Annotated in this window: 79 protein-coding genes, 1 tRNA gene and 1 other RNA gene (1 of these 81 cut by a window edge); 54 read left to right on the top strand and 27 right to left on the bottom strand. The window is 53.3% G+C overall.

Annotation, left to right across the window (positions count from 1 at the left end):
• The coding region (locus OGY09_RS25440; RefSeq protein WP_502873208.1) for a hypothetical protein at positions 1-125 on the bottom strand (125 nt) is incomplete at its 3' end.
• A 252-nt stretch (positions 126-377) separates the two neighbouring features.
• Between OGY09_RS25440 and srsR the strand changes: the two genes are divergently transcribed.
• Positions 378-1,274 carry a LysR family transcriptional regulator SrsR gene (srsR, locus tag OGY09_RS13200; RefSeq protein WP_003026999.1) on the top strand — a complete coding sequence of 299 codons (897 nt, stop codon included), beginning with the start codon at positions 378-380 and terminating at the stop codon, positions 1,272-1,274.
• Here srsR and scpC read toward each other — a convergent pair.
• The 5 genes from scpC to argP form a co-directional block, all read right to left on the bottom strand.
• Positions 1,271-2,737, bottom strand: a complete 1,467-nt coding sequence (gene scpC, locus OGY09_RS13195; protein ID WP_032944911.1) for a succinyl-CoA:acetate CoA-transferase ScpC — start codon at positions 2,735-2,737, stop codon at positions 1,271-1,273. The genes srsR and scpC overlap by 4 nt on opposite strands.
• A gap of 24 nt (positions 2,738-2,761) precedes the next feature.
• The gene (scpB, locus tag OGY09_RS13190) at positions 2,762-3,547 is read right to left on the bottom strand and encodes a methylmalonyl-CoA decarboxylase (RefSeq protein WP_008785757.1); all 786 of its coding nucleotides are present in this window, start codon (positions 3,545-3,547) and stop codon (positions 2,762-2,764) included.
• Between the two features lie 10 nt (positions 3,548-3,557).
• Positions 3,558-4,553 (bottom strand): methylmalonyl Co-A mutase-associated GTPase MeaB, encoded by a 996-nt coding sequence (gene meaB, locus OGY09_RS13185; protein WP_032944909.1) that lies wholly within the window; start codon positions 4,551-4,553, stop codon positions 3,558-3,560.
• Positions 4,546-6,690 (bottom strand): methylmalonyl-CoA mutase, encoded by a 2,145-nt coding sequence (gene scpA, locus OGY09_RS13180; RefSeq protein WP_032944908.1) that lies wholly within the window; start codon positions 6,688-6,690, stop codon positions 4,546-4,548. Before scpA ends, meaB begins: the two co-directional genes overlap by 8 nt.
• 233 nt (positions 6,691-6,923) lie before the next feature.
• The gene (argP, locus tag OGY09_RS13175; protein ID WP_003825477.1) at positions 6,924-7,817 is read right to left on the bottom strand and encodes a DNA-binding transcriptional regulator ArgP; all 894 of its coding nucleotides are present in this window, start codon (positions 7,815-7,817) and stop codon (positions 6,924-6,926) included.
• A 170-nt stretch (positions 7,818-7,987) separates the two neighbouring features.
• Between argP and rpiA the strand changes: the two genes are divergently transcribed.
• On the top strand, positions 7,988-8,647 hold the full coding sequence (rpiA, locus tag OGY09_RS13170) for a ribose-5-phosphate isomerase RpiA (RefSeq protein ID WP_003825479.1): 660 nt from the start codon (positions 7,988-7,990) through the stop codon (positions 8,645-8,647).
• 271 nt (positions 8,648-8,918) lie between these two features.
• Complete coding sequence (gene serA, locus OGY09_RS13165; protein WP_003825480.1) at positions 8,919-10,151, top strand: phosphoglycerate dehydrogenase; 1,233 nt, start codon at positions 8,919-8,921, stop codon at positions 10,149-10,151.
• A 121-nt stretch (positions 10,152-10,272) separates the two neighbouring features.
• Here the strand turns inward: serA and OGY09_RS13160 are convergent, their stop codons facing one another.
• The 3 genes from OGY09_RS13160 to zapA form a co-directional block, all read right to left on the bottom strand.
• Positions 10,273-10,869, bottom strand: a complete 597-nt coding sequence (locus OGY09_RS13160) for a 5-formyltetrahydrofolate cyclo-ligase (protein WP_003825482.1) — start codon at positions 10,867-10,869, stop codon at positions 10,273-10,275.
• 19 nt (positions 10,870-10,888) lie between these two features.
• Positions 10,889-11,072: non-coding RNA, 6S RNA (gene ssrS, locus OGY09_RS13155), on the bottom strand.
• A gap of 41 nt (positions 11,073-11,113) precedes the next feature.
• On the bottom strand, positions 11,114-11,443 hold the full coding sequence (zapA, locus tag OGY09_RS13150; protein WP_003026980.1) for a cell division protein ZapA: 330 nt from the start codon (positions 11,441-11,443) through the stop codon (positions 11,114-11,116).
• 167 nt (positions 11,444-11,610) lie between these two features.
• Here zapA and OGY09_RS13145 point away from each other — a divergent pair, with 167 nt between their 5' ends.
• From OGY09_RS13145 to OGY09_RS13110, 8 genes are all read left to right on the top strand, one after another.
• Positions 11,611-12,189: a YecA/YgfB family protein gene (locus OGY09_RS13145; protein WP_003026978.1), complete on the top strand. Its 579-nt coding sequence runs from the start codon at positions 11,611-11,613 to the stop codon at positions 12,187-12,189.
• Between the two features lie 24 nt (positions 12,190-12,213).
• A complete protein-coding gene (pepP, locus tag OGY09_RS13140) occupies positions 12,214-13,539 on the top strand; it encodes a Xaa-Pro aminopeptidase (protein WP_032944905.1) in 1,326 nt (441 codons plus the stop codon).
• Positions 13,536-14,714 carry a 2-octaprenyl-6-methoxyphenyl hydroxylase gene (gene ubiH, locus OGY09_RS13135; RefSeq protein WP_032944902.1) on the top strand — a complete coding sequence of 393 codons (1,179 nt, stop codon included), beginning with the start codon at positions 13,536-13,538 and terminating at the stop codon, positions 14,712-14,714. The genes pepP and ubiH overlap by 4 nt, the downstream gene beginning before the upstream one ends.
• 115 nt (positions 14,715-14,829) lie before the next feature.
• Positions 14,830-16,032: an FAD-dependent 2-octaprenylphenol hydroxylase gene (ubiI, locus tag OGY09_RS13130; protein ID WP_008785748.1), complete on the top strand. Its 1,203-nt coding sequence runs from the start codon at positions 14,830-14,832 to the stop codon at positions 16,030-16,032.
• 452 nt (positions 16,033-16,484) lie between these two features.
• The gene (gene gcvT / locus OGY09_RS13125; protein WP_048215585.1) at positions 16,485-17,579 is read left to right on the top strand and encodes a glycine cleavage system aminomethyltransferase GcvT; all 1,095 of its coding nucleotides are present in this window, start codon (positions 16,485-16,487) and stop codon (positions 17,577-17,579) included.
• A 25-nt stretch (positions 17,580-17,604) separates the two neighbouring features.
• Positions 17,605-17,994 (top strand): glycine cleavage system protein GcvH, encoded by a 390-nt coding sequence (gene gcvH, locus OGY09_RS13120; protein WP_003026965.1) that lies wholly within the window; start codon positions 17,605-17,607, stop codon positions 17,992-17,994.
• Between the two features lie 127 nt (positions 17,995-18,121).
• Entirely contained in the window at positions 18,122-20,995 is a 2,874-nt protein-coding gene (gene gcvP / locus OGY09_RS13115) for an aminomethyl-transferring glycine dehydrogenase (RefSeq protein ID WP_003825499.1), read from the top strand.
• 77 nt (positions 20,996-21,072) lie between these two features.
• On the top strand, positions 21,073-21,816 hold the full coding sequence (locus tag OGY09_RS13110; protein WP_032944898.1) for an SDR family oxidoreductase: 744 nt from the start codon (positions 21,073-21,075) through the stop codon (positions 21,814-21,816).
• Positions 21,817-21,909: 93 nt separating this feature from the next.
• On the opposite strand, the gene bglA is transcribed toward OGY09_RS13110, so the two are convergent.
• Together bglA and OGY09_RS13100 are read right to left on the bottom strand one after the other, a co-directional pair.
• Positions 21,910-23,343 (bottom strand): 6-phospho-beta-glucosidase BglA, encoded by a 1,434-nt coding sequence (gene bglA / locus OGY09_RS13105; RefSeq protein ID WP_032944895.1) that lies wholly within the window; start codon positions 23,341-23,343, stop codon positions 21,910-21,912.
• A 121-nt stretch (positions 23,344-23,464) separates the two neighbouring features.
• Positions 23,465-24,193, bottom strand: a complete 729-nt coding sequence (locus OGY09_RS13100) for a MurR/RpiR family transcriptional regulator (protein WP_008785744.1) — start codon at positions 24,191-24,193, stop codon at positions 23,465-23,467.
• A gap of 52 nt (positions 24,194-24,245) precedes the next feature.
• Between OGY09_RS13100 and yqfB the strand changes: the two genes are divergently transcribed.
• Both yqfB and trhA read left to right on the top strand, forming a co-directional pair.
• Positions 24,246-24,557, top strand: coding sequence for a N(4)-acetylcytidine aminohydrolase (yqfB, locus tag OGY09_RS13095; protein WP_008785743.1), 312 nt, complete (start codon positions 24,246-24,248; stop codon positions 24,555-24,557).
• A 163-nt stretch (positions 24,558-24,720) separates the two neighbouring features.
• Positions 24,721-25,383: a PAQR family membrane homeostasis protein TrhA gene (trhA, locus tag OGY09_RS13090; RefSeq protein ID WP_006686898.1), complete on the top strand. Its 663-nt coding sequence runs from the start codon at positions 24,721-24,723 to the stop codon at positions 25,381-25,383.
• Between the two features lie 131 nt (positions 25,384-25,514).
• Here trhA and ygfZ read toward each other — a convergent pair whose 3' ends face one another.
• Positions 25,515-26,498: a tRNA-modifying protein YgfZ gene (gene ygfZ / locus OGY09_RS13085; RefSeq protein ID WP_032944893.1), complete on the bottom strand. Its 984-nt coding sequence runs from the start codon at positions 26,496-26,498 to the stop codon at positions 25,515-25,517.
• A 257-nt stretch (positions 26,499-26,755) separates the two neighbouring features.
• Between ygfZ and sdhE the strand changes: the two genes are divergently transcribed.
• Both sdhE and OGY09_RS13075 read left to right on the top strand, forming a co-directional pair.
• The gene (gene sdhE, locus OGY09_RS13080; protein WP_003825514.1) at positions 26,756-27,022 is read left to right on the top strand and encodes an FAD assembly factor SdhE; all 267 of its coding nucleotides are present in this window, start codon (positions 26,756-26,758) and stop codon (positions 27,020-27,022) included.
• Positions 27,003-27,410 (top strand): protein YgfX, encoded by a 408-nt coding sequence (locus OGY09_RS13075; protein WP_003825515.1) that lies wholly within the window; start codon positions 27,003-27,005, stop codon positions 27,408-27,410. Before sdhE ends, OGY09_RS13075 begins: the two co-directional genes overlap by 20 nt.
• A gap of 101 nt (positions 27,411-27,511) precedes the next feature.
• Here the strand turns inward: OGY09_RS13075 and fldB are convergent, their stop codons facing one another.
• The gene (gene fldB, locus OGY09_RS13070; RefSeq protein WP_003026933.1) at positions 27,512-28,033 is read right to left on the bottom strand and encodes a flavodoxin FldB; all 522 of its coding nucleotides are present in this window, start codon (positions 28,031-28,033) and stop codon (positions 27,512-27,514) included.
• 113 nt (positions 28,034-28,146) lie between these two features.
• Between fldB and xerD the strand changes: the two genes are divergently transcribed.
• The 5 genes from xerD to lysS all read left to right on the top strand — a co-directional run bounded on the left by xerD (position 28,147) and on the right by lysS (position 34,236).
• Positions 28,147-29,043, top strand: coding sequence for a site-specific tyrosine recombinase XerD (xerD, locus tag OGY09_RS13065; RefSeq protein ID WP_003825519.1), 897 nt, complete (start codon positions 28,147-28,149; stop codon positions 29,041-29,043).
• Between the two features lie 23 nt (positions 29,044-29,066).
• Complete coding sequence (gene dsbC / locus OGY09_RS13060) at positions 29,067-29,780, top strand: bifunctional protein-disulfide isomerase/oxidoreductase DsbC (RefSeq protein ID WP_003825520.1); 714 nt, start codon at positions 29,067-29,069, stop codon at positions 29,778-29,780.
• A 5-nt stretch (positions 29,781-29,785) separates the two neighbouring features.
• Positions 29,786-31,519, top strand: a complete 1,734-nt coding sequence (gene recJ, locus OGY09_RS13055) for a single-stranded-DNA-specific exonuclease RecJ (protein WP_048236719.1) — start codon at positions 29,786-29,788, stop codon at positions 31,517-31,519.
• Positions 31,520-31,610: 91 nt separating this feature from the next.
• A protein-coding gene (prfB, locus tag OGY09_RS13050; RefSeq protein ID WP_100194817.1) for a peptide chain release factor 2 occupies positions 31,611-32,709 on the top strand; the annotation gives its coding sequence in 2 pieces (ribosomal slippage) (positions 31,611-31,685 and positions 31,687-32,709; 1,098 coding nt in all).
• Between the two features lie 9 nt (positions 32,710-32,718).
• The gene (lysS, locus tag OGY09_RS13045) at positions 32,719-34,236 is read left to right on the top strand and encodes a lysine--tRNA ligase (RefSeq protein ID WP_003026911.1); all 1,518 of its coding nucleotides are present in this window, start codon (positions 32,719-32,721) and stop codon (positions 34,234-34,236) included.
• Between the two features lie 77 nt (positions 34,237-34,313).
• Here the strand turns inward: lysS and idi are convergent, their stop codons facing one another.
• Positions 34,314-34,868, bottom strand: coding sequence for an isopentenyl-diphosphate Delta-isomerase (idi, locus tag OGY09_RS13040; protein WP_057068486.1), 555 nt, complete (start codon positions 34,866-34,868; stop codon positions 34,314-34,316).
• A 166-nt stretch (positions 34,869-35,034) separates the two neighbouring features.
• Here idi and actS point away from each other — a divergent pair, with 166 nt between their 5' ends.
• Together actS and OGY09_RS13030 are read left to right on the top strand one after the other, a co-directional pair.
• Positions 35,035-35,793 (top strand): amidase activator ActS, encoded by a 759-nt coding sequence (actS, locus tag OGY09_RS13035; RefSeq protein WP_103285965.1) that lies wholly within the window; start codon positions 35,035-35,037, stop codon positions 35,791-35,793.
• 79 nt (positions 35,794-35,872) lie between these two features.
• Positions 35,873-35,946 (top strand) — tRNA-Gly (locus OGY09_RS13030).
• 33 nt (positions 35,947-35,979) lie between these two features.
• On the opposite strand, the gene OGY09_RS13025 is transcribed toward OGY09_RS13030, so the two are convergent.
• Positions 35,980-36,516, bottom strand: coding sequence for a GNAT family N-acetyltransferase (locus tag OGY09_RS13025; protein WP_057067440.1), 537 nt, complete (start codon positions 36,514-36,516; stop codon positions 35,980-35,982).
• An 816-nt stretch (positions 36,517-37,332) separates the two neighbouring features.
• Here OGY09_RS13025 and pgaA point away from each other — a divergent pair.
• From pgaA to OGY09_RS12995, 6 genes are all read left to right on the top strand, one after another.
• Positions 37,333-39,795 carry a poly-beta-1,6 N-acetyl-D-glucosamine export porin PgaA gene (gene pgaA, locus OGY09_RS13020; RefSeq protein WP_057067439.1) on the top strand — a complete coding sequence of 821 codons (2,463 nt, stop codon included), beginning with the start codon at positions 37,333-37,335 and terminating at the stop codon, positions 39,793-39,795.
• Positions 39,796-39,804: 9 nt separating this feature from the next.
• Entirely contained in the window at positions 39,805-41,826 is a 2,022-nt protein-coding gene (pgaB, locus tag OGY09_RS13015; RefSeq protein WP_032944882.1) for a poly-beta-1,6-N-acetyl-D-glucosamine N-deacetylase PgaB, read from the top strand.
• Positions 41,823-43,157, top strand: coding sequence for a poly-beta-1,6-N-acetyl-D-glucosamine synthase (gene pgaC, locus OGY09_RS13010; protein ID WP_032944880.1), 1,335 nt, complete (start codon positions 41,823-41,825; stop codon positions 43,155-43,157). The genes pgaB and pgaC overlap by 4 nt, the downstream gene beginning before the upstream one ends.
• Positions 43,154-43,660 (top strand): poly-beta-1,6-N-acetyl-D-glucosamine biosynthesis protein PgaD, encoded by a 507-nt coding sequence (gene pgaD / locus OGY09_RS13005; RefSeq protein WP_003825542.1) that lies wholly within the window; start codon positions 43,154-43,156, stop codon positions 43,658-43,660. The genes pgaC and pgaD overlap by 4 nt, the downstream gene beginning before the upstream one ends.
• 82 nt (positions 43,661-43,742) lie before the next feature.
• A complete protein-coding gene (yjdI, locus tag OGY09_RS13000; RefSeq protein WP_003825544.1) occupies positions 43,743-43,973 on the top strand; it encodes a 4Fe-4S mono-cluster protein YjdI in 231 nt (76 codons plus the stop codon).
• An 11-nt stretch (positions 43,974-43,984) separates the two neighbouring features.
• Positions 43,985-44,257 (top strand): GNAT family N-acetyltransferase, encoded by a 273-nt coding sequence (locus OGY09_RS12995; RefSeq protein WP_003033869.1) that lies wholly within the window; start codon positions 43,985-43,987, stop codon positions 44,255-44,257.
• Between the two features lie 42 nt (positions 44,258-44,299).
• Here the strand turns inward: OGY09_RS12995 and OGY09_RS12990 are convergent, their stop codons facing one another.
• Complete coding sequence (locus OGY09_RS12990) at positions 44,300-45,229, bottom strand: LysR substrate-binding domain-containing protein (RefSeq protein WP_003825551.1); 930 nt, start codon at positions 45,227-45,229, stop codon at positions 44,300-44,302.
• A 390-nt stretch (positions 45,230-45,619) separates the two neighbouring features.
• Here OGY09_RS12990 and OGY09_RS12985 point away from each other — a divergent pair, with 390 nt between their 5' ends.
• From OGY09_RS12985 to OGY09_RS12955, 7 genes are all read left to right on the top strand, one after another.
• Positions 45,620-46,225, top strand: coding sequence for an ankyrin repeat domain-containing protein (locus OGY09_RS12985; RefSeq protein WP_008785731.1), 606 nt, complete (start codon positions 45,620-45,622; stop codon positions 46,223-46,225).
• 15 nt (positions 46,226-46,240) lie between these two features.
• On the top strand, positions 46,241-47,140 hold the full coding sequence (locus OGY09_RS12980) for an oxamate carbamoyltransferase subunit AllH family protein (RefSeq protein WP_502873207.1): 900 nt from the start codon (positions 46,241-46,243) through the stop codon (positions 47,138-47,140).
• The gene (fdrA, locus tag OGY09_RS12975) at positions 47,118-48,665 is read left to right on the top strand and encodes an acyl-CoA synthetase FdrA (RefSeq protein ID WP_032944876.1); all 1,548 of its coding nucleotides are present in this window, start codon (positions 47,118-47,120) and stop codon (positions 48,663-48,665) included. Before OGY09_RS12980 ends, fdrA begins: the two co-directional genes overlap by 23 nt.
• Positions 48,665-50,083, top strand: coding sequence for a YlbE family protein (locus OGY09_RS12970; RefSeq protein ID WP_008785728.1), 1,419 nt, complete (start codon positions 48,665-48,667; stop codon positions 50,081-50,083). The genes fdrA and OGY09_RS12970 overlap by 1 nt, the downstream gene beginning before the upstream one ends.
• 117 nt (positions 50,084-50,200) lie before the next feature.
• Positions 50,201-51,751, top strand: a complete 1,551-nt coding sequence (locus OGY09_RS12965; protein ID WP_003825560.1) for a hypothetical protein — start codon at positions 50,201-50,203, stop codon at positions 51,749-51,751.
• 26 nt (positions 51,752-51,777) lie between these two features.
• Positions 51,778-52,728 (top strand): carbamate kinase family protein, encoded by a 951-nt coding sequence (locus OGY09_RS12960; RefSeq protein ID WP_032944874.1) that lies wholly within the window; start codon positions 51,778-51,780, stop codon positions 52,726-52,728.
• Positions 52,729-52,740: 12 nt separating this feature from the next.
• Positions 52,741-54,123 carry an amidohydrolase family protein gene (locus OGY09_RS12955; protein WP_032944873.1) on the top strand — a complete coding sequence of 461 codons (1,383 nt, stop codon included), beginning with the start codon at positions 52,741-52,743 and terminating at the stop codon, positions 54,121-54,123.
• Positions 54,124-54,168: 45 nt separating this feature from the next.
• Here OGY09_RS12955 and OGY09_RS12950 read toward each other — a convergent pair whose 3' ends face one another.
• Complete coding sequence (locus OGY09_RS12950) at positions 54,169-55,062, bottom strand: nickel/cobalt efflux protein RcnA (protein ID WP_150388439.1); 894 nt, start codon at positions 55,060-55,062, stop codon at positions 54,169-54,171.
• Positions 55,063-55,182: 120 nt separating this feature from the next.
• On the opposite strand from OGY09_RS12950, the gene rcnR reads away from it, so the two are divergent.
• The gene (gene rcnR, locus OGY09_RS12945) at positions 55,183-55,455 is read left to right on the top strand and encodes a Ni(II)/Co(II)-binding transcriptional repressor RcnR (protein ID WP_003825567.1); all 273 of its coding nucleotides are present in this window, start codon (positions 55,183-55,185) and stop codon (positions 55,453-55,455) included.
• A 784-nt stretch (positions 55,456-56,239) separates the two neighbouring features.
• Here the strand turns inward: rcnR and OGY09_RS12940 are convergent.
• Together OGY09_RS12940 and OGY09_RS12935 are read right to left on the bottom strand one after the other, a co-directional pair.
• A complete protein-coding gene (locus OGY09_RS12940) occupies positions 56,240-57,469 on the bottom strand; it encodes an amino acid permease (protein ID WP_008785724.1) in 1,230 nt (409 codons plus the stop codon).
• 142 nt (positions 57,470-57,611) lie between these two features.
• Positions 57,612-58,067: a multidrug/biocide efflux PACE transporter gene (locus tag OGY09_RS12935; protein ID WP_008785723.1), complete on the bottom strand. Its 456-nt coding sequence runs from the start codon at positions 58,065-58,067 to the stop codon at positions 57,612-57,614.
• 101 nt (positions 58,068-58,168) lie between these two features.
• Between OGY09_RS12935 and OGY09_RS12930 the strand changes: the two genes are divergently transcribed.
• The 5 genes from OGY09_RS12930 to araE all read left to right on the top strand — a co-directional run bounded on the left by OGY09_RS12930 (position 58,169) and on the right by araE (position 64,208).
• Positions 58,169-59,053, top strand: coding sequence for a LysR family transcriptional regulator (locus OGY09_RS12930; RefSeq protein ID WP_032944868.1), 885 nt, complete (start codon positions 58,169-58,171; stop codon positions 59,051-59,053).
• 102 nt (positions 59,054-59,155) lie between these two features.
• Complete coding sequence (locus OGY09_RS12925; protein WP_032944867.1) at positions 59,156-60,334, top strand: acetyl-CoA C-acetyltransferase; 1,179 nt, start codon at positions 59,156-59,158, stop codon at positions 60,332-60,334.
• 484 nt (positions 60,335-60,818) lie between these two features.
• Positions 60,819-61,655, top strand: coding sequence for a 5-dehydro-4-deoxy-D-glucuronate isomerase (gene kduI, locus OGY09_RS12920; protein ID WP_008785720.1), 837 nt, complete (start codon positions 60,819-60,821; stop codon positions 61,653-61,655).
• Between the two features lie 57 nt (positions 61,656-61,712).
• Positions 61,713-62,474 carry a 2-dehydro-3-deoxy-D-gluconate 5-dehydrogenase KduD gene (kduD, locus tag OGY09_RS12915; protein ID WP_003033923.1) on the top strand — a complete coding sequence of 254 codons (762 nt, stop codon included), beginning with the start codon at positions 61,713-61,715 and terminating at the stop codon, positions 62,472-62,474.
• Between the two features lie 315 nt (positions 62,475-62,789).
• The gene (gene araE / locus OGY09_RS12910) at positions 62,790-64,208 is read left to right on the top strand and encodes an arabinose-proton symporter AraE (RefSeq protein ID WP_003033926.1); all 1,419 of its coding nucleotides are present in this window, start codon (positions 62,790-62,792) and stop codon (positions 64,206-64,208) included.
• Between the two features lie 106 nt (positions 64,209-64,314).
• On the opposite strand, the gene OGY09_RS12905 is transcribed toward araE, so the two are convergent.
• Entirely contained in the window at positions 64,315-64,641 is a 327-nt protein-coding gene (locus OGY09_RS12905) for a cupin domain-containing protein (protein ID WP_003033932.1), read from the bottom strand.
• A gap of 141 nt (positions 64,642-64,782) precedes the next feature.
• On the opposite strand from OGY09_RS12905, the gene OGY09_RS12900 reads away from it, so the two are divergent.
• On the top strand, positions 64,783-65,490 hold the full coding sequence (locus OGY09_RS12900) for an aspartate/glutamate racemase (protein WP_032944864.1): 708 nt from the start codon (positions 64,783-64,785) through the stop codon (positions 65,488-65,490).
• On the opposite strand, the gene OGY09_RS12895 is transcribed toward OGY09_RS12900, so the two are convergent.
• Positions 65,462-66,397, bottom strand: a complete 936-nt coding sequence (locus OGY09_RS12895) for a LysR family transcriptional regulator (protein WP_008785717.1) — start codon at positions 66,395-66,397, stop codon at positions 65,462-65,464. The genes OGY09_RS12900 and OGY09_RS12895 overlap by 29 nt on opposite strands.
• 118 nt (positions 66,398-66,515) lie before the next feature.
• Here OGY09_RS12895 and lysA point away from each other — a divergent pair, with 118 nt between their 5' ends.
• Positions 66,516-67,772 (top strand): diaminopimelate decarboxylase, encoded by a 1,257-nt coding sequence (gene lysA / locus OGY09_RS12890; protein ID WP_032944862.1) that lies wholly within the window; start codon positions 66,516-66,518, stop codon positions 67,770-67,772.
• Between the two features lie 107 nt (positions 67,773-67,879).
• Here lysA and OGY09_RS12885 read toward each other — a convergent pair whose 3' ends face one another.
• Together OGY09_RS12885 and galR are read right to left on the bottom strand one after the other, a co-directional pair.
• Positions 67,880-68,890, bottom strand: coding sequence for a LacI family DNA-binding transcriptional regulator (locus tag OGY09_RS12885; protein ID WP_008785715.1), 1,011 nt, complete (start codon positions 68,888-68,890; stop codon positions 67,880-67,882).
• 13 nt (positions 68,891-68,903) lie between these two features.
• Positions 68,904-69,932: an HTH-type transcriptional regulator GalR gene (galR, locus tag OGY09_RS12880; RefSeq protein ID WP_003033945.1), complete on the bottom strand. Its 1,029-nt coding sequence runs from the start codon at positions 69,930-69,932 to the stop codon at positions 68,904-68,906.
• A gap of 597 nt (positions 69,933-70,529) precedes the next feature.
• Here galR and aas point away from each other — a divergent pair.
• Entirely contained in the window at positions 70,530-72,689 is a 2,160-nt protein-coding gene (aas, locus tag OGY09_RS12875) for a bifunctional acyl-ACP--phospholipid O-acyltransferase/long-chain-fatty-acid--ACP ligase (RefSeq protein WP_032944860.1), read from the top strand.
• Positions 72,682-73,875 (top strand): lysophospholipid transporter LplT, encoded by a 1,194-nt coding sequence (gene lplT / locus OGY09_RS12870; protein ID WP_008785713.1) that lies wholly within the window; start codon positions 72,682-72,684, stop codon positions 73,873-73,875. The genes aas and lplT overlap by 8 nt, the downstream gene beginning before the upstream one ends.
• A gap of 300 nt (positions 73,876-74,175) precedes the next feature.
• On the opposite strand, the gene OGY09_RS12865 is transcribed toward lplT, so the two are convergent.
• From OGY09_RS12865 to mutH, 4 genes are all read right to left on the bottom strand, one after another.
• Positions 74,176-75,216 carry an NADP(H)-dependent aldo-keto reductase gene (locus OGY09_RS12865; RefSeq protein WP_032944858.1) on the bottom strand — a complete coding sequence of 347 codons (1,041 nt, stop codon included), beginning with the start codon at positions 75,214-75,216 and terminating at the stop codon, positions 74,176-74,178.
• Positions 75,217-75,322: 106 nt separating this feature from the next.
• Positions 75,323-75,541 carry a lipoprotein YgdR gene (gene ygdR / locus OGY09_RS12860; RefSeq protein ID WP_000758660.1) on the bottom strand — a complete coding sequence of 73 codons (219 nt, stop codon included), beginning with the start codon at positions 75,539-75,541 and terminating at the stop codon, positions 75,323-75,325.
• 144 nt (positions 75,542-75,685) lie between these two features.
• Positions 75,686-76,399, bottom strand: a complete 714-nt coding sequence (locus tag OGY09_RS12855; protein WP_003033961.1) for a TerC family protein — start codon at positions 76,397-76,399, stop codon at positions 75,686-75,688.
• Between the two features lie 75 nt (positions 76,400-76,474).
• A complete protein-coding gene (mutH, locus tag OGY09_RS12850; RefSeq protein ID WP_003033965.1) occupies positions 76,475-77,170 on the bottom strand; it encodes a DNA mismatch repair endonuclease MutH in 696 nt (231 codons plus the stop codon).
• Positions 77,171-77,854: 684 nt separating this feature from the next.
• On the opposite strand from mutH, the gene rppH reads away from it, so the two are divergent.
• From rppH to recC, 9 genes are all read left to right on the top strand, one after another.
• Positions 77,855-78,385: an RNA pyrophosphohydrolase gene (gene rppH / locus OGY09_RS12845; protein WP_003825602.1), complete on the top strand. Its 531-nt coding sequence runs from the start codon at positions 77,855-77,857 to the stop codon at positions 78,383-78,385.
• A 12-nt stretch (positions 78,386-78,397) separates the two neighbouring features.
• Positions 78,398-80,644, top strand: a complete 2,247-nt coding sequence (gene ptsP, locus OGY09_RS12840) for a phosphoenolpyruvate--protein phosphotransferase (RefSeq protein WP_003825604.1) — start codon at positions 78,398-78,400, stop codon at positions 80,642-80,644.
• A gap of 190 nt (positions 80,645-80,834) precedes the next feature.
• Positions 80,835-81,710, top strand: a complete 876-nt coding sequence (lgt, locus tag OGY09_RS12835) for a prolipoprotein diacylglyceryl transferase (RefSeq protein WP_003825606.1) — start codon at positions 80,835-80,837, stop codon at positions 81,708-81,710.
• Between the two features lie 6 nt (positions 81,711-81,716).
• A complete protein-coding gene (gene thyA, locus OGY09_RS12830) occupies positions 81,717-82,511 on the top strand; it encodes a thymidylate synthase (protein ID WP_003033990.1) in 795 nt (264 codons plus the stop codon).
• Between the two features lie 183 nt (positions 82,512-82,694).
• The gene (locus tag OGY09_RS12825) at positions 82,695-83,165 is read left to right on the top strand and encodes a prepilin peptidase-dependent protein (protein ID WP_032944856.1); all 471 of its coding nucleotides are present in this window, start codon (positions 82,695-82,697) and stop codon (positions 83,163-83,165) included.
• Complete coding sequence (locus OGY09_RS12820) at positions 83,156-83,719, top strand: prepilin peptidase-dependent protein (protein WP_032944854.1); 564 nt, start codon at positions 83,156-83,158, stop codon at positions 83,717-83,719. The genes OGY09_RS12825 and OGY09_RS12820 overlap by 10 nt, the downstream gene beginning before the upstream one ends.
• A complete protein-coding gene (locus OGY09_RS12815) occupies positions 83,716-84,123 on the top strand; it encodes a DUF2509 family protein (RefSeq protein WP_032944853.1) in 408 nt (135 codons plus the stop codon). Before OGY09_RS12820 ends, OGY09_RS12815 begins: the two co-directional genes overlap by 4 nt.
• The gene (locus OGY09_RS12810; protein ID WP_008785708.1) at positions 84,108-84,431 is read left to right on the top strand and encodes a prepilin-type N-terminal cleavage/methylation domain-containing protein; all 324 of its coding nucleotides are present in this window, start codon (positions 84,108-84,110) and stop codon (positions 84,429-84,431) included. The genes OGY09_RS12815 and OGY09_RS12810 overlap by 16 nt, the downstream gene beginning before the upstream one ends.
• Before the next feature lie 12 nt (positions 84,432-84,443).
• A protein-coding gene (gene recC, locus OGY09_RS12805; protein ID WP_032944852.1) for an exodeoxyribonuclease V subunit gamma crosses the window boundary here: on the top strand, positions 84,444-86,668 show its 5' portion. 1,144 nt of this gene lie beyond the right edge of the window; only the first 2,225 of its 3,369 coding nucleotides appear in the window; it begins with the start codon at positions 84,444-84,446; its stop codon lies off the right edge, out of view.

The raw sequence follows: 86,668 nt of genomic DNA, 5'->3' as shown, positions 1-86,668 counted from the left end.
CCGGGACAGACCGAGCAGGCGATGCCGGTAGGGGCACCAATCATCACGCCCATGGAGCCCTGGACAATCGGGCCGCCGAACTTCGTCAGGTCGCCCGTCCGGGCCGCCGGTTTGCCACCGCTCATTGCCAAATCCTTTTGTAAAACATCAGAATTTGCAGGTTACGCCAGCAAGGCTAGAGGGGAAAGTAAAGGGGGAATAGTAGAGTGTAGATTCGGAAAACGTTTAGAATAAGATGAATAAATTAAAGAAATCTATACAAATAATTAATGCTCGCTCCTTCTTTTTCTGTGAGCAACTGTAAAAATGAGACCCCACATCCAGTCTTTTTTTTCGCCGTAATGAGGATAGGCCATAGCGATTTTTAAGGGGACGCTATGGATATTTTTATCTCGAAAAAGATGCGTAATTTCATTTTGCTGGCGCAAACCAATAACATCGCCAGAGCGGCAGAAAAAATACATATGACCGCATCGCCTTTCGGTAAAAGCATTGCCGCACTGGAGGATCAAATCGGCTATACGCTGTTTACCCGCAAAGATAACAACATCAGTCTGAATAAAGCCGGACAGGAACTGTATCAGAAGCTGTTTCCCGTTTATCAGCGCCTTTCTGCCATTGATAACGAAATCCATAACGCCTCTCGCCGCTCGCGGGAAATCGTCATCGGGATCGACAATACCTACCCAACGATTATTTTTGACCAGTTGATTAGCCTTGGTGACAAGTATGACGGCGTGACGGCTCAGGCTGTTGAATTCAGCGAGAATGGGGTGATTGATAACTTGTTCGATCGCAAACTGGATTTTATTATCTCGCCGCAGCACGTTTCCCCCCGCGTCCAGGAACTGGAGAATCTGGCGATTAGCGAGCTGCCTCCGCTGCGTCTGGGGTTTCTCGTTTCCCGGCGCTACGAAGAAAAACAGCCGCAGGATCTGCTGCGCGAGCTGCCCTGGCTGCAAATGCGCTTCCAGAATCGCGCCAACTTTGAGGCGATGCTGGATGCATACATGCGGCCCTGTGGGATCAACCCGACGATTATCTACCGTCCGTACAGCTTTATGGCCAAGATCAGCGCGGTAGAGCGCGGACAGTTTTTGACGGTGATCCCTCATTTCGCCTGGCGGCTGGTGAACCCGTCGACGCTAAAGTATTTCGATGCGCCCGGCAGCCCCATGTATATGCAGGAGTTTCTCTATTCGCTGAAAAACCATCGTTATACCGCCACGATGCTTCAGCATATTGCTGAAGATCGTGACGGTAGCGCAAGTTAACCGAGCATCGATCCTGTTTCGAGAAGATTACGATGCAGATCGAACGCATGGCTGAGATCGTGATGGATATGTCCGCCGGGTGCTTTCTCCAGATAGCGGTGCAGATAATCCCGGTAAAGAGGGTGCGCACAGTTATCGATAATCGTGTGCGCCCGCTGCATCGGAGATAGCCCACGCAGATCGGCAATCCCTTGTTCGGTCACGATCACTTTAACGCTATGTTCGCTGTGGTCGACATGGCTGCACATCGGTACGATGGTGGAGATTTTCCCGCCTTTGGCAATCGACGGCGCCATAAAGATAGACAGGTAGGCATTGCGCTCGAAATCCCCGCTGCCGCCGATGCCATTCATCAGGTTCACCCCCGCAACGTGCGTGGAATTGGCATGGCCGTAGATATCAAACTCCAGACCGACGTTGAGCGCAATAACCCCCAGCCGACGGATGATCTCCGGGTTATTGGAGATCTCCTGCGGGCGCAGCACAATCCGGCTGGCGAAGAAGTCCATGTTGTCGTAAATCTTCTGTAGCGACGGGGCTGAAATGGTCAGGCTGGAGGCGCTGGCACCTGTTATCTTGCCCGTTTCCAGCAGATGCACCACCGACTCCTGCAACACCTCCGAATACATCATAAAGGGCGGGATATCTGGGTTCTCGCCCAGTCGCGCCATTACCGCGTTGTTGATATTGCCCACGCCGCTTTGTAAGGGTAGAAACTCAGCTGGAATACGTTTGTGAGCCATTTCTGCCAGCAGGAAAGTGACGACGTTATCGGCAATTTGCTGGCTGACCGGATTGGTTTTATCCGCCGCATTTCCGGCATCGGGCAGCTCGGTATCCACCACCGCAACCACCTTTTTGGGGTTTATCTGTACGCACTGACTGCCTACGCGATCCATGGTATGAAAAATGGGTACGCTGTTACGCCGCGGCGGCGCACCGGGTATCACGATGTCGGCAAACTCCGCCACGCGCGGATTATGGTAATGATTCAATTCAATGATCACTTTTTTCGCCCGCAGCAGCCAGGTCGGCGCATTACCAATACCGCTGGAAAGCCAAATCCGGCCATCTGGCGCAATGGCGGAGGCTTCAATGACGGCAACATCGATCTCGCCAAAAAAGCCGTAATTAACCATTTGCGCCACTTCACTCAAATGGAGATCGACAAACCTCACCTGGCCCTGATTAATTTTCTCGCGCAGGCCCGATGACGTTTGATAAGGCGCCCGCCAGGAAACGGCATCCGCCGCGGATAGAACATCATCAGCGGCGGCGCCAATTGATGCTCCGGTCAGCAGGCGGATCTGAAAAGGCTGCCCGTTCTGATGCCGTTCGCAGGCGCGTTGGGCAATTGCGCTGGGTAACGCTTTGGGTGAACCCGCAGGGGTAAAGCCGCTAAACGCCACCATATCATCGTGCTGGATAATTTCTGCCGCCTGTTCGGCGCTCATCCGTTTCATGGCCGTCTCCTTCCTCGGACGTGATTAATGGCCAACAAAATTTGGTTTACGTTTTTCCATAAACGCGTTCATCCCTTCCTGATAATCCTCGCTGTCGTACACCGCGCGGCGCATGCCCTGAATACGCTCGAACTCATCGGAATTCATGGTGTGCGCTTCACCCAGCACGCGCAGTTCTTCTTTGATGACGGCGATGGCCAGCGGCGCTTTTTCCGAGATGTGGTGCGCCATTTGCAGAGTGAAATCTTCCAGTTCCTCGACGGGCACGACATGGTTAAGGATCCCGACCGCCATGGCGCGTTGAGCGGTGATGGGCGAAGCGGTAAAAATCAGCTCTTTCACGATGTGAAAACCAGCGTCGCGGGTCAGGTTGTGGATGCCCACCAGGTTATACGGCACACCGAGGTTGACCGGGGTCATCGAGAAAGTGGAGGTACTGGCTGCAATGATCAGATCGGAACTCATGATCATCTCAAACGCGCCGCCCCAGACGCTGCCTTCGACCATGGAGATCACCGGCTTCGGGTATTTTTGGATCATACGGGTTATCTGACGCAGCGGATCGTCATAAGAGAGCGGATCGCGACGTCCGGTAGGGAGTTCATGAATATCATGCCCGGCAGAAAACACTTTGGCCCCGCTTGGAGCGCGCAGAATGATGCAGCGAATGTCTGCACGATTAAGATCGCTCAGCGCCTGCATCAGATCGTCAATAAACACTTTACTCAGGGCATTGAGCTTGCGGGCGTAATTGAACTCAATAACCGCGACTTTCTGGATGATGACCACGTTGACGTATTGATAAGACATAATGTTCTCTTTATTGAAAGTAATGATGCTGAATAAATTCGCTGATGTGCCGCAGACCGGTGCGCGGCGAAAGATCATTGTTTTTGACGGCCTGTAGCGTCTGCTGGAAATAGCGGTCGAAATCAGTGCGGGCAAACAGCAGATGCAGGGCTTCTTCTTCAGCCTGCTGGTGTAACCAGTCCACCGCCTGCTGCTGGCGAACTTTTTCCAGTCGACCGCTGGCGGTCAGGCACGTTTTAAAGTCGCTAATCGCCTGCCAAACCTCCTCGATACCGCGTTTTTCCAGGGCGCTACAGGTCAGAACCCGCGGCTGCCACTCGTCATATTTGCGGCGCAGAATATGCAGGGCGGACTCGTACATATGGCGGGCAATGGCAACGCTGGTATGGTTATCACCGTCGTCCTTATTGATGACGACCAGATCCGCCATTTCCATCAGTCCTTTTTTGATGCCCTGTAAATCGTCGCCACCGCCAGCGATTTGCAGTGAGATAAAGCAATCCACCATGCCTGCGACTTCGGTTTCTGACTGTCCTACGCCGACGGTTTCCACAATCACCACGTCAAAGCCAGCCGCTTCGCACAGCAGCATTAATTCGCGGGCGCGCTGGCTGGCACCGCCTAAATGACCGCTGGAAGGGACCGGGCGAATAAACGCAGATTCGGCGCGGGCCAGCTCCGTCATGCGGGTTTTATCGCCAAGAATGCTGCCGCCGCTGACCGGGCTGCTGGGATCGACGGCGATCACCGCTACCCGTAATCCGTGGTGGATAAGCAGCATGCCGAATGCTTCCAGGAAAGTGCTTTTGCCCGCGCCCGGCGTACCGGTGATCCCCAAGCGCAGGGCGTTACCGGTGAACGGCATAATCGCGTCCAGCAATTGCGTACTCAGCGGCTGGTGGCGCGGGTGGTTGCTTTCGACCAGCGTCATCGCCTGGGCGAGCGTAGCCCGTTCGCCGAGTCGCAAACGGCGGACGGTATCTTCAAGCGTGGCAGCGTTAATCATGATGCTGACTGATACGGGTTAACACATCGCGGACGCTGTCGAGCATTGGCGTACCGGGGCCATAAATGGCTGCCACGCCATGCTCGTGCAGAAAGGCGTAATCCTGTGGCGGAATAACGCCTCCTGCTACCACGCAGATATCTTCACGCCCCCATTTTTTGAGTGCGGTAACCAACTCAGGAATCAGCGTTTTATGGCCCGCCGCCAGTGACGATGCGCCTATTACATGCACATCGTTTTCTACCGCCAGACGGGCGATCTCTTCCGGAGTGGAGAACATCGGGCTGAGATCGACATCGAAACCGAGATCGGAATAGGCGCTGGCGATTACCTTCGCGCCGCGATCGTGGCCGTCCTGACCCATCTTGGCGATCAGAATACGCGGGCGGCGGCCATTTTCCGCGAGGAACTGTTCGGTTTGCGCAACGATGGTATCGAACTCATCGGCGGATTTATCAGACTGGTGATAGCTTTGCGCAATCACGCCGGTGACGCAGTGGCTGGGAACCAGATACCGATCAAAAGCGACTTCCAGCGCGTCGGAGATTTCACCGAGTGTGGCGCGAACGCGGGCGGCGTTGACGGCGGCAGCCAGCAGGTTTTCATTATGCTGCGCGGCGTGGGTCAGCGCCGTGAGCGCGGCTTTGACGGCATCATTGTCGCGAGTTGCGCGGATATGCTGCAGCGAAGCAATCTGCTCGTTGCGCACCTTCACGTTGTCGATCTCCAGTACCGACGTCTCGTCTTCTTTATCCAGCTTGTACTTATTGACGCCGACGATAACGCGCTTACCCTGGTCGATCAGCGACTGTTCACGCGCGGAAGCTTCTTCGATCATCCGTTTAGGGAGCCCGGCTTCGATCGCTTTCGCCATGCCGCCTGCCTCGTCAATCTGTTTGATGATCGTGCGTGCCTGCTTCACAATTTGATCGGTGAGTGACTCGACGTAATACGATCCGGCCAGCGGATCAACGGTGCGGCAGATCTCTGATTCTTCCTGAATGATGATTTGCGTATTACGCGCAATACGGGCGGAGAAATCGGTGGGCAGACCGAGCGCTTCATCAAAGGCGTTGGTATGCAGCGACTGGGTGCCGCCAAGCGTAGCGCCGAGTGCTTCAATAGTGGTTCGTACCACGTTGTTATATGGATCCTGCTCGGTCAGGCTCCAGCCAGACGTCTGGCAGTGGGTACGCAGAGCGAGAGATTTCGGGTTGGTCGCGCCAAAGCTGCTGACCGCTTCACTCCACAAATAGCGCGCCGCGCGCAGCATGGCGACGTTCATAAACAGATCCATGCCGATGCCGAAGAAGAACGACAGGCGTGGGGCGAAGTCATCAATTTTCAGTCCGGCGGAGAGTGCAGCTTTGATGTATTCAATACCGTCTGCCAGCGTAAACGCTACCTGCTGCACGCAGTTCGCTCCGGCTTCACCCATGTGATAGCCGCTGATGCTGATGGTGTTAAAGCGCGGCATGTTGCCGGAGCACCAGGCGATGATGTCGGCGATAATGCGCATGGACGGTTTTGGGGGATAAATGTAGGTATTGCGGCACAGGTACTCTTTCAGAATATCGTTCTGAATGGTCCCGGTGAGTTGTTCCGGCGCTACACCTTGTTCTTCTGCAGCGACGATATAAAACGCCAGCACCGGCAGAACCGCGCCGTTCATGGTCATCGATACCGACATCTTATCCAGCGGGATCTGGTCGAACAGTATCTTCATATCTTCGACGGTATCGATCGCCACGCCCGCTTTGCCGACGTCACCCGCTACGCGCGGGTTGTCAGAGTCGTAGCCACGATGGGTGGCAAGGTCAAAGGCGACGGAAAGCCCTTTTTGCCCGGCGGCGAGGTTGCGGCGGTAAAAGGCGTTGGACTTTTTGGCGGTAGAGAAACCAGCGTATTGACGAATGGTCCACGGCTGCGCGGTATACATGGTGGCGCGCGGGCCACGCACGTAAGGCGGCAGGCCGGGAAGGGTGCCCGTGACTTCCAGATTATCGAGGTCTTCTTCGGTGTACAGCGGCTTGATGGCAATCCCTTCCGCCGTCTGTCTTTCCAGCGACTCGACGGTTTTTTCCCGTCGACTGAGTTCTTTATTGGCGAGTGTTTGCCACTCCTGCACGTTTGCCATTTTTTGCTCCGTATTACGCAATAAGTTGAATCTTTGCGAATACGGTGAGCTTTTTCATTTGGCTTGTCGCCAGCAAAAAATAGCCAACAGGGCGTCGTTTTTTGCCGCATGGTGTGTTTGATTTTGTGATTTATTTCAAAGACGTGGCGGGAATAGCATGAAAAGAGGGTAAAAGGCTTGTCGGCCGGATAGGGCGTTACGCCACCATCCGGCACTCAGAGGTTATGAGCGGTTTAATCCTGACGCAGTACGTTGTGACCATAGGCCAGCAGCGCATCGGTGACGTTGCGCATCATGCGGCTTTCCGGTGCAAAACGGTGCCAGTACAGCATCCGGCGCTGGAACAGGCCCGGTGTTAAGTCGATAAGTTCGCCGCTTTCCAGTTCTTTCTCAATCTGCAAGTGGGGGATCATGCAGCAGGTCGTTCCCTGACGCGCCAATTGAACAAAGGCTTCAGACGAGTTAACGATATGGCACGGCACGCTGCCCGGTGGCAGGTCGAAGTTTTGTTGCAGGAACGCCTGGTGCATATCATCAAGATGGTCAAACGCTACCGCTGGGGCTTTCAGCAGGGCAGAGCGGGTGACGCCGTTAGGGAAATAGCGCTCGGCGAAAGGTTTAGAACCGACAAACAGGTAGTCCAGCGCGCCGAGTTTATCCACCAGACAGCTTGGCAGCGCCTGATGTTGAATACTCACCGCACCGACCACTTCACCACGACGCAGACGTTCCTGAGTTCGGGTTTCATCCTCAACCTGCAGGTTCAGCCGAATCGGCGAATTTGCCAGTACCGGAGCCAGCGCCGGAAGCAACCAGGTCGCCAGACTGTCGGCGTTCACCGCCAGTGAGAGCAGCAGTGGCGTCGAGCCGGTTTGTTCATCACCCAGCCACTCGTCTTCCAGCAGTTCAACCTGACGCAAAAGCGCCAGTAGTTTCTGCCCCTGTTCGGTTGGGCGTGGTGGTACGGTACGCACCAGCAGCGGTTGTCCGAACATATTCTCAAGCTGTTTTATGCGCTGTGAAACCGCGGATTGCGTGATGCACAGCTTTTGCGCCGCGCGCTCAAATCCTCGTTCACGAATAACCGCATCCAGTGCTTGTAGTGTTCTGTAGTCCGGACGTTTCATTGCTTTGACGCACTCCTGAAAATTTTGCTTGTTCTGCACTATGACACAAATTTAGGTTGGGTAAAGACGAAATCCGCCGCTTGCGAGCGGGTGTGGGGACATTTTTCTGCACAATGTTCTATAATGCGCGTGAATTTTCCCACCATATTCACACCACAGGCGAAACGATCATGACGCAGGATGAACTGAAAAAAGCAGTAGGATGGGCGGCACTTCAGTATGTACAGCCCGGTACCATTGTGGGCGTAGGTACAGGTTCAACAGCCGCACACTTTATTGATGCGCTGGGCACAATGAAAGGTCAGATTGAAGGTGCGGTGTCCAGTTCGGACGCTTCAACCGAAAAACTCAAAAGCCTCGGTATCCACGTGTTCGATCTTAACGAAGTGGACAGCCTCGGCGTATACGTTGACGGCGCGGATGAAATCAACGGCCACATGCAGATGATCAAGGGCGGCGGCGCTGCGTTGACCCGTGAAAAAATTATTGCTTCCGTGGCGAAGAAATTTATCTGCATTGCCGACGCGTCCAAAGAAGTCGATATTCTCGGTAACTTCCCGCTGCCGGTTGAAGTGATCCCAATGGCGCGCAGCGCTGTGGCTCGCCAGTTGGTGAAGCTGGGCGGTCGTCCTGAATACCGTCAGGGCGTAGTGACGGACAATGGTAACGTGATCCTTGATGTACACGGTCTGGAAATCCTCGATGCCATCGCGATGGAAAACGCCATCAATGCGATTCCGGGCGTGGTAACCGTCGGTCTGTTTGCCAACCGTGGTGCGGATGTCGCGCTGATCGGTACGCCAGACGGCGTGAAAACTATCGTAAAATGATCTGACGGGAGTGTCTTCTCCCGTTAAAAAAATTTTGGCAGGGCAAATTTGGTGACTTGTGTCACGTTTATAATATTGTCCTGCCGATCTCTCCAAAGAAAAAGTTATCGCCAGTATTTTCCTCTGACATTTCTCTCTGAATGACATTTCTTCAGCACGGCGACGCAAACGTTCATATTGCCGCAATATTATTTTTTGATATGTTGAAGAGACGGATGAAAATCCCACACACAACACATCAGTTTGAACAAAAAAAGACAGGGTCGGGGAAATGGCAAAGGTATCACTGGAGAAAGATAAGATTAAATTTCTGCTGGTTGAAGGCGTGCATCAAAAAGCGCTCGAAAGCCTTCGTGCAGCAGGTTATACCAACATCGAGTTTCATAAAGGCGCTCTGGACACTGAACAACTGAAAGAGTCCATCCGTGATGCCCACTTCATTGGCCTGCGATCCCGTACCCATCTGACTGAAGATGTGATTGACGCCGCAGAGAAACTGGTCGCGATTGGCTGCTTCTGTATCGGCACCAACCAGGTTGATCTCAGCGCTGCGGCAAAGCGCGGTATCCCCGTGTTTAACGCACCATTCTCTAACACACGTTCCGTTGCGGAACTGGTGATTGGCGAACTGCTGCTGCTGCTACGCGGCGTACCCGAAGCAAACGCCAAAGCACACCGCGGCGTGTGGAATAAACTGGCTACCGGCTCGTTTGAAGCACGTGGCAAAAAACTGGGGATCATCGGCTACGGCCACATTGGTACTCAGCTGGGCATTCTGGCGGAATCGCTGGGGATGCACGTCTATTTCTATGATATTGAAAATAAACTCCCGCTCGGCAACGCCACGCAGGTGCAGCATCTTTCCGACCTGCTCAATATGAGCGACGTGGTCAGTTTGCACGTACCGGAAAATGCCTCCACCAAAAATCTGATGGGCGCGCGTGAGATTGCGTTGATGAAACCAGGCGCGCTGCTGATTAACGCCGCACGCGGTACAGTTGTTGATATTCCTGCGCTGTGCGACGCGTTAGCGACCAAGCACCTGGCAGGGGCAGCAATCGACGTATTCCCAACCGAGCCGGCAACCAACAGCGATCCTTTCACTTCGCCGCTGTGTGATTTCGACAACGTGATCCTGACGCCGCACATTGGTGGTTCAACGCTGGAAGCACAGGAAAACATCGGTCTGGAAGTGGCTGGGAAACTGACCAAGTATTCCGACAACGGCTCTACGCTGTCTGCAGTTAACTTCCCGGAAGTTTCGCTGCCGCTGCACGGCGGTCGTCGTCTGATGCACATTCACGAAAACCGTCCGGGCGTACTGACAGCGCTGAACCAGATTTTTGCCGAGCAGGGCGTCAACATTGCCGCGCAGTATCTGCAGACTTCCGCACAGGTAGGTTACGTGGTTATTGATATTGAAGCGGATGAAGATGTGGCAGAGAAAGCGCTGCTGGCGATGAAAGCCCTTCCGGGAACCATTCGCGCTCGTCTGCTGTACTGATTTCCTCTACATGGGCAGGCGGTTGACCTGCCCATCTTTCCTCTGATTTCCCGGCCTCAAAATCTCTTCCTGTCACGCATACATTCTGTTTTCGAGCCTTGCCGCAATCGGCAAAAAACGGCTACCACTCCCAGATTTTGGACGGCGTCACCACCGCAGGCAGCGGGATATCCCATTCTTCGACAGGCAGCTTTTCCACTCGCTGACAATCGTGCGCGTAGCCTACGGGCTGGATCTTATGCTGCTGCCAGTTTTGAAGCGTCCGATCGTAAAATCCGCCGCCCATACCCAGGCGTTGCCCGACCTCATCAAACGCCACTAACGGCGTAATCAGTACATCCAGCTGTGAGAGCGGCAATACGTCACGTACATCAAGTCGTGGTTCCTGGATCTTTAAGCGATTGGTTACCAGGTCGCTGTGCGGATGATAGTGCAGGAACAGCAGGTTGCCAGGGCTGAAGGGGTGAAGAACTGGAAGATAGACGCGCTTGCCTGCTCGCCACAGCTGATCTATTAGCGGCTGGGTATCGAGTTCGCCATCGAACGAGAGGAATACCGCCACGGTATGAGCGAGTACAACAGGGGGATAACTGAGCATTCGGGTCGCGGCTTGCTGACCGTATTGTCGTTGCTGTTCGGAAGTAAGCGCGCGACGACGCTGCCGAATCAGTTGACGGATTTCTTGCCGAGATAAAGGGAGTTCAGAAAGTAATGTCATGGCTGTTGCCAGGTAGAAGGGAATCTCCGAGATGCCGCCGCAGGCTGTAACCCTTGAACCCTTGGTTCAAGGTGAATGCGTCGTCACAGTTTTAAGGCTTCTCGGACGGGCCGAGCATGCTCACCAACCGTGGAGCGCCACATTCTTGTGGTATGAAATATCGGCTCAGGGGACTGGCCCGCTTGCAAACATCTCAGAGAAATTTTGTCTTCACGGTCACTCTACCACAGTAAACCGAAAAGTGTTATTCAAAGTTTTGGCCCGTTTTTTCGGTTATGCGACCCTGATCAAGCAACGCCTGTTCGATGGTCTGTTGTAGCATCCGAATACGTTGTTCCATGCTCGCCGCGTACTCACGCGTCTTCGCTTTTTCCTGAGTTAATTCATAGCTGATGTTCAACGCGGCGATGAAAACCAACTGCTCAGTATTTGTGACTCTAGTGCGAACTTTCAGATCTTGCAATCGCTGATTGAGATCGTCCGCAGCCTGATTCAACGCATCCCTTTGTTCAGGCGGGCAATTCACTCGCAGTGAACGGCCAAATATTTGGATATCGACGGGTTGTGCAGACATGCCACCTTCCTGCTGATTGACTGCGCTGCCTTCGTCTCCAGACCGTGGGTCCGCGAAGGGGCGACACTATAGCTACCCTGGTATCAAGATACAAGCCCTTTTCTGGTCCACCAGGGTCCAAAGTGGTAGCATACCATGAATATTCCTCCCTTTGATGACGAATGCTTATGTCTATACAGAACGAAATGCCTGGTTACAACGAAGTTAGCCAGTTTTTGAACCAACAAGGGGCTGGATTAACCCCGGCCGAAATGCACGGCTTGATAAGCGGAATGATTTGCGGCGGAAACAACGACAGCTCATGGCAGCCGCTGCTGCACGACCTGACGAACGAAGGTCTGGCCTTTGGTCACGAGCTGGCTCAGGCGCTGCTGAAAATGCACTCTGCCACCAGTGATGCCCTCGAAGACGACGGCTTCCTTTTTCAGCTTTATCTGCCTGAAGGGGATGACGTCAGCGTGTTCGATCGCGCCGATGCGCTGGCGGGATGGGTAAACCACTTTTTACTGGGCCTTGGCGTCACGCAGCCGAAGCTCGACAAAGTGACCGGCGAAACCGGGGAAGCGATTGACGACCTGCGCAATATCGCTCAGTTGGGATATGACGAAGACGAAGATCAGGAAGAGCTGGAAATGTCGCTCGAAGAGATCATCGAATACGTGCGCGTAGCCGCCTTGCTGTGCCATGACACGTTTACGCGTCAGCAGCCGACCGCGCCGGAAGTCCGTAAACCGACTCTGCACTAAGAACGAAACGCAAAGGAGAGTGTGATGAGCGAGATATCTCAGCAAGAATTCCAGCGTCGTCGCCAGGCTTTACTGGCACAAATGCAGCCCGGCAGCGCCGCGCTGATTTTTGCCGCACCGGAAGCGACGCGTAGTGCGGACAGTGAATACCCTTACCGCCAAAGCAGTGATTTCTGGTACTTCACCGGTTTTAACGAACCTGAAGCCGTGCTGGTGCTGATTAAAAGTGATGACACTCATAACCACAGCGTTTTGTTCAATCGGGTTCGCGATCTGACGGCGGAGATCTGGTTTGGCCGCCGTCTGGGCCAGGATGCTGCCCCGGCAAAACTTGGCGTTGACCGGGCGCTGGCCTTCAGTGAAATCAATCAACAGCTGTATTTGCTGCTCAATGGTCTGGACGCGGTATACCACGCTCAGGGCGAGTATGCCTGGGCCGACGAGATTGTGTGCACGGCGCTGGATAAACTGCGCAAAGGCTCCAGACAAAATCTGCACGCGCCTGCCGCGATTATCGACTGGCGTCCGATGGTGCATGAAATGCGCCTGTTCAAATCACCGGAAGAAATTGCGGTCATGCGTCGTGCCGGAGAAATCACCGCACTGGCGCATACCCGCGCGATGGAAAAATGCCGTCCGGGAATGTTTGAATACCAGTTAGAAGGGGAGATTCACCATGAATTTACCCGTCATGGCGCGCGTTATCCGTCCTATAACACGATTGTCGGCAGCGGTGAAAACGGCTGTATTCTGCATTACACCGAAAATGAAAGTGAAATGCGCGATGGCGATCTGGTGCTGATTGACGCTGGCTGTGAATACAAAGGCTATGCGGGCGACATTACGCGGACCTTCCCGGTAAACGGTAAATTTACCCCAGCACAGCGTGAAATCTACGATATCGTACTGGAATCCTTAGAGACCAGCCTGCGTCTGTATCGTCCCGGAACGTCCATTCAGGAAGTCACTGGCGAAGTGGTGCGCATCATGATTACGGGCCTGGTGAAGCTTGGCATTCTGCACGGTGATGTCGATCAGTTGATTACCGAAAATGCGCACCGCCCATTCTTTATGCATGGTCTAAGTCACTGGCTGGGTCTGGATGTGCACGACGTCGGCGTTTATGGTCAGGACCGCTCACGTATTCTTGAGCCGGGAATGGTACTCACCGTCGAACCGGGACTGTATATCGCGCCGGATGCCGATGTACCACCAGCCTATCGTGGTATCGGTATTCGTATTGAGGATGACATCCTCATCACCGAGGACGGCAATGAAAACCTGACCGTCAGCGTAGTGAAGAAAGCCGATGACATTGAAGCTTTAATGGCTGCGGCGCGACTGCAATGAGCGTGATTATCGTTGGTGGTGGTATGGTCGGTGCGACGCTGGCGCTGGCCATTTCCCAGCTCAGTCATGGGACGCTGCCAGTTCATCTGATAGAAGCGAGCGAACCTGAAACTGACCGTCATCCTGGGTTTGACGCCCGGGCGATCGCGCTGGCGGCAGGTACCTGCCAACAGCTGGCGCGAATTGGCGTATGGCAGGCGATTGCCGATTGCGCAACGGCCATTAAAACGGTTCACGTCAGCGATCGCGGCCATGCTGGATTTGTGACGCTGGATGCGCAGGAATACCGTATTCCGGCTCTGGGTCAGGTGGTAGAACTGCACGACGTCGGGCTGCGTCTGTTTGCGCTGCTGCGCAAAGCACCTGGCGTCACATTGCACTGCCCCGACCGCGTAGCCAGCGTGTCGCGCACGCAGGAGCGCGTTGAAGTGACGCTGGAGAATGGCGAGATGATTACCGGTCGCCTGCTGGTGGCTGCTGACGGCACGCGTTCCGCACTGGCGACTGCCTGCGGTGTTGACTGGCTGCAACAGCCTTATGAGCAACTGGCGGTGATTGCCAACGTCACGACCTCTGTACCGCACGACGGGCGAGCGTTTGAACGCTTCACGCAATATGGTCCGCTGGCAATGCTGCCAATGTCTGACGGTCGCTGCTCGCTGGTGTGGTGCCATCCGCTGGAGCAGCGTGATGAGATCATGGCCTGGTCCGACGAACAGTTTTGCCGTGAACTGCAAACCGCTTTTGGCTGGCGACTGGGACGTATTACCCAGGCTGGTAAACGCAGCGCTTATCCGCTTTCGTTAACTACGGCGCTGAAAGCGATTACCCATCGTACCGTGCTGGTAGGGAACGCCGCCCAGACGCTGCATCCCATTGCCGGGCAAGGTTTCAACCTTGGCCTGCGCGATGTAATGAGCCTTGCTGAGACGTTGACGCAGGCGCAGAACGGCGCGGAAGATGTGGGTGATTATGCGGTGCTGGCACGCTATCAGCAGCGCCGCGAGCGCGATCGCGAGACGACGATTGGTGTGACCAACAATTTAGTGTATTTGTTTGCCAATCACTGGGCCCCGCTGGTTGTTGGGCGCAATGTCGGGTTGATGGCGATGGAATTATTCACCCCTGCGCGCGATGCGCTGGCGGAGCGGACCCTGGGTTGGGTTGCACGATAAATATGACCTGTAGGCCGGATAAGGCAACGCCGACATCCGGCAAGGGTCCCCGCAAAAATGCCTGATGGCACTGCGCTTATCAGGCCTACGGATTACAGGTTTCGAGGTATAAACAGTGCAAAGTGTTGATGTAGCAATTGTTGGTGGCGGCATGGTGGGACTGGCGGTTGCCTGCGGCCTGCAGGGCAGTGGGTTGCGTGTTGCTGTATTAGAACAACATGTTCCGCAGCCGTTGGCGGCGGATGCACCTCCTCAGCTTCGCGTTTCGGCCATTAATGCAGCCAGCGAAAAACTGCTTACCCGTCTTGGCGTCTGGTCCGACATTGTTGCTCGTCGCGCTTGCTGCTACCACGGCATGGAAGTCTGGGACAAAGACAGCTTTGGACGTATTGAATTTGATGACCAGAGCATGGGCTACAGCCATTTGGGTCACATCGTTGAAAACTCAGAAATCCATTATGCGCTGTGGCAAAAGGCTCAGCGTTCAGCGGATATTACGCTGATGGCGCCAGCTGAAATACAGCAGGTGGCCTGGGGCGAGAACGAGGCATTTCTGAGCCTCAAAGATGGTGCAATGCTGACGGCGCGTCTGGTCGTCGGTGCCGATGGTGCTAATTCCTGGCTGCGCAATAAAGCGGACATTCCGCTCACCTTCTGGGACTACCGTCATCATGCGCTGGTGGCGACTATCCGCACGCAGGAAGCTCACGGTGCGGTTGCGCGTCAGGCGTTTCATGGTGAGGGGATCCTGGCATTCCTGCCACTCAGCGATCCACACCTGTGTTCTATTGTCTGGTCGCTCTCGCCGCAGGAAGCAGAACGTATGCAGCAGGCAAGCGTTGACGAGTTTAATCAGGCGCTGAATATCGCCTTTGATAATCGTCTGGGGCTGTGCAGCCTTGAAAGCGAACGTCAGGCGTTTCCGCTGACGGGACGTTATGCTCGCCAGTTCGCGGCCCATCGTCTGGCGCTGGTGGGGGATGCGGCGCATACCATCCACCCGCTGGCGGGTCAGGGGGTTAACCTTGGCTTTATGGATGCGGCGGAACTGATCGATGAGCTTAAGCGGCTACAGCGTCAGGGCAAAGATATTGGGCAGTATCTCTATTTACGCCGCTACGAGCGCAGCCGTAAGCACAGCGCAGCGCTGATGCTGGCGGGGATGCAGGGTTTCCGTGAACTGTTTGCAGGCGAGAATCCGGCGAAAAAACTGCTACGCGATATTGGGCTGAAACTGGCCGATACCCTCCCGGGTGTAAAACCACAACTCATCCGTCAGGCGATGGGACTGAACGATCTTCCCGAGTGGTTACGTTAGTGTCCGTAAGGACAATCTTAAGAGTTTGAGACCCGTCACACTTTCCTCTCCCGGCCTTCGCGCCGGGGTGCTTCTCTCATTTGAAATAATCTAATTCCACGCCTTTTTTCGCATTAGTTTTTCTAATATTACGTTTTTTTCATAACGCCATTTTTGACATTTTTTCCACATTTAATGTGGATTGATGCTGTAATTTTGCGCTTATCTTTGTTTGTTGTTCTGATTGATTGCTATATGTATGGAGTTTTATTCTGTTAGTGATCTGGCTGTTTTTCGCCATAAGCTAATGTGATGGTTAATTTTGACTTATGGTTTAGCGTCTGTTTCGGTGGTAAGTTCAGGACAAAGAGAACGTTTGCGTCGTAGCCCCTGGAGCGGCTGCGGTGCTGGGTTTCGTGGCGAAAATTTCACCGCGAAAGAGTTGGTAGCCCCGCTTATTCAACGAGGAAAAGATGGCTCAACAGACTCCTTTGTACGAACAACACACGCTATGTGGCGCGCGCATGGTCGATTTCCATGGCTGGATGATGCCACTGCATTACGGTTCTCAGCTCGATGAACACCATGCTGTTCGCACCGACGCCGGAATGTTTGATGTGTCGCATATGACCATCGTCGACCTGCGCGGTAGCCGCACCCGGGAGTTCTTGCGTTATCTGCTGGCAAACGACGTCGCGAAGCTAACGAAGACGGGTAAAGCCCTCTACTCCGGGATGCTCAACGCTTCGGGCGGCGTGATAGATGACCTGATTGTCTACTACTTCACTGAAGATTTCTTCCGCCTCGTTGTAAACTCCGCCACCCGCGAAAAAGACCTATCCTGGATTACCCAACACGCTGAACCTTACGCCATCGACATCACCGTTCGTGACGACCTGTCGCTGATTGCGGTGCAGGGGCCAAACGCGCAGGAAAAAGCAGCCACGTTGTTTACTGACGAACAGCGCCATGCGGTAGAAGGTATGAAGCCGTTCTTTGGCGTTCAGGCGGGTGATTTGTTTATCGCAACCACCGGTTATACCGGCGAAGCAGGCTATGAAATCGCCATGCCGAATGAAAAAGCGGCTGATTTCTGGCGTGCGCTGGTACAGGCTGGTGTCAAACCTTGTGGTCTCGGCGCGCGTGACACCCTGCGTCTGGAAGCGGGTATGAACCTGTATGGTCAGGAGATGGACGAAGGGATTTCTCCGCTGGAAGCCAATATGGGTTGGACCATTGCGTGGGAACCTGCCGACCGCGACTTTATTGGTCGTGAAGCACTGGAAATGCAGCGCGAAAAAGGCCACGAACAGCTGGTCGGGCTGGTGATGACTGAGAAGGGCGTGCTGCGGAATGAACTGCCGGTGCGTTTCACCGATGCTTCTGGCAACCAGCATGAAGGCATTATCACCAGTGGCACATTCTCCCCAACCCTGGGTTACAGCATCGCGTTGGCGCGCGTGCCTGCGGGTATCGGTGAGACTGCGATCGTACAGATCCGTAACCGTGAAATGCCGGTAAAAGTGACTAAACCTGTTTTTGTGCGTAACGGCAAAGCCGTCGCGTAATTCATCCTTTTTTGGAGATTGATTGATGAGCAACGTACCTGCAGAACTGAAATACAGCAAAGAACACGAATGGCTGCGCAAAGAAGCTGACGGCTCTTACACCGTTGGTATCACCGAACACGCTCAGGAGCTGTTAGGTGACATGGTTTTCGTTGACCTGCCAGAAGTTGGCGCCACCGTCAGCGCGGGCGATGATTGCGCCGTTGCGGAGTCCGTAAAAGCGGCATCCGATATCTATGCGCCAGTAGGCGGTGAGATTGTTGCGGTTAACGATGCGCTCAGCGACTCCCCGGAACTGGTCAACAGCGAACCGTATGCGGGCGGCTGGATTTTCAAAATCAAAGCCAGCGATGAAAGCGAAATTGAATCGCTGTTGGATGCCACTGCGTACGAGGCATTACTGGAAGACGAATAAGATTGTGCCGGATGGCACTGCGTTTATCCGGCCTACGGTTTTATGTAGGCCCGGTAAGCGTCAGCGCCACCGGGCAATTGAGTTAGAGACAATCACGATTCACTGCACGTTTCAGGAACCATCGCCCATGACACAGACGTTAAGCCAGCTTGAAAACAGCGGCGCTTTCATTGAACGCCACATCGGACCGGACGCCGCGCAGCAGCAAGAGATGCTGAATGCGGTTGGCGCCGAGTCGTTAAACGCGCTGATCGGCCAGATTGTGCCGAAAGACATTCAGCTCGCAACCCCGCCACAGGTGGGCGAGGCGGCGACCGAATACGCTGCGCTGGCTGAATTAAAAGCCATCGCCGGGCGTAACAAGCGCTTCACGTCCTACATTGGCATGGGCTACACCGCCGTGCAGTTGCCACCGGTTATTCTGCGTAACATGCTGGAAAACCCAGGTTGGTACACCGCATATACGCCGTATCAGCCGGAAGTATCCCAGGGACGACTGGAAGCTCTGCTGAACTTCCAACAGGTCACGCTGGACCTGACGGGCCTGGATATGGCTTCTGCTTCTCTGCTGGACGAAGCCACTGCGGCTGCTGAAGCCATGGCGATGGCCAAACGTGTCAGCAAACTGAAAAATGCTAACCGTTTCTTTGTGGCGGCGGATGTTCACCCGCAAACGCTGGACGTGGTTCGCACCCGTGCAGAAACCTTTGGCTTTGACGTCATTGTTGATGACGCGGCGAAAGCACTGGATCACCAGGATGTGTTTGGCGTGCTGTTGCAGCAGGTTGGCACCACCGGTGAAGTGCATGACTACAGCAAACTGATTGCCGAGCTGAAATCCCGTAAAGTTGTGGTCAGTGTCGCTGCCGACTTTATGGCGCTGGTACTGCTGACTGCGCCGGGCAAACAGGGCGCGGATATTGTTTTCGGCTCTGCGCAACGCTTCGGCGTACCGATGGGTTACGGCGGCCCACACGCGGCATTCTTCGCCGCTAAAGACGAATTCAAACGCTCCATGCCAGGCCGTATTATCGGCGTATCGAAAGATGCGGCGGGCAATACCGCACTGCGCATGGCGATGCAGACTCGCGAGCAGCATATCCGCCGCGAGAAAGCGAACTCCAACATCTGTACCTCGCAGGTTCTGCTGGCCAACATCGCCAGCCTGTATGCCGTTTATCATGGTCCGGTTGGCCTGAAACGTATCGCTAATCGCATCCACCGCCTGACTGATATTCTGGCGGCCGGTCTGCAACAGAAAGGGCTGAAGCTGCGCCATGCGCACTACTTCGACACTCTGTGTGTTGAAGTGGCCGACAAAGCGGCTGTTCTGGCGCGTGCCGAAGCGGCAGAAATCAACCTGCGTAGCGATATCCATAACGCGGTAGGTATTACGCTCGATGAAACCACCACCCGTGAAAACGTGGTGCAGTTGTTCAATGTTCTGCTGGGCGACAGCCACGGTTTGAATATCGATACGCTGGATAAAGATGTGGCGCTCGACAGCCGTTCCATTCAGGACAGCATGCTGCGTGACGATGCGATCCTCAGCCATCCGGTGTTTAATCGCTATCACAGCGAAACCGAAATGATGCGCTACATGCACTCGCTGGAGCGCAAAGATCTGGCGCTGAACCAGGCAATGATCCCGCTGGGTTCTTGCACCATGAAGCTGAACGCTGCCGCCGAGATGATCCCTATCACCTGGCCGGAATTCGCTGAACTTCACCCGTTCTGCCCGCCAGAGCAGGCAGAAGGTTATCACCAGATGATCGGCCAGCTTTCCGAGTGGCTGGTAAAACTGACCGGTTATGACGCCGTCTGCATGCAGCCGAACTCCGGCGCGCAGGGCGAGTATGCGGGTCTGCTGGCGATTCGTCACTATCACGAAAGCCGTAACGAAGGCCATCGCGATATCTGTCTGATCCCGGCTTCTGCCCACGGCACCAATCCGGCATCTGCACAGATGGCGGGGATGCAGGTTGTGGTTGTCGCGTGTGATAAGAACGGCAACATCGACCTGGACGATCTGCGAGCAAAAGCAGAACAACATGCTGCGAATCTCTCCTGCATCATGGTGACCTATCCGTCTACTCACGGCGTGTATGAAGAAACGATCCGTGAAGTGTGCGACGTTGTGCACCAGTTTGGCGGCCAGGTTTACCTTGATGGCGCGAACATGAACGCTCAGGTTGGGATCACCACGCCGGGCTTTATCGGCGCAGATGTCTCGCACCTCAACCTGCATAAAACATTCTGCATTCCGCACGGCGGCGGCGGCCCAGGTATGGGACCGATTGGCGTCAAATCACATCTGGCACCGTTTGTACCGGGTCACAGCGTAGTGCAGATTGAAGGAATGCTCACCCGTCAGGGCGCAGTTTCAGCGGCGCCGTTCGGTAGCGCATCCATTCTGCCAATCAGCTGGATGTACATCCGTATGATGGGTGCAGAAGGTCTGAAGCAGGCAAGCCAGGTAGCTATCCTTAACGCTAACTACATTGCCAGCCGTCTGAAAGATGCTTATCCGGTACTGTATACCGGTCGCGATGGTCGCGTGGCGCATGAATGCATTCTCGATATTCGCCCACTGAAAGAAGAGACCGGCATCAGCGAACTGGATATTGCCAAGCGTCTGATCGATTACGGTTTCCATGCGCCGACTATGTCATTCCCGGTCGCGGGTACCCTGATGGTTGAACCGACTGAATCTGAAAGCAAAGTGGAACTTGATCGCTTTATCAATGCGATGCTGGCAATCCGCGCTGAAATCGATCGCGTGAAAGCCGGTGAATGGTCACTGGAAGATAACCCGCTGGTTAACTCACCGCACACGCAAAACGAGCTGGTCGCGGAGTGGAATCACGGTTATAGCCGCGAAATCGCCGTCTTCCCGGCTGGTGTGGCGAACAAATACTGGCCGACCGTGAAACGCCTTGATGATGTTTACGGTGACCGTAACCTGTTCTGCTCCTGCGTGCCGATGAGCGAATATCAGTAACTTTTCCGCGCAGTAAAGCTTTTGTAGGCCGGGTAAGGCGAAGACGCCTCCCGGCTTTTTCATATCTGGAGGTATCCATGGGAATCGCATTGGTTACTGGCGGCAGTCGCGGCATCGGGCGGGCAACCGCGCTGCAGTTAGCGCAAGAGGGTTACACGGTTGCGGTTAACTTTCATCACAATATCCGTGCAGCAACGGAGGTGGTGAATACCATTGCCGCTACCGGGGGAAAGGCGTTTGCTCTACGGGCTGATATCAGCAATGAAAGCCAGGTTGTGGCAATGTTTGAATGCATTGACCGCGAAGGGGAACCACTGACCGCGTTAGTGAATAATGCCGGGATTTTGTTTGAACAGAGCACGGTGGAAAGCTTAACCGCCGAAAGAATTAACCGCGTGCTGGCGACCAATGTTACCGGCTATTTTTTGTGTTGTCGGGAAGCGGTAAAGCGCATGTCGTTCAAACACGGAGGGCAAGGCGGGGCGATTGTGAATGTGTCTTCGGTGGCATCGCGGCTTGGTGCGCCATTCGAATATGTTGATTACGCGGCCTCAAAAGGCGCTGTGGACACGCTCACCACCGGCCTTGCGCTGGAGGTTGCGGCGCAAGGGATCCGCGTAAACTGCGTGCGACCTGGTCTTATCTACACTGAAATGCACGCTTCAGGCGGCGAGCCGGGAAGGGTCGATCGCGTGAAATCGATGTTGCCTATGCAGCGCGGCGGACAACCGGAGGAGGTCGCGCAGGCGATTACCTGGCTGCTGAGCGAGAAGGCGTCGTACGTAACGGGCAGTTTTCTGGAACTGGCTGGCGGGAAGTAGGGTTTAATCGCCGGTTGGCGCTACGCTTATCCGGCCTACGGGAATTTAATCTGTAGGCTGGATAAGGCGTTTACGCCGCCATCCGGCAAAAAATCAAAGTTTCTCGCCGTTGCTGGCAATCACCGCTTTGTACCAGTTAAAACTTTTCTTGCGTGAACGCGACATATCGCCGGTGCCGTCGTCGTGTTTGTTCACGTAGATAAAGCCGTAGCGCTTGCTGTACTGACCGGTGGTGAACGAGACACAGTCGATGCAGCCCCACGGAGTGTAGCCCATCAGGTCTACGCCATCATAGGTTACCGCTTTCATCATCTCTTCAACGTGGGCGCGCAAATAGTCGATGCGATAGTCGTCGTTGATGCTGCCGTCTTCTTCCACTTTGTCGTAGGCACCAAATCCGTTTTCTACGATAAATAGCGGTTTCTGATAGCGCTCATACAGTTCGCATAAGGCGTAACGCAGACCGACCGGATCAATCTGCCAGCCCCAGTCGGACGCTTTTACGTGCGGGTTCGGTACGCTGCCCTCAAAACCAGAAATGGCATCGCCGCTGCCGCCTTCCGCTTTTACCGCGTTGGTCATGTAGTAACTGAATCCGAGATAGTCACAGGTGCCTTCACGCAGGATTTGCTCATCTCCGGCTTCCATTCGGATGTTGAATTCGCGGCGTTCCCACTCGTTCAGTACATATGATGGATAGTAGCCGCGCAGTTGAACGTCGGTGAAAACGTAGCGCTCACGCATCGATTCCTGCGCGAACATCACATCTTCAGGCTTACAGGAGAATGGGTAAAGTGGCACCATCGCCAGCATGCAGCCGACTTTCATTTCCGGGTTGATGCGACGTGCGGCTTTCACTGCCAGAGCGCTGGCCACGAACTGGTGATGCAGCACCTGGTACATGGTTTCTTCCGGGTTTTCATGCTCGGTATACACCACGCCGGAGCAGCAATAACCAAACAGCGGTGCGCGCCAGTTGCGCTGGTTGTTGATCTCGTTAAAGGTCATCCAGTATTTGACCTTGTGCTTGTAGCGCTCAAAAACGACTTCAGCAAATCGGACAAAGAAATCGACGACTTTACGATTGGTCCAGCTACCGTATTGTTGAACCAGGTGCAGCGGCATTTCAAAGTGGGAAAGGGTGATGACCGGTTCGATGTTGTACTTCAGCATTTCATCGAACATGTCGTCGTAGAACTTTAGCCCTTCTTCATTCGGCTGGCTTTCGTCCCCTTTGGGGAAGATACGGGTCCAGGCGATTGAGGTACGGAAGCATTTGAAGCCCATCTCGGCAAACAGCTTGATGTCTTCTTTGTAATGACCGTAAAAATCGACGGCTTCGTGGTTGGGGTAGTACTTACCGGGCTCAACTTCCTGAGTGATTTCTCGCGGAACGCCGTGTGCCCCTCCGGTCAGTACATCGCAAATGCTGGGGCCTTTGCCACCTTTGTTCCAGCCGCCTTCAACCTGGTGCGCCGCAACCGCGCCACCCCATAAAAAATCTTTTGGTAAGGTAAGTTTTTTCATCTGCGCTCAGTCTCAAATTAATACCATCTGATTTTGAGTCTAACAAAGGAAAGATAAATGTCACGATATAACAAAATAGCGCTAATGTGATTTGTTACATCCAAAAAACAGATTGTTTTTTTTACGCTATTCTTTTCGCCAACTTGCGGCCGAGTGATTCCAGAATATAAATAACAGGGATCTGCGTAGTTATATCGTATACACCGGCAATGCGCGTCTGTGGAACGTGCCAGGAGAGATTAAAGTCAGCCAATTTGGCCAGCCGCGAATGTTCATGACTGGTGACAGACAGGACCTTACAGTTATGCAGGCTGAACTGGCTGGCAAAACGCAGGATCTCTTCTGTTTCACCGGAAACGGAAAGCACGATCGCCAGCGCGTTTCTGGCCATGTCATTCGTTACCGGGAAATAAGGGTCATCAATGTGATTACTGAATTTTCCAACGTTTGAGAAAAAACGTGCGCCATATTTGGCTAAGGCTCCGGATGTTCCCGCCCCAACGAATATAATACGCTCGGAAGATAATATAATATCAACAGCCTGATCGAGCAGATTATCGAACTCATCGTTATTAACGCCTTTAAAGAAGCTGATAATTTCGCTAGCACCGAAATTAGCCTGTTGCGGTTCATTCTGCTCTAAATATAATTTGAAGCGCACGCGAAATTCTGAGTAACCTTCACACTTAAGCTTGCGGCAAAAGCGCAGTACGGTGGTAGTGGAAACACCCACGGCATCGGCCAGTTCGCGAATGGTCATGTACATGACTTTGTCACGGTTTTTGATGACATAGTTGTAGACCAGCATCTCAAGATTGTTGAGACTGGCGATGGCAGCGTGGGAGAACATACTCACAATGGCAAAACTCACTCATCAGACTTCATCTACAGGGAATAATAACATGCAGCCAAATGACATCACTTTTTTTCAGCGTTTCCAGGATGACATTCTGGCCGGACGCAAGACCATCACTATTCGTGACGAGTCTGAATCACACTTCAAAGCCGGGGACATTTTACGGGTTGGGCGCTTCGAAGATGACGGTTACTTCTGCACGATTGAGGTTGTTGGCACCTCAACCGTCACGCTGGATACGCTGACGGATAAACATGCCCAGCAGGAAAACATGACGCTTGAAGAACTTAAACGTGTCATTGCCGAGATTTACCCGGATCAGACGCAATTTTATGTGATTGATTTTAAATGCCTTTGATTTTAATAGTACGCATGTTAGCTGAAATTTAAAAACTAAAACCATGATTTTTAATGGTAAATATTTATCTGGTAATTATTTTAGCTAACAGGTGTTCACTGGAACCATTCTCAGTTACGCTAGAGGAGCAATCACGATAGGGTTCGTTTCTCGGGAGTAAGTTATGGTTCAGAAGCCATTAATCGCGCAGGGATATTCGCTGGCAGAGGAAATAGCCAACAGCATCAGTCACGGTATCGGGCTGGTGTTTGGGATTGTCGGACTGGTGTTGTTGCTGGTTCAGGCAGTGGATACCAATGCCAGCGCTATGGCGATTACCAGCTATAGCCTGTACGGCGGCAGCATGATCCTGCTGTTCCTCGCCTCAACCTTGTATCACGCGATCCCCCATCAGAGAGCGAAAGTCTGGCTGAAAAAATTCGACCACTGTGCGATTTATCTGCTGATTGCCGGGACCTATACGCCATTTCTGCTGGTGGGGCTTGATTCGCCGCTGGCTCGTGGGTTGATGATTGTTATCTGGAGCCTGGCGCTGCTCGGTATTTTATTCAAACTGACCATCGCACACCGGTTTAAAATTCTGTCGCTGGTGACTTACCTGACAATGGGCTGGCTTTCGCTGATTGTGGTGTATCAACTGGCGGTGAAGTTGGCGGCGGGAGGCGTGACGTTGCTGGCTGTTGGCGGTGTGGTGTATTCGCTGGGCGTAATTTTCTACGTCTGTAAGCGTATTCCTTATAACCATGCGATCTGGCACGGTTTTGTGCTGGGCGGCAGCGTTTGCCACTTCCTGGCGATCTATCTGTACGTGGGGCAACACGCATAGATTCAGTGCAACCCCGGGGGCGGCGTAAACGCCTCGCCCGGACTGTATTTTATAGGCCGGACAAGCCAACGCCGCAATCCGGCGGCCTGTGCCGAATTGCCTAATGGCGCTGCGCTTATCAGGCCGACCAATTACTCTTCGTCTAACGAATATGGCAGCGGTACGATACGCAGCGTTTTTGCGTCGTCACGGACGCGGAACACGCTGTCGGCCTCCATGTCGTTATTCATCACAACCTGCACCAGTACCTGACCATCGGCCAGTTGTACTGCAGCAAGTACGGTACCAGTACGGCGCCAGTTCTCGCCCATTTTTAATTCAAGGTCTTCGCCCGCTTCCGGTACCCGACTGGCGGCACCCGCCAAAGTCCACATGGCGCGTTTGTTGGCTCCGCGGAATTTTGCACGAGCCACCATTTCCTGACCGGTATAGCAGCCTTTTTTAAAGCTGATCCCGCCCAGAGCCTGCAGATTGGTAGCCTGTGGAATAAACTGTGCACTGTTGGCTGTATCAATAACGGGGATACCCGCTTCGATATCCAGCGCCAGCCACTGCTGGCTGTTATTTAACTCTGCTTCGCCACGCAGCTTTTCAACCAAGGTTTCTGCTGTGGTGGCATCAACGATCAGCAGAAAACGTTCGGCAGGGTGTTCGAACCACAATACCGTGGAGGCACCTTCGGTAATGACCTGCTTATCACTGTTCGGTAATTCGCTGAAGATATTGGCCAGCGCTGCACGAGCCTGGAATCCCGCTACGCCCAGCAAGACGCGCTCGTCGTCTGGGGCGATCGCCACCTTCGAGAAGACCGCGTATTTTTTCAGCTCAGTGAGCTGCGCATCACGCAGGCTACGGCGCTCAAGCCATGCAAAACCGTCACCCTGGCGGAACAGACGCAGGTTGCTCCACATTTTACCTTTGGCGTCACAATGTGCAGCCAACAGGTGCTGATGCTCGGTCATCTGGCTGACATCCGCCGTGACCTGACCCTGAATATACTTCTCACTGTCGACACCGGTGATGGTGGCGAGCGCCCAGTCATCGAGCGTCATTAGCGTCAGAGGTAAACGCGTTGACGCAAAAGGCTGGCGAGGAGGAAAAGATGTAAAAGCCATAATAATGTCCTGATTTGCTTAACGCAGTGATGATGACTAATGGTAAAAGAGCTATGGACCATTGCAAGCGGTTTAAACAGGCTATTTGTGCCATATATTGTGCTTTGCGAGGAGACATCCAAAATTGGTGAATCCTTTGGCTTAATAAGGTTTTATTTAGCGAGCGAGCTTCAGTTTACTGATATTCCCGTAAAAAGAGCGGGAAAAACACGTTACAATAGCGGGATACTTCGTTTTCGCGAGACAGGGAGAAGAACATGGATATTAACAACAAAGCACGTATTCATTGGGCATGCCGCCGCGGTATGCGCGAGCTGGACATCTCGATCATGCCGTTTTTTGAACATGAATATGACAGCTTAAGTGACGAAGAAAAACGTATCTTCATCCGTCTGCTAGAATGTGATGATCCAGATTTATTTAACTGGTTGATGAATCATGGGAAACCAGCTGATGAGCAGCTGGAACAGATGGTGCGACTTATCCAGACACGGAATCGGGAACGTGGTCCAGTGGCAATCTGATTTACGCGTATCATGGCGCGCGCAGTGGCTTTCACTGCTAATTCATGGGCTGGTCGCGGTGTTTATTTTATTGATGCCCTGGCCATTGAGCTACACCCCATTATGGCTGGTTTTGCTCTCTCTGGTGGTGTTCGATAGCGTTCGCAGTCAGCGTCGAATCAACGCCTGTCAGGGTGAGATTCGGCTATTGATGGATGGCCGTCTGCGCTGGCAAGGGCAAGAGTGGTCTATCGTTAGCGCCCCCTGGATGGTTAAAACAGGTATGATGCTACGCTTGCGATCTGATGCCGGAAAACGTCAACATTTGTGGCTGGCAGCAGACAGTATGGATGATGCAGAGTGGCGGGATTTACGACGGTTGATGCTGCAAAAGGCGAAGCAAGGGTAACGCATGACACATGCCTGATGGCGCGCAGCTTGAAAGCCAACAGTTAGGTGCGTCATGCAGGCCGGATAAGGCATTTACGCCGTCATCCGGCAAATCGGTTATCAGGACCAGTGCTCGGCCATTTCCCCAAGAATTTGCTCGCACCAGGCCTGAATGCGTTCATCGCTGAGATCGTACTGGTTCGTCTCATCCAGCGCCAGGCCAACAAACAGCTGTCCATCAGCAATGACGGGTTTATCGCTGGTGAATTCGTAGCCTTCTGTGGGCCAGTAGCCGACAAACTTTACACCTTTGGTGATCAGTTTATCGTGCAGCATACCCAACGCATCCAGGAACCATTCGCCGTATCCCAACTGATCGCCCATACCGTAAAGCGCGACAATCTTGCCTTCCAGGTTGAGGTCGTCCAGTTGCTCCCAGACCGCTTCCCAGTCCTCCTGAATTTCACCGAAATCCCAGGTTGGGATGCCCAAAATGAGCACGTCATATTGCTCCATTAGGGTCGGGGAATCGTCTTTGAGGTTGTGCAGTGTCACCAGTTCGGGACCCAGGATATCGCGGATTTTTTCTGCTGCCATTTCGGTGTAGCAGGTGCTGGAACCGTAAAAAAGACCCATGTTCATGACGTAAACATCTCAATTCTGCTGTAGCGTTGCGGGTAGTGTAACAGAATCGCCGCATTCACGGCACAATGAGGCATAATGCATCAAAAATGAGAGTGGAATAAGGGGCGCGAGTGGAACAGGATCTGGCGCGCATCGAGCAGTTTCTTGATGCCCTGTGGCTGGAACGAAATCTGGCGGAAAACACATTAAGTGCGTATCGTCGCGATCTGACCATGCTTGTGGAGTGGTTACATCACCGCGGCGCTTCGCTTGCGACCGCGCAAAGTGATGATCTGCAAGCCTTGCTGGCTGAGCGGATGGATGGAGGGTATAAAGCCACCAGTTCCGCACGTTTGCTCAGTGCGACGCGACGTTTTTTTCAGCATCTGTACCGCGAAAAATATCGCGAAGATGACCCCAGCGCCTCGCTTGCATCACCTAAACTTCCGCAGCGCCTGCCTAAAGATCTCAGCGAAGCGCAGGTTGAGCGGCTGCTACAAGCGCCGCTTATTGAGCAACCGCTGGAGCTACGCGACAAAGCCATGCTGGAAGTGCTGTATGCAACAGGCCTGCGCGTGTCTGAACTGGTAGGACTGACGATGAGTGACGTCAGCCTGCGTCAGGGTGTGGTACGGGTGATCGGTAAAGGTAACAAAGAGCGCCTTGTCCCGTTGGGTGAGGAGGCTGTGTACTGGCTGGAAACTTACCTGGAGCATGGGCGTCCATGGTTGCTCAACGGTGTATCGATTGATGTGCTGTTTCCTAGTCAGCGGGCGCAACAGATGACCCGTCAGACCTTCTGGCATCGTATCAAACATTATGCTGTGTTGGCGGGAATTGACAGCGAAAAGCTGTCACCGCATGTCCTGCGGCACGCGTTTGCCACGCATCTGCTTAACCATGGCGCAGACCTGCGCGTGGTGCAGATGCTACTGGGGCATAGCGATCTCTCGACAACGCAAATTTATACTCATGTCGCAACGGAGCGCTTGCGGCAACTACATCAACAGCATCACCCGCGAGCGTGAGTGCTGACAGGATAGGATAGGCTATGAAAAAACGTTTTATGATGTTCACCCTTCTGGCGACGGCGTTTTCCGGCATGGTACATGCAGACGACGCGGCAATTCGTCAGTCATTAGCAAAGCTGGGTGTGCAGAGCACCGAGATTCAACCTGCTCCGGTTGCGGGCATGAAAACCGTACTGACCAATAGCGGCGTGCTGTACGTAACTGAAGACGGTAAACATATTATTCAGGGACCGATGTACGACGTGAGCGGCGCAAGTCCGGTGAATGTCACCAACCAACTGCTGATGAAGCATCTGAACGCGCTGGAAAAAGAGATGATCATCTACAAAGCGCCGCAGGAAAAACACGTCATTACCGTTTTCACCGACATCACTTGTGGTTACTGCCACAAGCTGCATGAAGAGATGAAAGATTACAATGCGTTGGGGATCACCGTTCGTTATCTGGCCTTCCCACGTCAGGGGCTGGACAGCCAGGCTGAGCAGGACATGAAGTCTATCTGGTGTGCTAAGGACAAAAACAAAGCCTTTGACGACGCGATGACTGGCAAGGGCGTGAAAGCGGCGACCTGTGATGTGGATATCGCTAACCACTATGCGCTGGGCGTACAGTTTGGCGTCAGCGGTACACCGGCGATTGTGCTGAGCAATGGCTATGTCGTACCTGGTTATCAGGGCCCGAAAGAGATGAAAGAATTCCTCGACGCACATGCAAAACAGACCAGCGGTAAATAATTCGCGTGAAACAACAGATACAACTTCGTCGGCGTGAAGCCGACGAGACAGCCGAGCTGCCTGATGACTTGCCGCCATTGTTGCGTCGTTTATACGCCAGTCGCGGTGTACGTAGCGCGCAGGAGCTTGAGCGTAGCGTCAAAGGAATGCTGCCGTGGCAGCATTTAAACGGTGTGGAAAAGGCGGTTGAGATCCTCTACAACGCCTTTCGTGCGGGAACTCGTATCATCGTTGTCGGCGATTTCGATGCCGATGGCGCGACCAGCACGGCGCTAAGCATCCTGGCGATGCGCGCGTTGGGCTGCAGTAACGTTGACTACCTGGTGCCAAATCGTTTTGAGGACGGTTATGGTTTAAGCCCGGAAGTCGTTGATCAGGCCCATGCCCGTGGTGCTCAGCTGATTGTTACCGTAGACAACGGCATCTCGTCTCACACGGGTGTCGAACATGCCAGAACGTTGGGGATCCCGGTCGTTGTGACCGATCACCACCTGCCAGGGGATACGCTGCCGGGCGCAGAGGCGATCATCAATCCTAACCTGCACGACTGTGAGTTCCCGTCGAAATCGCTGGCAGGCGTTGGTGTAGCCTTCTATCTGATGCTGGCGCTGCGCACTTTCCTGCGTGATAAAGGCTGGTTTGATGAGCGAGGCATTGCACCGCCGAACCTGGCGGATTTGCTCGATCTGGTTGCGCTTGGCACGGTGGCGGACGTGGTCCCGTTGGATGCCAATAACCGCATTCTGACGTGGCAAGGCTTAAGCCGTATCCGCGCCGGAAAATGCCGCCCAGGTATTAAAGCGCTGCTGGAGATTTCCAATCGCGACCCCCTAAAGCTGGCAGCCAGTGATTTAGGTTTTGCCCTCGGGCCACGGCTGAATGCGGCGGGGCGTCTGGACGATATGTCCGTTGGCGTAGCGCTGTTGCTGTGCGACAACATTGGTGAAGCGCGCGTGCTGGCCAATGAGCTGGACGCACTCAACCAGACGCGCAAAGAAATTGAGCAGGGTATGCAGGCCGAAGCGCTGACCCTGTGTGAAAAGCTGGAACGCAATAGCGATACGCTTCCGGGCGGCCTGGCAATGTATCATCCCGAGTGGCATCAGGGCGTTGTGGGGATTCTGGCATCGCGTATTAAAGAGCGATTCCATCGCCCGGTGATAGCGTTTGCCCCGGCAGGTGACGGTACTCTTAAAGGCTCCGGGCGTTCGATTCAGGGGCTGCACATGCGCGATGCGCTGGAGCGCCTGGACACCCTTTATCCGGGCATGATCCTCAAGTTTGGCGGTCACGCCATGGCTGCGGGCTTATCGCTTGAAGAGGCACAGTTTGAGCTTTTCCAGCAGCGTTTTGGTGAACTGGTAACCGAGTGGTTGGATCCCGCCTTACTGCAAGGTGAAGTGGTGTCGGATGGCCCACTGAACGCGTCTGAGATGACCATGGAAGTCGCACAGATGCTGCGCGATGCCGGACCGTGGGGACAAATGTTCCCGGAACCGCTGTTTGACGGACATTTCCGTTTGCTACAGCAGCGTCTGGTCGGCGAGCGTCATCTGAAGGTGATGGTCGAGCCTGTTGGCGGCGGCCCACTGCTGGACGGTATTGCGTTTAACGTCGATACCACCTGCTGGCCGGACAACGGCGTGCGCGAAGTTCAGCTTGCCTACAAACTGGATATTAACGAGTTTCGCGGCAACCGTAGTTTGCAGATTATAATCGACAATATCTGGCCACTTTAGCGTCACTAATCGCTATAAAAAAGGGCGTGGATTAGTTACAATCCCGCTCTTATCACCGCATTTTGACTAGTCCAATAAAAGAAATCAGACAATGTTTGAAATTAATCCGGTAAATAACCGCATTCAGGACCTCACGGAGCGCTCTGACGTTCTTAGGGGGTATCTTTGACTATGATGCCAAGAAAGAGCGTCTGGAAGAAGTAAACGCCGAGCTGGAACAGCCGGACGTATGGAACGAACCCGAACGCGCGCAGGCGCTGGGTAAAGAGCGTTCTTCTCTTGAAGCCATCGTTGATACGCTCGATCAGATGAGCCAGGGCCTGGAAGATGTCTCCGGCCTGCTGGAACTGGCTGTAGAAGCCGACGACGAAGAAACCTTTAACGAAGCCGTAGCAGAACTCGACACGCTGGAAGATAAGCTGGCCCAGCTGGAATTCCGTCGTATGTTCTCCGGTGAATATGACAGCGCAGATTGCTATCTCGATATTCAGGCAGGTTCTGGCGGTACGGAAGCGCAGGACTGGGCAAGCATGCTGATGCGCATGTATCTGCGTTGGGCTGAAGCGCGCGGCTTTAAGACTGAAATTATTGAAGAGTCTGAAGGTGAAGTGGCGGGTATTAAATCCGTAACCATCAGAATTGCTGGCGAATATGCGTACGGTTGGCTGCGTACTGAAACCGGCGTACACCGTCTGGTTCGTAAGAGTCCGTTCGACTCCGGCGGACGTCGCCATACGTCGTTCAGTTCTGCGTTTGTTTATCCGGAAGTTGATGATGATATTGATATCGATATCAACCCGGCGGATCTGCGTATTGACGTTTACCGTGCCTCCGGTGCGGGTGGTCAGCACGTTAACCGTACGGAATCTGCGGTGCGTATTACCCACATCCCGACCGGGATTGTGACGCAGTGTCAGAACGACCGTTCCCAGCACAAGAACAAAGACCAGGCCATGAAGCAGATGAAAGCGAAGCTTTATGAACTGGAAATGCAGAAGAAGAATGCCGAGAAACAGGCGATGGAAGACAACAAGTCAGATATCGGCTGGGGTAGCCAGATCCGTTCTTATGTCCTTGATGACTCCCGCATCAAAGATCTGCGTACCGGGGTTGAAACCCGTAACACGCAGGCGGTGCTGGATGGCAGCCTGGATCAATTTATCGAAGCAAGTTTGAAAGCAGGGTTATGAGGAACCAACATGTCTGAACAACACGTACAGGGCGCTGACGCGGTAGCCGACCTTAACAATGAACTGAAAACGCGCCGTGAGAAGCTGGCGAGCCTGCGTGAGCAGGGGATCCCGTTCCCGAACGATTTCCGTCGCGATCATACCTCAGACCAACTGCATGCTGACTTCGACGCAAAAGAAAACGAAGAGCTGGAAGCGCTGAACATTGAGGTATCCGTTGCTGGCCGTATGATGACCCGTCGTATTATGGGTAAAGCATCATTCGTTACGCTGCAGGATGTTGGCGGCCGCATTCAGCTGTACGTTGCTCGCGATGACCTGCCGGAAGGCGTCTACAACGAGCAGTTCAAAAAATGGGATCTGGGCGATATCCTCGGCGCGAAAGGTAAGTTGTTCAAGACCAAGACCGGTGAGTTGTCTATTCACTGTACCGAACTGCGTCTGCTGACCAAAGCGCTGCGCCCGCTGCCGGACAAATTCCACGGTCTGCAGGATCAGGAAGCGCGCTATCGTCAACGTTACCTGGATCTCATCTCTAACGATGAATCCCGCAATACCTTTAAAGTGCGTTCACAGATTATGGCTGGCATCCGTCAGTTCATGGTTGCTCGTGGCTTTATGGAAGTAGAAACCCCGATGATGCAGGTGATCCCTGGCGGTGCGGCAGCGCGTCCGTTTATCACTCATCATAACGCGCTGGATCTGGACATGTACCTGCGTATCGCGCCGGAACTGTACCTCAAGCGTCTGGTGGTTGGCGGCTTCGAACGCGTGTTCGAAATTAACCGTAACTTCCGTAACGAAGGCATCTCTGTTCGCCATAACCCAGAGTTCACCATGATGGAACTCTACATGGCTTATGCGGACTACAAAGATCTGATCGAACTGACCGAATCGCTGTTCCGTACGCTGGCGCAGAACGTTCTGGGAACGACTGAAGTGCCTTACGGTGAAGAAGTCTTCGACTTCGGTAAGCCGTTCGAAAAACTGACCATGCGTGAAGCGATTCAGAAATACCGTCCGGAAACCAACATGGCCGATCTGGATAACTTCGACTCTGCAAAAGCGATTGCTGAATCTATCGGCATCAAAGTTGAGAAGAGCTGGGGTCTGGGCCGTATCGTGACCGAGATCTTTGAAGAAGTTGCGGAAGCGCACCTGATTCAACCGACCTTCATTACCGAGTACCCGGCAGAAGTTTCTCCGCTGGCGCGTCGTAATGACGAAAACCCGGAAATCACTGACCGCTTCGAATTCTTCATCGGCGGACGTGAAATCGGTAACGGTTTCAGCGAGCTGAACGACGCGGAAGATCAGGCGCAGCGCTTCCAGGATCAGGTTAACGCTAAAGATGCGGGTGATGACGAAGCAATGTTCTATGACGAGGACTACGTTACCGCTCTGGAACACGGTCTGCCGCCGACTGCGGGTCTGGGCATTGGTATCGACCGTATGGTTATGCTGTTCACCAACAGCCACACTATCCGCGACGTGATCCTGTTCCCGGCGATGCGCCCGGTTAAGTAAGATGTGAAATGCCGGATGGCGGCTGACGCCTTATCCGGCCTACGATTCGTTATGTAGGCCAGATAAGCGTAGCGCCATCAGGCAATAATTTGTTGGCAGTAATTCCGCAACAGCGCACGCGCTTCTTTGTCTGCAACCTGCATTACCATCCACGGGCTAAAAGCCCACGGCGTCGCGTCAATCCCGCTTAAGACATCCTCAAGACTGCTCCACTGGCAATCCATCACTTCATCTGGGTTTAGCTGTAGCGGACTCACGATATGTGCGGCATAAACCGGGCATACTTCGTTTTCAACTATTCCACTCGGGTCTGTAGCGCGATAACGAAAGTCAGCGTATACGGGGCTGAGCAAGTCGATGTCTGCACCCAGTTCGAAGCGAGCCCGGCGAACAATAGCGGCTTCGTGGGTTTCACCCAACTGCGGGTGACCGCAGACAGAGTTGGTCCAGACACCTGGCCAGGCTTTTTTGTGCAGCGAGCGGCGGGTGACCAGCAGTTGGCCCTGCTCGTTAAATATCCAGCACGAGAAAGCGGAATGCAGGGGAGTTGTGGCGGTATGCGCCGCATATTTTTCCAGCGTTCCGCAGGGTTGGTCCTGCTCATTCAATAAAATGACATGTTCCTGTCGCATAGCGTCCACCATCAATCTTAAGCACCCATATTATATGCTTAATTAAGTCAGATTGATTAACAGAGGGTGTGAAATGCCAGGGCCGACGATTCGTTGCGCGATATGATTTGGCATCCGGTGTCTGGCTGCTATGATAAAGCGTCTGAAAATGTTGCGAGGTATTGTTTTGAGTGCAGGACGCCTGAAGAAAAATGGCCTGGGTATCGTGATGTTGCTTTGTGTCGGTCTGCTGTTAGCAGGGTGTTCCGGGAGCAAGTCGTCTGATACAGGAAGTTATTCCGGCTCCGTGTATACCGTGAAGCGGGGGGATACGCTATACCGTATTTCGCGCGCTACCGGGACCAGCGTGAAAGAGATCGCCCGCCTGAATAATATTTCACCGCCCTATACCATTGAAGTAGGGCAAAAACTGAAGGTCAGCGGTGGCGCGAAAACCAGTTCTAACTCTGGCAAAACAACCAAGAAATCCTCAACCAAAACGGCAGCGGCCAGACCGTCTTCGTCCGTACCGCAGTCTTCATGGCCTCCGGTAGGGCAACGTTGCTGGCAGTGGCCTGCCAGCGGTAAGGTGATCCTGCCTTATTCAACCGCGGACGGCGGCAATAAAGGCATTGATATCTCGGCTGCGCGCGGTACACCGATTTATGCCGCCGGAGCCGGGAAGGTGGTTTACGTCGGTAATCAGCTGCGGGGCTATGGTAATCTCATCATGATTAAGCACAGTGAGGACTACATCACTGCGTATGCGCATAATGACACCATGCTGGTGAACAACGGTCAAAACGTGAAGGCCGGGCAGAAAATCGCGACGATGGGCAGCTCGGATGCGACTACGGTGCGGCTGCATTTCCAAATCCGCTACCGGGCGACGGCTATCGATCCGCTGCGTTATTTACCGCCGCAGGGCAGTAAACCAAAATGCTGACGGTGAATTAATCGCCAGTCAGTCGGTTAGTCCCTTGCCAAGAAGAGCGTAAGGTTTATAATCCCTTACGCACTTCGATGCGGGCGTAGTTCAATGGTAGAACGAGAGCTTCCCAAGCTCTATACGAGGGTTCGATTCCCTTCGCCCGCTCCAAAATTCTCTCCCTGTAGTTAATCCTTAAAAACGTTAGATAGCGACACCGGAATCCGGTGGCAGCGTGCTGTTACCTTCACCCAGATTACGTTGTAGCAATACCGTGTCGAGCCATAGCCCATGTTTGAAGCCAATGTTTTTCAGTGTGCCGATTTGCGTAAATCCGGCCTGCTGATGGACTTTTAACGATCCCTGATTATTGCTGTCGCCGACGATGGCAATCAGTTGCCGATAACCCTGTGCTTCAGCCCAGCCAATCACATGACGCAGTAAGGCTTTTCCTACACCCTGACGCTGAGCCGTTGGAGCAATATAAATCGAATCCTCAAGGGTATAGCGGTAGGCATAGCGCTCGCGGTAGCGGGTGAGGTAGCAATACCCGATGACCTTATCTTCCTGCAGAGCGACGACCCACGGCAGCCCGAGGCTGCGGATTTTTTCCAGACGAGCAAGCATCTCGTGTGCATCCGGCGGGTCGGTTTCAAAGCTGCCGGTACCGTGAAGAACATGATGTGCATAGATATCGCGTATGGCGGGGATGTGCTTTTCTTCTGCGTTAACGATTTTCATTGACCGGCTCCCATTGGCGTCTTTGCCCAGATTACCTGAAAGACTGAGGGGAAGGTAAGTGCAAAAAATTATGCTTCTATCAGTTGCTTGTAATGCAAATAGGCTTGCATATTGTAAGGGGAAATAATTGATTGTGGTTGATATTGTCAATAGTACGCAAGGTTGGTAAATATATTAACAGGTAGAGTAATACACAATTATTCACGCACGTATTTGATTGAGTTTCCAAATACCAATTATGGTAGGTTTCGAAAAATGATAAATAAAGTTGTTTGATTTCAACGCATTGTTACTGTATCTAATTCTTCTTGCGCCTGTACCCTTATTTTCATTTCATTAGCCCTGTTTGAGCCCTAAAAATTAAGTTATATTTTGTTGTTAGCAGAGAGCCTATTATCAGATTTTTCTCTATTCACCTCTCAAAATAGTTACCATGCAAACAGTTGCGCGGTGTAGCTATGCTAACCAGCAATAGTAAGCATCGTCACATGATGTCACCGGGCAAACTTTGTTTAAATCCAGAATTCAATCCCAAGAGTATTAGGATTATTTAGTCTAAAATACTTTTTTGCCTAAGACTTTTCTTATTGCGTAGCCACGAACTACATGGAGTGATAAAATTCCCGAGTTTATGCCTCCTGTCCAACGATTAGAGGACGCGGTGCGGGTAGTCAATAAGACGAAAGAATTAATTGCTTCATAACCCTATTACGAAATAAGCGGCAGTGCATCTTACATGGTCGGCAACTGTCAGGGATTGACCGTAACTTATTGAAAACGCTTATTTTTACTCTGATGTAAGATATAAGGGCAGATATGTTCAGTATGCGTCGACATGCCAACTTCATTAAACGTTTTAAGTCTGTAAGCTGTTTATTTACGGCAAGCATTCTTTTCCCTATGCAAATCTCTGCTGCGGTATCAGATTATGATGCTTTGGTTATTGAAGCGCGGGGGGGGAATAGTGCGCCGCTATTGCGCTACCTTGAGGATCAGGGAAAGAAAAGTGCGCTAACGCCAAATCAGGTTGCCGACTGGCTGCAAGTTTCTGGTTGGGTTGAGAACAACGATAAAACAACCATTCAAATCTGGCAGCGGTATCGTGGGCAGATGGATGTGCCTGCGCGCGGCAAAGTCGCCGCTGCACGTGCGTACCGTAACCAGAAAAACTGGAATGATTCATTGGCGGTGTGGGAAAGCGTTTTACAGGAAGAGCCTGATAACGTGGATGTACGCACCGGCTGGATAATGACGTTGGCAGATGCGCGCTACAACCAACAAGCCCTTACTGAAGCGAATAAATGGGCGCAGGCGCATCCGGGAGCAGACTCCGACGCACTGCTTGCCTATGTGTATCATTCTCAGGGGAAAAACTGGGATGCACTGTTGGTTGCCAGCCAGGCGGATGATGTTGATCCAGGCAATAAAAATGCAAAATCCACGCTGCTATCTGCGCTGTCGGCGAACCGTGTTTCCGGACCCGCTTTAAATATGGCGGAGGTCGTTCCCACGGCTGATCCAGTGAAGCGCCGTCTTGAGCTTGATGCGGCGGCTGAAATGGTACGCTCCTCTTATACGTCCGCACGTAATGAAGAAGAACGTTTTATCGTGGCCGATAAAGCGCTGGCCCGTTATGACCAACTGTTGGCGGCCTGGAAAGATGAGCCGTCTGCGCAGAATGATGTCCGTCGGGCGAGAATTGACCGTATGGGTGCCTTGTTGGTGCGTAAGCGTACTGCCGAAGTGATTGATGAGTATGAGTCCCTTTCTGCAAGCGGCGAAGTACCAAACTATGCAAAACGCTGGGTGGCATCAGCATGGTTAAGCGAACGTCAGCCGGAAAAGACCGAAGCGATGCTGGCGAGCATTTACTACCCGAATGGACCTATCCCGGTGACGCCACTCAGTCCTGAGGATCAACAAGATCTGTTCTACGCGCACATTGATAATGAAAACTTCGATGCTGCCAAAAAACAAGTCGATGATTTGATCAAAGAGAGTCCGTATCTGCGGCGTATCTATGGCTCGCCAACGCCGCAGCCTAACGATAACTGGCTGCTCGGACAGTCGCTACTGACGCAATATCATATCGCTGCCAATGAACTGCCAGAGGCAGAAAAGCTCGCAGAGCATCTGGCACGAACAGGCTCTGGTAACCAGGGACTGCGCATATCTTATGCCTCTGTGCTTGAAGCGCGTGGATTGCCGCATGCGGCGGAGAAAGAGCTTAAGCTGGCGGAAGTCATTGAGCCAAGCAACCTGGAGCTGGAACGTCAGCAGGCTTACGTTGCACTGGATCTTCAGGAGTGGAAACAGGCAGATGAACTGACGGATGACGTTATTGCCCGTAGCCCGGATGATGAAGCGACGCTGCGCCTCGCGCGTATTCGTGATGTCCACAAAATGTCGGAAGTGCGCATTAGCGGTACGCAGGGGATCTCGTCCGATAGCCCGGTCAGCGGTAAGAATGACTTCAACATCAACACGGCTATTTACAGTCCGCCGATTAATGACAACTGGCGACTGTTTACCGGATTCAACTTTGCTACCGGTGAATTTGAGGAAGGGAAGGGCATCAGCCGCGATCTGGCGGCGGGGGCAGAATGGACTTCCCGTGATTACTGGGCGGAAATGGAAGTGTCTGGCCGAAATTATGGCGATGGTCAGAAGATTGGCGGGCGTCTATCCGGCTGGCATGACTTTAATGACAACTGGCGCGTTGGTGGGTCGGCCGAGCGCCTCTCTCGCAATACCCCGTTGCGCGCGCTGCGTAGTGGCGTGTATGCCAACGGCGGCGATATGTTTGTTCGCTGGTATCAAAACGAACGACGTGAATATCAACTGTCGTTTGCTGCATCACATTTCTCGGACGGTAACGATCGCATCGAATATGGACTCAGCGGAAAAGAGCGCATGTGGACCACGCCGCGCTTCACGCTGGACTTTACGCCGGGTATCGGCGGGAGCACCAACACCAAAGAAAATGTTCCGTATTACAACCCGAAGAGTGATTTTTCGGTTGTCCCTGGCCTGAGCGCAGAGCAGGTTCTTTACCGCCACTATGATACCGTCTGGACGCAGCAAGGCCTGGCAGGCGTAGGTGGCTACTGGCAGCAAGGTGAAGATGCAGGTGCTATCGTCCAGGTGGGATACGGCCAACGGCTTAAATGGAACAACGTCGTAGATGGCGGGGTGATGCTGATTTGGGATAAACGCCCCTATGACGGTAAACGTGAGCGGAATATCTCCCTCGCTTTCGATTTAAATGTCAGGTTTTAAGGATTGTTCATGCTGAAAAGATGCCTGTGGCTTAGCGCATTAATCGCTGGCTGGTTGATGATTACCGCGTGCAGCAGCGCGCACAATACAACGCCTCGCTATGTTCCTCCCGCAGAGAGAACACCGCTGACGGCGGATCATCCGTGGCCGAAAAATAGCTTTCTGGTGCTCGGCTACCATGATGTGGAGGATGGTGCAGCCGACCAGCGCTACCTCTCTGTGCGTACCAGCGCGTTGAGCGACCAAATGGCCTGGCTGCGTGATAATGGCTATCAGCCGATCAGCGTGCAGCAAATTCTGGACGCCCATGACGGTAAAATTGTACTGCCGGAAAAAGCGGTATTACTCACTTTTGACGATGGATATAGCAGTTTTTATACCCGCGTCTGGCCGCTACTGAAAGCCTACAACTGGCCTGCGCTCTGGGCGCCAGTAGGCAGTTGGGTTGATGCGCCAGCCAACAAAAAAGTCGATTTTGGTGGCTTAATGACAGCGCGAGACAAATTCGCCACCTGGAAAATGGTCGAAGAAATGGGCAAGTCGCCGTTGGTAGAAGTCGGTGCGCACACCTGGAACTCGCACTTTGGCGCTGAGGCCAACCCGCAGGGGAGTAAAGAGCCCGCTGTGGCGAACCGCCTGTATGATAAGAAAACCGGCACTTACGAAACGGACGAACAGTACACGCGACGTATAAACACGGATATCTCTCTGATCACTAACAAGATCAAAGCGGTGACCGGCAAATCGCCGCGCGCGTGGGTATGGCCTTACGGCGCAGCCAACGGTACAACGTTAAACCTGGCCAAAGAGCATGGCTATAAGATGGCCTTTACGCTTAATGAAGGGTTGGCAAATGCCGCGTTTCTCGATGATATTCCGCGCGTGCTGATTTCTGATAACCCATCCCTTAAGCGCTTTGCCAGTCAGGTCGCTCAGGTCCGTGAACCACAGACGATGCGCGTGATGCATGTCGATCTGGATTACGTGTATGACAAAGACCCTGCTCAGCAGAAGCGAAATATCGATAAGCTGATCCAGCGCGTTTATGACATGCGTATTTCTCATGTCTTCCTGCAGGCGTACGCCGATCCGCAGGGCGACGGGAATATTCGTGAGGTCTATTTCCCCAACCGCTGGCTGCCGATGCGTGCCGATCTCTTTAACTATATCTCCTGGCAGTTACAAACGCGGGCAGGGGTGACGGTGTATGCCTGGATGCCGGTTCTGGCTTTCGATCTCGACGCGTCCATTCCACGCGTAACCGCATGGGATCCGAAAACGGGACGCACTGCTATCAATCATGAGAACTATGTTCGTCTCTCGCCCTGGGACAGCGAAGCGCGCAAACGCATCACTGAAATCTATGAAGACCTGGCGAAGCACGCCAGCTTCAAAGGTATTTTGTTCCATGACGATGCTTTCCTGACGGATTTTGAAGATGCGTCACCGGAGGCGTTAGCCGCCTACCGTGCCGCAGGGCTTCCGGGCAGTATCGAGCAAATACGTAATAATCCTCAGGCGTTCGAGCGCTGGACTCGCCTGAAAAGTAAGATGCTGATTGACTTCACCAAACAACTGACCCGGACGGTGCGTAATATTCGCGGTCCACAGGTGCAAACCGCGCGCAATATTTACGCCATGCCGGTACTGGAGCCTGAAAGTGAAGCCTGGTTTGCACAAAACCTGAATGATTTCCTCAATACCTATGACTGGACGGCGCCGATGGCGATGCCATTCATGGAACAGATCCCGGCCAATGATGCCAACGCATGGCTTGACCGACTGGTGAATGCCGTTGCACAAACCCCTGGGGCGCTGGATAAAACCGTGTTTGAACTGCAGGCACGAGACTGGCGTAAATCCGGGGATCAGGCTGAAATCAGCGGAAAACAAATAGCCGAATGGATGCGCCAGCTGAAATTAAGCGGTGCAGGTAACTACGGCTATTACCCGGATGATTTCATCAGCGACAAACCTGAGATGTCAGAGATTCGCTCGACGTTCTCCTCATACTGGTATCCGCAAAAATGACCGATCGCATTATTGCTTTCCTGATACTTTGCCTGATGTTCAGCCTGCCGTTTGGCGTGGCTGTCATCTTTACAGGTGAAGTGATGTTGAACTTCGTCTTCTTCTGGCCTTTGTTCATGTCTGCTTTGTGGATAAGCGGCGGGGTCTATTTCTGGTTTTACCGTGAACGTCACTGGAAATGGGGAGATGACACGCCACCACCGACCCTGCCGGGGAATCCGCTGGTGTCCATTCTGATCCCCTGTTTTAACGAAGGGATCAACGCGCGTGAAACCATTGAGGCAGCACTGGCACAGCGATATAAGAATATCGAAGTGATCGCCATCAACGATGGTTCGACGGATGACACTCACGACGTGCTGGAACAACTGGCAGTGGAATACCCCAGCCTGCGGGTGATTCATCTGGCTGAAAACCAGGGTAAAGCGCTGGCGCTCAAGACCGGTGCAGCCGCTGCGCGCAGTGATTACCTGGTGTGCATTGATGGCGATGCGTTACTGGATCGTGATGCCGTTGCCTATATTGTGGCCCCGCTGATCCAGTTCCCGCGCGTTGGTGCAGTGACGGGGAACCCGCGTATTCGAACCCGCTCTACGTTAATTGGTCGTGTGCAGGTCGGTGAGTTCTCTTCCATTATCGGCTTAATTAAGCGTACTCAGCGAGTCTATGGGCAGATCTTTACCGTTTCCGGCGTAGTTGCGGCGTTTCGTCGTCGCGCGTTGGCCGAGGTCGGTTACTGGAGCCCGGACATGATCACCGAAGATATCGATATCAGCTGGAAGCTGCAATTGCGCCACTGGTCGGTATTCTTTGAGCCGCGCGCACTGTGCTGGATCCTGATGCCTGAAACATTAAAAGGGCTATGGAAGCAGCGTTTGCGCTGGGCGCAGGGTGGTGCAGAGGTGTTTATCGTTAACATGCGTCGTCTGTGGTCGTGGGAGTTCCGCCGCATGTGGCCGCTGTTTCTTGAGTTCTGTTTTTCTACCGCCTGGTCGTTTGCCTATGCGATCAGTATCGTGCTGTTCCTGCTGGGACTGATGATCCCGATGCCGGACTCGTTGTATGTACAACATCTGTTCCCGCCAGCCTTTACCGGACTTATTCTCGGTGTGGTCTGCTTAATACAGTTTGCGGTGAGTCTGATGATTGAACGACGCTATGAAAAAGGCATTGGCGCCTCGTTGTTCTGGATTATCTGGTTCCCGGTGGTGTACTGGATGCTAAGCCTGTTCACTACGCTGGTGGCTTTCCCGAAAGTGATGCTTAAACGCAAACGCGGCAGGGCGCGCTGGGTGAGTCCTGACCGTGGAATTGGGAGGATCGAATCATGAACCAGCCACTGATCTTCACGGAGCGGCGTTTGCTGCCGCGCATCATCGATGTGTTGTTGACGGCCATCGCATGGGTTGGATTTATCTATTTGATCTATAAAGGGCTGATCACTGCACTGGCGCATTCACCGTATATGGGTGTGCGACCCTTTTTCACCACGCTGGATACGGTCACGTTTTATATCCTTGTCGCCCTGGTCAACGGCCTGGTGCTGATTGGCTGGGCGAAGTACAACCAGTTTCGTTTTCGGGTCGAACGCCGCAGTCGCAGACCCGGGCTTGAAGACCATGAGCTGGCAGAAAGTTTGCGTATTACCCGGGAGCTGGTTACGGAACTGAACAAGGCGAGGGTGCTGACGGTCCACCATCATGAGAATGGCGAAATCAGTCATATCGATGTGGACAGGGATATTGCCGATAACCGCCTCCCGCCGCCGACGCCAGCGATGCTGGAGTATTTGCCGCCAGAGCCGCAGCCGTCGATACAGAAAAAGCCTGAATGATATTTCTGCTTTCAGCCGCTTCCTTCAGCCTCGCATAGGTCTATGATTAGACCCAGACAATAAAAAAATGCGAGGCAATGTCGTGGATAAGGAACTACTGGATGCAGGTTACCGGGCCTATACCGGCGAGAAGATTGACGTCTACTTCAACACGGCGATGTGTCAGCATTCGGGCAATTGCGTGCGGGGAAGCGCGAAGCTGTTTAACCTGAAACGTAAACCGTGGATTATTCCGGATGAAGTGGACGTTGCCACGGTCATCAAGGTCATCGATACCTGTCCGAGCGGTGCGCTGAAATATCGCCAAAAATGAGTGAGGGAAGCATGGAAATTCTTGCAGGCCATAACAAGTTTTATGTCAATGATGCTGAGGGCAACCAGGTTGCCGAGATTGTTTTCGTGCCGACGGGCGAGCATCTGAGCATCATTGAACATACCGATGTCGATCCCAGCCTGAAAGGTCAGGGCGTCGGCAAACAGCTGGTGGCGAAAGTGGTAGAGAAGATGCGCGCTGAAAACCGCAAAGTTATTCCGCTGTGCCCGTTTGCCAAACATGAATTTGATAAAACCCGCGAGTACGACGATATCCGCGCCTGATTATCTTATATGCACCGGAAGGTATAACAGCCATCCGGTGCATCACGCCCGATGCAGTAAATCCTGATAAATCCCCGTCAGTATCCCTTGTGGGCCAAACTCTTTTTTAATCCACTGAGTGACACGACCGGTTGCCGAGTGCTGGGTTGCCAACAGCATTCGTGAATCCTGACGTGGGTTGTGGATCTGTCGTGTCACCAGCAACGACTTTTCCATCGCCTCGCGCACCATATAGTCTGGCAGAAAACCGATGCCCTCCCCCAGGATCTGGCACTGGCACTTGGTATTAAAATCGGGAACCAGAATCGACTCTTGACCGTGTAACAGCCAACCGACTTTTTTGTTGATGGTGTGTGCGGTGTCTTCCACCATGATGTTCGGGTACAGGCGCAGTTGGCTCTCAGAGATGGGTTCAGGCATAAACGCCAGCGGATGATCCGGGGCAATCGCGAACGACCAACGGATCGCGCCGATCTCGGTGTAATCAATTCCGCCGCCGTCCAGTAATGTATCGGGCGCGCCAATCGCGATATTGGCCAGGTTATTGATGATCGAATCCCAGACGCCGTTATACACCTCTGTAGTGACGGTTATCTGGCAGGTTGGAAACTGTTTCTTGAGTACCTGCAGCAGCCTCGCCGTATGTTGAGGGGTATACAACAGCTGGTTAATGCAGATGCGCACCCGAGCCTCAATTCCCTGAGCGATGGTATCAATGCTGCGCTTGATGGCGTGGAAATCGTTGAGCAGGTCGGTCGCCTTGCGAAACAGGTAACGCCCGGACTCGGTCAGCTCAATGCTGCGAGTACTACGGGTAAACAGCACCACGTCGAGACCCATTTCCATGCGCTTAATGGTGTAACTAATTGCCGATGTGGTTAAGCCAAGCTCCTCCGCCGCCTTGCTGAAACTGCTATAGCGGGCAGCCATCGTAAATGCCAGTAGGTTTTCCTCGGTAAATATTGAATTCATCTTTCTCCCCTCCGGCGACAATGCGCATCCGCAACACGATGATTGTTGAATGTATTTGTAATCCTTATACAGAGCAATCAGTTTTGAACAGAATTTAACACTAGTTTTACATTTGATTTGAAGGCAATCACACTTCAGTATTTTAATTGCAGGCCGCTATCCGTGCAGCATACCGACTGATTTCCCGGACTACTGATTAGTGACTAAAAGGGCCCCATCCATAAGGGAAAGATTGCACTACAGCACGTTTTGTCCTCATTGTTAAAATTGATTCAATAATCGATGCATTAACGATGAATGAAATTTAAGCGGATGTTATTCTCTGCACTCTGTTGCTATTCTCAGGTTATCGGATATTTAAAAAGTCTAAAAAACTGCAGGAGAGCGATTATGTCAGAGAAAGAACTCATTACTGAATTTCTGCTGGCGGCAGAACAGGGCAATGCCGATGGATTAAAATCCTGTCTGGCAAAAAATGTGGATATTAACGCCACTAACCGCCAGGGGCGTACTGCCATTATTATTGCCAGCCTGAATAAACATTATGACTGTGTTTCTTTATTGATTGCTGCGGGTGCCGATATTAATAAACAAGATCAAACTTGTTTTAACCCCTTCCTGATTAGCTGCCTGACTAATGATTTAACGCTGTTGCGTACGGTATTACCGGCTGACCCCGACCTCAATTGCCTGAGCCGTTTTGGCGGCGTTGGTATTACACCTGCCAGCGAAAAAGGTCATGTCGAGATCGTGCGCGAACTACTGCTGCGTACCGATATCAATGTCAACCATACTAATTTTGTTGGCTGGACGCCGCTCCTGGAAGCCATCGTGCTAAATGACGGCGGTGCGAAGCAGCAGGAGATCGTTAAGCTGCTGCTCGACCATGGCGCAAACCCGCACATGACGGATAAATACGGTAAAACCCCGCTGGAACTGGCGCGAGAGAAAGGGTACCACGAAATTGCCGAGCTGCTGATTGCGGCCGGAGCCTGACACAGGAGCGCCATTATCGCTACGCCATCACGGCGATGCGTACGGGCGCTAACCGCAGACAGCGCGTTTCTCACTTTCCGGGGAACGGGACGGGTTGAACAGGTTTTTTCCCACGCGGTAAACCTGTTGATACCCGAACAGCAGCGGCTGCTGACGTTACTGAGTGAAGATTGTGATAACGCACCTAACAGCTGTCGGTTGGCGCTGACGCATTGTGAAGACCTGTTTCACCCCGGTGAGCGGGTCAATTTTAGCGGGTCGGGAATAGTTGTTGGCAATGATAAATGGATAGAAACCGCCGGTTGCCAGCTGTGGCGAATACCACGGTGGACATCTGATGCAGCAAGCCTTGACGCAGTCGGCTGGCAGCACTGGGAAGAGGTTATCCGCCAACAGCTAAGAAGCGACGACACATTATTTCTGTACCAGGGTGACAATCCGTTTTATCAGGAAATCACCCGTCAATTACTCAACCGCCGACAAACATTACTGACGGCGTTGCGTACAGGAGAAAATATTACTACGGCGGTCAGCCATTTAATTGGTTTGGGGATAGGGCTGACGCCCTCATCGGATGATTATTTAGTAGGCTTAAGCACCATTTTATTTATTCCCGGACATCCGCTGAGGAAATATAGAGATGATTTTTTAGCGGCATTGCAACGTGCAGGAAATAATACAACGCTACTTAGCAAAATAACGCTAGAGGAAGCATTTAATCAGCGTTATCGGGAAAGCATCGGATGGCTGCTGAACCAATTTATTACTGAGCAACAACTCGTTTCTACGCAATATATTACTGACATTAAAAATATCGGTTCAAGTTCTGGCTGCGACATGCTGTATGGCATGGCGGATGCCTGCGCCCTGAGCCACAGGTCCGGAGGGAATTATGTCGATCAGGATAGTTGTTAAAAAGAACACGTATTTTGATTCTGTCTCACTGATGTCTATCTCCACGCGCGCAAATAAGCTCGATGGCGTTGAGCAGGCGTTTGTGGCTATGGCGACAGAGATGAATAAGGGCGTACTGAAGAATCTCGGCCTGCTGACGCCTGAGCTGGAAGAGGCGAAAAGTGGCGATCTGATGATTGTCATTAAAGGCACCAGCGAGGCGGCGAACGACCAAACGCTGATGGCGATTGACGATCTGTTTACGCATAAAGAGCAGGGTGGCCAGCATGAAGCGCGCTATGCCACGCTTGCCAGCGCGAAGAAGCATGTTCCTGAGAGCAATCTGGCGGTGATCTCGGTCAATGGCCTGTTTGCCGCGCGTGAAGCGCGCCAGGCGCTGCAAAATAACCTCAATGTGATGCTGTTCTCTGACAACGTCTCTCTTGAGGACGAGCTGGCGCTTAAGCAGCTGGCGCATGAAAAAGGACTGCTGATGATGGGGCCAGATTGCGGAACCGCCATCATTAACGGCGCTGCGCTGTGTTTTGGCAACGCGGTGCGTCGCGGCAACATCGGAATTATTGGTGCCTCCGGTACCGGCAGCCAGGAGCTGAGCGTACGCATTCACGAATTTGGCGGCGGAATTTCCCAGTTGATTGGCACAGGTGGACGCGATCTTAGCGAAAAGATTGGCGGCCTGATGATGCTTGACGCGATTGGCATGCTGGAGGCCGATCCGCAAACCGAGATCATCGCGCTTATCTCCAAACCGCCTGCGCCAGCGGTGGCGCGCAAGGTGCTGGAACGTGCGCGCGCCTGTCATAAGCCCGTGGTGGTGTGTTTCCTGGGCCGTGAAGCCGCGCCTGCGGATGAAAAAGGCCTACAGTTTGCCCGCGGTACTAAAGAGGCGGCGTTGAAAGCGGTACTGCTGACCGGCGTGAAAAAAGAGAGTCTGGATCTGCATCCGCTCAACTGGCCGCTGATTGAAGAGGTTCGCGCCCGTCTGACTCCACAGCAAAAGTACATCCGTGGCTTGTTCTGCGGCGGCACGTTGTGCGATGAGGCGATGTTTGCTGCCATGGAAAAACATGCCGAAGTTTACAGCAACATTCATCCGGATCCGGCATTCCGCCTGAAAGATCTCAACCGCAGCGTGGCGCATACCTTCCTCGATTTCGGTGATGACGATTTTACCAATGGCAAACCGCACCCGATGATCGATCCCACCAACCGCATTAGTCGTCTGTTACAGGAAGCGCGCGATCCTGAAGTTGGCGTGATCGTGATGGACTTCGTCCTTGGATTTGGATCGCATGAAGATCCGGTTGGCGTGATGCTCGATGCGATCGTTGAAGCCAAAGCGATCGCCACCGCAGACGGTCGTCCGCTTGAGATCCTCGGCTATGTGCTGGGAACCGATCTTGATACGCCGTCGCTGGAAAAACAGTGTCAGATGCTGACCGACGCCGGGGTTATCTGGGCGAGCAGTAGCACCAACACCGGATTGCTGGCGCGTGAATTTATCTGTAAAGGGGAGGAAGCCTGATGAGCCAGACACTGTTTAACCAGCCGCTGAACGTGATTAACGTTGGCATTGCAATGTTCAGCGATGACCTGAAAAAGCAGAACGTACCGGTGACCCAGCTCGACTGGACGCCGCCGGGCCAGGGCAACATGCAGGTGGTAGCGGCACTGGACGACATTGCCGATTCACCGTTGGCAGACAAAATCGCGGCCGCTAACCAGCAGGCGCTGGAACGCATTATCCAGTCGCATCCGGTGCTAATTGGCTATGATCAGGCGATCAACGTCGTGCCGGGCATGACCCGTAACACCATCCTGCACGCCGGGCCGCCAATCCGCTGGGAAAAAATGTGCGGCGCAATGAAGGGGGCGGTAACCGGGGCGCTGGTCTTTGAAGGGCTGGCGAAAGATCTGGATGAAGCCGCGGAACTGGCCGCCTCGGGTGAAATCATCTTCTCTCCGTGCCACGAGCATGACTGTGTCGGCTCGATGGCGGGCGTGACGTCGGCATCGATGTTTATGCACATCGTCGAGAACAAAACCTATGGCAACCGCGCATATACCAATATGAGCGAGCAGATGGCGAAGATCCTGCGCATGGGCGCGAACGATCAGAGCGTTATCGATCGTTTGAACTGGATGCGCGATGTGCTGGGACCGATGCTGCGCGACGCTATGAAACTGGCGGGCGAAATCGATCTGCGCCTGATGCTGGCGCAGGCATTGCACATGGGTGATGAGTGCCATAACCGCAACAACGCCGGGACGGCGCTGCTGATTCAGGCGCTGACGCCGTGGATTATTCAGACCGGCTATCCGGTTGAGCAGCAACGTGAGGTGTTCGAGTTCGTCCTCAGTAGTGATTACTTCTCCGGACCGACCTGGATGGCGATGTGTAAAGCCGCAATGGACGCTGCACACGGTATTGAATACAGCACCGTGGTGACGACGATGGCGCGCAATGGCGTTGAGTTCGGTCTGCGCATTAGTGGCTTACCGGGCCAGTGGTTTACCGGTCCGGCGCAGCAGGTGATTGGGCCGATGTTTGCGGGCTATAAGCCGGAAGATTCCGGACGTGATATCGGCGATAGCGCGATCACCGAAACCTACGGCATTGGCGGTTTCGCTATGGCGACGGCACCGGCCATCGTAGCGCTGGTGGGCGGTACGGTCGAGGAAGCGGTTGATTTCTCTCGCCAGATGCGAGAAATCACTCTCGGCGAAAACCCCAACGTCACCATTCCGCTGCTTGGTTTTATGGGCGTACCGACCGCTATTGATATTACGCGCGTAGGCAGCACCGGCATTCTGCCGGTGATCAACACCGCTATTGCGCACAAAGACGCGGGGATCGGCATGATCGGCGCCGGAATAGTTCACCCGCCGTTCGCCTGTTTTGAAAAGGCGATCCTCAACTGGCGCGACCGCTACTGCCAATAACAATAACCGGGGCTAACACGGTTAGCCCCACAGTAGCGAAGCGAAAAACGTTGCTTACCTGCAGGGCTGGGCGATCTCCGCGATCGCAAATGATGCTTAACCTGTTAAGGATATTCCATGAACAGCATAAAACTAGAATGGAAACGTGGTGACTGGGCGGCTTACTTTGGGCTGATGACCAACAACCTGACTAACCTGCTGACAATGATGGGGCTGCTCATTTTTGTCGTCGGGATCCCTACCGAAATTGTCTACGGTCGTATTGCGCCTGCCTTTGGTCTGGCGGTGCTGGTGGCCAGCGTCTGCTACGCCTGGTTTGGCCTGCAGATGGCAAAGCACACCGGGCGTAACGACGTAACGGCGCTGCCGTCCGGACCGAGTGCACCGTCAATCTTCACCGTGACCTTCCTGGTGCTGATGCCGGTTTATCAGCAAACCAAAGATGCCAACTTCGCTATCCAGATAGCCCTGGTGTGGTGCTTTGTCGAAGCGTTGATCCTGGTCGGCGGCTCCTTCCTGGGCGAGACCATCCGCAAGATGATCCCACGTACGGTACTGCTTTCTTGTCTGTCCGGCCTGGGGCTGTTGCTGCTGGCGATGAACCCGATGCTGCAGGCATTCGAAGCGCCGACGGTTTCTTTCATCGTCCTGTTGCTGATCTTCATTAACTGGTTCGGTAAGAAGCCGATTTTTGCCCGTATTCCTACCGGTTTGCTGCTGCTGATTGCCGGTACGGCCCTGGCGTGGATCTCCGGTTTACAAAGCCCGGAAGCCATTAAAGCGTCGATGTCTTCCTTTGGCTTCAACCCGCCGGAAATTCATGTCGACAGCTTCCTGCAAGGTTTACCGCACGCACTGCCGTATCTGGCTTCTGCAGTTCCTTTGGGCCTGGCGAACTATATTTTTGACCTTGAGAACATTGAAAGTGCGCACGCGGCGGGCGATGAGTACAACACCCGTAAGGTCATGATGGCGAACGGCTTTGCCTCCATGCTCGGCTGCATGCTGGGTAACCCGTTCCCGGTGACCGTATATGTTGGGCATGCGGGCTGGAAAGCGATGGGCGCCAGCATCGGCTATACCCTCGCTTCAGGCATCACCATGTTCCTGGTGCCGCTGTTTGGGCTGGGCGCGTTTATGCTCGCCATTATTCCGATGACCGCGATAGTGCCGATTCTGGTGTTTATCGGCGTGGTGACCGCCAACCAGGTGGTGCGAGAAACGCCCAAAGTCGAGGTTCCCGTTATCTTCATCTGTCTGTTCCCGTGGATCGCCAACTGGGCATTGACCATCGTCAACAGCGTGATGGGTGCCGCCGGAACATCCGCGGGGAAACTGGGTAGTGACTTGCTGCACAGCAAAGGTGTCTATTACGACGGACTGGTGCATCTGGGAAGCGGCGCACCGCTGGCCAGCATGCTGTGGGGCTGCGTCGCTATCTTCGCCATTATGAACAAGCCGTTACGCGGTGCGATTGCCGCAGCCTTTGGCGCGCTGTTATCGCTGTTTGGCGTGATTCACTCCCCGGCGGTTGGCTTTGCGGAAGGCAGCTCGATGATGTTTGTTGTGGCCTACCTGATGATGAGTGGCATGTTTGTCCTCAAGCATGTTCTTGATAGCCGTGAAGCGGTGACTGCGCCTGAGCAGGAACCAACGAAAACGACCTGAATTGCCTGCAAGCGGAAGATAACACTATGAAAGAACTTGTGGTCGTTGCCATTGGCGGCAACAGCATTATCAAAGATAACGCCAGCCAGTCGATTGAACACCAGGCTGAAGCGGTGAAAGCGGTAGCGGATACGGTGCTGGAGATGCTGGCATCGGACTACAACATTGTGCTGACGCACGGTAACGGGCCACAGGTAGGGCTGGATCTGCGGCGTGCGGAAATCGCGCACGAGCGTGAAGGGCTGCCGCTTACCCCGCTGGCAAACTGCGTTGCCGATACGCAGGGCGGTATCGGTTATCTGATCCAACAGGCGCTGAATAACCGTCTGGCGCGGCGCGGTGAGCAGAAGGCAGTTACGGTAGTAACGCAGGTGGAGGTCGACAAAAACGATCCGGGCTTCGCTAATCCGACCAAGCCCATTGGAGCGTTCTTTAGCGAAGTGCAGCGTGATGAACTGCAGCGGGTCAATCCGGGCTGGCGCTTTGTTGAGGATTCGGGGCGCGGCTACCGTCGAGTAGTCGCCTCTCCACAACCGAAGCGCATTGTCGAGGCGGAGGCGATCAAAACGCTGACCCAGAAAGGCTTTGTGGTTATTGGCGCGGGCGGCGGTGGGATCCCGGTGGTGCGTAGCGATCAAGGGGATTACCAGAGCGTGGACGCGGTGATTGATAAAGATCTCTCCACGGCGCTACTGGCGCAGGAGATCCGCGCCGACATTTTGGTGATCACCACCGGCGTCGAGCAGGTCTGTATTCATTTTGGCAAACCCAACCAGCAGGCGCTGGATACGGTGGATGTCGCAACGATGACCCGTTACATGCAGGAGGGACATTTCCCGCCTGGCAGCATGTTACCCAAGATCGTTGCCAGCCTGGCGTTTCTGGAGCGTGGCGGTAAACGAGTGATCATCACCACGCCGGAATGCCTGCCTGCCGCACTGCGCGGCGAAACGGGCACCCATATTGTCCATTCCTGAGAGGAGACGTGAATGAAGGAAAGTAACAGCCGCCGTGAATTTTTAAGCCAGAGCGGAAAAATGGTGACCGCTGCCGCGCTGTTTGGCGCGGTCGCTCCGGTCGCGTATGCTGCTAATCCTGTCGGGAACACCTGCGGGTCGAAGAGCACAATGACGATTAACGATAAACACTATTATCTGGATAACGTCCTGCTGGAAGCGGGCTTTGATTACGAAAATTCGGTGGTGGTACACACCCGTACCGCGCTGCAAACCGTTGAAATCCAGGACGGAAAAATCGTTGCGCTGCGCGAGAATAAGCAGCATCCGGATGCGACGCTGCCCCACTATGATGCGGGTGGAAAGCTGATGCTGCCCGCCATGCGCGACATGCACATCCATCTGGATAAAACCTTTTACGGCGGTCCCTGGCGTTCGCTGAACCGTCCGGCTGGCACCACTATTCAGGATATGATCCGCCTGGAACAAAAGCTGCTGCCTGAACTCCAGCCTTATACGCAGGAGCGCGCGGAAAAGCTGATCGATCTTCTGCAATCAAAAGGTACCTCGATCGCCCGCAGCCACTGCAACATAGAACCGGTTTCCGGGCTGAAAAATCTCGAAAACCTGCAGGCGGTACTGGCGCGTCGTCAACCGGGTTTTGCCTGTGAAATCGTGGCATTTCCGCAGCATGGCCTGCTGTTATCAAAATCTGAACAGCTGATGCGTGAAGCGATGCAGGCGGGAGCGCATTACGTCGGCGGTCTGGACCCAACCAGCGTCGATGGGGCGATGGAAAAATCCCTCGACACCATGTTCCAGATTGCGCTGGATTACGATAAAGGCGTGGATATCCATTTGCATGAAACCAGCCCGGCGGGCGTGGCGGCAGTGAATTACATGGTGGAGACGGTGGAGAAAACGCCGCAATTAAAGGGCAAACTGACCATCAGCCACGCGTTTGCGCTGGCAACGTTGAACGAACAGCAGGTGGATGCGCTGGCGGGCCGCATGGCGGCACAGCAGATTACCATTGCCTCGACGGTGCCGATCGGTACCTTGCACATGCCGCTCAAACAGCTGCGAGACAAAGGCGTGGAGGTGATTACCGGAACCGACAGCGTAATTGATCACTGGTCGCCGTACGGGCTGGGCGACATGCTGGAAAAGGCAAATCTGTACGCCCAGCTCTATATTCGCCCCAATGAGCTTAACCTGTCGCGGGCGTTGTTCCTCGCCACCGGCGATGTGTTGCCGCTTAACGATAAAGGTGAGCGCGTCTGGCCGAAAGCGCAGGATGAAGCCAGTTTTGTGCTGGTGGATGCCTCTTGTTCGGCAGAAGCGGTCGCGCGAATTTCCCCACGCACCGCGACCTTCCATCAAGGGCAACTGGTGTGGGGGAATGTCGCAAGCTAGCCTGGTTTTACGCGCAGCGGCAAGCGCTGCTGCGCTCTCTTGGTGTTAACCGACGATCCCCATATAGCCGTGAATCCCCATATATAAACCGACCATCGCAATGAGCACACTGGAAAAATAGGGAGCTTTGCGTGCCAGCGTGTTAAATCCGCTCCAGCGTTTGGCCGCCTGTTGCACGCTGATTGCCGCTCCCACGCCCACCGTTACCAGCGTCAGCGCCAGCCCGAGGCTGAAGCACAGCACCATGGTCGCACCCAGCGTGAAGGCTTTGAGCTGGATGCAAATCAGCAGCACCGTAATGGCGGCTGGGCACGGGATAAGCCCGCCGGTCAGACCGAACAGTAATATTTGGCCGTTGGTGACCTCTTTGCCCGCAAAGCGGCGCTGAATATCGGTGGCATGCGCCCGTTCGTGGGCATCCTGATACTCTTTCGAGCCTTCGGTGAGTCCTGCCAGTGCGGCATGGTCGTTATTATGCTCGTGTTCGTGATGATGATGATGATGATGATGATGGTGATGATGGTGATGATCGTCATCATGATCATGGTGGTGGTGATGGTCGTGATTGTGGTCGTGATGCGTCTGGGCCAGCCAGTTCTGCTCTCCCTGCCAGGTTCGCCAGAACATCCAGAATGCGGTCCCGAGAATAATAATCGCCGAGACAAACTGCAGCCAGGGCTCAACGGCCTGGGCAGTAAACGCTTTGCTGATATACATCCCACCGAGCGCAATCAGCCATACCACGGCGGTATGCGACAGCGTTGCTGCCAGCCCCAGCATCACCGCCTGTTTGATGGTCCCCTTAATGGCAATAATAAAGGCCGCCATCATCGTCTTGGAATGCCCCGGTTCCAGACCGTGCAACACACCCAATAGAATCGCGCTGGGAATGAAAAACCAGGCGTTACCTTGCTGAAGAAGCGTAGAAAACTCACCCATGAGAATGATTCTTAGTTGTTTAATTTCGCCTGATTCTACTCCCCCCCAGTATCAAATACTACCCCCCAGTAGAATGTCGATGGTATTGTCCCTACAGCCAGACGTTAAAAAGGTAAAGTTATGTCACATACGATCCGCGACAAACAAAAGCTGAAAGCCCGAACCAGCAAGATTCAGGGGCAGGTAGCAGCGTTGAAAACCATGCTGGATGAACCGCATGAATGCGCGGCAGTATTGCAGCAAATAGCGGCGATCCGCGGGGCAGTAAACGGATTAATGCGTGAAGTGATTAAAGGTCATCTGACCGAGCACATTGTGCATCAGGGCGATGAAATTAAGCGCGAAGAGGATTTGGATGTGGTCCTGAAAGTGCTGGATTCGTACATCAAATAAGTCAGTTTAACGGCTCATCCACGTTCAATACTGTCCAGTTAAGCATGTAGGGTGAACATGTGATTCTTTCTCAGGGTTCCGTTCACCTCAGCAGTGTTATTTTTCTGAAGCATTGATACCCGTGAACGTGTAAAGGGCGTTCTTCGCCACGCCCTTTACAATCCCGGCTCCCGGCGGGAAAATTGCCGCTCCGCGGTCCCCTCCGCTTATTCCTCCAGGCTACCGGGTCGGGCGCGAGGAAGCATCCCTGCAAAGCGCGCCCTGAGCCAGCATCCATGCTGGCTCTCCCGGGCTTACGGAAACACGTCGGCAATTTTCAGCCGGACCAGCCCACACCTCACCATCTGCGTTTTTGGTCTGAACAGCAAAACAGATTTAACTGGAAATCAGAGCGTTGAAGCGATGACTCGGGTCCGGCTGAAAATCGATGAGGAGTTGACGTCTGACCGGGGCTGTCCGCAGGGATGCGGACAGAGGGGACGGGCTGCATGGACGCAGGCTCGGCCCCGACCCGACAGGCAGACGGCATAAGACGAATGAATCGCGTAGCGACGATTTTCCCGCCGGGAGCCTGGGTTGCAAGGGAGGCGGCGGTGAGCCTCCCTTGCACGTTCACAGGAATCGGTGCTTCAGAGAAACGATGAACATGAGGTGAACGGAACCCTTCTCTGAGATAGCATGTTCATTACTTCCGCCAACACAGGTTGAAACTTTCTGAAATTGAGTCGTTAACTGAACGACATCGCACCCACTTTCAGGAGAATGAGCCGTTAAACAACACGTTCTAGCCAAAAAACATCACAGATACGCACAGCAGACCGACAATCAGGGTGATCAGGTTACCCACTGAACGGTACGGCTTCAGCGCCGGGATCAGATAGGTAGACAATGTCGGCATGATAAACAAAATCATGGCAATCAGCGGGCCGCTTATCGCGTAAATCATTGAAATAGCATTAGGATTAATGCAGCAGATGATAAACGTGATAGCCGAGACAAGCATGATGGACAGAGCGCGGTTAAAGGCCCGGCTTTTCTTCACACCCACCTGATGCAACGACGTTTTTACTACCTCCGTTGCCCCTTCAATCACGCCAAAGTAGGTGCCGAGGAACGATTTTGACATCGCGACAACGGCAACGATGATCCCGGAAATCGACAGCCATGCCGGTGCGTTTGGCATCATCGACAGCGCGGAAAGAATCGTCACGCCTTCATTTTTCGCGTCTTCGATATAGTTTGTCGGAATCGAAAGCAAGCAGCTGAAGACGAAAAACAGTACGCTCAGGCAGATGATGACGTAGGCTACCTTCATGATTTTTTTGCATTTACCCATGGCCTGCTCGCCGTATTTCTCTCGTCTGTCGATGGCGAACGTAGAGATAATTGGCGTATGGCTAAAAGCGAAAACCATCACGGGAATAGATATCCAAACCTGATGAAGCGTGTGCTGATCGAAAGACATCTGGCCGGTGAGTAGCGTTGGCTGCCAGCTTCCGGTCAGGTAGAGCGAAAGGAACAAAAAGTACGCGATGAGCGGGAACACCAAAAAGCCCATGACCCGAATAGTGGCTTGCCGGCCCATCAGAAAAATCAGGTTCAGCACCAGCACCACGCCAAGGCTGACCAACATGCGGATCCGCAGATCGATAGTGATATGTTTTGCCAGCTGTTCAGTGAGTGAATTGGTTATCGCTACGGCGTAGATCAGCACCACCACAAAGAAGGCAATAAAATAGAGGGTGGTGATCAGGCTGCCAATCTTCTTGCCGTAGTAGTGGGTAACCGCGCCAGTGATCCCTTCACCAGCCGACGTTTTTGAGGACAGGATAAACTGACACAGCGCCTTGTGCGGCCAGTAGGTTAAAGGCCAGGCGACGAGTGCGGTGATAAACAATACCACCGCGCCTGCAGAACCCAGCTGTATGGGTAGGAATAGGGTTCCTGCGCCGACGGCAGTCCCATATAGTGCGAAGCTCCAGAGAGTCTCTTCTTTTGACCAAAATTTCGACATTATTTGAACGTATCAACTATAAAATAAACAAAAAGAAGCGCAATTTACCACAAATGGCAGGGGCAGGGGGAGGTGTGAACAAGCGGGCGAGTGAATGGGACAATAGCCCGAACCGAGAAGATTCCGACTATTATTTTAATTATCAGGCAGTAACGCGCTGCTGGCGGCGCTTCATAACGCGCTCGCGTAACGTGTCATAAGCCCAGTTATAGAACATGGTGTACGGCAGGAAGAACAGGAAGAAACCTATTTCCAGCGTGAATGCCTGAACCAGGCTGACGTTCAGCACATACGCCACGATGCTCACCCCGATCACAATAAAACCGCTCTCGAAGCCTAAGGCGTGAAATGCTCGCACTTTCGCCGTACGTTTTACCAGGTGCGACGGCCACAAACGGTCAAACAGGGCGTTATAAATGATATTCCAGATCATCGCTGTGGTGGCGAGAAGAATGGTCAGTCCGCCCATTTCCAGCACCGAGCGCTGCATCAACCATGCGGTGGTCGGTGCGAGGATCGCGGTGGCAATGCCTTCAAAGCAGACGGCATGAAAAATACGCTCCACTAACGAGCGGCGTTGGACAGTATCGTGTTGCATAACCTAAAACCTTCTTTGATGCCCGGATAACGGAATGGTGGCAATTTTATCGTTTTATGTGATATCTAAAAGATAGTATCCATCGATAAAGTAGATAGTTCATGCGTTATTCTCCTGAAGCATTAACGGCATTTGTGGAGACCGTTTCCTGCGGTTCATTTTCTGCGGCGGCCCGGCGGCTGCGCAAAAGCCAGTCCACTATCAGTACGGCCATTGCGCATCTGGAAGCCGATCTTGGTTTTGCGCTGTTTGACCGCTCATCTCGCCAGCCAACGCTGACCGAGGAAGGTAAGCGGGTGTTGGGCTATGTGCAGGCAATTCTGACGGCCAGCGAACGTCTCGATGAGGCGGCGATCTCGCTGTCGGGTGAAACTGAGGCGCGTCTGACCTTTGTGCTGTCTGACACGCTGCATCCGGATGTGCTGGAAGAGTTGATGGTGCAGTTTGATCGCAAGTTTCCCCATACCGAGTTTGAATGCCTGATTGGTGAAGATGAAGACGTGATCGATCTGCTGCAAAAAGGACGTGCTCAGGTGGGGTTGATCGAGGCGCGGGAAGCTTACCCGACCGACATGGGCGTTACGCGTCTGCCGATGCAAACCTGGATGGGATTATACGTTGCAGCGTCGCATCCGCTCGCGGCTCAAGAAAAACTGCAGTGGGAGCAGCTACACACCTGGCGCGAGCTGCGTTTGAATACCTATCTGGAAAGCGGCACCAACGTGGCGCGCGGCCCCGTCTGGTCTGCTCCTAACTATCTGTTATTGCTAAGTATGGCTGTTCAGGGATTCGGCTGGTGCGCGCTCCCTTGTGCGCTGGTGGAAGAGTTTGCGGCAGAAAAACCACTGGTGCAATTAAAGATGCCTGGCTGGCCAAAGGCTATCTCTATCGATCTGTTGTGGAATAAGAAATCACCGCCTGGTGTGGCAGGAAGCTGGTTGCGTGACCATTTACAGCAGAGTGGCGTTCAGATGACCAATAAGTGATACGAATTTCCTTTGTGATAAAAATCACCGTTTTTAAACAACCTTGATAACTATTTTTAACAATCATCTACTATTGCGATGTTATTTTGCGCTGAGGTAGTGATGAAAGAGGTTGTGATCGTCGGGGCATTAAGGACACCGATTGGCTGCTTCCAGGGGACGCTGGCGCGCCACTCTGCCGTTGAGTTAGGCAGCATGGTGGTCAAGGCGTTACTGGAACGCACGGGCGTGGACGTTCACGCTGTGGATGAAGTGATCCTCGGACAGGTGCTTACCGCAGGTGCCGGGCAGAACCCTGCGCGTCAGTCTGCCATCAATGGTGGGCTACCCAATACCGTTTCCGCCATCACCATTAACGATGTCTGTGGCTCGGGTCTGAAAGCGCTGCATCTGGCGACCCAGGCTATCCAGTGTGGTGAAGCCGACATTGTGATTGCGGGCGGGCAAGAGAATATGAGCCGTGCACCGCATGTCCTTACCGATAGCCGCACTGGCGCACAGCTGGGGAACAGCCAACTGGTCGACAGCCTGGTACATGACGGTCTGTGGGATGCCTTCAACGATTATCACATGGGCGTTACCGCGGAAAACCTGGCGCGAGAATACGGAATCAGCCGCGAATTGCAGGATGCCTACGCGCTGCACTCGCAGCACAAAGCGCGGATGGCAATTGATGCCGGACGCTTTAAAGATGAAATCGTGCCGGTGGTAACACAGCGTAACGGGCAATCGTTCGTGGTGGACACCGACGAACAACCGCGTACCGATGCCAGCGCCGAAGGGCTGGCGCGTCTGGATCCTACCTTTGACAGACTCGGTTCGGTAACGGCGGGTAACGCGTCATCCATCAACGACGGTGCCGCTGCGGTGATGATGATGAGCGAGGCCAAGGCGCAGGAACTTAACTTACCTGTGTTGGCCCGTATTCGCGCCTTTGCCAGCGTCGGAGTCGACCCTGCGCTCATGGGGATTGCGCCAGTGTATGCAACACGCCGCTGCCTTGAGCGTGTGGGCTGGCAACTGGCTGATGTTGATCTTATCGAAGCTAATGAAGCCTTCGCCGCGCAGGCATTATCCGTTGGGAAAATGCTGGAGTGGGATGAACGGCGGGTGAATGTGAACGGCGGGGCCATTGCGCTCGGCCATCCGATTGGCGCATCTGGCTGTCGTATTCTGGTTTCCCTGGTACATGAAATGGTGAAACGTCGGGCGCACAAGGGCCTGGCAACACTGTGTATTGGTGGTGGTCAGGGGGTGGCGCTCGCTATCGAACGAGACTAATTTCCCTTCGATTTCTCTGCTTAAACGCCTTTTCTGATGACTTTCTCCTGCATCTATAAAAAAGCCCTCCAACAGGAGGGCAAGGCCAGTTACAGAAACATACACTCTAAACCCTGCCAACATATCAAAACGTTGTTTCATTTCATGTGATTGATAGCGCACTTTGTTAGAAAAGGTGTGTGAATGACGTATGAGCCTGGCTGTATTTTCAATATCTTATCCCTGCCACTAGTGATCTACTTTTTTGTGTTTTTATATATCTAATTGTTTTAAATGATTTTATTTAAACAAATTTTGCGATTTATATGCGCTAGCGTGATCGCACTTACACTTTTGATAATAAGATGCGGAAAAAGTGAAACATCGTTTTAGTTATAATTGAAAACACATTCAGGGAGGGATATCATGAGCGCATAAGATAAAACGGAACAGCGTTTTGCTATTCGTTTAAGCATTCACGGTCAATTTATCACTGGAGGTAAATGTGGACGTAAGACAAAGCATCCATAGTGCGCATGCGAAAACCCTGGACACTCAGGGACTGCGTAATGAGTTTTTGGTCGAAGAAGTGTTTGTCGCAGATGAATACACCATGGTCTACAGCCACATCGACCGCATCATTGTTGGCGGCATTATGCCAGTGGCCAAAACCGTCTCTGTGGGTGGCGAAGTCGGCAAACAGCTGGGCGTAACCTATTTCCTCGAACGTCGTGAGCTGGGTGTGATCAATATCGGCGGCCCGGGCACGATTACCGTTGACGGCCAGTGTTATGAAATTGGCCATCGCGACGCGCTGTACGTCGGAAAAGGGGCAAAAGAAGTGGTATTCGCCAGTATTGATACGGCGAAACCGGCGAAGTTTTACTACAACTGCGCGCCGGCACACACGACTTACCCAACTAAGAAAGTCACGCCTGCAGACGTTGCGCCAGTGACGCTGGGCGATAACCTCACGAGTAACCGTCGTACCATCAACAAATACTTTGTGCCGGATGTTCTGGAAACCTGCCAGTTGAGCATGGGTCTGACTGAACTGGCACCGGGTAACCTGTGGAACACCATGCCGTGTCATACCCATGAACGTCGTATGGAAGTCTATTTCTACTTCAATATGGAAGAAGATACCTGCGTCTTCCACATGATGGGTCAGCCTCAGGAAACGCGTCATATTGTGATGCACAACGAGCAGGCGGTGATTTCTCCGAGCTGGTCTATTCACTCCGGCGTCGGCACAAAAGCTTATACGTTCATTTGGGGCATGGTCGGCGAAAACCAGGTCTTTGATGATATGGACCATGTTGCAGTAAAAGATCTGCGCTAGTTGCGGGCGACAGCCGTGCCTGCTGCGGCGGGCATTATAAAAAATTAAGGATTTACAATGATTTTGAATGCATTCTCTCTTGAAGGTAAAGTCGCCGTTGTGACCGGTTGTGACACAGGTTTGGGTCAGGGTATGGCGCTGGGCCTGGCTGAAGCGGGCTGCGATATCGTCGGTATCAATATTGTTGAACCGACAGAAACCATCGAACGCGTGACCGCACTGGGCCGCCGTTTTTTAAGCCTGACCGCCGATCTGCGTCAAATCGATGGTATTCCGGCGCTGCTGGAGCGCGCAGTGGCAGAATTCGGCCATATCGATATTCTGGTCAACAACGCGGGTCTTATCCGTCGTGACGATGCGATCGATTTCAGCGAAAAAGACTGGGATGACGTGATGAACCTGAACATTAAGAGCGTGTTCTTTATGTCTCAGGCCGCGGCGAAGCACTTTATCGCTCAGGGTAACGGCGGCAAAATTATCAACATCGCCTCTATGCTTTCCTTCCAGGGCGGGATCCGCGTGCCGTCTTACACCGCGTCTAAAAGCGGCGTAATGGGTGTTACCCGTCTGATGGCGAACGAGTGGGCAAAACATAACATCAACGTCAACGCGATTGCACCGGGTTACATGGCGACGAATAACACTCAACAGCTGCGTGCTGATGAGCAACGTAGCGCAGAGATCCTCGATCGTATCCCGGCGGGTCGTTGGGGTTTACCGAGCGACCTGATGGGGCCTGTCGTGTTCCTGGCGTCCAGCGCATCTGACTATATCAACGGCTATACCGTTGCAGTAGATGGCGGCTGGCTGGCACGTTAATTCGCTTTCCAGAACCGTTAAACCCTGCCCTCTGGCAGGGTTTTTTTATATTCGGATCATTAAAATCCATATTATGGTTATAAATTATTCCATATTAAATTTCATACGTATAAATTTATTGTTTTTAATATTCTTTAATATCAACGAATTAAATTTAATTGAGTGATTGTCGGTAAATTTTAAAATTGGAATATCCATCACATAACCATGTGGTGTAGCTATTTAATCCATATTTTTGCCGTTTCCCGCCTGACGCTTCCTGCAAGGGATCCCTTACTTTCAATGGCATGGTTACTCTGTATCTGGCAGGAAAAAATGGTCTCAATAAATAATGATGCTGCTTTAGCGCCGCGCCCAGTGCGCGATACGCGACGTATGAATATGTTTGTTTCTATCTCTGCGGCTGTCGCAGGGTTGTTATTCGGCCTGGATATTGGCGTGATTGCTGGCGCGTTGCCTTTTATCACCGATCACTTTGTGTTGACCAGCCGCCTGCAGGAGTGGGTGGTAAGCAGCATGATGCTGGGTGCGGCAATTGGTGCGCTGTTTAACGGTTGGTTGTCATTCCGCCTGGGGCGCAAATACAGCCTGATGGCGGGCGCGATCCTTTTCGTCGTCGGATCTCTGGGCTCGGCGTTTGCCTCCAGCGTAGAAATGCTCATTTTTGCCCGCGTGGTGCTGGGCGTAGCGGTGGGGATCGCGTCTTACACCGCACCGCTCTATCTCTCTGAAATGGCCAGCGAAAATGTGCGTGGCAAGATGATCAGTATGTATCAGCTGATGGTGACGCTGGGCATCGTTTTGGCCTTTTTGTCCGATACCGCGTTCAGCTACAGCGGTAACTGGCGCGCTATGCTTGGCGTGCTGGCGCTTCCGGCTGTATTGCTGATTATTCTGGTTGTTTTCTTGCCCAACAGCCCGCGCTGGCTGGCGGAGAAAGGTCGCCACATCGAAGCTGAAGAAGTACTGCGCATGTTGCGCGATACGTCAGAAAAAGCCCGCGATGAGCTGAACGAAATCCGTGAAAGCCTGAAGCTGAAGCAGGGTGGTTGGGCGCTGTTTAAAATTAACCGTAACGTGCGTCGTGCGGTTTTCCTCGGAATGTTACTGCAGGCGATGCAGCAGTTCACCGGGATGAACATCATCATGTACTACGCGCCGCGCATTTTTAAAATGGCGGGTTTTACCACCACAGAGCAGCAGATGATTGCCACGCTGGTAGTTGGCTTAACGTTTATGTTCGCCACCTTTATTGCCGTCTTCACGGTCGACAAAGCAGGACGTAAACCGGCGCTGAAAATTGGTTTCAGCGTAATGGCTATAGGGACGCTGGTGCTTGGTTATTGCCTGATGCAGTTTGATAACGGCACGGCTTCCAGTGGGCTATCCTGGCTGTCAGTTGGCATGACGATGATGTGTATTGCAGGCTATGCGATGAGTGCCGCGCCGGTGGTGTGGATCCTGTGTTCGGAAATTCAGCCACTGAAATGCCGTGATTTTGGTATTACCTGCTCCACCACCACCAACTGGGTGTCGAACATGATCATTGGCGCAACGTTCCTGACGCTGCTCGACAGCATTGGCGCCGCCGGTACGTTCTGGCTCTATACTGCGCTGAACGTCGTGTTTATTGGCATCACGTTCTGGCTGATTCCAGAAACCAAAAACGTCACGCTGGAGCATATCGAACGTAAGCTGATGGCAGGCGAGAAGTTAAGAGATATTGGGGTGTAAGTCAGACAAGCATGCCGGATGGCGGTTCAGCCTTATCCGGCCTGCGAGTGGAGTCTCTTATAGGCCGGGAAAGCGTCAACGCGACCCGGTTTTTTTATTTAGCGCCTTACCCGTGCAGAAAATCTTCGCGAATTGGGGTAAAGGTATCCAGCAGCGTTCCCGGTTTTAAGCAGACGCAGCCATGCATAATGTTGGGCTGTTTATACAGGGTATCACCTGCCCTAACGACATGCTTTTCTTCGCCGATGGTAAATTCAAACTCACCGGACAACACGTAAGTCAGCTGCTCATGCGGATGATTGTGCATCGGGCCGATTGCGCCTTGCTCGAAGTTCACCTCAACCGCCATCATGTTACCGTCGTGAGCAAGAATACGCCGGGTAACGCCATTGCCCAGATCGTCAAGCGTGGTCTCTTTATGAAAAATAAACATCCGGCCTTCCTGTAATTAATTAAAACAATGTTTCATTAAAGCTATATCAGAAAATTAAAAAAAGAAATGCACGCCAACAGATGTGGAAAGTTGATCACATCTTTGGTTCACTGGAGAGACAACAACGAGTCAGGGGAAATGATGAAAACGATCGGTCTGTTAGGCGGTATGAGCTGGGAATCTACCATTCCTTATTATCGACTCATTAATGAAGGGGTAAAACAGCGTCTGGGTGGTCTGCATTCGGCACAGATTCTGTTGCACAGCGTGGATTTTCACGAGATTGAAGTCTGCCAGTCAAGCGGTGACTGGCAGCGAGCCGGTGAGATCCTCGCGCAGGCCGCCACAGGGCTACAGCAAGCCGGGGCGCAAGGAATTGTTTTGTGTACCAATACCATGCACAAAGTTGCAGAGGCGATTGAAAGCGCCTGTGATGTGCCGTTTCTGCATATTGCTGACGCGACGGGGCGGGCGATACAAAAGCAGCAGATGAACAACGTGGCGCTACTGGGTACGCGTTACACCATGGAGCAGGATTTTTACCGCGGGCGTTTACAGACTGAATTCGGCATTAGCACGTTGATCCCTGAAGCTGATGATCGTCAGAAAATAAACCAGATTATTTTCGATGAGCTGTGTCTCGGTGAATTCAGCGAGGCTTCCCGCGATTATTACCTGGGCGTCATCGACCAACTGGCGAAACAGGGGGCGCAAGGGGTGATCTTTGGCTGTACCGAGATTGGTCTGCTGGTTCCCACCGAGCTAAGCCCACTACCGGTTTTCGACACCGCGGCAATCCATGCGCAAGATGCGGTGGCGTTTATGCTTTCGGCTGTGGATGCAAAATAGCCTCCAGCGGGTCAATAAGCCTCGGTAGATGGGCCTGCAGATGCGCCGTAAAAGCATCAACCAGCGCCGAGGCGGGGCGATGAAGCGGGTGAATCAGGCTGACTGTAAAGGGTACCGAAATACTGAAGCGGCGGATAACGACTCCGCTGCTGGCGTAATCCAGCGCGGTCAGTGGGTTCACCACCGAGATCCCCACGCCTGCCCGTACCATTGCACAAATTGAAGCGGCGCTATGGGTTTCAATCACCATGCGGCGCTTCACCTGGTGCTCATTAAACAGGGTATCCAGTAGCTGACGGTAGCTGTCGGTGCGCGACAGGCTGATGTAGTTTTCTCCCTGAAAATCCTGCGGCGTTAACACCGCTTTCTTAGTCAGCGGATGGCCCTGCGGCAACACGCACACTTCATCCAGCGCCAGCAATTCGGTGCGTTTCGTTCCGGCAGGCGTATGCAGCGTTTCCGTTAACCCCAGATCGTGGCGCTGCGCCGACAGCCACTCTTCCAGCAGCGGTGACTCCTGCGGCACTATCTGAATATTGACTTGTGGATAGCGTGCGAGGAATGGCTGCAGCAGCGGCGGTAAAAAAGACTGTGAGAATACCGGCAGGCAAACAATCGACAATTCGCCCTGGCGAAACTCGCGCAGGCTTTCGGCGGCGCTCACAATTCTGTCCAGGCCATACCACGAACGTTGCACCTCTTCAAACAGACGTAACCCTTGCACGGTTGGGTGCAGTCGGCCACGCGTACGTTCAAACAGCGTTAATCCCAGCACTTTCTCGAATCGGGCCAGTTCCCGGCTGACGGTGGGCTGCGAGGTATGTAGCATGCGCGCGGCTTCTGTCAGATTGCCTGCCGTCATGATGGCGTGAAAAATTTCGATGTGTCGCAGGTTAACGGCGGGCATGGGCAATCCTCGAATGAATCAATCCATATCATTTTTGCATAGACTCACGATAAAACGATATTTTTTATTCTTTTCGGGCTGTGGCGTAATCATAAAAAAGCCAATACCGGAGCACACCATGCCACGCCCACTCAATAGTACTGACACTGACCTGACCGCCGACAACCTGCTGCGCCTGCCTGCCGAATTCGGCTGCCCGGTGTGGGTCTATGATGCGCAGATTATCCGCGGGCAGATTGCCAAATTGAGTCAGTTTGACGTGGTGCGTTTCGCCCAAAAGGCATGTTCGAATATTCATATTTTGCGCCTGATGCGCGAGCAGGGCGTGAAGGTTGATTCCGTCTCGCTTGGCGAAATTGAACGTGCGTTGGCGGCAGGCTTCGTACCGGGGAAAGATGAAATCGTCTTTACCGCCGATATGATTGATGAAGCGACGCTCGCGCGGGTGCATGAATTGCGCATTCCGGTAAATGCCGGGTCGGTGGATATGCTGGAACAACTGGGCCAGGTCTCGCCGGGCCATCGCGTGTGGCTACGCGTAAACCCTGGCTTTGGGCATGGGCACAGTCAGAAAACCAATACCGGCGGCGAAAACAGCAAGCACGGGATCTGGTATAGCGATCTTCCCGCGGCGCTGGAGGTGATTCAGCGCTATAAGCTGAAGCTGGTGGGGATTCATATGCATATCGGCTCCGGCGTGGACTATGCGCATCTGGAGCAGGTGTGCGGTGCGATGGTGCGCCAGGTGGTTGAATTTGGCCAGGATCTGGAGGCGATCTCCGCGGGTGGCGGTTTATCAATCCCGTATCGCGAAGGCGAAGAGGCGATCGATACCGATCACTACTTTGGATTGTGGAACGCTGCGCGTGAACAGATTGCTAAACACCTGGGTCACCCGGTCGCGCTTGAGATAGAGCCAGGTCGTTTTCTGGTCGCGGAAGCCGGTGTGTTAGTGGCGCAGGTGCGTAGCGTAAAAGAGATGGGTAGCCGCCACTTTGTGCTGATCGATGCGGGCTTCAACGATCTAATGCGCCCGGCCATGTACGGTAGTTATCACCATATCTCCGCGCTGGCAGGGGATGGTCGCTCTCTGGAACACACCCCACAACGGGAAACCGTGGTAGCCGGGCCGCTGTGCGAATCCGGCGACGTGTTTACCCAGCAGGAAGGCGGAAATGTGGAAACCCGTCTGTTGCCTGCGGTGGTGCCGGGCGATTATCTGGTGCTGCATGATACTGGGGCGTACGGCGCTTCAATGTCGTCAAACTACAATAGCCGTCCGCTGCTGCCGGAGGTTTTGTTCGATAACGGCGTGGCGCGGCTAATTCGCCGTCGCCAGACCATTGATGAGCTGTTAGCGCTGGAATTAATCTGATTACAGCGTTGTGAAATGCCGGATGACGCTACGCTTATCCGGCCTACAAGATTAACTGCGGGGCCTGTAGGCCGGATAAGGCGCTTGCGCCGCCATCCGGCATTTGATTACTTAAAGTATGGCCCGAGCGTTACTGAGTCACGTAGTACCAGTTTGCCGGTAAACGGTGGGATTGGCTCGACGCTCTCGCCGTTGGCCAGCCGGATAGCCTGGTCGATTGCCGTGGTTATCATGGTATCAATCGGTAGATAAACGGTAGACAGCCCCGGCTCCAGCCATTTGGCGCTGGGCGCATCATCAAAACCAAACAGTGAGACATCCGTTGGGATCCTCAGCCCGGCCTGATGTAACGCTTTTGATGCGCCTAATGCCATGTCATCGTTACAGGCGAACAGGGCGCTAAATTTTACCCCTTCCTCCAGCAGTTCACGGCAGGCCTCATAGCCTCGCGTCATCGTGGAGTCGCCGTATTTGACCTTATCGGGATCCCAGGGAATACCGTTTTTTTCCAGCGCCTTACGATACCCCATCAGGCGGGATTTACCGGTAGGCGTATGACCTGGCACAGTGATACAAGCAATATCGCTATGGCCCTGGGAGATCAGGTAATTGACCGCCTGATAGGCCGCGTCTTCCTGTTCAAAGAAAATTGCGCGATCGCGGGCCTGGCTGACATCACGGTTGATGACCAGCAAGGGCATAGCAATGCTGTTCATCAACGACATAATCGCCTTTTCACTCATATAGCGGGTATAGAGAATAATGGCGTCGCACTGCCTGTCCGCCAGCATTTGCACTGCTTCCTGCTCACGCTCTGGTGTGTCGTGTCCGTCGGTGACGATCAACTGCTTGCCGTGAGATTCCGTCTGGCGTGAAGCCTGTTGCAGCAGGCGGCCAAAGTAGAATCCATCAAATGTGGAAACTACCAGACCAATGCTGTTGCTGGTGCGGTTTGCCAAAGAGCGCGCTAAAAAATTAGGCCGATAATCAAGTGCCTGCATGGCCTTAAACACTTTCTGGCGCGTGCTCTCTTTTACCTGACCCGTGCCATTCAGTACGCGCGAAACGGTCGCTTTTGAGACGCCTGCGTGTCGTGAAACGTCCAACATCGTAGTCATAACGCTATCCTGGTTAATCGTTTGACGATGAATTCCCCGGCTCTGTCAGCGTCGAAACGGAATGGCGACGCACCAGAGTTGGGTTAAAAACGTGGGTAATTTCAGGCACGGGACGCTTCTCCGCCAGCGCGAGCGCCAGTTCGGCAGCCTGGGTTGCCATCGTCACGATCGGGTAGCGCACCGTGGTCAGACGCGGGCGCACGTAGCGGGAAACCAGCACATCATCAAAACCAATCAGCGAGATTTCTCCCGGCACATCAATGCCGTTATCATTCAATACGCCCATGGCACCAGCCGCCATTGAGTCGTTGTAGCAGGCTACCGCAGTGAAGTTTTTGCCACGGCCAAGTAACTCTGTCATGGCCTGCTCACCGCCGCTTTCATCCGGTTCACCAAACGTTACCAGTCGATCGCTGACAGGAATATTGCTCTCTGCCAGCGCGTCGTAATAGCCTTGCAGACGATCTTCCGCATCTGAAATCGTGTGATTGGAGCACAGATAGCCAATGCGTGTATGGCCCTGCTGAATGAGGTGTCGGGTCGCGAGCCATGCGCCGAAACGGTCATCAAGGGCAACGCAGCGTTGTTCGAATCCCGGCAGAATTCGGTTAATCAATACCATGCCGGGGATTTGCTTCATGAGTGATGCCAGCTCAGCATCCGGGATAATTTTTGCGTGGACAACAAGGGCTGCGCAACGGTGGCGAATGAGCTGTTCAATCGCCTGTCGTTCCTTCTGTTCGTTATGGTAGCCGTTACCAATCAGTAAAAAATTACCGGTGTTATACGCCACCTGCTCGACAGCTTTAACCATTGCCCCAAAAAATGGATCGGACACATCACCTACCACCAGACCGATGGTTTCAGTGGATTGTTGTGCCAGCGCACGCGCATTGGCGTTGGGGTGGTAGCTGAGTGATTCCATTGCACTCGTTACGGCTAGGCGCGATGCTTCGCTGGCTTTAGGGGAATCATTAATCACTCGAGAAACGGTGGCGACTGATACACCAGCTAGTCGGGCTACATCCTTTATGGTCGCCATGATAGTACCTGTTGTGGGTAAACGCTTACATTCCGTCAGTGTTACGGAAAATGGCTGGCTGTTCAAGCAGATTGCCCGTCAGAACGTCGCAAATGTGAGCGCACACGAGCGAAGTAAGACAGAAAATAGAAAATGCTAATTTTTGCTTACACTTTGCGATGTGCTGTTGCGATTGTTCGCTGGTGAGGGAACTGAGCAGATTGCTAGAGTTGAGATCCCAGAGGTATTGATAGGTGAAATCAACTTTCGGGTTGATCACTAGAATTACACCAGCCTGCGCAGATGCGCAGGTTTTTTTTTACCTTCAGCCTATCTGTAACAGTAACCGATAATTTACACAACTCGTTGCATTTGGGTTCATTCCTTTGCGTTTTCGCACTGGCGTATCTGGCTGCTGACGACCACAATCAAGATCCCAGAGGTATTGATTGGTGAGATTATTCGGTACGCACTTCGTACCTGTCTCTTGCACCAACCTGCGCGGATGCGCAGGTTTTTTTTCGGATTGTATTTACCAGTTACCTGTCGCGCCCATTCCCCAACTCGTATACTCTCCCACCATTGATGTTTATATAATTAATGGCACAGGGAGTTGAGATGCTATTTGGCTTTTTTCGTAATCTGTTTCGCGTGCTTTTCCGCGTTCGCGTCACGGGCGATGTCAGCGCGCTACAGGGAGAACGCGTTCTAATCACTCCCAACCATGTCTCATTTATAGACGGCATCCTGTTGGCGCTCTTTTTACCGATTCGTCCCGTCTTCGCTGTTTACACCTCGATCAGCCAGCAATGGTATATGCGCTGGCTAACTCCGCTGATTGATTTCGTACCGTTAGATCCAACCAAACCGATGTCGATTAAACATCTGGTTCGTCTGGTCGAACAGGGCCGTCCGGTGGTTATTTTCCCGGAAGGACGTATTTCGACCTCCGGCTCGTTAATGAAAATTTATGACGGCGCGGGGTTTGTTGCCGCTAAGTCGGGGGCGACGGTGGTTCCTGTGCGCATTGAAGGCGCGGAGCTTTCCCGCTTTAGCCGCCTGAAAGGTTTGGTTAAACAGCGATTCTTCCCGCGCATCCGCTTACACATCCTACCGCCCACACAACTGCCGATGCCGGAAGCTCCGCGTGCTCGCGATCGCCGCAAAATTGCCGGAGAGATGCTGCATCAAATTATGATGGAAGCACGCATGGCGGTTCGTCCGCGTGAAACGCTATACGAGTCGCTGCTGGCGGCGAAATACCGTTTTGGCGCAGGCAAAAACTGCATTGAAGATGTTAACTTTACCCCGGACAGCTACCGCAAACTGCTGACAAAGACGCTCTTTGTGGCCCGTATTCTGGAAAAATACAGCGTCGAAGGTGAAAAAATCGGCCTGATGCTGCCAAACGCGGGGATCAGCGCGGCGGTTATTTTTGGCGCCATTGCGCGTCGACGCATTCCGGCCATGATGAACTACACCGCGGGCGTGAAAGGATTAACCAGCGCCATTACTGCGTCTGAAATTAAAACGATCTTCACATCCCGACAGTTTCTCGATAAAGGCAAACTCTGGCATTTACCGGAACAGCTCACCCAGGTGCGTTGGGTTTATCTGGAAGACTTAAAAGCTGATGTGACCTTCAGCGATAAGCTGTGGATTTTCTCACATCTGCTGGCACCGCATCTGGCGCAGGTGAAGCAGCAGCCGGAAGACGCTGCGGTGATCCTCTTTACTTCTGGCTCAGAAGGCCATCCGAAAGGTGTGGTTCACAGTCATAAAAGCATTCTGGCGAACGTTGAGCAGATCAAAACGATTGCCGATTTCACCGCCGATGACCGTTTTATGTCGGCGCTGCCGCTGTTCCACTCCTTTGGCCTGACGGTGGGATTATTCACGCCGCTACTGACTGGCGCAGAAGTGTTTCTTTATCCCAGCCCGCTGCATTACCGCATTGTGCCAGAGCTGGTATACGACCGGAACTGCACCGTGTTGTTTGGTACTTCAACGTTCCTCGGCAACTACGCGCGTTTTGCGCATCCGTACGATTTCCACCGCCTGCGCTATGTGGTGGCGGGAGCGGAAAAACTTCAGGACAGCACAAAGCAGCTGTGGCAGGAGAAATTTGGCCTGCGCGTTCTTGAAGGCTATGGCGTGACGGAATGTGCGCCGGTTGTGTCGATTAACGTACCAATGGCGGCAAAATCGGGAACGGTAGGGCGCATCTTGCCTGGTATGGATGCTCGACTGTTGGCCGTTCCGGGAATTGAGGACGGTGGGCGTTTACAGCTGAAAGGTCCTAATATTATGAGTGGCTATTTGCGCGTCGAAAAACCTGGCGTGCTGGAAGTGCCGACAGCAGAGAATGCGCAAGGTGAGATTGAGCGCGGCTGGTATGACACCGGAGACATCGTGCGCTTTGATGAAAACGGCTTTGTACAGATTCAGGGGCGCGCTAAGCGTTTCGCTAAAATTGCCGGAGAGATGGTTTCGCTGGAAATGGTTGAGCAACTGACATTGGCGGTATCCGCAGACAAAATGCACGCCACGGCGATCAAGAGTGATGCCAGCAAAGGTGAGGCGCTGGTGCTGTTCACTACCGACAGCGAGCTGACACGTGAAAAACTACAGCAGTATGCGCGGGCGCACGGTGTACCTGAACTCGCCGTACCGCGTGATATTCGCCATCTGAAGCAACTCCCCTTACTCGGCAGCGGTAAGCCGGATTTTGTTACGCTGAAAAGCTGGGTCGATGAGCCGGAAAAACAACATGAGTGAGTCAGTGCACACTAACACTTCAATCTGGTCCAAAGGGATGATGTCCGTTATCGCCGCGCAGTTTCTGTCGGCGTTTGGCGATAATGCGTTGCTGTTTGCTACGCTGGCGTTGCTGAAAGAACAATTCTATCCGGACTGGAGTCAGCCAATCCTGCAAATGGTGTTTGTGGGCGCTTACATTCTGTTTGCTCCCTTTGTGGGACAGGTGGCGGATAGCTTTGCCAAAGGCAGAGTGATGATGTTCGCGAACGCTCTGAAACTGCTGGGCGCGGCGAGTATTTGCTTCGGTATTAATCCGTTTCTTGGGTATACGCTGGTGGGGATCGGCGCGGCGGCATATTCACCGGCCAAGTACGGCATTCTCGGTGAACTGACTACCGGCGACAAACTGGTGAAGGCTAACGGCCTGATGGAAGCCTCCACCATTGCCGCGATTTTGCTCGGTTCTGTCGCCGGCGGCGTTCTGGCCGACTGGCACGTGATTGCCGCGCTTTCTGCATGTGCCCTGGCCTATGCTGGCGCGGTGGTGGCTAACCTGTATATCCCGAAACTGGCCGCGGCTCGTCCTGGCCAGTCCTGGCATCTGGGGAAAATGACGCGCAGTTTCTTCTGTGCTGCTTCATCGTTGTGGCGTAATGGCGAGACGCGTTTCTCGCTGGTGGGAACCAGCCTTTTTTGGGGCGCGGGTGTTACGCTGCGTTTTCTGCTGGTGCTGTGGGTCCCGGTGGCGCTCGGCATCACCGATAACGCCACACCGACCTACCTCAATGCCATGGTAGCAATCGGGATTGTGGTCGGTGCGGGTGCGGCAGCGAAGCTCGTAACGCTGGAAACCGTGTCGCGCTGTATGCCTGCGGGGATCCTGATTGGCGTAGTGGTGCTGATTTTCTCTCTTCAACATTCGCTGCTTCCGGCTTACGCATTGCTGATGCTTATCGGCGTGTCGGGTGGCTTCTTTGTGGTACCGCTGAATGCGTTGCTGCAGGAACGGGGTAAGAAAAGCGTCGGCGCGGGTAATGCGATAGCGGTGCAAAACCTGGGCGAAAACAGCGCGATGCTGTTGATGCTCGGTATTTACTCACTGGCGGTGCTGGTGGGGATCCCGGCTGTTGCGATTGGTATTGGATTTGGTGCGCTGTTTGCGCTGGCGATTGCGGCGCTGTGGATTTGGCAGCGCCGCCATTAGTCTGTTGTATGCTGTTGCCGGATGCTCACTTTGTAGGCCTGATAAGCGTAGCGCCATCAGGCGCTAATCGTCACGGTTCGAGATGAGCATGCTATGAATGTGCCGGATGGCGGCGTTGCCTTATCCGGCCTACAGGATGCTCACTTTGTAGGCCTGATAAGCGCAGCGCCATCAGGCGCTAATCGTCACGGTTCGAGATGAGCATGCTATGAATGTGCCGGATGGCGGCGTTGCCTTATCCGGCCTACAGGATGCTCACTTTGTAGGCCTGATAAGCGCAGCGCCATCAGGCGCTAACTGTTACGGTGCAGGATAGGTATACACCTGATGCACCGCTTCAATCTCTGCCAGTACTTCTTCGCTCAACTCCAGATGCAGACTTTCAACGTTGGTTTTTAGCTGCTCCATCGTCGTGGCGCCCAGCAAAGTGCTGGCGACAAACGGCTGACGACGCACGAACGCCAGCGCCATTTGCGCAGGATCCAGATTATGGCGTTTCGCGATATCTACATAGGCCGCAACGGCTTTCTGCGTCTGCTCGCCGCTGTAGCGCGTGAAACGACTAAACAACGTATTGCGTGCACCGGCAGGTTTCGCGCCATTCAGGTATTTCCCGGTTAACGTACCGAAGCCCAGGCAAGAGTAAGCCAGCAGCTCAACGCCTTCATACTGGCTCACTTCAGCCAGTCCAACCTCAAAGCTGCGGTTCAGCAGGCTGTAGGGGTTCTGGATGGTGGCGATGCGTGGCAGATCGTGTTTGTCCGCCAGGTGCAGATAGCGCATCACGCCAAACGCGGTTTCATTAGAAACGCCGATGTAGCGAATTTTCCCGGCGCGCTGAAACTCGGCCAGTGCGTCCAGCGTATCGAGAAGGGAAACGACCGGCGCGGAGTCTGTCCAGCTGTAGCCTAACTTACCAAAACAGTTAGTCGGGCGCTGCGGCCAGTGAACCTGATACAGATCCAGATAATCGGTTTTCAGTCTTTTCAGGCTGTCGTGCAGCGCTTCACGGATATTTTTACGGTCAAGCGCCTGATTCGGTCGAATGCCGCTGTCGTTGTTACGTGATGGTCCGCTGACCTTAGACGCAACGAGCAGCTTTTCGCGGCTGCCGTGTTTGGCGAGCCAGTTACCTACGTAGGTTTCGGTGAGACCCTGGGTTTCAGGACGCGGCGGTACCGGATACATCTCGGCAACGTCGATCAAATTAATGCCCTGTGCTACGGCATAATCGAGCTGTGCATGTGCGTCGGCTTCGCTGTTTTGTTCACCAAACGTCATTGTGCCCAGCCCCAGTGTACTGACTTCCAGCGAGCTGTGGGGTATACGGTGATATTGCATAGCCGTTTCCTTTTTATAATCACGACATAAGGATTATAAAAATGGCTGAGGGAAGAGAAAAAGGGAAGTAAAATTGTTAAGGCCAGCGCGCTGCTGACCTCAACCATCAGCGTTCAATGATTTGAGACACATCATCACGGTTAATCTGCATCGCATTGCCCTGCTGGTCGTGATAGCTCACCAGACCGGTATCATCGTCAATTTCTGGTTTTCCATCGGTCAGGATCATTCGACCATCTTTTGTCGCCATAACATAATCGCTGCTGCATCCGGAAACGGCAAAAGCCAGTCCTACGGCGGAAATCAAAACTGCCCATTTTTTCATCTGCTTATCCTCACATGGCCTGCGTCTGACAATAGTTTAGTAATAACGCGAAGTTGTGCATGGTGAAAGCAGTAAAATCTTAAACTGTGAGAAGGGGTAGGTGTGGCCGGCATTCGCTCCCCTTGCAGGGAGCGATGGGTTTCCTCAGAGCGGATTTTTTTTATTACGCCACAGGTTCAGGGTCTCTACAGCGATAGAGAAGAACATGGCGAAATAGATATATCCTTTCGGAACGTGGACGTCGAAACTTTCCAGAATTAGCGTAAAACCGACCAAAATCAGGAACGAGAGCGCCAGCATTTTCACCGAAGGGTGGCGATCGACAAACTCACCAATCGGGCGAGCAGCAAACATCATCACGCCTACGGCAATCACCACCGCCGCCATCATGATAAACAGATGATCGGACAAACCAACCGCAGTAATCACGGAATCCAGACTGAAGATAATGTCTAACAACATGATCTGTACAATCGCGCCCAGGAAAGAAGATACGCGGGTTTTTAACCCCTCTTCCTCACCTTCAATGGATTCGTGGATCTCTTTACTGGCTTTCCAGATCAGGAACAATCCCCCCAGCAGAAGGATCAGGTCGCGTGCTGATATCGCCTCGCCAAACAGCTCGAATAACGGGTTTGTCAGCCGCGTTACCCAGGCGATAGAAGCCAGCAGTGCCAGACGCATGATCATCGCCGCCGCCAGCCCAATACGTCGGGCATGATTGCGTTGCGCTGTCGGGAGTTTGGCTACAACCAGAGAAAGGAAAATAATATTGTCGATCCCAAGAACGATCTCCAGCAGCGTCAGCGTACCGAGCGCAAGCCAGGCGTTAGGATCGGTTATCCATGCAAATAACATCGAACAAAGTCCTGCCAAAAAAAAGAAGCGGTAATTATAGGCCCGTAACGCGGCGGGTGAAAGGCCGGACGGTGCCTATTGCGCCTGGAACAAGAAATGTCGCTCAAGCAATGCGCGGGTGAAGTTCTTTTTCAGGTAAAAGCCGCGTGGCAGGGTCAGGATGGGTTCGCCGTTGGCGCCAATGGCCTCGGTAAGCGCGCGGGCGTTGGCGGCTTTAGGACGCAGTTGCAGTACTTCCCCATGGCGAGCGGTGATGCGTTCGACATGTCCTAACACAATCATGTCCATTAACTCTTCCCAGTCCAGACGCAATTGCCGGTCTTCTTCTTCATTCGGGCTCCACAGCAGGGGAGAGCCGACGCGGCGCTCAGCCAGAGGGATGCTGCGTTCGCCTTCTACCGGGATCCACAGAACACGTTTGAGTTTGTGCCGTACATGGCTGGTTTCCCAGGTGACGCCGGTATTGCCGGTTAACGGCGCCACACACACAAAGGTGGTTTCCAGCGGTCTGCCAAGACTGTCCACAGGGATCGTTTTCAGCTCCACGCCAAGCGCCGCAAAATCCTGCTCTGGTTTACTGCCCGCGCTGGCACCGAGCCAGATTTCCAGCAGGACGCCAATCCAGCCTTTATCGCGCTTAAGATCCTTCGGCGTAACGATTCCCGCCATTGCCGCTAATTCTCCTAACGCGTAGCCCGAAAGCTGCCGTGCCTGGCTCAGCAACTGGGCTTCAGATTCAGGGGGAGAAAGTAACGGACGGAGTTCTGGCATCGGGTTAACCCTTAGGTGAAAAAATGAGCAATGATTTTATACCGTGTGGACAGAGTTTATCTTTTTCCACATGCTTTATTCAATTCTATGATTTATATTGGTTTTTAGATTCACGTTCGCAGAGTTGCGCAACAGCGAAGCGGGTTTTCCAATTCTGGTCACTGACAATGAACAGGATCTTACACCATGTTATCCACAGAAAGATGGGATAACTGTGAAAAACCCCCACTACTGTTTCAATTTACAGCCTTGACGTGCGACGAAAATCGAATTTTCACACAAATTGTGCCTAACTTATTGGCATAATCTGTGGATAAAACCAACGCTGGTCGATCTTTCATCAGCGTGAAGATCGTATGCGTGATGCACATCACATTTCTGTGTGTTTATCTGCGTGGATCGGTTTTAACTTTATGAATGTATAAGAGTATTTTTGATATGTGACGAATGTCTTATTCGGACTGTTCTGGGTTTTCCCATAGTAATTCCGTACTTCTTCACAACTATATCCACAGAAAAGGTGAATAAAATCGCCTTGCTTGCCCTTCTTCTGTTTATAACTCGGCCTTTAACTGTGAGTTATTCAATTGTTATTAGAATATCGCACCCTTAACAGAGTGGTTTACCGCCCCTCAGGAGTGTGAAACAATCGTTTGTATATAAGGTTTATGTTGAGGTAGTCCGGTGATTGATGACGATGGCTACCGCCCGAATGTAGGGATAGTAATTTGTAACCGCCAGGGGCAGGTCATGTGGGCCCGGCGATTTGGTCAGCACTCCTGGCAATTCCCACAAGGTGGGATCAACGCAGGAGAGACAGCAGAGCAGGCGATGTACCGGGAACTCTTTGAAGAAGTGGGTCTCAGTCGTAAAGATGTACGGATCCTTGCTTCTACTCGTAACTGGTTGCGTTACAAGTTACCGAAACGTTTGGTGCGTTGGGACACGAAGCCGGTTTGTATCGGCCAGAAACAAAAATGGTTTCTTCTGCAATTGGTCAGCAGCGATGCTGAAATCAATATGCAAACCAGCAGTACACCTGAGTTCGACGGCTGGCGCTGGGTGAGTTACTGGTATCCGGTTCGACAGGTGGTGTCATTTAAACGCGATGTCTATCGCAGGGTGATGAAAGAATTCGCAAGTGTTGTCATGGCGCTTCAGGAGAGCACTCCTAAACCGCAAAGCGCACCTGCGTACAGACGTAAAAGAGGTTAAGCTACGCAAATTATGCTCACCCGCCTGCGCGAAATAGTCGAAAAGGTGGCCAGTGCTCCGCGTCTGAACGAAGCGCTGAATATACTGGTTACCGACATCTGTCTTGCGATGGATACAGAGGTCTGTTCGGTTTATCTGGCCGATCACGATCGACGTTGTTATTACCTCATGGCGACCCGGGGACTAAAAAAACCACGTGGTCGCACTGTCGCACTCGCGTTTGATGAAGGTATCGTTGGCCTGGTTGGCAGGCTGGCGGAACCTATCAACCTCGCCGATGCGCAAAAACATCCCAGCTTTAAATACATTCCTTCGGTAAAAGAAGAGCGTTTTCGTGCATTCTTAGGCGTACCGATCATTCAGCGTCGCCAGCTTTTAGGTGTGCTGGTGGTGCAGCAGCGTGAACTGCGTCAGTACGATGAAAGTGAAGAGTCTTTCCTCGTCACGCTCGCCACGCAAATGGCGGCCATACTTTCGCAGTCGCAGCTAAACGCGCTGTTCGGCCAGTACCGTCAAACGCGCATCCGTGCGCTGCCTGCCGCTCCCGGTGTGGCAATAGCCGAAGGCTGGCAGGATGCGACGCTGCCGTTGATGGAACAGGTCTACCAGGCTTCAACGCTGGATCCTGTGCTTGAACGCGAGCGACTGACCGGTGCGCTGGAAGAGGCGGCGAACGAATTCCGCCGCTACAGCAAGCGTTTTACCGCTGGGGCGCAGAAAGAAACGGCGGCGATCTTTGATCTTTACTCGCACTTACTTTCCGATACCCGTCTGCGCCGCGAGCTGTTTGCGGAAGTGGATAACGGTTCGGTGGCCGAGTGGGCGGTTAAAACGATCATCGAAAAGTTTGCCGAACAGTTCGCCGCGCTGAGCGATAACTACCTCAAAGAGCGGGCCGGAGATTTACGCGCGCTGGGCCAGCGCCTGCTGTTCCACCTTGATGACTCTATCCAGGGGCCGAATGCCTGGCCGGAACGCTTTGTGCTGGTGGCGGACGAACTTTCGGCGACCACGCTGGCGGAGCTTCCTCAGGACCGGTTAGTTGGCGTGGTTGTCCGGGACGGCGCAGCCAACTCTCATGCGGCAATTATGGTGCGTGCGCTGGGTATCCCTACCGTCATGGGGGCCGATATCCAGCCGTCGGTGCTGCATCGCCGTACGCTGGTGGTGGACGGTTATCGCGGTGAACTGCTGGTCGATCCGGAACCGGTATTAATCCAGGAATACCAGCGTCTTATCAGTGAAGAAATTGAGCTGAGCCGCCTGGCGGAAGACGACGTCAACCAGCCAGCACAGCTGAAAAGCGGCGAGCGCGTGAAGGTGATGCTCAATGCGGGCCTCAGCCCGGAACATGAAGAAAAGCTGGGTAGCCGAATCGACGGCATTGGCCTCTATCGCACCGAAATCCCGTTCATGCTGCAAAGCGGATTTCCTTCGGAAGAAGAACAGGTTGCGCAGTATCAGGGTATGCTGCAAATGTTTAACGACAAGCCGGTGACCCTGCGTACGCTGGATGTCGGCGCCGATAAACAGCTGCCCTACATGCCGATCAGTGAAGAGAACCCGTGCCTTGGCTGGCGAGGGATCCGCATAACGCTCGATCAGCCGGAGATCTTTTTGATCCAGGTTCGCGCTATGCTGCGTGCGAATGCGGCAACCGGAAACTTGAGCATTTTGCTGCCGATGGTAACCAGCATCGATGAAGTGGACGAAGCGCGACGTTTGATTGAACGCGCCGGACGCGAAGTGGAGGAGATGATCGGTTACGAGATCCCGAAACCGCGCATTGGCATCATGCTGGAAGTTCCGTCGATGGTGTTCATGCTGCCGCATCTGACAAACCGGATAGACTTTATCTCGGTTGGAACCAACGACCTTACCCAGTACATACTGGCCGTCGATCGTAACAACACACGGGTAGCCAGCATTTATGACAGCCTGCATCCGGGGATGTTGCGTGCGCTGGCGATGATTGCGCAGGAAGCCGAAAGAAGCGGTATCGATTTGCGCCTGTGTGGTGAAATGGCGGGCGACCCGATGTGCGTGGCTATTCTGATCGGTCTCGGTTTCCGTCATTTGTCGATGAACGGTCGTTCTGTCGCTCGCGTAAAATATCTGCTGCGTCATATCGATTTTGATGAGGCGCAAACGCTGGCGCAGCGCAGCCTGGAGGCACAGATGGCAACAGAAGTACGCCATCAGGTAGCGGCCTTCATGGAGCGTCGTGGCATGGGGGGCTTGATTCGCGGGGGATTGTAGGTCTGATAAGCGTAGCGCTATCAGGTATTACGGGGGATAGAGATTACCTATACAGATCTTTTACATCTTCCCGGCATCCGCTTCTAACCCCTTGTGCTATCATTCGCACCTTTGGAGCGCCTGCATTATGCAGGCGCGCTTATCAATTGCTGTCTGACTTCAGCGAAATAACAAGAACTTGTGGTGACAGATGACCAGTAGCTATCTGCATTTTCCGGATTTCGATCCGGTCATTTTCTCAATCGGACCCGTCGCGCTTCACTGGTACGGCTTAATGTATTTGGTGGGGTTTATTTTCGCGATGTGGCTGGCGACGCGCCGCGCGAATCGTCCGGGCAGTGGCTGGACCAAAAATGAAGTAGAAAACTTACTGTATGCGGGCTTCCTCGGGGTTTTCCTCGGTGGGCGTATTGGTTACGTACTGTTCTATAACTTCCCGTTATTCCTCGATAATCCCCTGTATCTGTTCCGCGTCTGGGACGGCGGTATGTCCTTCCACGGTGGACTTATCGGTGTGATCCTGGTGATGATTATCTTCGCCAAACGCACTAAGCGTTCGTTCTTCCAGGTTTCTGATTTCATTGCCCCGCTGATTCCCTTTGGCCTTGGTGCAGGGCGTCTGGGCAACTTTATCAACGGTGAGCTGTGGGGACGCGTTGACCCGAACTTCAAGTACGCCATGCTGTTCCCGGGCTCCCGTACCGAAGATATTTTACTGCTGCAAACTAACCCGCAATGGCAGTCTATTTTTGATACCTACGGCTCGCTGCCACGCCACGCCTCACAGCTTTATGAGATGGCGTTGGAAGGCGTTGTGCTGTTTATCATTCTGAACTTGTACATTCGCAAACCGCGCCCGATGGGCTCGGTATCCGGTCTGTTCCTGATTGGTTATGGCGCGTTTCGTATTATTGTTGAATTCTTCCGCCAGCCGGATGCGCAGTTTACCGGCACCTGGGTACAGTACATCAGCATGGGGCAGATCCTCTCTATCCCGATGATTGTCGCAGGCATTATTATGATGGTTTGGGCGTACCGCCGCAGCCCACAGCAACACGTTTCCTGAGGAACCATGAAACAGTATTTAGAACTGATGCAAAAAGTGCTGGATGAAGGCACACAGAAAAACGACCGTACCGGAACCGGAACGCTTTCCATTTTTGGTCATCAGATGCGTTTTAATCTGCAGGAAGGGTTCCCGCTGGTTACGACTAAACGCTGCCATTTACGCTCGATCATTCATGAGCTGCTGTGGTTCTTGCAGGGCGATACTAACGTTGCCTACCTGCATGAAAACAACGTCTCAATCTGGGACGAATGGGCGGATGAAAACGGTAATTTAGGCCCGGTTTATGGCAAACAATGGCGCGCGTGGCCTACGCCAGATGGTCGCCATATCGACCAGATCACCACCGTGCTAAACCAGCTGAAAAATGATCCGGACTCTCGCCGCATCATCGTTTCCGCATGGAACGTCGGTGAGCTGGATAAAATGGCGCTGGCACCGTGCCATGCGTTCTTCCAGTTCTACGTGGCGGATGGCAAGCTCTCCTGCCAGCTGTATCAGCGTTCGTGCGATGTGTTCCTCGGCCTGCCGTTTAACATTGCCAGCTACGCTTTGCTGGTACACATGATGGCGCAGCAGTGCGATCTGGAAGTGGGTGATTTTGTCTGGACCGGCGGCGACACGCACCTGTACAGCAACCATATGGATCAAACGCATCTGCAGCTTAGCCGTGAACCTCGCGCGCTGCCGAAACTGGTTATCAAACGTAAGCCTGAATCAATCTTTGACTATCGCTTCGAAGACTTCGAAATTGAAGGCTACGATCCGCACCCGGGTATTAAAGCACCGGTAGCTATCTAACCTGTTTCATGCTGTCACAACCGACGCCCATGTGCGTCGGTTTTTTTTGTCTCAAATCGCGTTCTTCGGCGCGGATTCCTGAAATATTGCAACGGCCTGTAACGCGCTAAATATTCCCCATAGCTCGCCGTAGAAACCGAATTTCCCGCTCGTTATTCATTTTCCTCACGCCATACTGGCGACATGAAAAAACAACAAGGTTACACGCTTCTCGAAACCCTGATTGCGATGCTGATTGTCGCGGCGCTTGGTGCATCTGGGCTGTATGGTTGGCAGCGCTGGCAGCAGCAACAGCGGCTGTGGCAGACCGCCTGCCAGGTGCGGGACTACCTGCTGCAACTGCGTGAAGATGCTAACTGGCGTAACCGCGATCATGTGATAAGCGTGATTCGGGATGGCACATCATGGTGTTTTGTCAGCTCTGCGGCTTCGCAAACCACGTGTCGACCCGCTTCGTCTTTGGTTTTTACACCGCCCTGGGACGACGTCGAAATGGCAGAGATAACACCTTCACTGGCCTTTTTTGGACTGCGCAATACGGCATGGGCCGGACATATACGTCTGAAAAATGCGAATGGGGAATGGCGCGTGGTGGTGTCTGGCTGGGGGCGAATCAGGCTTTGCGAGCGCGATGAGGCCAGATTATGTCAGTAAATGAACGGGGATTTTCACTGCTGGAGATGCTCATTGCCATGGCGATTAGCAGTATTTTATTGCTTAGCTCAGCACGATTTTTACCGGCGCTACAGCGAGAGATTCTGCGTAACACACGCCAGTTAGTACTGGAAGATGAAATATGGCAGCGGGTCTACACCGTGGCGAAGCATCTTCAGCGGGCGGGGTATTGCCGGGGAAACTGTGTCGGAGAGGGACTGGTGATATCGGCTAAGGGAGACTGTGTTATTGCCCGCTGGGATGCCAACAGCAATGGCGTTTGGGAAAGCAGTCCCGTGAAAGAGGCTGATTCTATTGGGTTTCGTTTACAGGACAAGGTGTTGGAAACCGTGCGTGGAGCCACCGGCTGCACTGGCAAAGGATGGGAGAAAATGACCGATCCGGCCACGATGCAGATTGAGGCATTCCAGGTTGAAAGGCTGAATTTCAGCGGATATTCCCCGCTTCTTACGCTGCGTTTGCGTGGAGTGGGCAATGACCAACCACAAAAAGTTGTTGAAGCGGTCTACAGCGTTACGGGATTCAACCTGTGAACCGTGAGAGAGGCGTATCCTCTCTGGCAATGGTCCTGTTGCTGCTGGTGCTCGGTAGTCTGCTGCTGCAAGGCGTTAGCAGACAGGAGGCCAGTTTTGCTGCGCGTGTGGCCACACAAAGTCAGGCGCTGCAGCGTCAGGCGGTAGTGCAATCCGCGATGGAATGGGGGCGTATGCAGCCCTGGCGCTTACAACCCCCCGTACAGTGTCGGCGCGTTCCCACGCAGGATGCCGCGGTTTGCCTGCGCCGGCTTACCAATAATTATGTGCTGCTTATTGCCCACTATGAAGGGATATCGTTATGGCGTCAGGGGGTGGTTATTGATGGCAACATAGAATTCTCGGCGCGTGGCTGGAGCGATTTTTGTCCGCTAAAGGAGCAGACGTTATGCCAGATCCCCTGAACAGACAGCGTGGCTTTAGTCTGCCGGAAGTGATGCTGGCAATGGTACTGATGATCATGATTGTGACCGCGTTGTCAGGATACCAGCGGGTACTAATGAACAGCTTTATCATCAGAAACCAATATCAGCAACTCTGGCGCCACGCCTGGCAGCAAACCCAGCTGTACCCGTTTTCATCGCCTGTGAACTGGCAGGTTAACCGAATGCAGACAACGAGAGCGGGATGTGTCAGCATCAACGTTATAATTTCTTCACCCCTCGGCAGGCAGGGTCAGATGACGCGTCTGCATTGCCCGAATCGTCAGTAGTCAGGAGTCGCTATGTTAAGGGTCTACCACTCCAACCGTCTGGATGTGCTGGAAGCGTTAATGGAATTTATCGTTGAGCGCGAGCGGCTGGACGACCCCTTTGAACCTGAGATGATCCTGGTTCAAAGTACCGGTATGGCTCAGTGGCTACAAATGACTCTTGCACAGAAGTTTAGTATTGCCGCCAATATCGATTTTCCGCTGCCCGCGAGTTTTATCTGGGATATGTTTGTGCGCGTGCTGCCGGATATCCCGAAAGAGAGTGCGTTCAGCAAACAGAGCATGAGCTGGAAGTTGATGACGCTGTTGCCACAATTGCTGGATAGCGATGACTTCGCATTGCTACGCCACTATCTGACGGACGACACTGATAAACGTAAGCTTTTTCAGCTTTCCTCGCGCGCGGCTGACCTTTTCGATCAGTATTTAGTCTACCGCCCTGACTGGTTGACCCAGTGGGAAGCGGGGCGACAGGTTGAGGGACTTGGCGAGTCTCAGGCCTGGCAGGCACCGTTGTGGAAAGCGCTGGTGGAATACACCGCGGAATTGGGCCAACCGCGCTGGCATCGTGCCAATTTATACCAACGATTTATTCAGACCCTGGAAAATGCGTCTGAATGTCCGCAGGGGCTGCCTTCTCGCGTCTTTATTTGCGGAATTTCGGCGCTACCGCCGGTTTATTTGCAGGCATTGCAGGCGCTGGGTAAGCACATTGATATTCATCTGCTATTTACCAACCCTTGTCGCTACTATTGGGGCGACATTAAAGATCCTGCCTGGCTGGCGAAGCTGATGGCTCGTCAGCGTCGGCACAGCTTTGAAGAACGGCATCTGCCGCTGTTTCGTGATAACCAGAAAGCCGAAGGATTATTTAACAGCGATGGCGAACAGGATGTGGGCAACCCGATGCTGGCCTCGTGGGGCAAGCTGGGGCGTGATTACATTTATTTGCTTTCGGAGCTGGAAAACAGTCAGGAACTGGATGCGTTTGTCGATATTACGCCTGACAACCTTTTGCATAATATTCAATCGGATATTCTGGAACTTGAAAGTAATGCCGTGGCGGGCGTTACGCTGGAAGAATATTCCCGTAGCGACAATAAACGCCGGCTTGAGCTGAACGACACCAGTGTGACTTTCCATGTCTGCCATAGCCCACAGCGCGAGGTGGAAATTCTTCATGACCGGCTGTTGGCCATGCTGGAAGCGGACCCAACGCTGACGCCGCGCGATATTATTGTGATGGTGGCGGACATCGACAGCTACAGCCCATTCATTCAGTCGGTCTTTGGTAGCGCGCCAGCCGAGCGTTACTTACCTTATGCAATATCTGACCGTCGGGCACGCCAGTCTCATCCCGTCTTACAGGCCTTTATCAGCCTGCTGTCGCTGCCGGATAGCCGTTTTGTCTCAGAGGATGTCCTGGCGTTACTGGATGTTCCCGTGCTGGCGGCGCGTTTCAACATTGATGAAGAAGGGTTGCGCTATCTTCGCTTATGGGTCAATGAATCCGGGATTCGTTGGGGAATTGACGACGATAACGTGCGTGAACTGGAACTTCCACCTACAGGTCAGCATACATGGCAATTTGGTTTAACGCGTATGCTGCTCGGCTACGCGATGGAAAGCTCGCAGGGCGAGTGGCAATCGGTATTGCCTTACGATGAGTCCAGCGGCCTGATTGCCGAGCTGGTAGGGCATCTGGCCTCGTTGCTGATGCAGCTTAATCTCTGGCGTAGAGGGTTAGCGCAGGAACGTCCGCTGGAAGAGTGGCTACCCGTTTGTCGGGAAATGCTTAATGATTTCTTCCTACCGGACGCGGACACCGAAGCGGCAATGACGCTGATTGAACAGCAGTGGCAGGCCATTATTACCGAAGGTTTAGGGGCCGAGTACGGCGATGCTATACCGCTCTCTCTGTTGCGTGATGAGCTAGCCCAGCGCCTTGACCAGGAACGCATCAGCCAGCGCTTCCTGGCGGGGCCCGTTAACATTTGTACGCTGATGCCGATGCGCTCCATTCCGTTCAAAGTGGTGTGCCTGCTGGGTATGAACGATGGGGTTTATCCGCGTCAGCTTGCGCCGCTGGGCTTTGATTTAATGAGCCAAAAACCGATGCGGGGTGACCGCAGTCGTCGCGATGATGACCGCTATCTGTTCCTCGAAGCATTAATCTCGGCACAGCAGACGCTCTACATCAGCTACATTGGCCGCTCTATTCAGGATAACAGCGAGCG

Source organism: Citrobacter sp. Cpo071 (assembly GCF_030332765.1).
Taxonomy (GTDB): domain Bacteria; phylum Pseudomonadota; class Gammaproteobacteria; order Enterobacterales; family Enterobacteriaceae; genus Citrobacter; species Citrobacter portucalensis.
Note: the sequence above shows the minus strand (reverse complement) of the source record. Positions and strands in the feature narration are given on the sequence as shown.

What these genes read in the sequence shown, in the direction of transcription:
- lysS (WP_003026911.1), top strand. Translation starts at nt 32,719, where the DNA reads ATGTCTGAACAACACGTACAGGGCGCTGACGCGGTAGCCGACCTTAAC.
- scpA (WP_032944908.1), bottom strand. Translation starts at nt 6,690, where the DNA reads ATGGCAAACGTGCAGGAGTGGCAAACACTCGCCAATAAAGAACTCAGT.
- dsbC (WP_003825520.1), top strand. Translation starts at nt 29,067, where the DNA reads ATGAAAAAACGTTTTATGATGTTCACCCTTCTGGCGACGGCGTTTTCC.
- srsR (WP_003026999.1), top strand. Translation starts at nt 378, where the DNA reads ATGGATATTTTTATCTCGAAAAAGATGCGTAATTTCATTTTGCTGGCG.
- galR (WP_003033945.1), bottom strand. Translation starts at nt 69,932, where the DNA reads ATGGCGACCATAAAGGATGTAGCCCGACTAGCTGGTGTATCAGTCGCC.
- OGY09_RS12970 (WP_008785728.1), top strand. Translation starts at nt 48,665, where the DNA reads ATGAGCCAGACACTGTTTAACCAGCCGCTGAACGTGATTAACGTTGGC.
- thyA (WP_003033990.1), top strand. Translation starts at nt 81,717, where the DNA reads ATGAAACAGTATTTAGAACTGATGCAAAAAGTGCTGGATGAAGGCACA.
- fldB (WP_003026933.1), bottom strand. Translation starts at nt 28,033, where the DNA reads ATGAACATGGGTCTTTTTTACGGTTCCAGCACCTGCTACACCGAAATG.
- ubiH (WP_032944902.1), top strand. Translation starts at nt 13,536, where the DNA reads ATGAGCGTGATTATCGTTGGTGGTGGTATGGTCGGTGCGACGCTGGCG.
- fdrA (WP_032944876.1), top strand. Translation starts at nt 47,118, where the DNA reads ATGTCGATCAGGATAGTTGTTAAAAAGAACACGTATTTTGATTCTGTC.
- OGY09_RS12965 (WP_003825560.1), top strand. Translation starts at nt 50,201, where the DNA reads ATGAACAGCATAAAACTAGAATGGAAACGTGGTGACTGGGCGGCTTAC.
- idi (WP_057068486.1), bottom strand. Translation starts at nt 34,868, where the DNA reads ATGCGACAGGAACATGTCATTTTATTGAATGAGCAGGACCAACCCTGC.
- lgt (WP_003825606.1), top strand. Translation starts at nt 80,835, where the DNA reads ATGACCAGTAGCTATCTGCATTTTCCGGATTTCGATCCGGTCATTTTC.
- araE (WP_003033926.1), top strand. Translation starts at nt 62,790, where the DNA reads ATGGTCTCAATAAATAATGATGCTGCTTTAGCGCCGCGCCCAGTGCGC.
- OGY09_RS12950 (WP_150388439.1), bottom strand. Translation starts at nt 55,062, where the DNA reads ATGGGTGAGTTTTCTACGCTTCTTCAGCAAGGTAACGCCTGGTTTTTC.
- OGY09_RS12925 (WP_032944867.1), top strand. Translation starts at nt 59,156, where the DNA reads ATGAAAGAGGTTGTGATCGTCGGGGCATTAAGGACACCGATTGGCTGC.
- ptsP (WP_003825604.1), top strand. Translation starts at nt 78,398, where the DNA reads ATGCTCACCCGCCTGCGCGAAATAGTCGAAAAGGTGGCCAGTGCTCCG.
- pgaC (WP_032944880.1), top strand. Translation starts at nt 41,823, where the DNA reads ATGACCGATCGCATTATTGCTTTCCTGATACTTTGCCTGATGTTCAGC.
- OGY09_RS13110 (WP_032944898.1), top strand. Translation starts at nt 21,073, where the DNA reads ATGGGAATCGCATTGGTTACTGGCGGCAGTCGCGGCATCGGGCGGGCA.
- scpB (WP_008785757.1), bottom strand. Translation starts at nt 3,547, where the DNA reads ATGTCTTATCAATACGTCAACGTGGTCATCATCCAGAAAGTCGCGGTT.
- meaB (WP_032944909.1), bottom strand. Translation starts at nt 4,553, where the DNA reads ATGATTAACGCTGCCACGCTTGAAGATACCGTCCGCCGTTTGCGACTC.
- OGY09_RS12995 (WP_003033869.1), top strand. Translation starts at nt 43,985, where the DNA reads ATGGAAATTCTTGCAGGCCATAACAAGTTTTATGTCAATGATGCTGAG.
- OGY09_RS12810 (WP_008785708.1), top strand. Translation starts at nt 84,108, where the DNA reads ATGCCAGATCCCCTGAACAGACAGCGTGGCTTTAGTCTGCCGGAAGTG.
- OGY09_RS12990 (WP_003825551.1), bottom strand. Translation starts at nt 45,229, where the DNA reads ATGAATTCAATATTTACCGAGGAAAACCTACTGGCATTTACGATGGCT.
- gcvH (WP_003026965.1), top strand. Translation starts at nt 17,605, where the DNA reads ATGAGCAACGTACCTGCAGAACTGAAATACAGCAAAGAACACGAATGG.
- pgaB (WP_032944882.1), top strand. Translation starts at nt 39,805, where the DNA reads ATGCTGAAAAGATGCCTGTGGCTTAGCGCATTAATCGCTGGCTGGTTG.
- OGY09_RS12885 (WP_008785715.1), bottom strand. Translation starts at nt 68,890, where the DNA reads ATGACTACGATGTTGGACGTTTCACGACACGCAGGCGTCTCAAAAGCG.
- pgaD (WP_003825542.1), top strand. Translation starts at nt 43,154, where the DNA reads ATGAACCAGCCACTGATCTTCACGGAGCGGCGTTTGCTGCCGCGCATC.
- OGY09_RS12825 (WP_032944856.1), top strand. Translation starts at nt 82,695, where the DNA reads ATGAAAAAACAACAAGGTTACACGCTTCTCGAAACCCTGATTGCGATG.
- scpC (WP_032944911.1), bottom strand. Translation starts at nt 2,737, where the DNA reads ATGAAACGGATGAGCGCCGAACAGGCGGCAGAAATTATCCAGCACGAT.
- OGY09_RS12985 (WP_008785731.1), top strand. Translation starts at nt 45,620, where the DNA reads ATGTCAGAGAAAGAACTCATTACTGAATTTCTGCTGGCGGCAGAACAG.
- OGY09_RS12900 (WP_032944864.1), top strand. Translation starts at nt 64,783, where the DNA reads ATGAAAACGATCGGTCTGTTAGGCGGTATGAGCTGGGAATCTACCATT.
- ygfZ (WP_032944893.1), bottom strand. Translation starts at nt 26,498, where the DNA reads ATGGCTTTTACATCTTTTCCTCCTCGCCAGCCTTTTGCGTCAACGCGT.
- OGY09_RS12960 (WP_032944874.1), top strand. Translation starts at nt 51,778, where the DNA reads ATGAAAGAACTTGTGGTCGTTGCCATTGGCGGCAACAGCATTATCAAA.
- serA (WP_003825480.1), top strand. Translation starts at nt 8,919, where the DNA reads ATGGCAAAGGTATCACTGGAGAAAGATAAGATTAAATTTCTGCTGGTT.
- ygdR (WP_000758660.1), bottom strand. Translation starts at nt 75,541, where the DNA reads ATGAAAAAATGGGCAGTTTTGATTTCCGCCGTAGGACTGGCTTTTGCC.
- zapA (WP_003026980.1), bottom strand. Translation starts at nt 11,443, where the DNA reads ATGTCTGCACAACCCGTCGATATCCAAATATTTGGCCGTTCACTGCGA.
- OGY09_RS12940 (WP_008785724.1), bottom strand. Translation starts at nt 57,469, where the DNA reads ATGTCGAAATTTTGGTCAAAAGAAGAGACTCTCTGGAGCTTCGCACTA.
- aas (WP_032944860.1), top strand. Translation starts at nt 70,530, where the DNA reads ATGCTATTTGGCTTTTTTCGTAATCTGTTTCGCGTGCTTTTCCGCGTT.
- pepP (WP_032944905.1), top strand. Translation starts at nt 12,214, where the DNA reads ATGAGCGAGATATCTCAGCAAGAATTCCAGCGTCGTCGCCAGGCTTTA.
- OGY09_RS13025 (WP_057067440.1), bottom strand. Translation starts at nt 36,516, where the DNA reads ATGAAAATCGTTAACGCAGAAGAAAAGCACATCCCCGCCATACGCGAT.
- OGY09_RS12955 (WP_032944873.1), top strand. Translation starts at nt 52,741, where the DNA reads ATGAAGGAAAGTAACAGCCGCCGTGAATTTTTAAGCCAGAGCGGAAAA.
- OGY09_RS12820 (WP_032944854.1), top strand. Translation starts at nt 83,156, where the DNA reads ATGTCAGTAAATGAACGGGGATTTTCACTGCTGGAGATGCTCATTGCC.
- rcnR (WP_003825567.1), top strand. Translation starts at nt 55,183, where the DNA reads ATGTCACATACGATCCGCGACAAACAAAAGCTGAAAGCCCGAACCAGC.
- OGY09_RS13160 (WP_003825482.1), bottom strand. Translation starts at nt 10,869, where the DNA reads ATGACATTACTTTCTGAACTCCCTTTATCTCGGCAAGAAATCCGTCAA.
- bglA (WP_032944895.1), bottom strand. Translation starts at nt 23,343, where the DNA reads ATGAAAAAACTTACCTTACCAAAAGATTTTTTATGGGGTGGCGCGGTT.
- OGY09_RS12935 (WP_008785723.1), bottom strand. Translation starts at nt 58,067, where the DNA reads ATGCAACACGATACTGTCCAACGCCGCTCGTTAGTGGAGCGTATTTTT.
- OGY09_RS12930 (WP_032944868.1), top strand. Translation starts at nt 58,169, where the DNA reads ATGCGTTATTCTCCTGAAGCATTAACGGCATTTGTGGAGACCGTTTCC.
- OGY09_RS12855 (WP_003033961.1), bottom strand. Translation starts at nt 76,399, where the DNA reads ATGTTATTTGCATGGATAACCGATCCTAACGCCTGGCTTGCGCTCGGT.
- gcvP (WP_003825499.1), top strand. Translation starts at nt 18,122, where the DNA reads ATGACACAGACGTTAAGCCAGCTTGAAAACAGCGGCGCTTTCATTGAA.
- argP (WP_003825477.1), bottom strand. Translation starts at nt 7,817, where the DNA reads ATGAAACGTCCGGACTACAGAACACTACAAGCACTGGATGCGGTTATT.
- OGY09_RS12905 (WP_003033932.1), bottom strand. Translation starts at nt 64,641, where the DNA reads ATGTTTATTTTTCATAAAGAGACCACGCTTGACGATCTGGGCAATGGC.
- mutH (WP_003033965.1), bottom strand. Translation starts at nt 77,170, where the DNA reads ATGCCAGAACTCCGTCCGTTACTTTCTCCCCCTGAATCTGAAGCCCAG.
- OGY09_RS13145 (WP_003026978.1), top strand. Translation starts at nt 11,611, where the DNA reads ATGTCTATACAGAACGAAATGCCTGGTTACAACGAAGTTAGCCAGTTT.
- lysA (WP_032944862.1), top strand. Translation starts at nt 66,516, where the DNA reads ATGCCACGCCCACTCAATAGTACTGACACTGACCTGACCGCCGACAAC.
- kduD (WP_003033923.1), top strand. Translation starts at nt 61,713, where the DNA reads ATGATTTTGAATGCATTCTCTCTTGAAGGTAAAGTCGCCGTTGTGACC.
- OGY09_RS12895 (WP_008785717.1), bottom strand. Translation starts at nt 66,397, where the DNA reads ATGCCCGCCGTTAACCTGCGACACATCGAAATTTTTCACGCCATCATG.
- lplT (WP_008785713.1), top strand. Translation starts at nt 72,682, where the DNA reads ATGAGTGAGTCAGTGCACACTAACACTTCAATCTGGTCCAAAGGGATG.
- gcvT (WP_048215585.1), top strand. Translation starts at nt 16,485, where the DNA reads ATGGCTCAACAGACTCCTTTGTACGAACAACACACGCTATGTGGCGCG.
- pgaA (WP_057067439.1), top strand. Translation starts at nt 37,333, where the DNA reads ATGTTCAGTATGCGTCGACATGCCAACTTCATTAAACGTTTTAAGTCT.
- yqfB (WP_008785743.1), top strand. Translation starts at nt 24,246, where the DNA reads ATGCAGCCAAATGACATCACTTTTTTTCAGCGTTTCCAGGATGACATT.
- trhA (WP_006686898.1), top strand. Translation starts at nt 24,721, where the DNA reads ATGGTTCAGAAGCCATTAATCGCGCAGGGATATTCGCTGGCAGAGGAA.
- rpiA (WP_003825479.1), top strand. Translation starts at nt 7,988, where the DNA reads ATGACGCAGGATGAACTGAAAAAAGCAGTAGGATGGGCGGCACTTCAG.
- sdhE (WP_003825514.1), top strand. Translation starts at nt 26,756, where the DNA reads ATGGATATTAACAACAAAGCACGTATTCATTGGGCATGCCGCCGCGGT.
- OGY09_RS13100 (WP_008785744.1), bottom strand. Translation starts at nt 24,193, where the DNA reads ATGTTCTCCCACGCTGCCATCGCCAGTCTCAACAATCTTGAGATGCTG.
- OGY09_RS12865 (WP_032944858.1), bottom strand. Translation starts at nt 75,216, where the DNA reads ATGCAATATCACCGTATACCCCACAGCTCGCTGGAAGTCAGTACACTG.